Annotated in this window: 103 protein-coding genes and 2 tRNA genes (1 of these 105 running past the window's edge); 39 read left to right on the forward strand and 66 right to left on the reverse strand. The window is 49.1% G+C overall.

Translation table 11 applies throughout. The features are described from left to right. The 6 genes in view from lptD to A1OO_RS00970 are tightly spaced (at most 24 nt apart) and all read left to right on the forward strand, a layout consistent with a single transcriptional unit that may run on beyond the window. A protein-coding gene (gene lptD, locus A1OO_RS00945; protein WP_017005212.1) for an LPS assembly protein LptD crosses the window boundary here: on the forward strand, positions 1-1,768 show its 3' portion. It extends 584 nt beyond the left edge of the window; only the last 1,768 of its 2,352 coding nucleotides appear in the window; its start codon lies off the left edge, out of view; the stop codon is at positions 1,766-1,768. Between the two features lie 22 nt (positions 1,769-1,790). Continuing rightward, on the forward strand, positions 1,791-3,086 hold the full coding sequence (surA, locus tag A1OO_RS00950; protein WP_016959019.1) for a peptidylprolyl isomerase SurA: 1,296 nt from the start codon (positions 1,791-1,793) through the stop codon (positions 3,084-3,086). Then, a complete protein-coding gene (gene pdxA, locus A1OO_RS00955; protein ID WP_017005214.1) occupies positions 3,076-4,068 on the forward strand; it encodes a 4-hydroxythreonine-4-phosphate dehydrogenase PdxA in 993 nt (330 codons plus the stop codon). Before surA ends, pdxA begins: the two co-directional genes overlap by 11 nt. Then, a complete protein-coding gene (gene rsmA, locus A1OO_RS00960; protein ID WP_016959021.1) occupies positions 4,065-4,877 on the forward strand; it encodes a 16S rRNA (adenine(1518)-N(6)/adenine(1519)-N(6))-dimethyltransferase RsmA in 813 nt (270 codons plus the stop codon). Before pdxA ends, rsmA begins: the two co-directional genes overlap by 4 nt. A gap of 24 nt (positions 4,878-4,901) precedes the next feature. Next, a complete protein-coding gene (gene apaG / locus A1OO_RS00965; RefSeq protein WP_016959022.1) occupies positions 4,902-5,276 on the forward strand; it encodes a Co2+/Mg2+ efflux protein ApaG in 375 nt (124 codons plus the stop codon). Between the two features lie 15 nt (positions 5,277-5,291). Next, on the forward strand, positions 5,292-6,128 hold the full coding sequence (locus tag A1OO_RS00970; protein ID WP_017005216.1) for a symmetrical bis(5'-nucleosyl)-tetraphosphatase: 837 nt from the start codon (positions 5,292-5,294) through the stop codon (positions 6,126-6,128). Here A1OO_RS00970 and folA read toward each other — a convergent pair. The 6 genes from folA to rplU form a co-directional block, all read right to left on the reverse strand. After that, entirely contained in the window at positions 6,125-6,604 is a 480-nt protein-coding gene (gene folA, locus A1OO_RS00975) for a type 3 dihydrofolate reductase (protein ID WP_017005218.1), read from the reverse strand. The two genes, A1OO_RS00970 and folA, sit on opposite strands and share 4 nt — an antisense overlap. 36 nt (positions 6,605-6,640) lie before the next feature. Further along, positions 6,641-7,117: a threonine/serine exporter family protein gene (locus A1OO_RS00980; RefSeq protein WP_198928374.1), complete on the reverse strand. Its 477-nt coding sequence runs from the start codon at positions 7,115-7,117 to the stop codon at positions 6,641-6,643. Further along, on the reverse strand, positions 7,102-7,869 hold the full coding sequence (locus A1OO_RS00985) for a threonine/serine ThrE exporter family protein (protein WP_035008761.1): 768 nt from the start codon (positions 7,867-7,869) through the stop codon (positions 7,102-7,104). Before A1OO_RS00985 ends, A1OO_RS00980 begins: the two co-directional genes overlap by 16 nt. 137 nt (positions 7,870-8,006) lie before the next feature. Beyond that, positions 8,007-9,191, reverse strand: a complete 1,185-nt coding sequence (cgtA, locus tag A1OO_RS00990; protein ID WP_016959027.1) for an Obg family GTPase CgtA — start codon at positions 9,189-9,191, stop codon at positions 8,007-8,009. 383 nt (positions 9,192-9,574) lie between these two features. Continuing rightward, positions 9,575-9,832, reverse strand: coding sequence for a 50S ribosomal protein L27 (gene rpmA, locus A1OO_RS00995; protein ID WP_016959028.1), 258 nt, complete (start codon positions 9,830-9,832; stop codon positions 9,575-9,577). A 17-nt stretch (positions 9,833-9,849) separates the two neighbouring features. Beyond that, positions 9,850-10,161 carry a 50S ribosomal protein L21 gene (gene rplU, locus A1OO_RS01000; protein ID WP_016959029.1) on the reverse strand — a complete coding sequence of 104 codons (312 nt, stop codon included), beginning with the start codon at positions 10,159-10,161 and terminating at the stop codon, positions 9,850-9,852. 269 nt (positions 10,162-10,430) lie between these two features. Between rplU and ispB the strand changes: the two genes are divergently transcribed. Then, positions 10,431-11,402 carry an octaprenyl diphosphate synthase gene (ispB, locus tag A1OO_RS01005; protein ID WP_016959030.1) on the forward strand — a complete coding sequence of 324 codons (972 nt, stop codon included), beginning with the start codon at positions 10,431-10,433 and terminating at the stop codon, positions 11,400-11,402. Positions 11,403-11,487: 85 nt separating this feature from the next. Here ispB and mdh read toward each other — a convergent pair whose 3' ends face one another. Continuing rightward, a complete protein-coding gene (gene mdh, locus A1OO_RS01010; protein ID WP_016959031.1) occupies positions 11,488-12,423 on the reverse strand; it encodes a malate dehydrogenase in 936 nt (311 codons plus the stop codon). Positions 12,424-12,724: 301 nt separating this feature from the next. Here mdh and argR point away from each other — a divergent pair, with 301 nt between their 5' ends. The 3 genes from argR to A1OO_RS01025 all read left to right on the forward strand — a co-directional run bounded on the left by argR (position 12,725) and on the right by A1OO_RS01025 (position 16,660). Beyond that, the gene (gene argR / locus A1OO_RS01015) at positions 12,725-13,195 is read left to right on the forward strand and encodes a transcriptional regulator ArgR (protein WP_016959032.1); all 471 of its coding nucleotides are present in this window, start codon (positions 12,725-12,727) and stop codon (positions 13,193-13,195) included. Positions 13,196-13,591: 396 nt separating this feature from the next. Next, positions 13,592-16,165 (forward strand): TRAP transporter permease, encoded by a 2,574-nt coding sequence (locus A1OO_RS01020; RefSeq protein WP_016959033.1) that lies wholly within the window; start codon positions 13,592-13,594, stop codon positions 16,163-16,165. A gap of 57 nt (positions 16,166-16,222) precedes the next feature. Continuing rightward, on the forward strand, positions 16,223-16,660 hold the full coding sequence (locus A1OO_RS01025) for a universal stress protein (protein ID WP_016959034.1): 438 nt from the start codon (positions 16,223-16,225) through the stop codon (positions 16,658-16,660). Between the two features lie 100 nt (positions 16,661-16,760). On the opposite strand, the gene A1OO_RS01030 is transcribed toward A1OO_RS01025, so the two are convergent. Next, positions 16,761-17,396, reverse strand: coding sequence for a flavin prenyltransferase UbiX (locus tag A1OO_RS01030; RefSeq protein WP_017005222.1), 636 nt, complete (start codon positions 17,394-17,396; stop codon positions 16,761-16,763). Between the two features lie 98 nt (positions 17,397-17,494). After that, positions 17,495-18,853: a UDP-N-acetylmuramate:L-alanyl-gamma-D-glutamyl-meso-diaminopimelate ligase gene (gene mpl, locus A1OO_RS01035; protein ID WP_083248025.1), complete on the reverse strand. Its 1,359-nt coding sequence runs from the start codon at positions 18,851-18,853 to the stop codon at positions 17,495-17,497. Between the two features lie 305 nt (positions 18,854-19,158). On the opposite strand from mpl, the gene fbp reads away from it, so the two are divergent. After that, on the forward strand, positions 19,159-20,175 hold the full coding sequence (fbp, locus tag A1OO_RS01040; RefSeq protein ID WP_016959037.1) for a class 1 fructose-bisphosphatase: 1,017 nt from the start codon (positions 19,159-19,161) through the stop codon (positions 20,173-20,175). Between the two features lie 102 nt (positions 20,176-20,277). Here the strand turns inward: fbp and tamB are convergent, their stop codons facing one another. Both tamB and tamA read right to left on the reverse strand, forming a co-directional pair. After that, complete coding sequence (gene tamB, locus A1OO_RS01045) at positions 20,278-24,030, reverse strand: autotransporter assembly complex protein TamB (RefSeq protein ID WP_017005226.1); 3,753 nt, start codon at positions 24,028-24,030, stop codon at positions 20,278-20,280. Beyond that, positions 24,030-25,754, reverse strand: a complete 1,725-nt coding sequence (tamA, locus tag A1OO_RS01050) for an autotransporter assembly complex protein TamA (RefSeq protein WP_026024101.1) — start codon at positions 25,752-25,754, stop codon at positions 24,030-24,032. Before tamA ends, tamB begins: the two co-directional genes overlap by 1 nt. Before the next feature lie 149 nt (positions 25,755-25,903). Between tamA and msrA the strand changes: the two genes are divergently transcribed. Beyond that, the gene (msrA, locus tag A1OO_RS01055; RefSeq protein WP_016959040.1) at positions 25,904-26,545 is read left to right on the forward strand and encodes a peptide-methionine (S)-S-oxide reductase MsrA; all 642 of its coding nucleotides are present in this window, start codon (positions 25,904-25,906) and stop codon (positions 26,543-26,545) included. Positions 26,546-26,660: 115 nt separating this feature from the next. Here the strand turns inward: msrA and A1OO_RS01060 are convergent, their stop codons facing one another. After that, positions 26,661-26,870 (reverse strand): DUF1107 domain-containing protein, encoded by a 210-nt coding sequence (locus tag A1OO_RS01060; protein ID WP_016959041.1) that lies wholly within the window; start codon positions 26,868-26,870, stop codon positions 26,661-26,663. A gap of 394 nt (positions 26,871-27,264) precedes the next feature. Between A1OO_RS01060 and A1OO_RS01065 the strand changes: the two genes are divergently transcribed. After that, entirely contained in the window at positions 27,265-27,819 is a 555-nt protein-coding gene (locus A1OO_RS01065; RefSeq protein ID WP_016959042.1) for a YtfJ family protein, read from the forward strand. Positions 27,820-28,112: 293 nt separating this feature from the next. After that, on the forward strand, positions 28,113-29,030 hold the full coding sequence (locus A1OO_RS01070; RefSeq protein ID WP_017005230.1) for a TIGR03899 family protein: 918 nt from the start codon (positions 28,113-28,115) through the stop codon (positions 29,028-29,030). A 30-nt stretch (positions 29,031-29,060) separates the two neighbouring features. On the opposite strand, the gene cysC is transcribed toward A1OO_RS01070, so the two are convergent. Genes cysC through cysG form a run of 5 tightly spaced genes read right to left on the reverse strand, consistent with a single transcriptional unit; the run spans position 29,061 to position 35,221 of the window. Further along, positions 29,061-29,681 (reverse strand): adenylyl-sulfate kinase, encoded by a 621-nt coding sequence (gene cysC, locus A1OO_RS01075; protein ID WP_017005232.1) that lies wholly within the window; start codon positions 29,679-29,681, stop codon positions 29,061-29,063. A 17-nt stretch (positions 29,682-29,698) separates the two neighbouring features. Then, on the reverse strand, positions 29,699-31,426 hold the full coding sequence (locus tag A1OO_RS01080; protein ID WP_017005234.1) for an SLC13 family permease: 1,728 nt from the start codon (positions 31,424-31,426) through the stop codon (positions 29,699-29,701). A gap of 6 nt (positions 31,427-31,432) precedes the next feature. Next, positions 31,433-32,866: a sulfate adenylyltransferase subunit CysN gene (cysN, locus tag A1OO_RS01085; protein WP_017005236.1), complete on the reverse strand. Its 1,434-nt coding sequence runs from the start codon at positions 32,864-32,866 to the stop codon at positions 31,433-31,435. A 10-nt stretch (positions 32,867-32,876) separates the two neighbouring features. After that, positions 32,877-33,785, reverse strand: coding sequence for a sulfate adenylyltransferase subunit CysD (cysD, locus tag A1OO_RS01090; RefSeq protein ID WP_016959047.1), 909 nt, complete (start codon positions 33,783-33,785; stop codon positions 32,877-32,879). A gap of 14 nt (positions 33,786-33,799) precedes the next feature. Continuing rightward, positions 33,800-35,221: a siroheme synthase CysG gene (cysG, locus tag A1OO_RS01095; RefSeq protein ID WP_016959048.1), complete on the reverse strand. Its 1,422-nt coding sequence runs from the start codon at positions 35,219-35,221 to the stop codon at positions 33,800-33,802. A 289-nt stretch (positions 35,222-35,510) separates the two neighbouring features. Here cysG and cpdB point away from each other — a divergent pair, with 289 nt between their 5' ends. Together cpdB and A1OO_RS01105 are read left to right on the forward strand one after the other, a co-directional pair. Then, positions 35,511-37,469, forward strand: a complete 1,959-nt coding sequence (cpdB, locus tag A1OO_RS01100; protein ID WP_017005239.1) for a 2',3'-cyclic-nucleotide 2'-phosphodiesterase — start codon at positions 35,511-35,513, stop codon at positions 37,467-37,469. Between the two features lie 176 nt (positions 37,470-37,645). After that, on the forward strand, positions 37,646-38,110 hold the full coding sequence (locus A1OO_RS01105; protein WP_017005241.1) for a GNAT family N-acetyltransferase: 465 nt from the start codon (positions 37,646-37,648) through the stop codon (positions 38,108-38,110). A 68-nt stretch (positions 38,111-38,178) separates the two neighbouring features. On the opposite strand, the gene A1OO_RS01110 is transcribed toward A1OO_RS01105, so the two are convergent. Further along, positions 38,179-38,826, reverse strand: coding sequence for a LysM-like peptidoglycan-binding domain-containing protein (locus A1OO_RS01110; RefSeq protein WP_017005243.1), 648 nt, complete (start codon positions 38,824-38,826; stop codon positions 38,179-38,181). 327 nt (positions 38,827-39,153) lie between these two features. On the opposite strand from A1OO_RS01110, the gene A1OO_RS01115 reads away from it, so the two are divergent. Continuing rightward, complete coding sequence (locus A1OO_RS01115) at positions 39,154-39,774, forward strand: FKBP-type peptidyl-prolyl cis-trans isomerase (protein WP_016959052.1); 621 nt, start codon at positions 39,154-39,156, stop codon at positions 39,772-39,774. 122 nt (positions 39,775-39,896) lie between these two features. Here the strand turns inward: A1OO_RS01115 and A1OO_RS01120 are convergent, their stop codons facing one another. Further along, positions 39,897-40,844: a LysR family transcriptional regulator gene (locus tag A1OO_RS01120; RefSeq protein WP_016959053.1), complete on the reverse strand. Its 948-nt coding sequence runs from the start codon at positions 40,842-40,844 to the stop codon at positions 39,897-39,899. A 148-nt stretch (positions 40,845-40,992) separates the two neighbouring features. On the opposite strand from A1OO_RS01120, the gene A1OO_RS01125 reads away from it, so the two are divergent. The 8 genes from A1OO_RS01125 (at position 40,993) to A1OO_RS01160 (ending at position 48,137) form a co-directional block, all read left to right on the forward strand. Then, the gene (locus tag A1OO_RS01125) at positions 40,993-41,553 is read left to right on the forward strand and encodes a rhodanese-like domain-containing protein (RefSeq protein WP_017005245.1); all 561 of its coding nucleotides are present in this window, start codon (positions 40,993-40,995) and stop codon (positions 41,551-41,553) included. Further along, positions 41,550-42,467, forward strand: coding sequence for a quinoprotein relay system zinc metallohydrolase 2 (locus A1OO_RS01130; RefSeq protein ID WP_017005247.1), 918 nt, complete (start codon positions 41,550-41,552; stop codon positions 42,465-42,467). The genes A1OO_RS01125 and A1OO_RS01130 overlap by 4 nt, the downstream gene beginning before the upstream one ends. A 15-nt stretch (positions 42,468-42,482) precedes the next feature. Further along, positions 42,483-43,265 (forward strand): quinoprotein dehydrogenase-associated SoxYZ-like carrier, encoded by a 783-nt coding sequence (locus tag A1OO_RS01135; RefSeq protein WP_017005248.1) that lies wholly within the window; start codon positions 42,483-42,485, stop codon positions 43,263-43,265. A 540-nt stretch (positions 43,266-43,805) separates the two neighbouring features. Next, complete coding sequence (locus A1OO_RS01140) at positions 43,806-45,608, forward strand: methanol/ethanol family PQQ-dependent dehydrogenase (RefSeq protein ID WP_017005249.1); 1,803 nt, start codon at positions 43,806-43,808, stop codon at positions 45,606-45,608. A 118-nt stretch (positions 45,609-45,726) separates the two neighbouring features. Further along, positions 45,727-46,176 (forward strand): plastocyanin/azurin family copper-binding protein, encoded by a 450-nt coding sequence (locus A1OO_RS01145; protein ID WP_016959058.1) that lies wholly within the window; start codon positions 45,727-45,729, stop codon positions 46,174-46,176. Positions 46,177-46,212: 36 nt separating this feature from the next. Beyond that, positions 46,213-46,593 (forward strand): hypothetical protein, encoded by a 381-nt coding sequence (locus tag A1OO_RS01150; protein WP_016959059.1) that lies wholly within the window; start codon positions 46,213-46,215, stop codon positions 46,591-46,593. A gap of 9 nt (positions 46,594-46,602) precedes the next feature. Beyond that, entirely contained in the window at positions 46,603-47,481 is an 879-nt protein-coding gene (locus A1OO_RS01155; protein WP_017005250.1) for a quinoprotein dehydrogenase-associated putative ABC transporter substrate-binding protein, read from the forward strand. A gap of 2 nt (positions 47,482-47,483) precedes the next feature. Continuing rightward, positions 47,484-48,137, forward strand: coding sequence for a DUF2380 domain-containing protein (locus A1OO_RS01160; RefSeq protein ID WP_016959061.1), 654 nt, complete (start codon positions 47,484-47,486; stop codon positions 48,135-48,137). Between the two features lie 87 nt (positions 48,138-48,224). Here the strand turns inward: A1OO_RS01160 and A1OO_RS01165 are convergent, their stop codons facing one another. Then, positions 48,225-48,998 (reverse strand): hypothetical protein, encoded by a 774-nt coding sequence (locus A1OO_RS01165; protein WP_017005251.1) that lies wholly within the window; start codon positions 48,996-48,998, stop codon positions 48,225-48,227. A gap of 98 nt (positions 48,999-49,096) precedes the next feature. Then, positions 49,097-51,202 carry an alkyl/aryl-sulfatase gene (locus A1OO_RS01170; RefSeq protein ID WP_017005252.1) on the reverse strand — a complete coding sequence of 702 codons (2,106 nt, stop codon included), beginning with the start codon at positions 51,200-51,202 and terminating at the stop codon, positions 49,097-49,099. A gap of 132 nt (positions 51,203-51,334) precedes the next feature. On the opposite strand from A1OO_RS01170, the gene A1OO_RS01175 reads away from it, so the two are divergent. Both A1OO_RS01175 and A1OO_RS23515 read left to right on the forward strand, forming a co-directional pair. Next, complete coding sequence (locus A1OO_RS01175) at positions 51,335-52,231, forward strand: LysR family transcriptional regulator (protein ID WP_017005253.1); 897 nt, start codon at positions 51,335-51,337, stop codon at positions 52,229-52,231. An 88-nt stretch (positions 52,232-52,319) separates the two neighbouring features. Beyond that, positions 52,320-52,478, forward strand: a complete 159-nt coding sequence (locus A1OO_RS23515; protein WP_016959065.1) for a hypothetical protein — start codon at positions 52,320-52,322, stop codon at positions 52,476-52,478. 124 nt (positions 52,479-52,602) lie between these two features. Here the strand turns inward: A1OO_RS23515 and A1OO_RS01180 are convergent, their stop codons facing one another. The 6 genes from A1OO_RS01180 to nosP form a co-directional block, all read right to left on the reverse strand. Beyond that, complete coding sequence (locus tag A1OO_RS01180) at positions 52,603-53,364, reverse strand: phosphoadenylyl-sulfate reductase (protein WP_017005254.1); 762 nt, start codon at positions 53,362-53,364, stop codon at positions 52,603-52,605. Next, the gene (gene cysI / locus A1OO_RS01185; RefSeq protein WP_017005255.1) at positions 53,357-55,075 is read right to left on the reverse strand and encodes an assimilatory sulfite reductase (NADPH) hemoprotein subunit; all 1,719 of its coding nucleotides are present in this window, start codon (positions 55,073-55,075) and stop codon (positions 53,357-53,359) included. The genes A1OO_RS01180 and cysI overlap by 8 nt, the downstream gene beginning before the upstream one ends. Beyond that, a complete protein-coding gene (locus A1OO_RS01190; RefSeq protein WP_017005256.1) occupies positions 55,075-56,898 on the reverse strand; it encodes an assimilatory sulfite reductase (NADPH) flavoprotein subunit in 1,824 nt (607 codons plus the stop codon). Before A1OO_RS01190 ends, cysI begins: the two co-directional genes overlap by 1 nt. 250 nt (positions 56,899-57,148) lie before the next feature. Next, on the reverse strand, positions 57,149-57,379 hold the full coding sequence (locus tag A1OO_RS01195; protein ID WP_016959069.1) for a hypothetical protein: 231 nt from the start codon (positions 57,377-57,379) through the stop codon (positions 57,149-57,151). Between the two features lie 82 nt (positions 57,380-57,461). Beyond that, positions 57,462-60,101, reverse strand: a complete 2,640-nt coding sequence (locus tag A1OO_RS01200; protein WP_017005257.1) for a hybrid sensor histidine kinase/response regulator — start codon at positions 60,099-60,101, stop codon at positions 57,462-57,464. Between the two features lies 1 nt (position 60,102). Then, on the reverse strand, positions 60,103-61,320 hold the full coding sequence (gene nosP, locus A1OO_RS01205; protein WP_017005258.1) for a nitric oxide-sensing protein NosP: 1,218 nt from the start codon (positions 61,318-61,320) through the stop codon (positions 60,103-60,105). 371 nt (positions 61,321-61,691) lie between these two features. On the opposite strand from nosP, the gene A1OO_RS01210 reads away from it, so the two are divergent. Next, entirely contained in the window at positions 61,692-62,360 is a 669-nt protein-coding gene (locus A1OO_RS01210; RefSeq protein WP_016959072.1) for a response regulator, read from the forward strand. A 40-nt stretch (positions 62,361-62,400) separates the two neighbouring features. Here the strand turns inward: A1OO_RS01210 and A1OO_RS01215 are convergent, their stop codons facing one another. From A1OO_RS01215 to pedF, 11 genes are all read right to left on the reverse strand, one after another. Beyond that, positions 62,401-64,443: an insulinase family protein gene (locus tag A1OO_RS01215; RefSeq protein ID WP_017005259.1), complete on the reverse strand. Its 2,043-nt coding sequence runs from the start codon at positions 64,441-64,443 to the stop codon at positions 62,401-62,403. 21 nt (positions 64,444-64,464) lie between these two features. After that, positions 64,465-65,595 (reverse strand): pyrroloquinoline quinone biosynthesis protein PqqE, encoded by a 1,131-nt coding sequence (gene pqqE / locus A1OO_RS01220; protein ID WP_017005260.1) that lies wholly within the window; start codon positions 65,593-65,595, stop codon positions 64,465-64,467. After that, positions 65,567-65,833, reverse strand: coding sequence for a pyrroloquinoline quinone biosynthesis peptide chaperone PqqD (gene pqqD, locus A1OO_RS01225; protein ID WP_016959075.1), 267 nt, complete (start codon positions 65,831-65,833; stop codon positions 65,567-65,569). The genes pqqE and pqqD overlap by 29 nt, the downstream gene beginning before the upstream one ends. Before the next feature lie 38 nt (positions 65,834-65,871). Next, a complete protein-coding gene (gene pqqC / locus A1OO_RS01230; protein WP_017005261.1) occupies positions 65,872-66,648 on the reverse strand; it encodes a pyrroloquinoline-quinone synthase PqqC in 777 nt (258 codons plus the stop codon). Between the two features lie 52 nt (positions 66,649-66,700). After that, a complete protein-coding gene (gene pqqB / locus A1OO_RS01235) occupies positions 66,701-67,621 on the reverse strand; it encodes a pyrroloquinoline quinone biosynthesis protein PqqB (protein ID WP_017005262.1) in 921 nt (306 codons plus the stop codon). A 121-nt stretch (positions 67,622-67,742) separates the two neighbouring features. After that, positions 67,743-67,814 (reverse strand): pyrroloquinoline quinone precursor peptide PqqA, encoded by a 72-nt coding sequence (gene pqqA / locus A1OO_RS23940; protein WP_081796241.1) that lies wholly within the window; start codon positions 67,812-67,814, stop codon positions 67,743-67,745. Between the two features lie 170 nt (positions 67,815-67,984). Beyond that, positions 67,985-70,108: a NosR/NirI family protein gene (locus A1OO_RS01240; RefSeq protein ID WP_017005263.1), complete on the reverse strand. Its 2,124-nt coding sequence runs from the start codon at positions 70,106-70,108 to the stop codon at positions 67,985-67,987. A 101-nt stretch (positions 70,109-70,209) separates the two neighbouring features. Next, a complete protein-coding gene (gene exaC, locus A1OO_RS01245; protein ID WP_016959079.1) occupies positions 70,210-71,718 on the reverse strand; it encodes an acetaldehyde dehydrogenase ExaC in 1,509 nt (502 codons plus the stop codon). A gap of 396 nt (positions 71,719-72,114) precedes the next feature. After that, positions 72,115-73,881 (reverse strand): PQQ-dependent methanol/ethanol family dehydrogenase, encoded by a 1,767-nt coding sequence (locus tag A1OO_RS01250; RefSeq protein ID WP_016959080.1) that lies wholly within the window; start codon positions 73,879-73,881, stop codon positions 72,115-72,117. A gap of 126 nt (positions 73,882-74,007) precedes the next feature. Then, entirely contained in the window at positions 74,008-75,027 is a 1,020-nt protein-coding gene (locus A1OO_RS01255) for a substrate-binding periplasmic protein (RefSeq protein WP_026024103.1), read from the reverse strand. Positions 75,028-75,041: 14 nt separating this feature from the next. Then, entirely contained in the window at positions 75,042-75,494 is a 453-nt protein-coding gene (gene pedF / locus A1OO_RS01260) for a cytochrome c-550 PedF (RefSeq protein WP_017005265.1), read from the reverse strand. 248 nt (positions 75,495-75,742) lie between these two features. Here pedF and A1OO_RS01265 point away from each other — a divergent pair, with 248 nt between their 5' ends. The 4 genes from A1OO_RS01265 to A1OO_RS01280 are packed head-to-tail and all read left to right on the forward strand — an operon-like array spanning position 75,743 to position 79,423. Then, positions 75,743-76,912 (forward strand): ABC transporter substrate-binding protein, encoded by a 1,170-nt coding sequence (locus tag A1OO_RS01265; RefSeq protein WP_017005266.1) that lies wholly within the window; start codon positions 75,743-75,745, stop codon positions 76,910-76,912. Between the two features lie 12 nt (positions 76,913-76,924). Continuing rightward, positions 76,925-77,902 carry a YVTN family beta-propeller repeat protein gene (locus tag A1OO_RS01270; RefSeq protein ID WP_016959085.1) on the forward strand — a complete coding sequence of 326 codons (978 nt, stop codon included), beginning with the start codon at positions 76,925-76,927 and terminating at the stop codon, positions 77,900-77,902. A 7-nt stretch (positions 77,903-77,909) separates the two neighbouring features. Beyond that, the gene (locus A1OO_RS01275) at positions 77,910-78,638 is read left to right on the forward strand and encodes an ATP-binding cassette domain-containing protein (RefSeq protein WP_016959086.1); all 729 of its coding nucleotides are present in this window, start codon (positions 77,910-77,912) and stop codon (positions 78,636-78,638) included. Continuing rightward, positions 78,635-79,423: an ABC transporter permease gene (locus A1OO_RS01280; protein ID WP_017005267.1), complete on the forward strand. Its 789-nt coding sequence runs from the start codon at positions 78,635-78,637 to the stop codon at positions 79,421-79,423. Before A1OO_RS01275 ends, A1OO_RS01280 begins: the two co-directional genes overlap by 4 nt. Positions 79,424-79,559: 136 nt before the next feature. Here A1OO_RS01280 and A1OO_RS01285 read toward each other — a convergent pair whose 3' ends face one another. From A1OO_RS01285 to dusA, 3 genes are all read right to left on the reverse strand, one after another. Beyond that, positions 79,560-80,210, reverse strand: coding sequence for a TIGR04219 family outer membrane beta-barrel protein (locus tag A1OO_RS01285; protein WP_016959088.1), 651 nt, complete (start codon positions 80,208-80,210; stop codon positions 79,560-79,562). Positions 80,211-80,364: 154 nt separating this feature from the next. Next, positions 80,365-80,631, reverse strand: coding sequence for an envelope stress response protein PspG (gene pspG / locus A1OO_RS01290; protein WP_016959089.1), 267 nt, complete (start codon positions 80,629-80,631; stop codon positions 80,365-80,367). A 193-nt stretch (positions 80,632-80,824) separates the two neighbouring features. Beyond that, positions 80,825-81,865 carry a tRNA dihydrouridine(20/20a) synthase DusA gene (gene dusA, locus A1OO_RS01295; RefSeq protein WP_017005268.1) on the reverse strand — a complete coding sequence of 347 codons (1,041 nt, stop codon included), beginning with the start codon at positions 81,863-81,865 and terminating at the stop codon, positions 80,825-80,827. 292 nt (positions 81,866-82,157) lie between these two features. On the opposite strand from dusA, the gene zur reads away from it, so the two are divergent. Together zur and A1OO_RS01305 are read left to right on the forward strand one after the other, a co-directional pair. Then, positions 82,158-82,616, forward strand: a complete 459-nt coding sequence (zur, locus tag A1OO_RS01300; RefSeq protein WP_017005269.1) for a zinc uptake transcriptional repressor Zur — start codon at positions 82,158-82,160, stop codon at positions 82,614-82,616. A 17-nt stretch (positions 82,617-82,633) separates the two neighbouring features. After that, entirely contained in the window at positions 82,634-83,095 is a 462-nt protein-coding gene (locus A1OO_RS01305) for a chemotaxis protein CheX (protein WP_016959092.1), read from the forward strand. Positions 83,096-83,160: 65 nt separating this feature from the next. On the opposite strand, the gene pgi is transcribed toward A1OO_RS01305, so the two are convergent. Beyond that, positions 83,161-84,813 (reverse strand): glucose-6-phosphate isomerase, encoded by a 1,653-nt coding sequence (gene pgi, locus A1OO_RS01310; RefSeq protein WP_017005270.1) that lies wholly within the window; start codon positions 84,811-84,813, stop codon positions 83,161-83,163. Between the two features lie 307 nt (positions 84,814-85,120). Here pgi and A1OO_RS01315 point away from each other — a divergent pair, with 307 nt between their 5' ends. Both A1OO_RS01315 and A1OO_RS01320 read left to right on the forward strand, forming a co-directional pair. After that, positions 85,121-85,540 carry a secondary thiamine-phosphate synthase enzyme YjbQ gene (locus A1OO_RS01315; protein WP_016959094.1) on the forward strand — a complete coding sequence of 140 codons (420 nt, stop codon included), beginning with the start codon at positions 85,121-85,123 and terminating at the stop codon, positions 85,538-85,540. A gap of 344 nt (positions 85,541-85,884) precedes the next feature. Then, entirely contained in the window at positions 85,885-87,612 is a 1,728-nt protein-coding gene (locus tag A1OO_RS01320) for a hypothetical protein (RefSeq protein ID WP_016959095.1), read from the forward strand. A gap of 53 nt (positions 87,613-87,665) precedes the next feature. Here A1OO_RS01320 and A1OO_RS01325 read toward each other — a convergent pair whose 3' ends face one another. From A1OO_RS01325 to A1OO_RS01335, 3 genes are read right to left on the reverse strand one after another with little or no spacing between them, the layout of a single operon-like run. Continuing rightward, positions 87,666-88,937: a BamA/TamA family outer membrane protein gene (locus A1OO_RS01325; protein WP_017005271.1), complete on the reverse strand. Its 1,272-nt coding sequence runs from the start codon at positions 88,935-88,937 to the stop codon at positions 87,666-87,668. Positions 88,938-88,954: 17 nt separating this feature from the next. Beyond that, positions 88,955-90,031 (reverse strand): alanine racemase, encoded by a 1,077-nt coding sequence (gene alr / locus A1OO_RS01330; protein WP_017005272.1) that lies wholly within the window; start codon positions 90,029-90,031, stop codon positions 88,955-88,957. A gap of 12 nt (positions 90,032-90,043) precedes the next feature. After that, the gene (locus A1OO_RS01335; RefSeq protein WP_016959098.1) at positions 90,044-91,453 is read right to left on the reverse strand and encodes a replicative DNA helicase; all 1,410 of its coding nucleotides are present in this window, start codon (positions 91,451-91,453) and stop codon (positions 90,044-90,046) included. A gap of 165 nt (positions 91,454-91,618) precedes the next feature. Here A1OO_RS01335 and A1OO_RS01340 point away from each other — a divergent pair, with 165 nt between their 5' ends. Continuing rightward, a complete protein-coding gene (locus A1OO_RS01340) occupies positions 91,619-92,362 on the forward strand; it encodes a DUF481 domain-containing protein (protein ID WP_017005273.1) in 744 nt (247 codons plus the stop codon). 144 nt (positions 92,363-92,506) lie between these two features. Here A1OO_RS01340 and rplI read toward each other — a convergent pair whose 3' ends face one another. The 7 genes from rplI to nsrR form a co-directional block, all read right to left on the reverse strand. Next, on the reverse strand, positions 92,507-92,956 hold the full coding sequence (gene rplI / locus A1OO_RS01345; protein WP_016959100.1) for a 50S ribosomal protein L9: 450 nt from the start codon (positions 92,954-92,956) through the stop codon (positions 92,507-92,509). 33 nt (positions 92,957-92,989) lie between these two features. After that, positions 92,990-93,217 (reverse strand): 30S ribosomal protein S18, encoded by a 228-nt coding sequence (rpsR, locus tag A1OO_RS01350; RefSeq protein WP_002539422.1) that lies wholly within the window; start codon positions 93,215-93,217, stop codon positions 92,990-92,992. 16 nt (positions 93,218-93,233) lie between these two features. After that, entirely contained in the window at positions 93,234-93,536 is a 303-nt protein-coding gene (gene priB / locus A1OO_RS01355) for a primosomal replication protein N (RefSeq protein WP_016959101.1), read from the reverse strand. A 9-nt stretch (positions 93,537-93,545) separates the two neighbouring features. Then, positions 93,546-93,953 (reverse strand): 30S ribosomal protein S6, encoded by a 408-nt coding sequence (rpsF, locus tag A1OO_RS01360; RefSeq protein ID WP_016959102.1) that lies wholly within the window; start codon positions 93,951-93,953, stop codon positions 93,546-93,548. Positions 93,954-94,315: 362 nt separating this feature from the next. Then, entirely contained in the window at positions 94,316-95,053 is a 738-nt protein-coding gene (gene rlmB / locus A1OO_RS01365; protein WP_016959103.1) for a 23S rRNA (guanosine(2251)-2'-O)-methyltransferase RlmB, read from the reverse strand. Between the two features lie 3 nt (positions 95,054-95,056). Beyond that, positions 95,057-97,609, reverse strand: coding sequence for a ribonuclease R (gene rnr, locus A1OO_RS01370; protein WP_017005274.1), 2,553 nt, complete (start codon positions 97,607-97,609; stop codon positions 95,057-95,059). Between the two features lie 114 nt (positions 97,610-97,723). Next, on the reverse strand, positions 97,724-98,158 hold the full coding sequence (gene nsrR, locus A1OO_RS01375) for a nitric oxide-sensing transcriptional repressor NsrR (protein ID WP_016959105.1): 435 nt from the start codon (positions 98,156-98,158) through the stop codon (positions 97,724-97,726). A gap of 201 nt (positions 98,159-98,359) precedes the next feature. On the opposite strand from nsrR, the gene hmpA reads away from it, so the two are divergent. After that, positions 98,360-99,550, forward strand: coding sequence for an NO-inducible flavohemoprotein (gene hmpA, locus A1OO_RS01380; protein WP_017005275.1), 1,191 nt, complete (start codon positions 98,360-98,362; stop codon positions 99,548-99,550). A gap of 67 nt (positions 99,551-99,617) precedes the next feature. On the opposite strand, the gene motX is transcribed toward hmpA, so the two are convergent. The 12 genes from motX to A1OO_RS01440 all read right to left on the reverse strand — a co-directional run bounded on the left by motX (position 99,618) and on the right by A1OO_RS01440 (position 112,621). Beyond that, entirely contained in the window at positions 99,618-100,238 is a 621-nt protein-coding gene (motX, locus tag A1OO_RS01385) for a flagellar protein MotX (protein ID WP_017005276.1), read from the reverse strand. Between the two features lie 185 nt (positions 100,239-100,423). After that, complete coding sequence (locus A1OO_RS01390; protein ID WP_016959108.1) at positions 100,424-101,740, reverse strand: adenylosuccinate synthase; 1,317 nt, start codon at positions 101,738-101,740, stop codon at positions 100,424-100,426. Between the two features lie 122 nt (positions 101,741-101,862). After that, positions 101,863-102,057: a DUF2065 domain-containing protein gene (locus A1OO_RS01395; protein ID WP_016959109.1), complete on the reverse strand. Its 195-nt coding sequence runs from the start codon at positions 102,055-102,057 to the stop codon at positions 101,863-101,865. Positions 102,058-102,132: 75 nt separating this feature from the next. Further along, positions 102,133-103,020: a protease modulator HflC gene (gene hflC, locus A1OO_RS01400; RefSeq protein ID WP_016959110.1), complete on the reverse strand. Its 888-nt coding sequence runs from the start codon at positions 103,018-103,020 to the stop codon at positions 102,133-102,135. 2 nt (positions 103,021-103,022) lie between these two features. After that, entirely contained in the window at positions 103,023-104,183 is a 1,161-nt protein-coding gene (gene hflK, locus A1OO_RS01405; RefSeq protein ID WP_016959111.1) for an FtsH protease activity modulator HflK, read from the reverse strand. Positions 104,184-104,236: 53 nt separating this feature from the next. Further along, a complete protein-coding gene (gene hflX, locus A1OO_RS01410; protein WP_016959112.1) occupies positions 104,237-105,526 on the reverse strand; it encodes a ribosome rescue GTPase HflX in 1,290 nt (429 codons plus the stop codon). Between the two features lie 26 nt (positions 105,527-105,552). Continuing rightward, positions 105,553-105,825 carry an RNA chaperone Hfq gene (gene hfq / locus A1OO_RS01415; RefSeq protein WP_016959113.1) on the reverse strand — a complete coding sequence of 91 codons (273 nt, stop codon included), beginning with the start codon at positions 105,823-105,825 and terminating at the stop codon, positions 105,553-105,555. Between the two features lie 95 nt (positions 105,826-105,920). Then, on the reverse strand, positions 105,921-106,847 hold the full coding sequence (gene miaA / locus A1OO_RS01420; RefSeq protein ID WP_026024106.1) for a tRNA (adenosine(37)-N6)-dimethylallyltransferase MiaA: 927 nt from the start codon (positions 106,845-106,847) through the stop codon (positions 105,921-105,923). Further along, the gene (gene mutL, locus A1OO_RS01425; protein ID WP_016959115.1) at positions 106,840-108,885 is read right to left on the reverse strand and encodes a DNA mismatch repair endonuclease MutL; all 2,046 of its coding nucleotides are present in this window, start codon (positions 108,883-108,885) and stop codon (positions 106,840-106,842) included. Before mutL ends, miaA begins: the two co-directional genes overlap by 8 nt. Positions 108,886-108,887: 2 nt before the next feature. After that, positions 108,888-110,600, reverse strand: a complete 1,713-nt coding sequence (locus tag A1OO_RS01430) for an N-acetylmuramoyl-L-alanine amidase (RefSeq protein ID WP_017005277.1) — start codon at positions 110,598-110,600, stop codon at positions 108,888-108,890. 4 nt (positions 110,601-110,604) lie between these two features. Further along, positions 110,605-111,072, reverse strand: a complete 468-nt coding sequence (tsaE, locus tag A1OO_RS01435) for a tRNA (adenosine(37)-N6)-threonylcarbamoyltransferase complex ATPase subunit type 1 TsaE (RefSeq protein ID WP_035008755.1) — start codon at positions 111,070-111,072, stop codon at positions 110,605-110,607. A gap of 37 nt (positions 111,073-111,109) precedes the next feature. Next, on the reverse strand, positions 111,110-112,621 hold the full coding sequence (locus A1OO_RS01440; RefSeq protein ID WP_017005279.1) for a bifunctional ADP-dependent NAD(P)H-hydrate dehydratase/NAD(P)H-hydrate epimerase: 1,512 nt from the start codon (positions 112,619-112,621) through the stop codon (positions 111,110-111,112). A 50-nt stretch (positions 112,622-112,671) separates the two neighbouring features. On the opposite strand from A1OO_RS01440, the gene queG reads away from it, so the two are divergent. Beyond that, positions 112,672-113,799, forward strand: coding sequence for a tRNA epoxyqueuosine(34) reductase QueG (gene queG, locus A1OO_RS01445; protein WP_139124399.1), 1,128 nt, complete (start codon positions 112,672-112,674; stop codon positions 113,797-113,799). Between the two features lie 631 nt (positions 113,800-114,430). On the opposite strand, the gene A1OO_RS01450 is transcribed toward queG, so the two are convergent. Both A1OO_RS01450 and A1OO_RS01455 read right to left on the reverse strand, forming a co-directional pair. Then, positions 114,431-114,506: transfer RNA gene (locus A1OO_RS01450), tRNA-Gly, on the reverse strand. A 196-nt stretch (positions 114,507-114,702) separates the two neighbouring features. Further along, positions 114,703-114,778, reverse strand: a tRNA-Gly gene (locus A1OO_RS01455). Positions 114,779-114,930 lie beyond the last annotated feature (152 nt).

Below are 114,930 nucleotides of genomic sequence, written 5' to 3' on the forward strand. Positions count from 1 at the left end.
CGCAGATATTTTCGCGGACCTCTACCATGCCCGATTTGAAGTGCTCGATACGCCTATATTCTACCTTCCGTACCTTCGCGTCCCCGTTGAAGATGGCCGCCTGACGGGCTTTCTCTATCCGTCCGTGAGTTGGAATGACAATGACGGCTTTGAGCTGGAAACGCCATTTTATTGGAATATCCACCCTCAAGCTGACATGTTGATCACACCAAAATATATGTCCAACCGTGGTCTATTTATGACCATGGAGCCGCGTTACCTCACCGAGGCTGGCAGTGGCAGCATGGTGTTTGAATACATGGGGACCGATGAGCTTTACCCCGAGTATGACAAAAGTTGGGGGGCCAACTGGCGCCATTCTGGTATTCAAAATCACTGGAAATATGATATTGATTACAGCAAGGTCAGCGATATTGGCTATTTCGGGCGCCATACTGACTCACGTGTCGGTAGCCGTGAAGACAATACCTTGCTGCAAACGGGTGATGTGTCTTATCGCGATCTCAACTGGGACAGCACGCTCAGTGTACGTAGCTTCCAATCACTGAGTCCGAACACTTCAGTGTATAAATTGCTGCCGCAGTTGGCGATGAATTACTATCGCCCTGAACTCGCGTACGGAATGGATTTTTCACTGCCATCGCAGATCAGCAAGTTTGCTACCGATAACGACACAAAACCCGATGCACTGCGCGTTAACCTAGAACCCACCATCACTCTGCCTTACAACCTGCCATGGCTCAGCGCTTCGGCCGAAGGCAAGGTCTATTACACCTACTACGACCAGTCTAATGTCAAAGGCGTGACGGGCTACAACGGTGAAACATTGGAAGAAAGCGTCTCTCGCGTTGTTCCTATGGCAAAGCTGCATGCAACAATGACTTTAGAGCGTGATGGCTCATTCTGGGACAGTAATTACACCCAGACCTTAGAACCGCAAGTTCAGTACCTGTATATCAAAGACGTCGATCAAAGCGGTATATACAACCCAGTCAACTATGCTGGCGGTGGCTATGATACCGCCCGCCTACAAACCGACTACTACGGCTTATTCCGTGCTAACCAATTCAGCAGCGTCGATTACATTAACCCTGCGAACCAATTTACCCTTGGTGCAGCATCACGCTTTTTTGATGATGCCTACAAGGAACGTTTTAACATCGCATTTGGCCAAATTTACTATTTGGATCGCCAGCGAGATGAATCAGACACGCCAATCAACTACTCAGCATGGGCGGTTGAAAGTGAATTGAACCTGAGTGACAAACTGTTTGTGCGCGGTTCAGTGGAATATGACAGCAACTTGAGCAACCTGCAGTTTGGTAACGCCACACTGGAATACCGCGATGGTAGCTTCTTCGCACAAACCAGTTACCGTTATGTCTCAAAGGACTATATCTCCAGTACCATAGGTGCTGACAACCTAGATCGAATCACCGAAGATGGCATTTCTCAGTTAGGTTTGGTGACGGGCTTTCCCATCACCGACAACGTGAACTTCCAAGGACAGTATTTCCACGATCTAACCCAAGATTTAATGCTGGAAAACCAACTTAGCATCACCTACACCTCGGCTTGCTGGGTGATAGGATTGAACTACAACGAATACCTATTAGCCAGAAGCAACATCAATAACCCTGCAGTCTATGACAACAGTATTTCTTTGTCCTTCAGCTTATTGGGACTTGGCACTAACGCAGGCTTTGGCTACAGCACAGGCAGTGGCAACGCATTGGGATACCGCAGCCCATTTGGCCTGAAGAATTAATAGTGAGATTTTGGAACAGCTAATGAATAAATGGACGAAAGCTTTACTGGCCGCAACAATCTCAGCCAGTTCGTTGTCAGTCTCTGCCTCACCGGCAGAGCTAGATCGCGTGATCACTGTCGTGAATGAAGGCGTGATCTTATCAAGTGATATTGAGGCATTGAAGAAAACGGTAGCGCTTAACGCGAACGCAGAATCACTGCCACCCGCCGATATCTTAGAACGGCAGATCCTTGATCAACTGATCTTAGAAGAATTACAGCTTCAAGAAGCCAACCGCCTAGGTATCCGCATTGATGATACTCGCCTAGAGCAAGCTATCGACGCGATTGCGGACGAAAAGAAAACATCAGTGGCAAAGTTAAGAGAGTCTCTTAAACGCAGTGGCATTTCTTGGTCAGAGTATCGTGACCAAATCCGCCGTGAAATGACCATTAGCGAAGCGCGCAATGCGCAGGTTCGTCGTCGTATCAATATTTTGCCACAGGAAGTGGATTCACTTGCTTCACAACTTAATGCTAAAAATTTAGAAAAAGTCGAATATCGAATCAGCCATATTCAGCTGCGCTTAGACGAGGATGCTGAAAAAGCGGAGAGAGATGCCGTTGCGTCTAATGCTGAAGCACTGACAAAGCAACTGCAGCAAGGCAAAGACTTTGCCAGCTTAGCATTGGCCAATTCCAAAGGACCCAAAGCGCTAGATGGTGGGGATTGGGGCTGGTTACGCCTTGAAGAGATGCCAACGATTTTCGCTGACCAGATCGGCAACAATGGCAAGGGTTCCGTTCTTGGTCCTTTCCGCAGCGGCGTGGGATATCACATTCTGAAAATCACCGACGTGAAAGGGCTCGAATCTATCGCCGTCACGGAAGTGAAAGCACGACACATTCTGATCAAAACTTCGATCGTTCTTAGCGATGAAGGTGCACAGCGCCAACTGCAGCTGATGGTCAAGCAAATCGAGAATGGTGATAAAACCTTTGATGATTTAGCGAAACAATACAGCGCAGACCCTGGTTCAGCGGTAAAAGGTGGCGATCTCGGTTGGCAGACCACTGAAATTTACGTGCCTGAATTTAAAGATAAAGTTGATGCACTCACAAAAGGGGATATCAGCGAGCCGTTTAAAACTGTGCACGGCTGGCACATTGTTGAAGTCCTTGATCGTCGTCAGGCAGATCGTACCGACGCCGCCATGCAAAACCGTGCCTACCGTATGCTGATGAATCGTAAGTTCAACGAAGAAGCTCAGGCTTGGTTGCAAGAGCTTCGCGCGGGCGCTTACGTGGAACAAATTGGTGATGCGGATGAAAGCTAATCCTCAACGTATCGCTATCACACCGGGTGAACCTGCTGGCATTGGCCCAGACTTAGTGCTGTCGCTTGCGCATGACCATTGGGATCACCAACTGGTGATTTGTGGCAACAAAACCATGCTGGCAGAGCGCGCTAACGTACTTGGTATCGATGTGGAATTTGAAGACTACGATGCCTCTCAACCAGCGAAAGCGCACAAGCCTGGCGTGTTAGTGGTGTGTGACGAACCTCTTGATGCAGACGTCATTCCCGGTCAACTAAATGAAGCCAACGGCCGCTACGTACTCAATACGCTAACGCGCGCAGCCGAAGGTAATATGCAAGGCGAATTTGCCGCTGTCGTCACGGGACCCGTTCACAAAGGCGTGATCAATCGTTCTGGCGTGTCTTTTAGTGGCCACACTGAATATTTCCAACATCACGCCAATGTACCGCAAGTGGTCATGATGTTGGCGACTGAAGGGCTGCGCGTGGCACTGGTGACCACTCACATCCCTTTGGCCTATGTATCAAAAGCGATTACGGAAGAGCGTCTGTTTCAAGTCATTGACATTCTAAATGACGATCTCAAAACCAAGTTTGGTATTGCCGAGCCAAAGATTTACGTCTGTGGCCTCAATCCTCATGCAGGTGAAGACGGCTGCCTTGGCCGAGAAGAAATCGAAGTCATTGAGCCAGCGCTCGACAAATTGCGTGAACAAGGCATGAATCTGATTGGACCGTTACCCGCAGACACCCTCTTTCAAGACAAATACCTGAAAGACGCCGATGCCGTGCTAGCGATGTATCACGATCAGGGCTTGCCTGTGTTAAAATTCAAAGGATTTGGAAAGTCGGTCAACATCACCCTTGGCCTACCTTTCATCCGAACTTCTGTAGATCATGGTACCGCATTGGATTTAGCGGGTACCGGTACGGCGGATACTGGAAGCCTGCGGACAGCGCTCTCCCACGCCCTCGAATTAGTAGATAAGAAAGCATGAGCGATAAAGTCCACCTAGGCCACCGTGCCCGTAAGCGTTTTGGTCAAAACTTCTTGAACGACCCGTACATCATTGACGGCATTGTGTCTGCCATTAACCCATTACCAGGCGAAAACTTGGTTGAGATTGGTCCTGGCCTTGGCGCACTGACTGAGCCAGTTGCACGTGAAATCGACAAAATGAGCGTGGTTGAGCTTGACCGCGATCTGGCAGAGCGTCTTCGTAACCATCCTGAGTTGTCAAAAAAACTGACAATTTATCAAGGTGATGCGATGAAGTTCGATTTTGCAGCTTTGTCGTCTCCAGAAAATCCTCTAAGGATTTTCGGTAATTTGCCATACAACGTGTCTACCCCACTGATGTTCCACCTGTTTACCTTTACAGGCGCAGTGAAAGACATGCACTTTATGCTGCAAAAAGAAGTGGTTAACCGTTTAGCGGCTGGCCCAAACAGCAAAGCGTATGGCCGTTTGACCGTCATGGCACAATACTACTGTAAGGTTGTTCCTGTGCTAGAAGTGCCACCAACGGCCTTCACGCCTGCACCTAAAGTCGATTCAGCCGTTGTGCGCCTTATCCCGCACAAAGAATTACCGCACCCAGCGACCAGCTTGAAGTGGCTAGAGCGCGTGTGCCGAGAAGGTTTCAACCAACGTCGTAAGACCGTGCGTAACTGCTTTAAAGCGCTGGTTGAAGTGGAGACACTTGAGCTTCTTGGTATTAACCCTACGTGTCGTCCAGAGAGTTTAACATTGGGACAATTTGTCGCACTGGCGAACTGGCTGGATGCAAACCACCAACAGCAATAAAAATAACAAGGAAGCGCGACAGGGATGGTTAATCACAAATTTATGGTTCGGGTTGTCACTCACTTTGTTGAAGAGCAATCCGACCCAGATAACAAACGTTATGTGTTCTCTTACACCATCACCATTGAAAACAATGGTGATCACGACGCACAACTCCTTCGTAGAAAATGGTTAGTGACCGATGCGAATGGCAAAAAATTAGTGATTGAAGGTGATGGGGTTGTGGGTGAGCAACCGCTCATCGAAGCTGGCGAACAATACACCTACACCAGTGGCACCGTGATCGAAACACCCGTCGGGGCGATGCAAGGTTTTTACTCCATGGTCGATATGGATGACAAAGAGTTTGATATCGAAGTCATGCCATTTCGCCTCGCCTTACCCAATATCCTTCACTAGTTTTCGGGAGCTTTTGTGGCCACTTACCTTGTCGGCGACATTCAAGGTTGCTTTGACGATCTGAAAACACTGCTAGACACTGTCAGCTTCGATGAAAACCATGATCATCTGTATCTTGCAGGGGATCTGGTTGCACGGGGTCCTGATTCTCTGTCTGTACTGCGTTTTATAAAGTCTCTCGGTGCGCACGGGCACGCGGTATTGGGCAATCACGACCTTCATTTACTGGCGGTAGCGGAAGGGTTTAAAAAGCCCAAAGCCAAGGATAAAACCCAGGCAATCCTCTATGCTCCCGATCGTGCCGAACTCTTGTCTTGGCTTCGACAACAACCCCTGCTAATTCATTGTGATTCGAGCAATGACAATGCTCCTGGCTTTGTCATGACTCACGCCGGCATTCCTCCCGATTGGGATCTTGATAGCGCAAAGCGTCATGCCAATGCCGTAGAAAGCATCTTGCGAAGCGACCGCTATTCTTGGCTACTCGAAAACATGTATGCCAACGAACCCGCTAAGTGGTCAGAAAAATTAGAAGGGATCGAGCGTTTCTGTTACACCATCAATGCGTTGACTCGTATGCGTTTTTGCAAACCTGATGGCAGCTTAGATATGGCCTGCAAACTACCACCTGAGGAAGTGACCGATGGCCATTTAGTACCTTGGTTTGAGGTCAAAAAACGCCAGCCCATTGAAGAAACATTGGTTTTTGGTCACTGGGCGGCATTAGGTGGCGTCGTTAATCACCAATTAATGGGACTCGACACAGGTTGTGTTTGGGGAGGAGCATTGACCATGGTGCGTTGGGAAGATAGACAAATATTTAGCCTTCCTTGCCCTGTTCATGCCCATTAGCGATCGAGTACGACAAACTCCATGTTATAGCGGTTTTTGTCATCGGCCATATATGTCTCTGAATGATTGGTTTGCCAGCCATTTCCCCAATCAGGAAAACACGTATCACCGTCAATATCGGCATCAATAAAGGTCAAGTACAAGCGATCGGCGAGCGGTAAACATGCCGTATAAATAGCACCACCACCAATAATAACCGCCTCATCTACGCCATCTACCAGCGCAAACGCTTGGTCAATACTAGACACCGCTTCCACACCTTCTGCTGACCATGTGCTATTTCGGCTGATCACTATGTTGCGCCTTCCCGGCAAAGGGCGACCGATAGACTCATAGGTTTTTCGCCCCATAATCACGGGCTTCCCCAAGGTATTTCGCTTAAACCAGCCAAAATCCGCAGGGAGATGCCACGGCATCGTATTGTCCTTGCCTATCACCCTTCCTTTTGCCATGGCGGCAATCATACTGACTTTCATGCTGTATTGATCCTGTCTAATGAACGCAGCAACATGCTACACCACGGACTTACGACGGTAAAATAACAATCCTGGCATTGCCAATCCAATTGCCAGTGCTGCGATAATGAAAAGGGATTTAATCGCGTTGTTCATCATGGTTGCCCAAAGAGCTTCGCTATAACCTAAGCTGTTTATTTCCACCAAGGCAATCATCGCCTTAAACGCGAACACCCCCGGAACCATGGGAATAATTGCGGCTACCGTGAATACCTTAGGGTGCGCCAGTAAGCGCTGAGACCAATACACCCCAACCATACCAACCAAAGTGGCCGCTCCCAGCGTCGCCCATTCAATTGGCACGCCAAAGTGCATCAATAGAAAACGGCTTCCATGACCTAAAGCGCCACACATCGCGCAATACTTCAATGCCTTGACGGGCACATTGAACACCAATGCAAAACCAACGGCAGGGATAGCGGCAAACAACATGTCATGGAGTAGAGCCAGCAAGAGGTTCATAACCACCCCCATACGCCAGTCATATTCATCGCACCAACAATACCAAGGCTAGTGGCAAGTGTTAGCAAACTTGCAAATACCCAGCGTGCAATACCCATGTTGACGTAACCTTTGACCATGTCTGACACCGCATTGATAAGTGGAAATCCGGGTACCAGCATCAGCACAGAAGAAGCCATTGCAAGATAGGGCTGATTACCTATCTGCTGCATTGCACCTAGGCTGGAAATCAATGTCGTTACGAATGCGGTGATACCAAAATTAAGCAGAGGGTTGAACTGACGGTGCCCAATTTCCTGTCGAACCAGCATGCCAACAAAAGAGGCGAGAAAAGTGATGATAAACACCGCGATGTCCCCGCCGGAAAGACGACTAAAACTGGCACAGGAAAGCCCAACCATCACAGCAACTAACCAGCGGTTATAGCGCTCGGGAGACAGCCTTGCTAAGCGCTTATTCACACCATCTCTTTCGATCAGGCCTTTTTCTGCCATGATCAGAATTCGTTGGATCTCGGTAATTATCCGCATATTGATCCCACGATCCGGGCAACGCCTGGCCGTAGTGATGCAATGTTGATGGGTGATCGTCGTGATCACCATTGAACTCGCCGATAGCGATATTTCAACACTGTCCAGACCCAGCGCTTCGCCAAGTCGACAGCATATATCACTCACCAACTTACTTTCAGCACCATGCTGCAACAACATTTGTCCTGCGTGGCTCACTAACCGTGAAATCTCTCGCTGAACGGGTTCGCTCATTTCTGGCACGTCGTGCACCTTTATCACTCCCACTCTTCCTTGATAGGGCTAAGTTTGTACGCTAATTAAACATGTTTTACTTTGATTTGGATGAAAAAAAACCGCCTCTATAAGGCGGTTTTCTCTATGACCGATAATTATGGACGGTAAATGATTTCGACGTCGTAGTCGTCCTCGTTCCAGTCGTCCCAATCATCCTCATCATCATCGTCGTCATCCGCGCTTTCTTGCTGCTTCTTAAGCTGCTGCTCGTGGTAATCATCCCACTTGAATTCAACTTTACTTTCTTCTGCAACTTCCTGAGTCAACTCAGCAGGCAGAGTCTGGATGAATTCCATCAAATCAAACGTCAGTTGTTGAGTGTTGCCTTTATTTATCGCAGAAATCGCGTAATACGGTTCATCCCAACCAAGCGCTTCTAAAACGCGCTCAATCTGAGCTTCAGCTTCTTCTTCCGAGATCAGATCCATCTTATTGAAGACGATCCAACGCGGCTTATCCGCCAGCTTTTCGCTGTAGCGCTGAAGCTCTTCAATGATAGTAAAGGCGTTATCGACAGGATCCGAGCCATCAACAGGCATCAAATCAATCATGTGCAGTAGAACACGGCAACGCTCTAGGTGCTTCAAGAAGCGAATACCAAGACCCGCGCCTTCCGCAGCACCTTCGATCAAACCTGGGATATCGGCAACAACAAAGCTCTTATCCTGCGCGACACGCACAACACCAAGACTTGGAACCAAAGTAGTAAACGGGTAATCCGCCACTTTTGGTTTTGCTGCGGATACCGCACGAATAAAGGTCGATTTACCTGCGTTAGGCAAGCCAAGCATACCAACATCAGCCAGCAACAAGAGTTCTAGGCGTAGGTGACGTAATTCACCTTTAGTGCCCATACTCTTCTGGCGAGGTGCGCGGTTTACTGACGACTTGAATCGAGTATTACCCAATCCATGCCAGCCACCTTTCGCAACCATGATCTTCATTTCATGCTGGGTGAGATCGGCAATGATTTCGCCAGTATCTTCATCAACCGCACGTGTACCCACTGGTACTTTCAATATCAGATCATCACCGCGCTTGCCGGTACAGTTACCCGCACGACCATTTTCACCACGTAGCGCTGCATGGAAACGCTCAAAACGGAAATCGATCAACGTATTGAGGTTTTCATCGGCTAGCAGGTAAACATCGCCACCATCGCCACCGTCGCCGCCGTCAGGTCCACCACGAGGAACATATTTTTCACGACGGAAGCTAACGGTACCATTGCCGCCATCTCCCGCTTCAACGCGGATCACCGCTTCGTCTACAAATTTCATTTTTTTCTCCATACCCAGCACAACCTAAACAACGTTAGGTATTACGTGACTGCGGGTTAACATTGGCGATTTAGCAGCACCCTGATGGAGCACTTTGGGCTGATGATCATAATGATCTTAGGATCAAATGCCGCACTTCGTTTGATATCGTCATTCATTGTGTTCGAACAAACTTATTCGTAACACCTGTGACGTTTGCGTGACGAGAATCCCTACACTTCGACAGAGCGAAGTTCACGCAAATATATAGCTGCTTAGTCGCCTTTAAACGCTATATATCCAAGTCACGTCAAAGTGGCAATAGCGCCCTTCTTAAAAGTCACTTGGATATACAACAAAAAGCCCCGCCGTAAGGCAGGGCTTCAGAATAAGTTCGAGTGCTATTATTCAGCTTCGATACTAATGAACTTACGGTTCTTAGGACCTTTAACTTCGAACTTCACTTTGCCATCAGTCAAAGCGAATAGAGTGTGGTCTTTACCGCAACCTACATTAGTGCCAGCGTGGAATTTAGTACCACGTTGACGAACGATGATGTTACCTGCAAGAACAGATTGACCACCGAAGCGCTTAACACCTAGACGTTTGCTTTCTGAATCACGGCCGTTACGAGTAGAACCGCCTGCTTTTTTATGTGCCATTTTTCTCTTCTCCTAAATTAAGCGCTGATGCCAGTAATTTTGACTTCAGTGAACCACTGACGGTGGCCCATTTGCTTACGAGAATGCTTACGACGACGGAATTTAACGACTTTAACTTTGTCGCCACGACCGTGGGTAACTACTTCAGCAGTTACTTTGCCGCCAGCCAGGAACGGTGCACCAACAGTGACTTCTTCACCGTTAGCAACCAGCAGAACTGAATCAAACTCAACTGATGAGCCAGTTTCAATGTCTAGCTTTTCCAAGCGAATAGTTTGGCCTTCGCTTACACGGTGTTGTTTACCACCACTTTGGAAAACTGCGTACATGGGTTTCTCCGCATTTCCGCACAGCCTACTGCGTTTAAAAAGTATACAGTGAGGGGTGCGCATTTAATTCATCAATAGGGCGCGAATTCTACGGCAAGATTTGTCGACTGGCAAGAGGGCAATGAAAGAAAATTGGTGAAAACCTGTCCACTGTTGCTAACCCTTGTTTTTCTCACCAAAGACCCTGTGTAGAGGCTGAAAATTTAGTGTACTATCATCGAAAAAATGACAGTTTCAGACTGCATTCATCCCTTGGACCGGACGCATCAATGGACTTTAACACCATCCAAGCACTCATTGCCGATGACATGGCAAAAGTGGATAAAAAAATCCTTGCGCAACTTGATTCTGATGTCGCATTAATCAACCAACTGGGCTTTTACATTGTCAGTGGTGGTGGCAAACGTCTACGACCTATGCTGGCATTGCTCGCAGCCAAATCACTCAATTATCAAGGTGAAGGCCATGTGACGGCCGCGGCGTTTGTCGAGTTTATCCATACTGCAACCTTGCTCCATGATGATGTCGTGGACGAGTCCGATCTTCGTCGTGGTAAAGCGACCGCAAATGCCATGTTTGGCAATGCTGCCAGCGTGCTTGTTGGCGATTTTATATACACGCGCTCGTTTCAAATGATGACACAACTTCGATCCTTGAGGATCCTTGATGTCATGAGTGAGTCGACAAACGTCATCGCGGAAGGTGAAGTGCTGCAGTTAATGAACTGCAACGATCCCGACACGACCGAAGAAAGCTACATGCAGGTGATCTATTCGAAAACTGCACGTTTGTTTGAGGCCGCCACACAGATTGGTGCAATCCTTGCTGACGCGCCGCAAAACATCGAATCGGCCATGCAAGATTATGGTCGCTATCTAGGCACCGCATTCCAATTGATCGACGACGTGATGGATTACACCTCACAAGGCGACGAAATGGGTAAGAACACGGGCGATGATTTGGCGGAAGGTAAACCAACGCTGCCCCTACTTCATGCGATGGCTAATGGTAATGAACAGCAAGCTGCGATGATCCGCGAAGCCATTGAGCAAGGCAACGGCCTCGATAAGCTCGATGCTATCTTAGCTTGTATGGAGCAAGTCGGATCGTTGGAATACACCCGTCAACGCGCTGAGCAAGAAGCGGCAAAAGCCATCGATGCGCTTACCCCCTTGCCGGAGTCTGATTACAAAGAAGCATTAAAAGCGCTGGCACACATCGCTGTACGTCGTCGCACCTAACTTTATTGCACTCTCTCTGTTCTATCATCGATCAGACATAAAAAAAGCGGCTTGATAAGCCGCTTTTTTCGTTTCAGGCTTGTGATTACTTCACAAACTCTTCACCCAAGGTGATGTCTTTACGTAGCGTGTCTAGCATGCTGTCGAGTGCTTCTTGCTCAAATGCACTCAATGGGCCGTGATCCAGAATTTCTTCTACACCGTCTTTACCCAAACGAATAGGTTGTGCAAAAAAGCGTGCGTATTTACCATCACCTTCTACATATGCACACTCAACCACGTCTTTCTCGCCTTGCGCAGCACGAACCAGCGCAAGACCAAAGCGACATGCCGCTTGACCCATAGACAGTGTTGCAGAACCGCCACCCGCTTTCGCTTCGACCACTTCGGTGCCCGCGTTTTGGATACGTGGCGTCAATGCAGCCACTTCTTCTTCGGTAAACTCAACACCGTCTACTTGAGAAAGCAGCGGTAGAATCGTCACACCAGAGTGACCACCGATAACCGGTACACACACGTTGCTTGGATCTTTACCTTTCAGCTCCGCCACAAAGGTCTCTGAACGGATGATGTCCAGTGTCGTGATACCAAACAGACGCTTCTTATCGTAAACACCTTTGGCTTTCAGCACTTCTGCCGCAATAGCCACTGTGGTGTTCACCGGGTTAGTGATAATACCGATCAACGCTTTTGGGCAAACATCAGCAATTTTTTCACTGAGAGAACGAACGATGCCAGCATTCACGTTGAACAGATCAGAACGATCCATACCAGGCTTACGAGCAACACCCGCAGAGATCAACACCACATCTGCACCTTCAAGTGCAGGGGTTGGATCTTCGCCACAGTAGCCTTTGATCGTTACAGGTGTCGGGATGTGGCTAAGATCAACAGCAACACCAGGTGTTACAGGGGCAATGTCATACAATGCCAGATCTGAGCCCGCAGGCAGACGGTTTTTCAAAAGCAGGGCTAAAGCTTGACCAATGCCTCCAGCGGCGCCAATCACAGCAACTTTCATCTCGTTCTCCTTATTTACGATTATTTTTATATCAGACCTTTGGGATGTAGTTGTCTTTGAGGTTTACAAAATAGCCGACACCTACTCCCTTGTTTTAGACCTAATCGCATCATACGTGGCTTCAGTTAGTGTCGACAACCCTATCAAGGTAAGGATAAGCCGCGCTTCTCATTTTTCTTTTTAATGGTCTCTCCCGCTGTTGAAAGGTGATAGGTGCGTCACTTTACTGCGGATTTTATTGCCCGCGACTGAATCACTATGCAAAAATACGCCATCGTGACACGGGTAAGAAAGAAGAAATATGCGCAATTCAGATAAACAAGACCAGTTAGTGAAAGCCTTCAAAGCAATCCTGAAAGAAGAAAAATTCAGCTCTCAGGGTGAAATCGTTGATGCGCTTAAAGGGCAAGGCTACGAAAACATTAACCAATCAAAAGTTTCTCGTATGCTGACTAAGTTTGGCGCGGTGCGTACTCGCAACGCGAAAATGGAAATGGTGTATTGCCTGCCAGTAGAACTAGGTGTGCCAACCACTAGCAGCCCACTCAAAGAGTTGGTCATGGATATCGACTACAACGATGCATTGGTTGTGATTCACACGGGTCCTGGTGCTGCACAGCTTATCGCCCGTTTACTCGACTCGTTGGGTAAAGCAGAAGGCATTCTTGGCGTTGTCGCTGGTGATGACACCATCTTTATTACCCCAACTCGCGCAACCACGACTGAAGGCCTTTTTAACTCGGTATGCAGTTTGTTTGATTACAGTCGTTAATACGGTAAAAATATTAAATTAAGGCAGGATGTTTTTCTTAAGCGTCTGCCTATTTTCCTGCCCATATATTCACTAATCCTCGTCAAATAACCTCTCACTTTTAAGACTTTCGAGTTTTCTTTCACCCAAAGCCACACTTCGATGTGAAATATCATGACAAAATATTTCTCCGGTTTTAAATTCTCGATACAAGTTTGTTATCATCTACTGTTAGATATAGTGATTTCCACTTAGCAAACCGAGCCTTAACCACACTATGCGTTACAGCTGACATCATTGGATGAAAAAGAAATAGCCGTATTAAACGTGCTGAGGAGATAACCCGCTTCAATGCGGGTTATCCGCATCTGATGTCAGATGTTTTTACACTTTACTTGCCGAAAAAGGGACAATGGCATGACGAAGACGACCGAGACACCGCTTGATGCTCAAGACATTGTTGCGCAAGCGGACACCGGGGCCAGAGCTCCATTAGGAATACCGGGGCGAATTCTATGGTTCGTTCCACTGTGCTGGTCTCTATTCCAGCTTTGGTATGCTTCACCGCTTCCATTCATTTTTGGTGTGGGCCTAATCAACGACACGGAAGCGCGATCTATACATCTCGCTTTCGCCATCTTCTTGGCATTTACCGCATATCCTGCGTTTAAATCATCCCCTCGTGACCGTATCCCCGCTATTGATTGGGTCTTTGCTGCACTAGGGAGTTTTGCAGCAGGTTATTTATTCCTGTTCTATAACGAACTCGCTTCTCGATCCGGCGCCCCCACCCAAATGGACATCGTTGTGTCTGTGATGGGCATGGTGTTGTTGCTTGAAGCAACACGCCGCGCACTGGGTCCTCCGTTAATGGTCGTGGCAGGTTTTTTCTTGCTTTACACCTTTGCCGGCCCTCATATGCCAGATGTCATCGCCCACAAAGGCGCCAGCATCAACAAAGCCATGTCACATCTATGGCTGACCACTGAAGGCGTATTTGGTGTTGCCCTTGGGGTATCAACCTCGTTCGTATTCTTGTTCGTACTATTTGGTGCGTTATTAGATAGAGCAGGCGCAGGTGGCTACTTCATTAAAGTTGCATTCTCATTGCTCGGTCACATGCGTGGCGGCCCGGCAAAAGCCGCGGTTGTGGCATCAGGCCTGTCCGGTCTGGTATCGGGCTCTTCTATCGCGAACGTTGTTACCACGGGTACGTTTACTATTCCTCTGATGAAGCGTGTTGGCTTTTCCGGTGTCAAAGCCGGTGCTGTTGAAGTGGCGGCTTCAACCAATGGTCAGCTAACACCACCTATCATGGGTGCTGCAGCATTTCTCATGGTCGAATACGTCGGCATTTCCTATGTGGAAGTCATCAAAGCGGCCGTGTTACCCGCGCTGATTTCCTACATCGCGCTGATTTATATTGTCCACCTAGAAGCCTGTAAAGCGGGCATGGAAGGACTACCTCGCCGCCATAAACCGACGTTCCTTGAGAGCTTGTTCTCTTACATGACAGTGATTGTCGGCATGATTGTGCTAAGCCTTGCTGTCTATTACGGCATCGGTTGGACCAAAGAAGCCTTCGGCTCAGCGGCAACCGTGATAATCGGTATTGTTGTGATGGTCGCGTACGTAGCACTGGTTCGTTACTCATCGCGCTACAAATCAGACGCCGTTGAAGACCCTGCCGCGGCAGATTTATCAGAAGTACCAGACCCTGGTCCAACCGCACGTGCAGGCCTTTACTACCTACTGCCTATTTTTGTGCTGGTTTGGTGTTTAACGGTTGAACGTTTTTCACCAGGTTTGTCTGCATTCTGGGCCACAGTGTTCATGATGTTTATCGTTGTGACGCACCGTCCACTGCTCGCGTTTTTCAATAAAAAGAACCCAATGGACACAGAAACCAAAGCGGGTTTTATTGATCTGACGGAAGCGTTTGTAACAGGCGCGCGCAACATGATCGGTATTGGTGTTGCTACAGCTGCCGCGGGTATCGTGGTTGGCGTTGTGACGCTGACGGGTATCGGCCTAGTGATGACCGACTTTGTCGAATTTGTCTCTGGCGGCAATATCATACTCATGCTTCTGTTCACTGCTGTGATCAGCTTGCTGCTTGGTATGGGCTTGCCAACCACAGCGAACTACATCGTCGTATCGACGCTGATGGCACCGGTTATCGTTACCTTAGGCGCACAATCTGGCCTGATCATTCCATTAATTGCGGTTCACTTATTCGTGTTCTATTTCGGTATTCTTGCCGATGACACGCCACCAGTGGGCTTGGCTGCTTTTGCTGCTGCTGCGATTGCCAAATCCGACCCAATAAAAACCGGTATTCAGGGTTTTACCTACGATATTCGTACTGCTATTTTGCCGTTTATGTTTGTCTTCAACACCCAGTTGTTGTTGCTCGATATTGATGGTCCTGTGCACTTGATCCTAACCATTGTTTCAGCAACCGTCGCAATGCTCGTGTTTGCTGCTGCCACCCAAGGATGGTGGCTAACGCGTAATAAATGGTGGGAAACCATCTTAATGCTTCTCATCACATTTGCATTGTTCCGTCCCGGCTTTTTCTGGGATGAGGTATACGCACCAACGAATGACTTTGAAGGCTCTGCTATTATTGAAGTGGCTGAAAAACTGCCTGATGGTCAAACGCTTAACTTGCAAGTTCGTGGTGAAAATATCGATGGCGACATCATCACTAAGCACGTTCATCTGCCCATAGATACCGCGCAAGCCGAAGGTTTAGCTCGCGTCTTGTCGACAGGGTTGGAACTTCGTGATGAAGACGGCGCGAAATTTGTCGATATGATCCAATTCGGCAGCCCAGCAGAGAAAGCGGGCATCGACTTTGATTGGGAAATCGTTCAAGTCAGCACTCCGGCTGATCGACCAATGAAAGAGTGGGTATTCATTCCAACCTTCCTATTGTTGGGTGTACTGGCATGGAATCAGCGTCGTCGCATAAAGCTAGCGGCTTAATTTCGGCTGGGGCGATAGCGCCCCTTCTGATCACTAACGAATAAGAGAGTGTCACTCATGTATAAACACATTCTGGTCCCCGTTGATTTGAATGATGAGAGTTTTGCCGATAACGCCGTTGAACATGCTGTCTGGTTAGCCGCTCAAACTGGCGCGACCCTGCATCTTTTGACGGCACTACCAGGAATACACAATTCCATGGTGGCGTCTTATTTCCCAGAAGACGCAGCGCGTAAAATGAAACAAGATGTGAAACTGAACCTCAAAGCATTTGCAGAGCGTATGGTGCCTGATGGCGTGGCGTATGATATTTCCGTTGCCGAAGGAAAGCCTTACAAAGCGATCGTGAAAACAGCGGACGCTCTGAGCTGTGATTTGATTGTTATGCCAAGCCATAAGCGCTCAAAAGCCAACAAGCTATTGATCGGCTCAGTGGCATCAAAAGTGTTAGAACAATCGAAAGTTAACGTGCTGATTTTAAAGCCACAAGGCTGATAATCTTCAGACATAAAAAAGGGCGGTCATTGCGACCCGCCCTTTTTTCATTTCATCTCATCGTGTTATTGCAATGCCATCTTGCTTGAGCATCACCCTATCACTCGCTGCGGTGATCATACCCCCAACGAGGCACCAACACCTGCTCAATACCTAAATGATCAAGAATTCTCGCCACCATGAAATCCACCAAATCGTCGATAGATTGAGGCTGATGATAAAACCCTGGTGCAGCAGGCATGATGGTGACACCCATTTTGGAAAGCTTGAGCATATTTTCCAAATGAAGCGTTGAAAATGGCGTTTCACGAACCACCAGCAATAACTGCCCTCGCTCTTTCAACACCACATCTGCAGCTCGTTCAGCAAGGTTATCCGACATACCGTGAGCTATCGCCGCCAGCGATCCTGCCGAGCACGGACACACCACCATTTTCTTTGGCGCTGCAGAGCCTGACGCAACCGGAGAGAACCAGTCTTCTTTACCGCATACCACTAGCTTGTCTGTCGACACACTCAAGTGTTTAACGAGTGCTTCTTTAGCCGCCTCGGGACCTGAAGGTAACTTCAAACCATGTTCCGTCGCTAACACCACGCGAGCGGCCGATGACACCAGCAAAAACACCTCGTAATCTGCCGCTAACAAGCACTCTAACAAACGAAGGCCATAAGGAGCCCCTGACGCCCCACTCCACACTAGTGTAATGCGCTTGTCGCTCTCTGAAGCTTTAATCATGGTCTGACGCCTTAGTCATGGTTTCCCTTTGCATGCTTTGCTTATTTGCTTTGATTAGCCATTCATTCACGTTATTGCCTAACACCTGGCTGCGTAACTTAGCCACCCTGTGCCAATACCTGTTGCAGCTTATCGTGAATGCCGCCAAATCCGCCGTTACTCATCACCAGTATAACGTCTCCCGCTTGGGCTTCTTGTGCAATGCCTTCTACCAAAAGATCAATATCATCAAATGTCTGCGCCGGCGCTTTACATGCCTTGGCAATATCGTTGACTGACCATTTAATATGATCGGGTTGGAACAAGATGACGGCATCTGCGCTGTCTAAAGAAGGGGCAATCTCATCTTTATGTACGCCAAGCTTCATGGTGTTGGATCTCGGCTCAAGCACAGCAAGAATACGTTTTTCACCGACTTTCGCTCTCAGCCCTTCCAGCGTGGTCTTGATGGCTGTGGGATGGTGAGCAAAATCGTCATACACAGTAACACCTGCAAATTCTCCCTTGTGCTCAAGGCGACGCTTGGTGTTAATAAAGCTTCCCAGTGCTTCACACGCTAAATCAGGCGTGACACCAACGTGACGCGCCGCGGCAATCGTCATCAAAGCATTGTTGACGTTGTGGTCGCCAATCAAATCCCAGCGCACTGTGCCCACGCATTGGCCATCGAACCAGACATCAAATTCGCCACCATCGGCTTGTCTTTTTTCAGCGCGCCAGAGACCATCTTCACCTGCAAATTCCAGCTCGCTCCAACATCCCATGTCTAAGGTGTCTTTGACATTCAGATCTTCCGATGGCGCAATAATGCGTCCGATCCCCGGAACCGTGCGAACAAGATGATGGAATTGACGTTTTATCGCGGCCAGATCATCGAAGATGTCCGCATGATCGAACTCAAGATTATTAAGGATCAATGTACGAGGATGGTAGTGAACAAACTTGGAGCGCTTATCGAAAAAGGCACTGTCATATTCATCGGCTTCGACCACGAAAAACATGCTTTCGCCAAGACGCGCAGACACACCAAAGTTGCCCGGTACACCGCCAATCAAAAAGCCCGGCTGATAACCGCATGAATCCAACACCCACGCCAACATGCTCGCAGTCGTGGTTTTGCCATGGGTGCCTGCTACCGCCAGCACCCAGCGATCTTTAAGAAGAAAATCCAGCAACCATTGCGGGCCTGATGTGTAATTCAGGTTTTTGTTCAACACATATTCCACGCAAGGATTGCCACGACTCATAGCATTCCCTACCACCACCAGATCGGGAGCCGGATCCAGCTGAGAAGGATCGTAACCTTGGATGATCTCGATCCCTTGTGATTCAAGTAATGTGCTCATTGGCGGATACACGTTAGCATCACACCCCGTCACTTTATGACCCAACTGTCTTGCCAGAATGGCTGCGCCACCCATAAAAGTGCCGCAAATTCCCAAAATATGTATATGCATACGCTTCCGCCAGCCTAGTTACCCGTTCTGTATCGCAGGGCGATCACAGTTCCGGACACGTCCAAATTACTTCGGTACGAATAAAAAGTTCTACACTATAAACTTTGTAACAAGTTGATTTTTTGCCCAGTCATGGCATGACTACTTGCGCATTGTTGCGTACAGCCGAGATAGCGTGACTCGGTTTAGTATGGAATCAACGTGGAAAATAAGGCGCAGTTTTCGCCTAACACTTGTGGCGTGCACCTCTTTATTTTCAAGCATCTTACCCAAGAATTTAGTTACAGACATCAAAAGGATCTGAAATGTCCGATATGCGTACACTCGGCGAGTTCATCATTGAAAAGCAGCATGAGTACCCTCATGCCAGCGGTGAATTGAGCTCACTGCTATCTTCTATCCGACTCGCTGCAAAAATCGTCCACCGTGAAATCAACAAAGCTGGCTTGGTTGATATTACAGGGGCATTTGGTAGCGAAAATGTGCAAGGCGAACAACAACAAAAACTCGACGTCTATGCCAATGAGAAGTTTAAGTCAGCCATGGCGGCAAGGGATCAAGTGTGTGGCGTTGCCAGTGAAGAGGAAGATGACGCGGTCATTTTCGACAACGCGCAAGGACACAATGCAAAATACGTCATTTTGATGGATCCACTCGACGGTTCCTCCAACATTGACGTCAACGTCTCCGTCGGTACCATTTTCTCGATTTACCGTCGCGTCTCTCCCATTGGTAGCTCGGCGACCATGGAAGATTTCCTACAACCAGGGAATCAACAAGTGGCAGCTGGCTATATCATTTATGGCTCTTCCACCATGTTGGTGTACACCACAGGGAATGGCGTTCATGGCTTCACTTATGACCCATCGATCGGTGTGTTCTGCCTGTCGCATGAAAACATGCGAATTCCAGAGGAAGGAACGATTTATTCGATCAACGAAGGGAATTACATTAAATTCCCGCAAGGGGTGAAGAAGTACCTGAAATTCTGCCAAGAGAATGAACCCGAAGACAATCGTCCATATACCTCACGTTATATCGGCTCTTTAGTTTCAGATTTTCACCGTAACATGCTCAAAGGGGGTATCTACTTGTACCCGAGCACGGCAGCCTACCCAAGCGGCAAACTTCGCCTACTGTATGAGTGCAACCCAATGTCATTCATCATGGAACAGGCGGGCGGTAAAGCGTCTGACGGCGAAAAACGTATCCTTGATATTAAACCCACCGAGCTTCACCAGCGTGTGCCCTATTTTGTCGGTTCAACGCACATGGTAGATAAAGTGGAAGAGTTCTTGAGAGATAACCCTGATCTTGAATAAACGCACAACGTAAATGCGCAGAAGTATCAAGACAGAAAGAAGCCCGTAAATGCGGGCTTCTTTCTTCACGATATCGGCAATGTTATCAAGATAACCAGTGCGCTATTTAATACTGAATTGGTATAGCAAATCCACCGCGTTATCAGCACCGGATACCGCTTCAACATACAAATCTGACAACAGTCGATAGCGCACCGTAAACTCTGGCAGGCTGGTAAATATCCCCACACCGTATTTCACTTGAAGACCCGGAAGAATGTAGCCCGATACTTCGACTTTCTCGTCGTTACCACTGCCTGATGTATCTAGACTTAGATCCTGCACACCAAACGCCTCACCTAGTTTCCCGACCAATTTTCCGCTTTGCGAAAGGCCTAGCCCAATAAGCATTGATGTCATGGCATTGCCATCCGATTCGGCGTCTAGATTCTGCCCTCTTGTGAGGTAAGAAAGCGCGTTAGCTTGTGGCATGGCAGGTACCGAGAACACACTCACCTCAGGAGCATCGGCAGGGCCAGTTACGCGAATACCCGCTTCGACATTATCATCAATCGCATCAGGGTTACGGATCGCCTCAACTTGAAGATACGGTTGCTCTGGCGGCCCATTAAACAGAATCTGACCTTTTTGGATCAGCAAGTCCTGACCAAACGATCGATATGTCCCATCCTCTAAATTGATTTCTCCACTCACGCTTGGGCCTTTCTTATTACTGCTGACATCGAGTTTCCCAACCAAGTTTGTGACTAAACCAAAAGCCTCAAGTCGCACATCGTCACCGATATTCACACCGATTTTTGCATTGATTGATATTGGGGAGGATTCGTTCTCGCTTATAGGTTTAAGATCATCATTCAAAATGACCACATCACTGGATACCTGCACCGCAGAGGCGGGCAAGGATTCAACAACAATACGCCCCCAAGGCACGGAAACATTGCCGGTTACGTCTATTTGTTTAGGTGTTGCTTTCAAGGTCATGTCAGGGCTGACTTCAAGTGCCACAATCGGGGGAACAACCACTTTCAAACGCTGACCTTTGACGTTGAGAGTCGCCAGCCAAGCATTGAGATCACGCCAGTCCGCACTACCGGATAACACAAGATCGCCATCCGGCGTTTTGATGTCACCATTAATGTTGCCTTGGCGACCTGTCAGTGCAATTGTCACGTTACCCTGTCGCACTTCCACGGGTGCAGAAAGGCTTTGTAGCTTCAACCCTGTCAGCTTGATGCTGCCGTTCGCCGTTGGTGCATTGAGATCACCATTCATCACAACGTTGCCATTGAGCATGCCATCAAATTGCGTGTCTTCGCCAAACAACGGCGCGAGCAGATCAAGATTGATGGCGTTAATGTCGAAGGTGCTCTGCAATGTGCGCTTCTTATCAGATAAGTGGGTCATTAAGGCATTAAGCGAAATTGATCCGTTGTTGGCCACATCAATCAAGATATCGGCATTGAGCTTGTCATCTTTCAGCGTCGCGTTCACTGAACTCTTATTCCAACCCAAGGTAAATGGCTGATCGAGTTGCTCGACCAGTTGCCCTTTACCTAAAGTGACCGAGGCTTTCACTGTCGGCAGTGCGTCCGGTTTCCACGCCACATCGGCGTTGGCGTTAAGCGCCCCCGATAAGGTCGTCGTAACGGGCAAAAACGATTGAATAATATCGAGATTAAAGTCGACGATAGATACCTGCGCAGCGCCACTGTCAGAGACCGAAATTGGTTTATCCAAACAGATCCGGCTTTGACTTTGCGTCCAACAAAATGCGCCAACATCGACCTTGCCTGTTTTAAGTTCAAAGCCTAACGGCACCTCATTCGCGAGTTTCCATGGCCCTACTGGCGTAGTGAGCTTGGATTCATACAAGGTGCCTTTCCAGCCTTTTTCGCGATCCAAACTGCCACGTAGCGCCAGATCAGCACCCACTGGCTTGCCCTTCACGGACACTGTCAGGGTTTGATCTTTCTCATCGCCCGAGGCACGTAGCGATAGCTGAGACACATCCACGCCTTCGGCTTTCAACCCTGTGACATCAACAATCAAACCGCCGCCAACAATTGGGAGCGGAGTCACCGAGCCACGAACATTGACACTTTGCACCGTTACCAACTCTTCCCAGCGCAATGTCTTGGCATTTAGCGTCATCGACGCCGTTGGCTTTTTCAACGTACCCGACAGCGCCACATCGCCTTGAATACTGCCACCAGCTTGTGGCAAAGACGCCGACAACTTGGGTAAGTTCAGCTTCAAATTTAAATCTAAGGTGTTGTCTACACGTCCAGTGACAGCCACTTGGTTCGGCCCATGGCGCAGCGACAAACCTTGGGTTTCTAGCTTAATATCGCCTTTGCCTTTCACATCAGAGGCATTCACCTGCCCCACGATGGTCAAGGCTTGATCGCGAACAATACCTTGAATATCCAGCTCGGGAACATTGACTTTCCAACCACCTTGAGAGGTCAGTTCACCGTCATTTTTAAATTGTCCCGAGAGCTTACCTTCCGCCTCTGGCCACTGGAGACCAGGTTGAATGTCATTAAAATCGAGCGCCGTTTTCCATTTCACCTTGTCCGCCCAACCAACATTTGCCGTTCCTGCAATATCGCCGCCTAACGTCGCAAGCTTAAAATCACTTAAGGTGATTTCAGACAAATCGCCGCTCAGTTTGGTTGAAAGTGCCATATCAGGAATCACATCGCCTGAGGCGGATGTTTTCAATGTTGCGTTATAGCGCTTCAAACTACCGCGGGCATTGAGTGCCGTTGACGTCAGCCGATATTCTGCAGCCGTATCAATAGGCCATTGCAGATTCTTACTATTTAACAACAAATCAAACGGTATATTCGGATCAAGTACGTTCACCTTTCCGGAAAGATTCGCTCGTAAGGTGCCAGTTAAGCGCGCGCCTAACGCCAAAGCGCTGAGATCGCCCTTCGCATCTAAGCTCAGCGAATGTCCAGCCAATGGCGCCATGCGAATATTGGCATCGGCTTCTACGGTCAGCGGGTAATTGCCTTTCAAGGCAATATCGCCGTTGAGAGAAACTTTGCCTTGTTCAGCGTCCAGCACCACTTGCGACAGCGTAATATCATGTCCAGCGGCTCTTCCGACCAATAAAAACTGATTGATCACCTGTTTTTCTGGCAACAATAAGGTGGCATCTTTTAGCTCGAAACGTTCGATGACCACATTCAGCGGAAGCGAAACCTCGGGCAGCACAATAGCCTCTGCGGAATTGTTTTTATCACTGCTTCCTACCTTGCTCTTAGCATCATCCGCACGATCACCTTTCGCCTTACTATCACTGGTCGTTGCGAGCGACACATTGATCCCTTGCCACGTGGTCGGTTTTAACGTCAGCGTGTCACGTTGCATTTGCGCTGCCGCAGTGAAGCTGTCCCAATGCACTTTCGTACCGAGAATATCAAGGGATATGTCACTCAAAGACACGCCGCTTAAGAACACAGGAATAGGCGTCGAGATCCGAGATATAGGCGCGGAAGGCTCTTCTGGTGATGGTTCTGTTTCACCGACGGTAACCGTTAACCCGTCAGCCGTCAGCCTTTCGACACACAAAGCAGGTCCAGACAGGCATTTGCTTTCAATATCGAGCGACAGAGATTTCCCCGTCAACGAGAAGGCAGGGCTTTGGTAGGAAATACCACTTAGCGTAAAGCCGTTGAGCAGAGCGCCTTGGCTTTTCTCGATCGTCAGTTCAGGTACTGCTTCTTGAGCCCCCCACACTGCAATTCTTACCCCAGCAGGCGTCAGCAACAATGCCCCGACAACCAGCACAATGAGAACCAACAACAGAATGATGACAATGACAAAACGTTTCAGCCAGCGCATTACAATTCCGGTCCTAAACTAAAGTGGATCATAAAATTATCATCGGTATTTTCAAACCCGTGTGCGACATCCAAACTGATGGGACCGACGGGAGACTCCCAGCGTACACCGACACCAACCGACGTATTCCATTCCGGGGTGCCACTTGTCCACGCATCCCCTGCATCAGTAAACAACGCTGCCCACCAATTGCCTGTCACGCGATAATTGTATTCAAGCGATCCCGTCGCCAAATAGCTACCTCCCTCGAGTTTCCCATCGGAATCTTTCGGTGAAATCGACTCATAACTGTAACCGCGAATGCTGTTATCACCCCCCGCGAAAAAGCGCAATGACGGCGGCACACGTTCAAATTCATCGGTAAACACGCCGCCGCCGTTGGCGCGAAAAATGAATCGATTATTGTTGTTGAGGCTACGAATCCAGGTTGTTTGTCCAATCACGCGATAAAGATTAATGTCGGCGCCCCATATAGGGTCGGCCATTTCAAATGTGATCGACTGCTTGTCCCCCCAATAGGGCATAGCCCCACCACGACTGCGGACACGTAAGAAGTTAATACCGGGCAGTATGAGATTGGAGATATCTGAAACGCTGGCCTGGGTATAATCAGAGTACAACCAACGCAAATACAATGAGCGCTGCCAGCCCGTGTCGTATTTCCAGTGACGAGAGACAGAAGACGTCAGCTCTAAGCTTTTTGTGTCGTTGTTATCGATATTTTCGACACCAACCTGAACCTGATAATACTCGCGCTGCACATCTTCAAGGGGGATTTTGTAGGTCGACTCAAGGGTTTGCTTGGGTTTTGACACATAGAGATCGGTGTTCAAGCTATGCCCACGGCTGTTAAACCACGGCTTTTTCCAACCGATTTTCACGCGAGGCCCGACATCCGTCGAATAGCCAATACCCGTCTCAAACTGGTTTCGCGGCGCAGGTTCGAGGCTCACCGAAATCGGTACTCTGTCTTGACGCAAATCGTCTAGGCCAGCCTCGACCAATACAGACGAAAACCAACCTGTATTCGCCAACGCTTGATTAAAAGCACCGAGATCGCTAACGAGATAAGGCTGACCTTCTTTAAACGTCAGCATGCTACTTAAACGATCTTCATTAATTTGACTGTTGTGATAGTACACATTGCCGAAGTGGAAACGCATACCGCTGCTGAAATGAAGCCGTATAAATGCCTCATAAAGGCCTGGCGCCACTTCCAAGCGAGAAAGGGTATAATCTGCATCGAAGTAGCCGCGACGAATAGCGAGGCTTTGAATGGCCGATTTAAGCGAATCATATTTCCCCTGATCCAGGATGTCGCCTTTTTTCGGTGCCGTTTCCAATAGCTTAGTGAAAGCGTCATCTTTGGTGGCATCACCGTCGATCTGAATATCGACCTCTGAAATGAGGACCGGCTTACCCGGGTCTATGTTCAGTACGATCGTGGCATCCGTGTCTGACGTTTTGTCTTCAACCTTGAAACCAATGACTGGGGAGTAGTAACCCAATGCCTGAAGCGCCTTTTTGGTTTCATCTGCCACACGGGCTTGAAGGCGAAAATTCAGTCGTCGTTCACTTTCAGGGATGGCGTCAATATAAATACTGACATTGTCCTTGAGCGCATCATCTAAACCTTTGATGTCGAAATCCACGCTGGCAATGGCCATTTCTGGCACCAACACGAATCCACTCAGTACCCAAGGTATTAATCGTTTTCTTATCATCAACCGTACGTCTTTCTCTCACCCTGAGAGCCAATTTGATTCTTACTGAACAGTATGACCCTCCATATGATCAGATGTCTTGTTGCAAAAGTGCACCAAACCACGATAAATATGGAATCATAAAAATACAGACGACAAGGAGTCGCGGCATGCTTAACAATAAACAAACCACGGTCACTGCAGAACAAGCACTTCCTAACCGCTCCGCTGAAATTATTCCGGCTGACCCTCATGCCGTCAATGGCACGTCACTCAGCAAAAGCCCATCAGATGGTCATGCGCAGATTTTACTGGCAATGGGCTGCTTCTGGGGCGCTGAACGCCTGTTTTGGAAGCTAGATGGCGTAATTTCAACGTCCGTTGGCTACAGCGGCGGCTTTACAGTCAACCCAACTTATCAGGACGTGTGTACTGCACAAACGGGGCATACCGAAATAGTACAAGTCGTGTATGACCCAGATAACATTTCTCTGGCGGCTATTTTGACACACTTTTGGCAAAGTCATGATCCCACTCAAGGGATGCGTCAAGGAAATGATGTTGGAACGCAATATCGTTCAGCTATCTATTATTTTGACGACGAACAAAAAGAGGCGGCACTCAGCAGCAAAGAGGCTTATCAACAAGCACTGACAAGCGCAGGGAAATCATCTGATATCACGACAGAGATTGATGTTGCGGGGCCTTACTATTTCGCCGAAACATACCATCAGCAGTATCTGCATAAAAACCCGAATGGTTATTGCGGCATTGGTGGTACAGGCGTGTGCTTGCCCCCTTGGGAGCGATGAACGCGTTGATCTTTTTACGTTGCGAATAGGCTCAGATTCACCGCTAAAACGCAGAAACACAAACGCCCGTCATCGACGGGCGCTTTTCAATTTAGAGTAGCGAGAGAGCAGCGTGTTATGCAGCGGCAGCTGTCATTGCTCGGATCTCATTATTCACTTCAGTCATCACAGTCAGCGCGCGCTTATCTTTTTTCGTTGGGGGGAGCAATCTCCCGCCATCAAATTCAAATGCCCCAACGCCATCGATATAAAGCCTACCGCGAAAAAAACCCTTCACGTAGCGAGCAACCTGACGCGGACGGTACTGATTAAAAATACGAAACATTGATGAACTCCTTCCATGCCAATGTAAAAGACCTGTATCGCACACCATTAGTTTCACCAATGGCTGACATTTCTGCGATGCAATCTGAATGCCAAAAGTTCAGGGATTATCTCAATAACAACTTGGACATTAGATATGGGCGGGTTATCCCTATTTCCTGCCACACCGAGTAAGCGTAGCCAAAAATATCCAGATGGCAAAAATATGACACAATGATTCAAAAATGATTCAAATTAGTGCCAAGGATTTTTCTGATTTTGAGTGGTTGGATCTGTTATTGATACGGGCGGTTACCCTGTATCGGCTATAGTCAAATACCGAAACACCCTAAAGATGAAGGACTTCAGTGGTTGTTTCGTACTATCACACACTAATAAATGGGGACATCACCTCTATGCGTTGTATTAAAACACTAGCCTTAGCAACCGCTCTCATTTCAGGTTTCGCTTCGGCACACATCATTTCTAATGGCCAACCTGTACCCTCCGCCACTGTCGAAAAACATGGCGAACTCACGCTGAATGGCGACACGGTTGGTTATCAAACCTGGAACAGCACCGATCTCACTGGCAAGGTTCGCATTATTCAAGCTATCGCGGGACGCAGTAGCGCCAAAGAAATGAATGCACCTTTGGTAGAAGCGATCAAAGCGGCTGATTTTCCAAATGATCAATACCAAACCACCACCATTATCAATCAAGATGATGCTATTTGGGGCACGGGCGGTTTCGTTAAATCGTCCGCAGAAGACAGTAAGCAAGAGTTCAGTTGGTCATCCATTGTCTTGGACAAAAACGGCGCGGTCGCAAAGGCTTGGCACCTTAAAGATGAAAGCTCAGCCATCATGGTGATTGACCCACTAGGCGACGTTCGCTTTGTTAAAGAAGGCGCACTAAGTCACGCAGAAATCACGCAAGTCATTGATTTAGTCAATAAGCTAATGCAGTGATCTTGCTCACTGCTTGAACCAAAAAAACCCGCCAATGGCGGGGTTTTTTAATGTTTTCGATCAATTAGCCGATAAACTGAGACAGATATAGCAAGGTAGCAATGTAAAAAACGACAAGCAGGATATTCACAGAATTCACTTTGAACTTTTTCACTGCGATGACTCCTCCTTGTTTGTTCGGCATTTGATTAAATGTTAACAAATTTAATTTAATTTTAACATAGTTGATTAATTGCCGGTCTTGCTAAACCATTGCTAAAACATTCATTTATCGCATGCAGGCGGATGAAAATATGGCTGAACCAAAGAAAACAGTGGTGATTGAAGCCGTCATCGTCGATGACAGCAACAAGAAACACGCAGGCAGCACCCAGAGCGGCCAAGAGAATCACGTTAAGTCTAGTCAACAAAAGTTGTCTGCCATTGCAACGGCTCACCATATTGATGCAAAGCTGCACGACATTGAGCACGACAGCCTGACCACTCGCGCTGGATATCGACAATTACAAATAAAACAGCAGCAGCAAGCCAACCTTGAGCAGATCATTAAGATCACGCACGATCTGTGCCGAGATGAAACCTCTCGCTCTCCAGACCCCGATTGGCTGTATCGCTTTTTCGAAATGGCGAAAACCATTTACGGCGAAAGCATGCAGAATCTATGGGCACGAATTCTAAAACAAGAGATCCTCAAACCCGGCAGTACCTCTCTGAAAGCGCTGGCGTTATTAGAAACCATCACGCAGCGAGAGGCACAAGCATTGCAGCGAGCATGTTCCCTCGCCTGCACCTTTGGAAGCGACGGTTCAAACAAGCTGATCACGGGGTTTCGCCAACCAGAAAATGGTATGCGTCGGTATTTTAAACCGGACCTTGCGGAGAGATTGGCACTGGGAAGCTTCAAACTGCCCTTTACCGATTTGATGCTTTTGATGGATCTGGGACTCATTTTGAGAACCGAATTGGAATCAGGTCTGCTCGATCCCGCCTCTTCCCTTCCTCTGAGCGGACAAGGACAAACGTTTATGCTGACGCCACTTCGTAAAGGCGCGCGCATTTACTATTATCGTTTCAGCCCAACGGGCAATGAATTGGCAAAATTGGTAGGGCAAAAGTCGCACCCAGAGTATTTGGATGCGTTAATTGCACTTCTGTCGCGCGCGTTTTCTATCAACAGTGACGTGGGATCAACGGTCAACGAAAAAGCATAACTGCGCGACAAAAGCACTGAGCAAGTGTGATCAGGCGATCACACCTTGCTCTCGCAATACACTCAGGCACTGCGCAACAATCCCATCGATCGTGTGTTGATCGGTATGCAAATGAATTTCTGGCTGCTCTGGCGCTTCATAGGCTGAGCTAATACCGGTGAATGCTTTAATTTCCCCCGCTCGTGCTTTCTTATAAAGCCCTTTCGGATCGCGTGATTCACATACGTCGAGCGGCGTATCAACAAACACTTCTAAAAAATCGCCTTTTGGCAGCAGCTCTCGAACCAGCTCGCGCTCTTCACGAAACGGCGAAATAAACGCTGACAAAACGATAAGGCCAGCATCGGTCATCAGCTTTGCTACTTCACCAACACGGCGAATGTTTTCGCGACGATCATGATCCGAAAAGCCCAAATCACGGCAAAGCCCATGGCGCACGTTATCGCCATCAAGCAAATAGGTGTGATACCCCAATTGAGCAAGCTTGTTTTCCAGCGCACCTGCCACTGTTGATTTACCCGAACCTGACAGGCCAGTAAACCAAAGCAATGCCGGACGTTGCTTTTTCTGCTCGGCACGGAAATTCTTATCTATAGCATGGCTATGCCACACGACGTTTTCATCCGTATGCTTCGAGTCCAAAGCACTCATAACTCTATCCTTGTTAATTAAAATGGAAAAAACACCGGTATCAGTCCCAGCACCAATGCCGAATACACCAGCGACAACGGTAATCCGATGCGCAAGTAATCCGTCAACTGGTAGTTACCCACACTGTAGACCAGTAAATTGGTTTGGTAACCATAGGGCGAGATGAAGCTCGCACTCGCGCCGAACAAGACTGCCATAATAAATGGCATCGGATCTACTCCATATCCGAGAGCGAGGCTATATCCAATCGGAAATGCCAGTGCTGCGGCGGCATTGTTGGTCACTAATTCGGTCAATACCAAGGTAAGTAGGTAGGTTGCAATCAACGCCCCGTACACCCCCCAGCCATTAAACCAAAAGATAAAAAGCTCACCCATTTGCGCGGAGAGTCCTGAAGTGATCATCAATTGCGCCAAACTCAACGCACTGCCGACAATCACAACAATTTCGGCGGGGAAGCGGCGCTTCAATTCCACCAAATTAACCACTCCCGTCAGCAACAGAACGGTCAGGTACGCTGCTAATCCGTTAAGCAGCGGAATCCAATCCATCAATGCCGCGCCAATCACAGAAGCAAAACCAGCGAGTACCCACGCACTCATGGCCGAATCCAAACGTGCGCTTGAATCTAGCCCATTGACCAGCACAAACTCACGTTGCATTCGCTGCTGTGCCTTAGCAAAACCTTTGCCTGGCACAATGACCAAGGTGTCACCGGCCTGCAAAGCGATGTTACCTAAGCCACCTTCGAGCTTTTCATGCCCACGACGAATAGCGACCACTACCGCATCAAAATTTTCACGAAATTTAGCTTCTTTGAGTGATTTACCCAGAATTGACGCGCTATGGCTCACCACCAGTTCAAGTAAGTTCTGACCGTTAATATGATGCTGACCAAACAGCGCCAGACCTTCAATTTCTTGTAAGGTTGCTACGCTTTCCACATCCCCACAAAATTGTAATTTGTCACCTTCACGTAATTTAGTATCCGGGCAAACAGGTGCAATCAATTCACCATCCCGCACGATTTCTGCCAGAAACAATCGGCGTAATGCGCGTAAATCGTTTTCGACCACGGTTTTGCCAACAAGTGGTGAGCCTTTGGTGACAACGGCTTCTAATACATAAGGCAGATCATCGTCACTTTGATCGTCGTGATTTGGCAGCAGATAACAGAAAGGGATCAACACCAACAAGCCGCCAGCCAATACGGCTAGGCCTATCATTGATGGCGCGAAGAAACTCAGTGAAGGCAAGCCCGCGTTTTCGACGAAGCTGTTAATGATGAGGTTAGTCGAGGTGCCGATCAGCGTCAGCGTTCCCCCCAAGATCGCCGCATAAGAAAGCGGGATCAACAAACGCGATGGGGCATGACGACGGTTGCGTTTTACCGCACCGATCAAAGACACCACCACCGCAGTATTGTTAGTAAAGGAGCTAAGAATCGCGGTGGATAGTCCGAGCTTGGCCACCACGGTACCTAACCGACCCGTTGATAACTGACCACTGACCCAGCTCACCAATCGGGTTTTTTCTAACGCTGCAGACGCCAGAATCAACATCACAAGGGTTAGCAAGGAACTGTTGGTGAAGTTCCCTGCCAGCGCCTCGACAGAAATCAGTCCAGATTGAAACGCGATGAATGCCACCGCTGCAAACAAAATGGCCGGCTTGATCTTGGACAGTACCAAGCCTGCAACCACTGCCAGCAGCAGACCCATCACCAGAGACTGATCCCAGTTCATAATGGATTACCCAAGTAACTTACTGATGTCACGTGCATTCCAATGTGGGAAGTGCTTGCGAACCAGTGCGTTGAGTTCCACTTCAAACGCAGAAATATCTGTCGCTTGGGTTTGTGTTGTGGTGTCTTCCAGAAGCTCGCTGATCATCCCTGCACCAACCGTCACATTAGTCAGGCGGTCAATCACGATGAAGCCACCGGTATCAGCGCAGTCTTGATAAAGATCCAATGACACAGACTCGGTTAATTCCACTTCACACTCAGCAATGCCGTTCAATGGCAGGCTGTCTGCATCAAATGTATCGAGCGAGTTAATGTCAACTTGATGGCGAATTTTGCTCACAGCGCCAACCGTTTTTTTGCCAGCGACTTTGATATCGTATTGACGACCAATCTCTAGTGGAGATTCATCCATCCACACAATGCTTGCTGCCAGCTTGCTGGTCGCTTTGTGCTGCTCCGCGACAGGGACAATCAAATCACCGCGACTGCAATCAATCTCATCGGTCAGTGTCAACGTCACCGCTTGCCCAGCATGTGCAAACTCGAGATCACCATCAAACGTGACGATACGTTCAACCGTTGACGTTTTGCCTGATGGCAACACTTTCACTTCATCGCCCGGACGTACAGCACCGCTTGAAATGGTGCCAGAGAAACCACGGAAGTCGAGATTCGGACGGTTCACGTACTGAACAGGGAAGCGGAATGCACCCTTGTCTTTATCGCTGTTTACATCAACGGTTTCTAGCATCGTCAGCAGCGTTTCACCTTGATACCAAGGTGTATGCACACTGCGTTCAACCACGTTGTCGCCTTCCAGTGCCGATAGTGGTACCAGTTGGATATCAATCTGACGGTTCAACTTCTTGGCAAAATCCAGATACTGCGCTTTGATTTCTTCATAACGAGATTCTTCAAAGCCAACCAAGTCCATCTTGTTCACCGCAACCACAAAGTGGCGAATACCAAGCTGGCTTGCAATGAATGAATGACGACGCGTCTGATCCAATACGCCTTTACGCGCATCAATCAAGATCACGGCCACATCACACGTCGACGCGCCTGTCGCCATATTGCGGGTGTACTGCTCATGTCCTGGAGTATCAGCAATAATGAATTTACGTGGGCGCGTCGAAAAGTAACGATACGCAACGTCGATCGTGATCCCTTGCTCGCGCTCGGCTTGCAAACCATCAACCAATAGTGCCAAATCCGGCTTTTCACCCGTTGTACCGACCTTTTGGCTATCGGTGTGAATCGCGGCTAGCTGATCTTCATAAATCTGATGAGAGTCATGCAGTAAGCGACCGATGAGGGTGCTTTTACCATCATCCACAGAACCACAGGTCAGAAAACGCAGCATCGATTTATTCTGGTGCTGATCCAGATAGGCCTCGATACCTAACTCGGCCACTTGTTGTTCAATTAAGCTGTTCATGCTAAATCCCTTAGAAATATCCCTGACGTTTCTTCATTTCCATTGAACCAGATTGGTCATGGTCAATGGCGCGTCCTTGACGCTCACTCGATGTCGCCACCAGCATTTCTTCAATGATGCCTGTCAAAGTGTCTGCCGTTGATTCAACCGCACCCGTCAGTGGGTAACAACCGAGTGTTCTAAAACGTACACTCTTGTATTCCACTTTCTCGCCTTCACGCAATTCCATGCGATCGTCGTCAACCATGATCAGCATGCCGTCGCGGTCAACCACAGGGCGAATTTCTGACAGGTACAACGGCACAATATCGATGCCTTCGAGGTAGATGTATTGCCAGATATCCAGCTCAGTCCAGTTCGACAGCGGGAAAACACGGATGCTTTCGCCTTTGTTAACCTGACCGTTATAAGTGTGCCAAAGCTCAGGACGCTGATTTTTTGGATCCCAGCGGTGGTGTTTATCACGGAAGCTATAAACACGTTCCTTAGCGCGGCTTTTCTCTTCATCACGACGTGCGCCGCCAAATGCCGCATCAAAGCCATATTTGTCCAGCGCTTGCTTCAAGCCTTGCGTTTTCATGATGTCAGTGTGCTTAGAAGAGCCATGAACGAATGGGCTACAGCCCATTGCAATACCTTCTGGATTCTTGTGCACCAGCAGCTCAAAGCCATACTTTTCCGCCGCACTGTCACGAAATTCAATCATTTCTCTGAATTTCCAATCCGTGTCGACGTGAAGCAGTGGAAACGGGATCTTGCCCGGATAAAAAGCTTTACGTGCGAGGTGGAGCATGACGGAACTGTCTTTCCCGATGGAATACATCATCACGGGATTGTCGAATTCTGCCGCCACTTCACGAATGATATGGATACTTTCTGCCTCAAGTTGCTTGAGGTGGGTAAGGGTCTTGGCTTCCATTCTTTGATATTTCCTTAGCCTAAATTAACCACGGAAGGTGCGTGAATATCACCCTCTGTATTGAAGGATTGCTTTCCAAACCAGCTCAATTGATCGGCGAGTTGAACCACTTCACCGACCACGATAAGTGCAGGCGAGCCCACACCTTCAGCCAGTGACTCCAATTCGCTCAATGTGCCTTTGTAGATTTTCTGATTGATGCGGGTGCCATTTTCTATGATGGCTACCGGCGTTTGCGGGTCACGCCCATGCTGAATTAGCTGTTCTTGAATATGCGCGCTTTTCATCAGGCCCATATAAATGACCAAGGTTTGGCGACCACGAGCAAGCGTTGCCCAGCGGAAACTGTCATCTTCTTTTTTCAGATGACCCGTCACAAACATCGCGGTTTGCGCATGATCGCGATGCGTCAGCGGAATGCCGGCATACGCCGTTGCGCCTGCGGCAGCGGTAATTCCTGGCACGACCTGAAACGGCACGCCAGATTCTTGCAGTACTTGCAGCTCTTCACCGCCACGACCAAACATAAACGGGTCACCGCCTTTCAAACGCACCACACGTCGACCTTCTTGCGCATGCTTGACCAGCAAGGCATTGGTCTCTTCTTGTGACACGCTGTGATAAGAGGCGCGCTTGCCCACACAAATCAGCTCTGCATCGCGTCGGCACAGCTCCATGATTTCATCCGACACCAAGTAGTCATACAAAACCACATCCGCTTGCTGCATCAATTGCAGCGCGCGCAGGGTCAGCAAGCCTGGGTCGCCTGGGCCAGCACCAATCAATGACACTTCACCTTGCAGTGACACGCCCGTGGTGAGCTTTTCAAGTTCAGCTTTTGCGCCCTCTTCATCGCCCGCTGCAACCAGTGAACTAAAACGACCATCAAACGCCGTCTCCCAGAACTTTCTTCGTCCGTTCAGCGTGGTCACTTTTTTCTTCAAGGTGTCACGAAATTCGCCAGCCAGTTTAGCCATGCGACCAATGTGAGAAGGAATAAGGGTTTCGAGTTTCTCGCGCAGTAAACGCGCCAGCACAGGGGATTTACCGCCAGAGGAAATCGCAATCACAATCGGGCTGCGATCAACAATAGAGGGAACGATAAAGCTGCATTTTGGGGTGTCATCCACCACGTTTGCCAAAATATGGCGCGCATTGGCGGCTTGTGAAACCAGCTCATTCACGAGTGGGTTATCTGTCGCCGCGATAACCAGAACAACGGCTTTGAGATGCTGAGGTGTAAACGCTTCTTTGACCCACACCAATTCGCCACGCTCAGCCGCTTCAACAATCTCTGCGTCAGCATGTGGCGCAACAACAGTCACCGCAGCGCCTGCTTTCATCAGCATACGTGTTTTGCGCCAAGCCACTTCACCACCACCCACGACTAAACAAGGGCGGTTTTCAAGCTTCGCAAAAATCGGCAAATAATCCATAGTGTGAGTCCTTTCTATCTAATGACTGCCACTATAGAGAGTTGCTGATATTACTTGAAATTCTAAAATTTCATCTTTTATAACTTTTTGGTTATTTCATTTTTACATACATAGCCAAAACGTCATATCGAACCGCTCTCTCATCGCAGCACGACATCAGACTCCGCTTGCTATGCATCCCGTCACATTTATCGCGCTAAAGATCACACTACACAATGAAATGTAACCTTTTCATGACGCTAGTATGCAAAATACATCCACTTTTAGTCCTGAAGTTTCGGAGACATTTATGACACTCACAGCCCGACCTCTGTCCATCGCCGTCCTTACTGGCATGCTCGCCATGGCAAGCCCAGCAATGGCAGAAACCATCAAACTGCGCATCATAGAAACCACCGACATCCATACCAATGTGATGGATTACGACTATTACAAAGACAAACCCAGCGAAAAAATTGGCTTAGTACGCACCGCAACCTTAGTTAGAGCAGCGCAAGGTGAAGCGACCAACAGCGTGCTGGTTGATAACGGAGACCTTATTCAAGGCAGCCCAATGGGCGATTACATGGCGGCGAAAGGCCTGAAAGACGGCGATGTTCATCCTGTTTACAAAGCCATGAACCTGTTGGATTACGACGCAGGTAACTTAGGTAATCACGAATTTAACTATGGCCTCGATTTTCTTGCACGCAGCTTAGATGGCGCTGCGTTCCCTTATGTATCGGCGAATGTGTTTGATGCAAACACCGGCGAACCACTCATCGCACCTTACATCATTAAAGAACACACCATGACTGACACCGATGGAAAAACCCATCTGGTGAAGGTGGGTTATATCGGTTTTGTGCCGCCGCAAATCTTGGTGTGGGATAAGAAAAATCTCGAAGGCAAAGTGATTGCCAAAGACATCAAAGCCACCGCAGAAAAACTCGTACCTGAGATGAAAGCCAAAGGCGCAGACGTGATTGTCGCTATTCCGCACTCCGGCTTGTCGCAAGACGAATATAAAGCCATGGCGGAAAACTCGGTCTACTACCTCGCCGATGTTGAAGGTATCGATGCCATTGCCTTTGGTCACTCTCACGCCGTGTTCCCAGGCAAAGGCTTTGATAATATTCAAGGCGTCGATAACGAAAAAGGCACCATCAAAGGCGTTGCGGCAGTCATGCCCGGCCGCTGGGGTAGCCATGTCGGCATCATGGATCTGCAACTCGACAAGCAAGGTGATGATTGGGTCGTAACGCCTATTCAGAGCGAATCACGCCCGATCTTTGATGGTGAGTCTCTTGCCGATGCCGATCCAGCGATGCTTAAAGCGCTTGAGCATGATCATCATGCCACCCGTGAGTTTGTCAATCAGCCTATCGGTAAAGCCAATGACGTGATGTACAGCTTCCTGTCGCTGGTGCAAGACGACCCGACCGTGCAGATCGTTAATCTGGCGCAGAAAGATTACGTCGAGCGCTTCATTCAAGGGGATCCGGATCTGGATGGCATTCCCGTTTTATCTGCCGCCGCACCATTTAAAGCAGGTGGTCGTAAAAACGATCCGTCTAACTTCACCGAAGTGGAATCTGGCGAACTGACTTTCCGTAATGCTGCAGACCTTTACTTGTATCCAAACACCCTCGTCACCCTTAAGGTGACGGGCAATGAAGTGAAAGAATGGCTGGAATGCAGCGCGGGCCAATTCAAGCACATCGACCCGACTTCAAGCGCACAGCAATCACTGATTGATTGGGACGGCTTCCGCACCTACAACTTTGATGTCATCGACGGCGTAAATTACCAAATTGACGTGACTCAAGCGGCGCGGTATGACGGTGATTGCAACCTGATCAACCCAGGCTCACAGCGCATTCAGAACCTGACCTTTAACGGTAAACCGGTTGATATGGCGCAGCCATTTTTGATTGCGACCAACAACTACCGCGCGTACTTGGGCAAGTTCCCAGGCACAGGTAATGATTTCATTGCGTTTGCATCGCCCGATGAAAACCGCACCGTCGTTGCAAATTACATCAGCAGCGTCACCAAAGAGAAAGGCGAGGTGACACCAACGGCAGATAACAACTGGTCATTTGCCCCAATTGCCACCGACACCGACATCGATCTCAATGTGGTGTTTGAAACGTCACCCAGTGACAAAGCCGCTGAGTTCATTGGCGCGAAAGGCCAATATCCTATGGAAAAGATTGGCACTGATGATGTGGGCTTCGCGCAGTACCGTATTGATTTAAAGAAATAATTAACAGCCTGTTAACGGCATGTTTAATTATTGAAAAAGACCATCTTTGATACAAAAAAACCGCGGCCTTGGTCGCGGTTTTTTATTATCTTGGCGAGTAGAAATACGTTATCTGAACTACAAACAAATATATGCTCGAGAAAAACCAAGAATTTTATAACTATTAGGAACAACCCATGCAATGGATAACCTTGACCTTTGGTCAGTTGTCTACAAGGCAACTTTATGACCTGCTCCGCCTGCGCACCGACGTGTTCGTGGTTGAGCAAAACTGCCCTTACCCTGAACTGGATGGGCACGACCTTCATCCCGACACACGCCACGTGTTGGGCTATCGCGATGACAAGATGACGGCATACGCCCGTATTCTACCCGCTGGCCTCACTTACCCGGAGATCAGCATTGGTCGCGTGGTCACCGCCAATACGGAGCGCGGCAATGGCTGCGGCAATGCGTTAGTGCACTACGCGATTCTTGAAGCGCACAACACATGGCCTCAAGCACCGATCACCATCGGCGCGCAGTATCATCTGCGTGAGTTTTACCGTCGACATGGCTTTAAAGAGATCTCAGAGCAATACCTAGAAGATGGTATTCCACACATTGATATGCGAAAAGCAGACGCAAAAACGGCTGCATGATTCATGCAGCCGTCGCTAGGTAATGTCGAGTCAATCTTTGCTATTGGCGATGTTGTTCTAGCTTCTCGCTATTTGCGTCGCGCAAAGCTGCCATCTGACAACCTGAAAAAGATCACTGACTGATTACCAGCGCTCTCGATCTGGATAATATCCAGATCGCCCTGTGTATTGCGTTTAAAGCGCAATAGCTGACCTGGCTGAATGCGGCTTAGCGGTTTGTCCGCGCCTTCAATAGCCGAGATCGCATACAAATCTTTTAGCGGCACATTTTGCGTACGGAAGATATTCGACAGCGTATCACCACGGGCCACTTCATAGTTCACCCAATCCGTGTCGATGGTTTGCGGCGCGACCACGGGGGCAGACGTGCGATCAAAACCCGTATCTTCTGATGCTGAATCATTGGCAGATGCAGGATTGCTTTCTGATGCTTGGTTGGCATCAATGTTCAATGGCACAGCCACCCTTTGACCCTCTGTGGGCTCAATTAAAGGTGACGGTTCACTCGATGGCCACAACAGCAGTAACACCAAAAGCACCGCAAGCGCTGACACGCCGATACGATGTGGCTTTGGTAATGCTTGCCAATAAGGCATCACTCGGGCAATGGCGGGGGCCAGTAACCCTTTTAGTTTCTCTTGCGCTTGTTTCAACACCTCGCCCAGAGGCGGCGTGGCAGAAGCTTTTCCCTTCTCGCGCTTTCCTTTCAAGGTCATCACCTCTCCCAATTTCTTCATCGGGTCTCATCAAGTATGCAAAGAATACGGTAACGCATAGTAGACGCGTAATATCAGAAAAATGTCAGCGTCACCGCGTTGAATTCGCAGAATAAAGCTGAATTGACACAAACTCTTATGTTTGAACAAACACATCAGTTTGGCTGACAATCGTACTGTCCGGCATTTTTCGTCCAGATTCAAGTAACACGATTTGTCCCGAGCTACCTGCACCTGTTATCCTTTCCCACTTTAAACCTAAACGCGGTGAGGATGTAATATTTCGCCCGTGGTTTGGGTGTAAACCCACAAACAAAGAGAGACGACATGTCTGAAGTAAAACTAGAGACCGTAGAACAAAAAGCAAGCTATGGCATTGGCCTTCAAATGGGTCAGCAACTGGCTGGTAGCGGTCTAGAAGGTCTGAACGTTGACGCAATCGCAAAAGGTATCGCAACGGCACTAGCAGGCGACATGCCAGCAATCGAAGTTGACGAAATCAACAACGCACTGCGTGAGCTGCACACGAAAGCAGACGCAATCCGTCAAGAAGCAGCAAAAGCAGCAGCCGCTGACGGCGAAGCATTCCTTGCTGAAAATGCAAAGCGTGACGAAGTGACTGTGACTGATTCAGGTCTTCAGTTTGAAGTTCTGGTTGAAGGTAACGGCGAAATCCCTACCAGCGACAAGCAAGTACGTGTTCACTACCACGGTATGCTGACTGACGGCACTGTGTTTGACAGCTCTGTAGAGCGCGGTCAACCTGCTGAGTTCCCAGTCACTGGCGTAATCCAAGGTTGGGTTGAAGCACTGCAAATGATGCCTGTTGGCTCTAAGTGGAAACTGTCTATCCCACAAGATCTTGCTTACGGTGAGCGCGGCGCTGGCGCTGCTATCCCACCATTCGCAGCACTAGTATTCGAAGTAGAGCTGCTGGACATCCTGTAATTTCAGGGCTCCAGTCATGCAAAAGCCAGCGATTCTCTCGCTGGCTTTTTTGTTTCCGCTATGTCATTTGGTCATGTGATGATTAACACTAAATCCATGAACAACCTTCTCTCGTACGGAAACTAATTCGCCGCCTGTCGCTCATCATCATTATGATCATCTCCACTGTCATCGACCTCTTCATCAGCCCAAGGCAAATGTGTGGAAAAGTGATCAGACAAGAAATCCACAAACAAGCGTACTTTGGCTGACAGATTTCGATTGAACGGATACACCGCCCATACCGCCGAGTCTGGTGCCCGATATTCCACCAATATTTCCACCAACTCACCGGAACGAAGCTTCTGATTCACGTAATAGTCTGGTAATTGCGCCAACCCCAATCCGCGCAGGGTGGCATCTAACACCGCACTTCCACTGTTACCGTGCCAGCGCCCTTTGGGTTTGAATTGGATCATGACGCCATTGTCTTGAAACGCCCATGAATCAGCCAGCCCGACCAAGCAATTGTGCTGATGCAGTTCCTCAAGATCGTTCGGAATCCCAAACTCCTTGATATACGCAGGTGACGCACAGACATGCAGTTTACGTGGCGCGAGTTTCTTCGCCATCAAGGTGCTGTCTTTCAGATCACCGGTGCGTATCGCCAAATCGTACCCATCGTGCACCATATCGATCACGTCATTGGTGAAGTGAAACTCGACACTCAGCTTAGGGTAAACCTTGATAAAGTCATTGGTCAGAGGCGCGATATATTTCTCACCAAACACCGAAGGTGACGTGATTTTTAACGTGCCGACTGGCTCGGTTTGCATTTGCGTGACGAGCGCTTCCGCCTCACCGAATGCTTCGATAAGGTCATTACAATGCTCAAAATAGGTTTTGCCGACCTCGGTCAGCGTGATCTGTCTGGTTGTACGATAAAGCAATCGTGTACTCAACCGACTCTCTAACGCGTCAATACGTCGACTGACATGAGAGGTTGAAACACCTAACTTTCGTGCGGCGGCGGTAAAACTGCCACTGTTAACAACTTCAACAAATTCTTCAACACCACTCCAACGGTTCATCTTTGCTCCACTGAAAAGAAGTTTATTGATTGCTGCAACAATAAAACCCGCCCTTTGACGGTCTGATTGTTATCCTAATGTTACTCCATAATGGATAGCTCTCCGCCCATCTCCTACTAAGGTAGGAGAGTTATCGGAAGAAAGTAGTATGAACAGCCAGATCAAAGGAATGCAAAAGTGTGTTAAGTCTGCGATTTTGCTTTGTTTTTGCGCATTAAGTGTCAATGCAGAAACAAACAAGGTGCCAGTGTCAGAGCCAGATAACTATCGTACCGAGAATTATCGGGCATCGGTTCCATATTCGCTCATTGGCGCCACCGTGATTGAAACGCCCCAAGCGCTCAAACAATTTATGACCCTTCATGACCCCCTCTTGATTGACGTTTACCCTGCGCCAAACAAACCCGATAATTTGCTCAAAACCACCCTATGGATTGAACCAAGGCGAGAAACACTGCCCAATGCGCTTTGGCTTGCCAATGTGGGTCACGGCATCATGCCGGATTCGCTAATCAATCTGCTAAAGCAGAATCTGCCGAGTGACCAAGCTGTCGTGATATTTTGTGAGCCCAACTGCTGGCATTCTTGGAATGCAGCCAAGCGCGCCCTTGAATTAGGTGCGCAAGACGTAGTTTGGTATCGCGCAGGCGTGACGGGTTGGAAGGAGGCGGGGTTTACACTCGAAACACACACGCCGATCCGTCCATGAAAAGCCTCCAAACACGCCTACTGTTACCGAGCATCTGGCTATCCATTTTCATGGCCTTTTCACCACTGGCTCAGACTATCTCTCTACAAGAAGTCGCACCCGGCGTGTTTTACCATCAAGGGAAAATTGACGACCTATTCACCACAGATTCTGGCCCAGTCGCCAATATCACCGTCGTTGTGGGCGATGAATCGGTGGCCGTGATCGACACAGGAGGCAGTCGTCGTGCGGGCGAAGCTATCTACCAAGCCATTCGCGATATCACACCGCTGCCCATTCGTTACGTTATCAATACCCATGTCCATCCAGACCATAACTTCGGCAATCAGGCATTTGTCGCTGAGAAGCCAGAATTCATTGCTCATACGCGCTATCCGGGCGATTTTAGCGCCAAAACAGGGTATTACCTGCAACGCCTTACCTCGCCATGGTTTGAAGGAACGAAACCCATCGCCGCTACCCGTCTTATCGAATCGCAGGAGGAGATAGAATTAGGCAATCGCATATTAGTGCTCACGGCCCATGAACGTGCGCACACTCGCCATGATTTGAGCGTGTTTGACCCAGCCACAAGTACACTCATTGCAGGCGACCTGCTGTTTATCGACCACATCCCCACGTTAGATGGCAGCCTTACAGGTTGGCTCAATGTGATCGCCACCTTGGAGGCACTGCCGTATCAGCGAGTGATCCCCGGCCACGGGTCTATTCAAGTTGGCAAAAATGCGTTTGCAAAACAGACGCACTATCTCTTCTCGCTGGCACAAGAAGTTCGTGCCGCCATCAATCAACCTATTGATATCAACACTGCCAGCCTTACGGTGATGACATCGCATGCCAAGGATTGGAAACTGTTTGAACAGTTTCATTCACGCAATGTGATTCAGGCTTACAAAGAGCTGGAGTGGGAATGATGTGAGGAAATCGAAATGAAAAAGATCGCTCTATTGCTATCCGCCGTGCTGGCGCTTCTCCCCATACTTTCTTTCGCACAAAGTGAACAAGAAAGCATGAATTGGCCGCTGATCCGCGACAGCCTCTTTCCTGGTTCGCCAGAGATTATTGAAGATGATGTTGTCACACTAATCTCGCCAGTCCGTGCGCTCGATGCTGCGCTGGTGCCGCTAGAAATAAAAGTGAATGTGCGTCAGGACGACCCTAATCCCATAGAAACCATTCACCTTATTGTCGACAACAACCCCTCCCCCATTGTCGGCACCTTTGATATGAGCCCAAACAACGGTGTCGCCAATATCTCTACCCGTGTGCGCGTCAACGCTTACAGTCCAGTGCGAGTTATCGCAAAAACAGCGGATGGCAAACTGCACATGGCGAGTAACTTTGTCAAAGCTTCAGGTGGTTGTTCTGCCCCTGCGGGTGCCGATGATCTTCTGGCGCGCCAGAGAATGGGCAAAATGAAGCTCAAAGATCTTGGTAACACTGACACCCGCATGCTGCAATTGCTGATCAGTCATCCTAACTACAGTGGCCTGCAAATCGATCAGGTCACGCGCCATTGGATCCCATCTGATTATGTGAGTGATGTACAAATCACGCTTGAAGGTGAACCTGTGATGCAGTTTAACGGTGGGATCTCTATTAGTGAGAACCCTACCTTCACGTTTCATGTCGATGCAGAAAAACGCGGAAAGCTCAAAGCGAATGTGAAAGATTCAGCCGGACGAGAATTTTCCAGCGAATGGGACATTTGATCTTAATCCAAAAAATCCCAACAAAAAATAAGGTTATCCAGATGTCGTATCTTACTGAAAAGACAGTAATGACATCTGGCTCTTTCTGAGTTGATCTGAATAAATCCTTTCGTTAACACCGCCATCAATCACATTATTATCAATGCATTAAGGAACCAACTCCGCTTAATGCACATTGTTGCCTTGCAACAAAAGTGTTGTGCTCCTTTGCTCCTCACACAACCTCAAAAGCTGCCATAAACTCAATTCACCAACGTTTTGATGACGACACTTCGTTATCAATGGGCGGCAGCATTGTCGCATCATCCGATGTTGGAACGAATTGGCATTCGGGGTCAATGCTGAAACGCGAGACCGCATGTTGTAGATCGCCAACAAGCCACAAGCACAACCTTATGTTCTTTCATACGTTGAGTGCTGGCCAAAATAGCGTCCCTCACAACCCGCGGATTGCGCCCATCAAAAATTGAGACAATTAAGGCTGATGTGCCTTTGAGCACCAAACGCTCAATAGCACTCGCTGTCACGGAGGAAGTAAACATGATAGGTGTAAAAAGGTTGCGAAGCAGTTTGCTCGCAGTAGCAACTGTTTCCCTAACTCTGCTGTTTCCAGCAGCGTCTCAGGCAAACGACGAGCTATTAAAATTACAGCAAGATCCGGATCAGTGGGTGATGTGGGGCGGTAACTATTCCGGCAACCGCTATAGTCCGCTGGATCAGATCAACGCAAAGAATGCGAAAGATCTTCAGGTGGCATGGACATTTTCAACCGGCGTGTTGCGCGGGCATGAAGGTGGACCACTCGTATTGGGCGACACCATGTACATCCACACCCCTTTCCCCAATAAAGTGTTTGCCATTGATTTAAAAACGAAAGCCCTCATCTGGAGTTATGAACCTAAGCAAGACGCTTCCGTCATCGCGGTCATGTGCTGTGACACCGTCAACCGCGGTTTGGCATACGCCGACGGCAAGATCTTCCTGCAACAAGCCGATACCACATTGGTCGCACTCGATCAGAAAACCGGTGAAGTGATTTGGAAAATCGTCAATGGCGATCCTAAATCAGGCGGCACCAATACCAACGCGCCGCTCGTGGTGAAAGACAAAATCATCACAGGCATCAGTGGCGGTGAATTTGGCGTACGCGGTTACCTCACGGCTTACAACATCAAAGACGGCAGCCTTGCTTGGCGCGCATACAGCACAGGCCCTGACGAGGAAATGCTCGTCGATCCTGAAAAAACCACCGCCATGCTCAAACCCATAGGTAAAGATTCGAGCCTCGAGTCTTGGGAAGGGGATCAGTGGGAAATTGGTGGCGGTACCACGTGGGGTTGGTTCACTTACGATCCTGAGCTGAATCTTATCTACTACGGCACAGGTAACCCAAGTACATGGAACCCTTCACAGCGCCCAGGTGACAACAAATACTCCATGACCATCATGGCGCGTGATGCTGACACGGGCATGGCCAAATGGCTGTACCAAATGACGCCACACGATGAGTGGGATTATGACGGCGTCAACGAGATGATCCTTGTCGATAAGAAATTCAACGGCAAAGACAGAAAGCTGCTGGTGCATTTCGACCGTAACGGCTTTGGTTACACCCTTGACCGTATCACCGGTGAACTGCTAGTGGCAGAGAAATTTGATCCTGCGGTTAACTGGGCAACCCATGTCGATATGGAAACGGGCGTACCACAAGTTGTGGCGAAATACTCTACCAGCGAAGAAGATGTGGATACCAAGGGCATTTGCCCTGCCGCATTAGGCTCGAAAGACCAACAACCTGCATCGTACAGCCCGCGTACTGGTTTGTTCTATGTCCCTACCAACCATGTGTGCATGAACTACGAACCGTTTGAAGTCGCTTACACCGCAGGTCAACCCTACGTGGGCGCGACCCTTTCCATGTTCCCAGCACCAGGAAGCCATGGCGGCTTGGGCAACTTCATTGCCTGGGATGCGGAAAAAGGTGAAATCGTTTGGTCAATCCCAGAGCCGTTCTCCGTATGGAGTGGCGCACTGGCAACAGGCGGCGGCGTGGTATTTTACGGCACCCTTGAGGGCTACCTCAAAGCGGTGGACGAAAAAACAGGTGAGGAGCTTTATCGCTTTAAAACGCCATCCGGCATCATCGGTAACGTCAACACTTATGTCCATGACGGCAAGCAATACATCGCTATTCTGTCTGGCGTAGGTGGTTGGGCTGGTATCGGCATGGCCGCAGGTCTTGAAGGTGATACAGACGGTCTGGGTGCAGTAGGCGCCTACCGTAAACTGTCTGATTACACCCAATTGGGTGGTGTGCTGACGGTCTTCGCTTTACCTAACTAATCAAAACAATAACCAGGGGAGTTTAACTCCCCTTTTTTCTCAACATTGAATCAATGCAACCAATTGAATGAAGCAGTTGCCTTCTAAACTCAATGTTATTGCTGAGAAGGGAATTTATATGGCTAAACGTTTTTTGTGGTCAATTTGTTTGTTATTGGGCTTAACAAGCCAGGGATATGCAGAAGAATATGAAGTAAAGGCGGTTGGGGTGAAATTCGCGCCGATGGTCGTCGTTTTACAGCCAGGCGATAGAGTCTCATGGACCAATATGCCAGCACACCTGATTGAAACCATTGATGTGATGGTGCCAGAAGGCACAGAGAAAATACAAACTGAAATGGGAATGAACGTTAGCTTCGTGTTCGAAAACGAAGGCGTTTACGTTTACAAATGCACCCCACACTGGGGCGCTCGAATGGGCGGCGTTTTACTGGTCGGTAACCCGAGTGACATTGAAGGCATTATCGACGGCTACATGGCAGAAATAGAAAAAGATAAATCACTGCTGCCCGCCAAAGGGCTATTAAAGAAATTCAAGAAACAGATGCAACAGCAAGGTTTGTTATAACGCCAGATTCGCGGATAAATTGCAGGAGGCAACTTTATGATGAAAGCAGTTAAAACGGTAAGTTCACTCTTTGTCTTGGCATTGCTGGCTCTCTCCCAGCCAGCCAGTGCCAATGACTTCCCCACACTAGAAAGGGTGAAATTCGTCCAAGAGTGCATGGCACTCAAAGGCGGCCCTAGCTACGTCAACATGTACGGTTGCAGTTGCGTCATAGACAAGATTTCCGAACAACTCGCCTTCGATGATTATGTTCATGCTGATGCCTTCTTGCGCCTGCGCAACATGCGTGGCGAGCGCGGTGGCTATTTCCGTTCGTCCAAAGACAGCCGCACTGCCAGAGGTGAGCTTCTCGCGATTCGTGAAGAAGCCGATCAACAGTGCTTCTCGGCGCAGCAAATCACTCGTATCCAGCAGTAGGAGGCAAAGATGAAGTCATTTTGTTATCGCAGTATTGCCTTATTGTCCTTGTTATTCACCCTCACCTTGCAACCAACGGTCGCTGTGGAGAAATCCTTCCCTTCACCACTGCCAGACAAACTGAGAGTGTGCGCAGACCCTAACAACCTTCCTTATTCCAACAAGGATCAGCAAGGCTTTGAGAACAAAATCGCCGATCAGCTGGGTGAATATTTTGGGCTAGATGTTGAATATGTGTGGTTCCCCCAACGTATGGGATTTATCCGCAATACATTGAAAAATTGGTCAGACAATACAGGGCGCTTCGCCTGTGATCTTGTCATTGGTGTCCCCACTCAATTTGATATTGCTGCCACCACCAAACCCTATTACCGCTCATCTTATTCGATCATCTTCAAAAAAGACGGACCACTGGGTGCGGCGTTGACACAACAAGACGTTGCCACTGTGCCGGACAGCGTAAAACAGTCTCTAAATATCGCCGCATTCGCCCCCTCTCCCGCTGTGACTTGGCTGAGAGATAACGGCTTTAAAGACAACACATCATTTTTCCGCATCATGAATGGCGATGGCGAAGATTACCCAGGAAAAATGGTGAAGCGCGTTGCTGACGGTGAATTCGATATGTTGGTGATATGGGGGCCAATTGCAGGATACTTTGTAAAGTCTCACCCTGAACTTTCTGTGATATCCATGACATCAGAAGGCAGCAATGTGTTTGATTTCCCCATGTCGATGGGCGTCCGATATGGCGAGCGACCATGGAAAGAAACCGTAGAAATGGCCATGGATGCCAATGCACCGCAAATCGCCATGATCTTGCAAGACTATGGCATCCCCGTTGTGGAAGCGTCATCAAAACCCCGACCAGATGACGACGATGATTAATCATGCCCGCCAATAAATCGCAACGCGGCAGAGAAGCACCTTCTCGTTTACCTGCCGCGTCAGAACCTTCCACGCCGCCAGTCATTAAAAAGCGGGTTCGCAGCTTCCTCCCCTTCATCATCATGCTGTTCATTTCTTTGCTGCTGGCTTGGATACCTATCGCGTTTGCTTCCGTCGCTGTGCTGGATTTTGAACTCAACGATCTGACATTGGCAGAAAGCGACCGTGCAACGCAATACAGCGAAAATGCACCAAACGCCCCAGAAATTGCCCGTACCGCCACACTCGCACCTCTTCTGAGAGAAGCCCTAAATACGCAATACGATTTTACGATAACACCTGTACCTACTGCACTTTACGCCGAGGCCGATCAGGGCTTTGGTTATTTGTTCTCTCACCCCAGAGCGGTGACAGATCTGGGGAGGGCGTTAAACACTGACTGGGTGGTGGTGAGTCGCCTTCATAAGCCCAGCTTTTTGTTTGCCTATTTGATCACCCATGTTGTCCACGTGCCAGCAGGCAGGCAACTGCCTGAAATCATCGTGGAAATAAAAGGGCAGCAACAGACACTGAGCCAGCGAGGGGTGAATGCGTTAGCGAGGCAAATCAATGAGGCGATAAATACGGTTAAGCAACAACAGAAAGAGGAAAAGTAACGAGCATTGAAGGATGTACATCCTTGTATCCTAAGTGTCCATTCGCTTTAGTCTCTTGATGCGAGATCTAGAGACTGATCAGAATCCTCAAAATTGATGGTTAAATTCCAAACGCCATTCCACACTGCTACTTGTCCCTGCACTGTCAGAGTAATTGGCAAAAAGACGTACATTCTGACGCGGGTTTAGCTGATAACTGGCCGCTGCTTCATGGTGCCAACCATCCATCAAATCGGCCATGTAGTGGTTACTGTTCAAGGTGTTAATGTACATCGGGTTGTAGTTGAGCCAGATGTTTTCGTTAATCGAGTATTTGGCATATGTACCCACCACCATGTAGGTCGAAGGAATCGCATAACCCACGCTGCCAACAGGGTTTTCAGTGCCACGAATTTCCGCCGTGTCGGTCACGGTCAACCCCGCACCCGCGAGTGGATAAAGTTGCAAATCTCCCATTGCCGGTAAGGCTTGCATAAAGCTGTAAGACGCACTGCCAAGGTCACTTTCAAAGTCCCAATTCACATCAAGCTGAGAGCCGCGCCCGGTGGTGGTATCTAAACTGAAATGGCGATAGCGCAAGGCATCAAAGCTGTCGTTGCCATCCAAGTGCAGCAAATCCCCTGCAAACCCTTTTAGCTCTAGAATGTTCATCGCCATGGTGTCGGGATTGCCCGTGTCATAGGCCATGCCGAGTTTGAAATTTAACCCTTGGTCCGTGATGCCCACACCACCTTGGGTGTACACCGCCAACGGATCAGACATATCTTGCAGCGCGTCATCGCCCTCTAACGCCAACAAAGACGGGCTAGCCAACGACAAAGAAACCAGAACCAGAGTGCGAGAATAAGAAGAATTTTTCATAACGTTTCCCTAGAAAAAAGGGGCCAACGGAGCGCCCCTTTGTGTTACCAGTATTTAGTGTTACCACTCAAGGTGATTGCCTGTTTCAGCGCCCCAACTCAGTGGGTGTGAACATGATCTTCATGGGCTAGTGCTTCATCATCGTTGTCCAAGTCGTACAAGTGCGCATCAACCATTTGACCGTCAGCTGGACGTGGAACAATTTCAAATGCACTTTCAAATTCCACCGAAGCCTGTGCCAGTTTCTGCATTACACTGCTGTCGCCTTTGTAAATAACGCTTTGCTCTTTCAACAGGTCATTCAATGTTGTTTCACCCAACAAGATCTTGGTGACGTTCTTCTTGCTGATCACGATGCTTGCATCAGCGTGACGTACTGTGTCGACCAAGCCATTACTCAGGTTACCGTTCGACATTTCCACAAAGTGCACTTCGTTCAGATCCGGTACCACAACATTCATCGTGAATGGCGAGTGTTGAGCAATCGTCGAATCCACTTTCACCGCCAAGTAATCCAGCAAATTAGTGATACTCATTTCAGCCAGCACATCAGGAGACGCCGTTTTCGGGTTACCCGGCAGTGTGCCTACTCGTAGCTCTTGCGCCCCCGTCAGGTAGGTGTTTCGCCAACCCATGGTTTCGGATTGATAACCCAATTGCTCATAGGTATCAGCCAGCAGTTTTCGCGCTTCTTTGTTATTAGGTTCAGCGCGAACCACTTTGTCCATTGCGGTGGCAACAAAGCGATATTCACCCTCTTTGAAATCCGCATTGGCTTTCAACATCACCGCATCCGCACCCCCCATATATTCAAGGAACTTCTCAGCTTCCGCTTGTGTCGGCAACGGGTTCAAATTGGCAGGGTTCATGTCGAAATAACCCAAGTACATGTTGTATACCGCTTTGGCATTGTGGCTGTAAGAACCGTGATAGCCATTGGTGTGCCACGCTTGTTGAATCGACTCAGGAATCACATCAATCACTGCATCGCCAATGTCTTGAATCACCACGCCATCATTGGCGAGACGCAACGTTTGGTTGTGCACAAAGCCATAGTTATCACGCTGAAGCTTCATGAAATCCTGCACTTCATCGTTACCCCAGATTGGCGATGAGTGAGAACCGAACAACACGTCAATGTCTGCGCCCCATGCATTGATCATCTCATTGATGTCTTTCGACCATTTCAGTGCATCACGCACTTTCGCGCCGCGCAGGGTATAAACGTTGTGCATGCCGTGATACATCATCTCGCCTGTCCACAAAGCATTCATTGACGGAATAAAGGTCGCCATGCCTGATGGAGATTCCGTGCCTGCGGTGTCGATGAAAATCATTTCTAGGCCATCAACAGAGTAAGTTTCGAATTTTTCCTCACTGTTGAAGGTGTAATCCGGTGCGACATAGGTGATGTCGCCGCTGCCGTACTCGGGAGAGCTGGTCGACATCGCTTTGCCCAAACCTGCATCAACAATCCCATGCTCATGCGCCCCCAATGTTGCGCCATATTGGTATGCTGCACGACGGGACATCGCATTGCCCGCCAACACGTTTTCATCCACCACTTCTTTGGTGATGTTGTGTGAGCCGTAAACTTTTACATCTGGGAACATGTCCACGATGCCGCGCGCACCGCCGAAGTGGTCGGCATGAGAGTGCGAGTAAATCATCGCAACAATGGGTAAATCCCCACCTTCAGGCACATTTTCTAGGAAAAACTTGGTCGAGATTTCTGCCGCTTGTTTGGTAAGCAGCACATCGTAAGCAATCCAACCTGTGTTACCGCGAATGAAAGTGATGTTCGATAAATCTGTGCCACGCACTTGGTAGATGCCATCACGCACTTCATACAACCCTGCTGCCGTGTTGTTTACTTGCGCTTGGCGATACAGCGAAGGGTTAACGGAATCTGCTACTTCATCTTGGCTAATGAAGTCATAATTGTTGAGCATGATATTGGCTGAAGACTCATCCAGCGCGGCAATCAAGCCTTTTTGATTTCGTTCAAACGCATCGCGGTCGGCCCAATTTAATGTGTCTGACAAGGCACTGTTTACCGCAATCGTTTCTGTTGTGGCTGGCTTGCCATTGACCTCTAAATCGCCATGAACATGGTCATGATCGTGGTTCGACGCCATCACAGGGAACGCCAACAGTGTTGAGATAACGAATGCGCTGATTGGATGCTTTTTGAAATTGGCCATGATTGCCTCTCTTTTTGCTGAATAGGGTCTTTTGTTTCGATGAGGAAATAGTACCGAGTTGACACATCAGCATAAATAAAGATAACTTTATTAAAAACATAACCATTAGCTATGTATTGAGGCGTGACGTCTATGGATTCCAAGCTCGATCTGAACCTGCTTTCTGTGTTCTTAGATGTTTATAGGCTGCGTTCCATCACGCTGGCTGCGGATGCACTCAACATGACACAACCGGGTGTTAGTGGCGCATTAAAGCGGTTACAACAACAAATGGGAGTAGAGTTGTTTGTGCGGGAAGGACGCGGTATCAGCCCGACGTCGGCAGCGGTTCAACTGGCTAACGATATCTCACCGGCTTTTGAGCAAATGGCAAAAGCCATGGGCAACATCAACCAGTTCACGCCACAGCACCATCGCAAATTCAATGTGCTGGTCAATGAAGTCGTCCTGCAAATTCTTCAACCCTTGGTTGAGCGTTCCGATCTGCTAGGAAACTGCGCCATTCAGTTCAACCCTACTCCTAAAAATGAAGAAGACATGCTGGAGATGCTGAGTCTGCAAAAAGCCGATCTGGCCATTGATATCGGCAAAGTCGACGGCCAGTCATACGCCTCAGTGCCGCTATTTGAAGAGTCGATGAAACTGATTTGTGCCAAAACGCACCCAAGGGTTCAGAGCACCATCAGCAAAGCGCAGTACTATCAAGAAAAACACATCACCTTGCGCATTCGTCGATCTAACCTTTATGCAGCAGACTTCTTCACCACTGAAATATTGAAAGAACGTAAAATCAGCGCCGAGTGCGAGTCTGTTTTGTCCATGATGGCGTTGGTTAGCGACAGCGATTGTGTCGCCATGACCAGTGAGAAACTGTCCGGTAAGTATGCCGAGCGATTTGGGTTGCAGGTGTTATCGCCCCCGTTTGAGACACAAAAAGTGGTGCATCAAATCGTCTGGCACAAACGAAACCAGCACAGCCCAGCCAATCAATGGCTCAGAGAAACCCTGACTACGCTAATCAATGCCTGAGAGTGCGAACTGAAACGATTAAATGTGAAAAGTCGACCGTCAGTGACGCCCACGACACGACAATGAATACCAAACGGAGAAAGCTGCCATGAAGAAGATTCTGCTGCTTGTTATACCGCTCATCTTAAGCGCCTGCAGTGCTGATATTGGCCGTTCATGGGCGGAAAATGATTGCTCTAAAATTCGTAACAACGCCGACAGAGAGCAGTGCTACAAAGACGTCGATAGCACCTTTCGTGATTACTAGGCATGAGAGTTTGCTTTAGATTTTCAGCATAGATATTCGTATGGAAACAGGGCATAAAAAAAGTGACGCTATTAACGTCACTTTTTATTTCTCTACGCGTTTTTATGTGTAGAAGAATAAAGAGTTAAATCCCCTCGCCATCTCCACCAACATGATCTTCATGCAAACCACACTCTCGCTTCAAGCCAAAGAAACGCGTTTCTTCTTCTGTCATGCCTTCTTCAAGTTTACGCGTAGTGTGCACATCACCGACTGAGACATAGCCTTGATCCCACAATGGGTGATACGGCAAATTGTGCTCTTGCAGATAGTAATGCACGTCTTTGTTAGTCCAATCAATCACGGGCAAGAACTTGAACACGCCATTTTGAATACCAAGAATAGGCAAGGTTTGGCGCGAGCTTGATTGGTCACGGCGAAGACCCGAGAACCAAGTGCCCACGTTCAGTTCATCCAGCGCACGACGCATTGGCTCAACTTTGTTGATGCGGTTGTATTGTTGAATGCCGTCAACACCTTGCTCCCACAGCTTGCCATATTGCGCTTCTTGCCAAGCAGAGCTTTGCTCAGCGCGATAAACTCGCAAGTCCAATGACAACTGCTTGGTGAGATCATCAATAAATTGATACGTCTCTGCGAACAAGTAGCCTGTGTCCGTCAAGATCACGGGGGTATCCGGTTTTTCTTGGACCACCAAGTGCAGCATCACTGCCGCTTGAATGCCAAAGCTTGATGACAAAGCGAACTCGCCCTGCAGATTTTCCAACGCCCACTGAACCCGCTCCTGTGCTGACAGGGTTTCCAGTTCAGCGTTAATTGGCGCCAGTTCCAAGATTTGCTGAGCTTTGTTGCGGCTCAGCAAATCGGACAGTTGAAATTTAGGCATAGAAATCCCTCTTGGAGACAATCACTTCTGCAACCACGCCAACACGAATGACGAAATCACCGAAGCCTTCACCGTCGTTACGCTCTGTCGCCCAACGACCAACTAAAGTGTCGATCTCTTCGAGGATTTGCGCATCGGTGATGTTCTCTTTATACATTTTAGGCACACGGGTACCTTCACGGTTACCGCCTAAGTGCAGGTTATAACGGCCCGGCGCTTTACCGACCAACCCAATTTCAGCCAGCATGGCGCGGCCACAGCCGTTCGGACAACCCGTGACACGCAAGATGATATGCTCATCTTCCAAGTCGTGTTTTCCCAAAATGTCTTCAACGTCAGTGACGAACTGTGGCAAGAAACGCTCGGCTTCAGCCATCGCCAATGGACAAGTTGGGAACGCCACACACGCCATGGAGTTCTTGCGCTGCTCGCTCACACCATCGTCAATCAAACCGTATTCACGCGCAATCTTGTCGATCTTCGCTTTGTTCGCTTTCGACACGCCGGCAATGATCAAGTTCTGGTTGGCGGTCATGCGGAAATCACCTTTGTGGATCTTGGCAATTTCAGCAACGCCTGACTTCAGTGGCTTGCCTGGATAATCCAGTAAGCGACCGTTTTCGATGAACAGCGCTAAGTGGTGTTTACCGTCAATGCCTTCTGCCCAACCGATGCGATCGCCGCGGTCAGTGAATTCATACGGGCGAACCGCTTCAAATTGAATGCCTGCGCGTTTTTCCACTTCTGCTTTAAATACATCCGTACCGACGCGATCCAAGGTGTATTTGGTTTTCGCGTTCTTACGGTTTGAACGGTTACCCCAATCACGCTGCGTGGTGACCACGGCTGCTGCAACATCAAGGGTTTTGTCCAATGGCACAAAGCCAAAATCGTCAGCTTTACGCGGGTACGTTGCGTTATCGCCGTGGGTCATTGCCAGACCACCGCCAACCAATACATTGAAACCCACCAGCTTGCCGTTGTCAGCAATGGCCACGAAGTTAAGATCGTTCGCGTGCACATCCACGTCGTTTTGCGGCGGAATAACAACCGTGGTTTTAAATTTACGTGGCAGATAGTTAGAACCCAAAATCGGCTCTTCGTCTTGATGCCCTTCAACCTTTTCACCGTCTAACCAAATCTCCGCATACGCACGGGTTTTCGGCAGCAAGTGCTCACTGATTTTCTTCGCCCACTCATACGCTTCTTGGTGAAGCTCTGATTCTACTGGGTTGGTGGTACACAGCACGTTACGGTTCACATCACCCGCTGTTGCGATGGAATCAATACCAATTTTGTTCAGCGTTTGGTGCATCAACTTGATGTTCGGCTTTAGTACGCCATGGAACTGAAACGTCTGACGTGTGGTCAGGCGAATACTGCCGTACATAGTGTGTTCAGTCGCGAATTGATCAATCGCCAGCCACTGAGTTGGCGTGATGATGCCACCCGGCATACGGGCACGCAGCATGACATTTTGCAGCGGCTCAAGTTTTTGCTTTTGACGCTCCGCACGAATGTCGCGGTCATCTTGCTGATACATGCCATGGAAACGGATCAGCTGGAAGTTATCTGCTGTAAATCCACCCGTGACGCGATCACCCAAGTCTTTTTCAATCGTACCGCGCAGGAAGTTACTTTCTCTTTTCAGGCGCTCGTTATCAGCCAATGGGCCAAGTTCTTCACCCAATACAACTTGCTTGTCACTCATTAATACACATCCTTTTGATAGCGCTTCGCCTTACGCAGATCATTCAAATAACCTTCTGCGTCTTCTCGGCTCTTGCCGCCTTGCTGCTCGACAACGTTAATCAATGCTTCATGGACATCTTTCGCCATGTGGGTCGCGTCGCCACAGATATACAAGTAGGCACCGTCTTGTAGCCACTGCCAAACCGCTTCTGCTTGCTCAAGGATTTTATGCTGAACGTATTCTTTCTCGGCTTGATCTCGGCTAAAGGCGAGGTCAATTTTGGTCAATAAACCATCTTTGAGGAATTTCTGCCACTCTACTTGGTAAAGGAAATCTTGGGTGAAGGTACGATCACCAAAGAACAGCCAGTTTTTACCTTCTGCGCCACGCACATCTCGCTCTTGCATGAAGGCGCGGAAAGGTGCGATACCGGTACCCGGCCCCACCATGATCACAGGGGCGTTATCGTCAGCAGGTAACTTGAAGTTGTTGTTGTGTTCAATAAACACTTTCACGGACTCTGCATCTTCTGCACGCTGCGCCAAGAAACCTGATGCGCCGCCAATACGGGTATTGTCACCGTTTTGGAATTCCACCAAAGCCACCGTCAAATGCACTTCTTCACCCACGTCTTCTTGGCTTGAAGCAATAGAATACAAACGCGGGGTGAGTTTGCGAAGCAAGCCAGCCAGTTGCTCGGCAGACAGCTTGGTTTTTTTCTCACCCAGCACATCGACAACTTGAGTGTTGTTGGCGTATTGGCGAAGCTTGTCTTTGTCTTCCGCCAGTTTCTGAAGCTTTTTGCTACCAGACAGTTCTGCAAATGCCGCCACTTGTTGTGGGTTGGCTGCTGTAATTTCAAACTTGTCTGTCAGCGCTTTACGCAGCGACAAAGACTCGCCGCCTACTTCAACACTTTCATCGCCAGTCAGGCTGACTTTCGCCAAGATCTCGTCAACAAGTTCAGGGCTGTTGCTGTAATAAATACCCAGCGCGTCACCCGGCTGATACGTTAAGCCGGACTCGCCCAAATCAATCTCAATGTGGCGAACATCTTTGCCTGAATCACGGCCTGTAATTTTTTGGTTGGTGACCAATTCCGCCGCATACGGGTTTTGCTTATTGTACGCCGATGCTGCGCCGGCTGTGGTTGCAGCATGCAGTGGCACAACCACCTCATCAGCGCCACCACCAATCGTTTCTTTGACTTTACCCAGCACATCTGCACGCCAAGTATCGGCATCTGCGTCGTAGTCCACATCGCAATCAAGGCGAGGAATAATGGCTTTTGCGCCAAGCTTTGACAGGAATGCATCGAAATCTTTACCGGTTTGGCAGAAAAATTCGTAGCTTGAATCGCCTAAGCCCAACACTGCATATTGCAGGTTATCCAGCTTTGGTGCCTTCTTCGATTGAAGAAACTCATGCAGTGAAATCGCATTGTCAGGCGCCTCGCCTTCACCGTTCGTGGATGCGACGATGATCAGATGTGTTTCTTTGGCCAGATCACGGGGTTTGTAATCATCGGCTGAAAACAGTGCAACCTCGATACCATCAGCATGCGCACTCGCTTTCAATGCTTCAGCAACACCTTTCGCGTTACCGGTTTGCGATGCATAGATGATGGTGAGCTTGCCCGCAGGCTTCGCTGCTGTGGCAACCGCCTGCGCAAGGGGTTGAGGGTTGCTGCCTGCTGTTGCAGGCGTCTGGCTTAAGCCCCAAAAGTAGCCGCTGATCCAGGCCAGCTGTTGTGGCGATAATTCTGCCACGGTCTGCTGCAGTTGGCCGATCTGCTGATCGTTAAGCGGACTTGCCAGCGCAGAAAGTTCCTTGAGTAACATGTCACGACATTCCTTTATTATTTCGTGATCATAGAATATCCATTCGGCGTAATAACTAGAAAGAATAGAAATGCATGTTTTATAACCTTGGGTATTAGCCATGCCCGCGGTGGACAGCAGCACAAGGATGAGTGAAGAAGGGAATCAAGACGTTCTGATGCAAGAGTAGAAGCAGGATTAAAGGGGTTAGAAAGTCAGCGTCATGCAGCGCAGTGAACGCAACGCGATAAATTACCGAGAGAAAACGAGGTTACATGTCGACGATGCGCACTTGGTGAAAACCAATATCCAACGCATTTTCAGTGGCAAGATCGACGTCGCCGAAACACTGCTCTAAGCCATTGCCATCGGTGAGTGGCACAAGGCCGCCTCTGGCATGGCGAAACTCAACAATCCATCCATCGCTAGATAAAGAAGGTTCGACGACGGCTTCCACCAGCATCTGCTGGCTATAGAGGGAACGAAGTTCTGATTTTGTCATTGAGCCTTCCTGTTCACGTACCAAAACAGAGGAGAATACTCAAAAGCATAGTCGCCCCATCTTGGATGTGCCACAGGCCGTGCTATCGATTTCGAGACGATACAGACGCTGACTTCAACGGCAAACCGTCGCCATTATCACCGTTGAGCAGATGCACCATGGTCATTTTCAAGCGCATTGGTGAAATGGGCTTATGCAGCACCAAGTAGCCACAGTCGCGCGCGTGGTGCTGTAATTCTTCACTTCGATTGGCCGTCACAATGACGGTCGGCACGGGCTGCAGTCGTTGAGCATTGATCGATTTTGCCAATGCCAACCCTGTCAGCTGGTTATCAAGGTGATAATCGGCGATCAATAATTCCACAGGCGATTGCACCGTATCACAACTGATTTGCAGCGCTTGCAATGAACCTGCCGTCGTCACTTCACAGCCCCAGCGTTGCAATAACTCTTCCATCGCACTACAAATGTTTTGATCGTTATCGACCACCCACACTCGCGCCCCTTGCAGCGCCACAACGCCATCCGCCACCAAAGCTTCAATATTGCGCGGGCTTTGTGTTTCGGCTGCGCCATAGGGCACAAGAACAGAAAAGCGCGAGCCGACGCCGGGTATGGAATCCACCGTCACTGTGTGCCCCAGTACGCTGGAAATTTTATCCACGATGGCAAGGCCAAGTCCTAGTTGGGTATGAAGGTGATCATGATCAGACGTCAAGCGCTTAAACTCTTGAAATATTTCTTTTTTCTTATCTTCCGGTATACCTACACCCGTATCGAGCACTTCAATGCGTAGCCCATCGCGACAACGACGACTGCCCAATAGAATTTTACCCGACGAAGTATAACGAAGCGCATTGGTCATCAGATTGCGAAGAATACGGGCGAGCAATTGGGAATCAGAGTACACACAGGCAGAGCTTGGCACGTAACGCACCTCGACACGGCTACCTTCTGCAGCATGAGCAAAGTCATGGGCGATATTGTCCAGTAGATCGCTAACTGGGAATGACTGTTTATCTGCCCTGACCACGCCCGCATCAAGCTTGGAAATTTCCACCAATGTGGTGATCAATGATTCCACATCATCCAAAGAATGGGTCAGCGAGTTGACCAGCTTGCGTGCAGAGGGCGACATGCGATGACTGAGCAAAGAGCCAAGATACAATTGCGCCGCATTGAGTGGCTGCAGCAGATCATGGCTAATTGCGGCAAGGAATTTGGTTTTAGACAAGTTAGCGCGTTCTGCTTCTTTTTTGGTTTCCAACAAGCGCTCTTGAATCACCCGACGCTCTTCCACTTCACCCTGAAGCTGGGTGTTAAGTTGCTGCAACTGTGCGGTACGCTCTTGCACCCGTACTTCCAGCGTCTGGTACGCCAACTCTAACTGTTGCGCACTTTGTCGACGTTCCGTGATATCCCAATTGAGAACAAACAATCCGGTGATAGTGCCGTTCGATGACTGGTTCGGCACATAGCTTTTTACCACGTAGCGAGCCTCTCCACTGGCGTTGTATTCTTCAATTTCAAACACCACTGACTCGCCAGACAGTGCGCGATCAACATAGGGTTTCAGTGCGGCAAATTTGGATTGGCTGCGTGAAATGGAAATATGCTGCCCAAGCAATTCTCCGCTTGGGAAGCCATACCATTGGTCATAGGCGCGGTTTGTAAATTGATAGCGTAAATCGTCTCCAACATAGGCGATAAGCGCTGGCACATTATCGGTGATAAGTCTCAGCCATTGTTCGGTTTCACGAAGCTCTTTGGCATCAAGGTAGCGCTGCGTAATGTCGGTGTAGGTATTCACATAGCCATCATCTTCCATCGCATGACTGCGCACTTCAATCACGCGTCCGTCCGGCAAGGTTTGCACGCGTATTCCTTCGGGTGGGTGCATCCCTCCGCGTCCAATACGCCAAAGCGTCATTGGCGAAGCCGCCGTTAACGCCTCAATGTGCGCGCCGTTAAGTTGGGTTTGAGTAAACCCTGTCATGGCAAGAAAGCGTTGGTTAAAGACCTCGATACCACCTACCTTGCTCACCATCAGCACGCCTTGCGACAGGTTATCGACCATGTTTTGCAGCACGCGGCTTTTTTCCGCCATCGCGGCTTCAAAGCGGGCCGTTTCCGCCAACTTGAGTTGAGTAATATCGGAATACAACATCACCATGCCGCCATCACTGGTTTCGCGTTCTTTGATTTGTAACCAGCGATTGTCATGCAGTTTTATCGTATGCCCGTTATGATTTTCATCCACTTCGCGCACAATCAAACCGTGCTCTTCCGCCAGCTGACGAATTTTCTCTGGTGTCAATGCTGGGGTATTGAGTGAGATAGCGTTATCACGCCAGTAACGTTGGAAATGGCTGTTGGAATAGACAAGCTCGCGATTAGGATCATACAAGGCAAAACCATCAGAGATAGATTCTATGGCGTCGATAAAACGCTGATGCGCTTGCTCGGCTTGGGATTTAGCCTGCGATAATTGGCGATTTGCCGACTCAATCGATTGCAGCGCATGATTAAGCTCATCTGTTTTTTCACGAACCTGATCTGCCAACACAACAGAATGTTGAAACGCGCCCCAAGCATCTAGCTGCGCGCCACCTCCGCCCTGTTCAACGCGGCGAACCAACGCATCAATCATCTTCTTTTGACGTGCGTTTTCGGCTTTTAGAGCAGCCAGTTGTTGTTCCAATGTCTGTTGTTTGTCGCTCAATTTAGCCTACCTTTCGCTCTGCATTTTCCGTATAAGGTTCGCCTGATTTTGGCGGCTTCCCAATCATCACCCCTGTGAGCGTCTGGTTCATGTGGATACCATTGAGCTGCTCGCCATACGTGTTAAAACCAATGAGACGAAAACGGGCAAACATGGCTTTGGCTTTATCGCGCATCTGCGCCTGTTCGATCTCCAACCGCCGCAAGAAACAGTCACAACCTAAGGTCATTTCAAGCTCGCCAATGCGTGCTTCAATCGCGCTCAGTTTGGTTTGTGTATCGGCAAACAGATCGCCCGGTCGCATCGCAGTGACCACAATGCCGTCATCCACCGCACAATAGAAATCGAGGCTCAGATCTTCATTCACTTTCTGGATCGAGCGGACGTAATACTGATCGCCAATCAATACCGCTAGCGGGTGCAAGGCATAGATCTCAGGGCGCAGATCTTCCAGAGCGATCCCCACTTCCCTTGCGTATACCTCTGCAGCCGGTTCGGCATTAAATTCGTAAACGCGACGCGCTGTACAATCGGCTTCGGTTACCACCAGCTTACTGTCGAGGCTTTCAATATGGTGAGTGGTGAACACTTCAAAGGGGCAATGGGTGTTGAACATCACCACAATGGCAGATTCAGTATGAAACGCCCCTTCACTGTAAACATGAGTATTGGCAAGGTTGATGTCATCGCCTGCCGAGCCACCAAAATGCGGCAAACGACCCAGCGCGGTATCGAGCGTGACCAAAAAGCGCTCTTCGTTTGGCGAGAGGCCATCAATTAACGTCAGTACGAAAGTGTTACTGCTGATCGGCGCTTTTTGATCGTGCTGGCAAGCTTCAATGAGCGAGCTGACACAAAGCTGCGCCGCATGAAGATCAAACTCTTCTAACGGCACGCGCATCCCAGACACTTTAAAATCTCGGCGTGAAAAGCCCAGCGCACTGATACTGCTTTTGGCATACCCCGATTCGGTAATTTCCCCCGCCGACGTGCAACCCATCACCTCGCAATGCGAGAACGCATGGTTCATCTCTTTGCCCAGCGCCTCCAAATCGTAAGCCGAGGAGCAAAAGAACAGCACAAAGCCAATCTCTTCGTTATCAAGCTGAAGGGCGAGTTCATGCGCCGCCTTGGTCGCATCAAGCTGATAAGTCGCTGCACTGAATATTGCCTGTTTCTGCACTGACGATTGCTGCACTGATGGTTGAAGCGCTGCCATGTCGGCCTCCTAGTCGCGTTCAGAATTGAATCACGATCAAATTAGGTGTCTCGATACCCGAGTAACCTCGAGATACAAGGTATACATCACTTATTAGTTTACTCGTTGTATTGGTATTGAAACCTCATACTTACGAAGGATATTTACAATTTTGCAAACTGTGCGAGCCAAAAATTTCAAGAATGTGACAGGTCATGGGTCACAAATGGAATCAGGGTCTCTACACTAAAAGACAGGCGTATCGTTGCCTATGACGTGATGATGGCATCGCTTTTTTTTAACCTGCAGAATCTGGCGTTTTAAACTTGCAGATACACAGTTGTAAGCCCTATCGGGAAGATGGTGGTGCGACTACTTGAAGGGATTGTGTTATGTACAAATTTCTCGTTGCTGACGATCATCCTCTCTTTCGTGATGCGCTGATCTCGGTGATCCGCGGGCGCTATGAAGAGTGTGAGATCCTTCAGTCAGAAGATATCGAACGCACGCTGGTGCTGGCGGATGAGCATTCTGAGCTGGATCTTATCTTGCTTGATCTCAACATGCCTGGCATGGCCGGCCTTAAAGGTTTGCTCGAGCTTCGCAATCAACACCCCACCATCCCTATCGCGATTATTTCAGCGGAAACCAACAAACAAATCATCTTGCAGACCATTGCGTATGGTGCCGTAGGTTTCATCGCCAAAAGCGCTTCTCGCGAGAAAATGCGCGAGGCCTTTGAGCAAATACTTGATGGCCATGTGTATTTACCGGCTGACATCATTCGCGCAGAGAGCGATAAAGACGGCTCTCCGCGTCGTAAAGACGACCCGCAGTTTTCTCCTGAAATGCTCCACACCCTGACGCGCCGCCAATTGTTGGTATTAAAATCGATGGCACAAGGCTCCGCCAACAAGCAGATCGCTTACGAGCTGAGTATTTCCGAAACCACGGTTAAATCTCACGTGTCAGCGATCTTAAAGAAATTGGGCGTGCACAATCGAATCCAAGCGGTTGTTGGCGTCACCAATATCGACTTTGATCGCTACCTCAAACGGTGATCTATCGGCAAAGCGATCTGATCACCGGATCGAACCCGCTTCAATGCAACGTTGGGTGCTTTAACGCATAAAGCACTTTGGTTGCCAGTTGGGCGAGATTTGTTGGGGTCACCACAGAGAAATCCAGCGCGACGCTTCGCCCTACTGTGTTAAGCAAAGCACGATGAAATCGGGCATGAGATTTGTTGTAACGCGCCGATACCAGACCCAATCCACCGCGGCATGCTTGTTCAAAACCAATTTCACCTAAGGGTAAAGAAAGGGTTTCAAACGCATTTAGCAGCGCAATGAAACTGACACTCGGATCGCTATCGGCCACGGTATCAAAGGTCAATTCGAAGCTCATTAAATCCAGCGATACCGCAAAGCTGTAACAGCGCCCACCTAATCGACGCTTTTGCACCAATGAGGATGCCATTACCGCTTGCCCAAGCGCTGCCATGGCGCCTGCTTCGGTCGTATGAGGGAAAGACAACGTCACATGCATCGCCGTCTCGTCATCTCGGTGACTGGCCATGATAGCCCCTGTGCGAACCACAGGAACACTGCCCGCACAGCAAAACACAATGCCTTGCGGCGTGTGCTGCCACTCGCCATCGACGGCACTGATCTCATCTGCACTCAGTGTTTGATGCCAGAAATGGCGCAGTGCGACGACGTCTCTTTCAGGCAAATCCACGGTATAGCCCAGCACCAACGCATTGGCACAATGCCACTCCCTCATCGAGCCAAGCATGGGCTTACCTTTCATCCATGCCCATCTGAGCGTGCGCTGCTGACAAAGCAAAAGCCAGCGTTCCAAGCTGCTACGCGTTTCTGCATCACGCACATTGCTGCGACACAAAATCGCCATGCGAGTCAGCGGCGGGCAAGGAGAAAGCCATTCGCCATGACGATGCGGTGTATTCTCTTTCGGGTCTTGTTGCAGCAAAGAATCGCAGACGTCTGCTTGTAAACACGGTGGTGCAAATGGGGTTTCTGAAAATTCGTGATACAAACGCTGCAACCCATTCCCCCATCGATTCACCATGTTTCTGCCCTGTTGCAGCGTGAAACAACCGGTTTGCCACATCGCACGACGTGAAGAAAGACGAATGCAGCAATCATCAATATGACGTTCAAGGGCATGCTTGTCACATTGCGCCGACACGCGACATCGCAGCGCGGGCACAGGTTGAAAATCACTGGTCAACGGCAGCAGTTCCGCCCCTAAGGCTTTCAACTGTTTCTGGCTCTTAAGCGCATTCAGCGTCGGATATAGCGCCGCCGCCCAATGTGAAGAAAACGGCAAGGTTTCAATTCGATCGCCGTCTTTCTCAAGTGGAATGTCCGCGAATATATTCGGGATTTCCATTGATACTGGCAAAGGCTCTCCCACATTGTTAAGCGCTTTGGACATTTGCCGCCATAACGCCACCATCGGCCAAGAACCTGAGGTCAGTAGCAGCATGTTGTCAGGACGATAATAATGGCGGTGATAGCGACGAAGCATGCCGATATCTAATTTGGGAATCGTATCGGGCATCCCACCATACAGCGCCGCTCGCAGGTCACTATTCACCGCTTGCACCGTAGACGCTCGAAAGCTTTGATGACGCATGTATTCGCCAATTTCACGATACATCGCGCCGTCGTACCCACTGTCATGCTGACGAACGATTTCCTGATCAAAATCTTCTTGCGTCAGCTGCGGCGACAAAATGCTGTCCGCAAAAAAGCCTATGCCGCGCAGTACTGAATTCGGGTCATACCCTGACAGGTGAAAACGGGTGGTCTCTTTTTGGGTGCTGGCATTGAATTCGAGCAAAGCCAGCTCACTGCGAAGGGAAAGAAAGGTTTCGGGTTCGGGATAGCGCATGGAACCACGCAACACCATGTGTTCTAACGCATGGGTGATCCCACTGTCATCATTAACGGGCGTGGGGAGAACAATCGCCGCACTTAAGCGTGATTCTTCCGACGAGGCATGATGCCAGTGCAGCGCTCCACTCACATGGCGATAACCCACCCACCCTGTTTCCAATTGCTGCTCGTTGGGCGGCAACAATAGCCAATCCGGCGCGGCAGGATGTGATTTCGCCATAGACTTCCCTCATCAAGATGCTCAAGGTTTGACAGACAAAATCAGTTGGCTATTTTTAATGGTTCTCGCCAATGCTGTGCTGTGACAGCCTTGATTTGCCTTTGCCACCGCCTCTTCGATCACATGGTGATCGGGAGACTTGCTGCAAACTGGATCGGCTTTGGCAGGGTCCCCTGTCAGCAACATCGCCTGACATCGACAACCACCAAAATCCTTTTCCTTCTCATTACAGCTTCGGCAAGGTTCCTGCATCCAGTCAAATCCGCGGAAGTGATTAAAGCTTTCTGAGTCATGCCAAATGTGCGAAAGCGAGTGATCTTTCACGTTTGGATGAGGTAAATCGAGCATAGCCGCGCTGTGGCACGGCAGAGCCAAACCATCCGGGGCAATGTTCATGAATATGTTCCCCCAGCCACTCATACAAGGCTTGGGGCGGCTCTCGTGATAATCCGGCGTGACGAAAATAAACTTGGGTCCGACCCCTTGTTGCGTGTCACGCAGTGCGTTTACTTTGGCTTCAGCTTGTTCGATTTGAGTGCGTGAGGGCAGCAAGGCATCGCGATTGTGCAGCGCCCAGCCATAGTATTGGGAGGTCGCCAGTTCAACAAAATCTGCGTTGAGTTCAATCGCCAGCGCCATAATGGCTTCAATCGACTCGATATTTTGCCTTGTGATCACCACGTTCATCACCATTGGAAAGCCGTGCGCTTTCACAGAATTGAACATGGCTTTTTTGTGGGCGAAGGCATGACGCTTGCCCGCAATGGCATCGCTCAAATCGGGATCGGCAGATTGAAAGCTGATCTGAATATGATCCAACCCTGCGATCTTCAGCGCTTCAATGCGTTTTTCGTTGAGGCCAACGGCTGAAGTAATGAGGTTGGTGTAATAACCCAGTTGATGCGCGTGTGCGACCAGCAATTCCAAATCTTTACGCAGCAAAGGCTCGCCACCGGAGAACCCAAGTTGCACCGCCCCCAGCTCGCGCCCTTGATCTAAAACGCGATACCACTCTTCGGTGGAAAGCTCATCGGCTGCGTCACCAAGATTCAGCGGGTTAGAACAATACGCGCAGTGAAGCGGACAGCGATAGGTCAGCTCTGCCAGTAACCAAAGCGGCGGATTAACAGTTCTCGAGCCATTTTTTGTCACGGGCGACCTCCACAAACTCATTCACATCTTGCGCCAGATCCACACCGGGAAACTTTTCTTCCAACTGCGCAATCACCTCCAAGACAGATCGTGGCGAATCAAACTGCGTCAAAATTTCTGCGGCGCTTTCACTGAGCTTCACCATGCCTTCTGGAAACAGCAGCACATGGCAATCCTGTGCTTTTTCAAACTGCATACGAAACATGGCATTTCGCTGGTACTTCGGCTCATCACTCACACACTGTCACTCCTTGATGTTAGACCGCCTACGGCCGTTCATGATCGGTCAAGCGCATGATGCCAGACCGGCTTGTCAGTGATCCCCACATACGGCGGGCGTTCAAATTCATACGCCATGCTGATGGCATCGAGTAAAGACCACAGAATATCAAGCTTAAACTGGAGGATATTCAGCGCCTTGCCTTGCTGTTCTGCAGTTTGAAAATGATCAAGCGTGATCGACAATCCATGCGCCACATCGCGACGTGCCTGACTCAAGCGCTGACGAAAATAAGTCAGCCCCTCGGGATCAATCCACGCATAATGGGTAGGCCAAGAATCCAATCGTGATTGATGAATTTCCGGTGCAAACAATTCGGTTAACGACGAGCAGGCGGCTTCTTGCCATGTTGCTCGACGCGCAAAATTGACATAGGCATCCACGGCAAAACGTACACCCGGTAGCACCCATTTCTCATCAATCACATCTTGGCGATCCAAGCCCACGGCTTCCGCTAATCGAAGCCAGGCTTCAATGCCGCCCCATTTGCAATCAAGGCTCTGATGCCCATCATGATCGAGAATACGCTGTACCCATTCGCGTCGAATGTCAGGGTCACGGCAATTGGCCATAATGGCGGCATCTTTAATAGGTATGGAGGTTTGATAGTAAAAACGGTTCGCCACCCAAGCGCGAATTTGCGCTTTGGTGCAATTGCCGCTGTACATGGCTTTGTGAAAAGGATGATGAATATGGTAGTACTGCCCTTTACTGAGCAGTGCTTCCTTAAATGCTTCTCGGCTCATCGCTGTTGTCATGGCAGTGTTCGTCATCATCCCTCCTTGGGGTCGCATACTGCGTGGCGAATTTCTGGTGCTTTAACGCCTAAACGGTAATTTCCATGCCATCAAATGCGATGTCGACACCGGCATCCAACACCGCTTGATGCTCGCTAGAATCAGGGTCGAGAATAGGGTTAGTGTTGTTAATATGGATCAACACTTTGCGCGGCTTCTCGTATTCAGCAAGCAGCGCCAACATGCCGTTCTCACCGGACACAGATAAGTGTCCCATGTCGCTGCCAAGGGATTCCCCTAGCCCTTCACGGATCATTTCATCATCCGTCCACAAGGTGCCATCTATCATCACGCAATCGGCATCGGCTAGCGCTGAAAGCACAGCTGGATCATCTTTCACCCCTAACCCCGGCGCATAGAACAACGATTTCCCGCTGCGTGTATCGGTTATTTTTAGACCGATGTTGTCACCGGGACGCGGTCGATGACGAAAAGGAGAAAATGGCGGTGCATTCGACGTTAACGTGATCGGGGTAAAACGTAACGCAGGCACCGCCGGAATATGCCAGCCATCAGCAGATTGCGCATCGATCGTGTGGGTTCGATAACCGCCTTCCCAATGTTTCATCATCGACAAAATGGGATAGCTAGAGCTGAGTTCTTGTTCCACTTCCGGTGTGCAGTACAAATCGAGCGGTAAGCCTTCACGCAAGATGAGCAGCCCTGTGGTGTGATCAATTTGCGCATCCGTCACGATCACCGCGCGAATGGCTGACCCCCTTGAACCGTCGGCTTTGGCAAGCTGCGGCGTGGCATTAATTTGCTGGCGAATATCGGGCGATGTGTTAATCACTACCCAGTTTTCACCGTCATCACTGACAGCAATGGAAGATTGCGTGCGAGGCAAGGCGCGGCTGGTGCCGTTACGCACCGACTGACACATACGGCAATGACAATTCCATTGAGGAAAACCGCCTCCTGCGGCAGAACCCAGAACCACAATCTGCATCAACGCACTCCTTTGCTGTCTGTATTTTATTATCGGTATTTTTCAAACCGTCTTTTACGAACGTTTTTACGAACATAAAAAAAGGGATGCATCCCGAAGGCGGCATCCCATTTCGACTCTCTCAACGATTGCTGATATAGAGGGTGACTTCAAAGCCGAGTCGTAGTTCTGTGTAGCTAGGTTTTTTCCACATAGTGCTTACTCCTTGTACCAGATACTCAAGTGACAAAAATACTCGCCACCGTTTCTAGCCTAATAAGAAGTCCTAAAACTACCAATCCTACTTTGTGATGATTTCTCTCGTACGAGACACAATAGACTTTTGCCTAATCAGGGAAAGCCAATACTGACTCCCTCTCACCACTAATAAATATTTGGTGAAACAACCACTACCACGCTTTCATCTGATGACTGAGTCGCCCTTTTCGATTTTCGGTTCTTGCCGTATTTGTTTGCCACGCAGCGATTTTCATCACTGATGATCGCCACGCACTCTAAACACTGCACACACTCGTTGTAATCAATGCTTCCGTCGTTGTGGATGGCATTGATACCGCAACTTTTTTCACATAGACGACATGGGCTACCGCATTCGCTGCGACGATTCAGCCAACTGAAAAGCCGAAAACGTCCCAATACCGCCAACCCCGCTCCGAGTGGGCAAAGGTAGCGACAATAGGCTTTGTGAACACGCGCGCTGATCAGCAGCAGAGCCAAGGCATAAATCACGAAAGGCAGGCTGCGATCAAACACCAAGGTGACGGCCGTTTTGAACGGTTCGACCTCTGCCAGGGTTTCGGCCAGCGACAAACGGTTAAACGCCATGCCCACCAGCAACACTAAAACGAAGTATTTGAGATAAATCAGCCGCTGATGCCACGCATCTCTGATTTTCCACTGCCGAACACGATACTTTTCTGCCACTGCGGCGATAAGTTCCTGCATGGCACCAAACGGGCAAAGCCAACCGCAAAACAGCCCTCGCCCCCATAAAAACAGGCTGATGAACACATACGTCCACAGCACAAACAAAATAGGATCGAGTAAGAACACCCGAATATCAAAGCCATTCCAGAGTGATAACAACAAGGTGTAGATATTCACCACCGACAACTGCCCTTGGGCATAAAAGCCAATGAAGCCAATCACAAACACCAAAGAAGCCAGCCGCGCAGGCGTCAAATAACGATTGAACCGCACTAGCCGACGCTGAAACACAAACACGCCCGTGAGCAGCACCAAATACATCGCCATCACCGCGATCTCAGCTTGCCTGTCGATCCAAATTCGTTGCCAAAGCGGCAAGGGTTTTTCTGTTGGCGGCACTGCCACCAACAAGGTCGACGGCAATGCATATAGGCTTTCGACAAACACATGCTCAGATTCCAAATGGTTTTTCACCAGTTGCACTGTCATGCCGACCGACAGCGGCACGGCGGGATCAAACCCGCTCTGATCGGAGAACGTGAAGATATTGAGCCGCTCAAACGGCGCAAGTGGCAAAGCAAAGTCGGCGTGTTGGAGATGAAACAAATCCGCATCACGCAGCGCCAACGGGCTACCTTGCTGACGCAGTGAAAAGCGAGCGGGCGTGGTGCCGCGAACAAAATCGTCCGCCACAAAATGATAGCCTCCGCGTGATCCCACCAGCAACGCGATTTCACCGGGCGCGAGCGTGTTCATCACGCGCTGGTATTCCGTTTCACCGAGCAGGTTTTTTCCGACCATCGGCGGATTTAACACCGCCAACGTGAGATCGATAAACGACGTATTGTCGGGTTGATCCGAATCGCGCGCATCGGCAAGGCGCGAGGCATTGACCCCCAACGCGGCGGCAGCCTCTTCCTCGCTCAGTTGCCAGTGATAGAGGTAGTTGTCATCGTTCAATGCGCTGAGTGATTTGGGCGAAAAAGTGTCGGTATCCAATTTGGTTTGCACTGACGAACCAAAGCCTGTCAGCCGTGCCTGCGCCACTTTTCGCGCCGCCGAAATAATGGTGTCATGCACCACCATCACCGACACCGTCGCTTTGGTCACGCCATCAAAATAGACAATGTCATCACTGGCGATACGCTGTTGCGCGCTGCCGACTAACACTTGTTGTTTGAGTGATAAACCACCGTACTGATTGATAAAATCCACCAGCGGCTTTTCACCCAGACCGTGAAGAAAAATAGGCTCATGATGGCCGAGTAAGGCAATGCCGAGAATGTGCCCGTCGGTGTCGAGGCCAACACGCAGATTAATGCTGTCACCAGAAAAGCCGGGGAAATCGGTCAGATCATCCGTTTCAAACAAAAAACCAAGGGGCTGATCGAGTTGATAGATTTCAGTGACAGGTAACGTGTCACTGGACGCTTTCATCCGTGTGGCGCTAGGAAAGATTGCCTGTGCCTCCTCACTCACTTCCCGCCAAGATTCAGCAGAAACCAAGAAAGGCAGCAAGATTAAAAGCAGCCATAGAAACAGGGCACTACGCCATCGCATGACAAACCTGCTCATAAAAAAGCGGGGCATCATGCCCCGCAAAAGCTATTGTGTCAGGCAGCGCGGGGAGGTCGCAACTGCCTTCAACGAGCGGACAAGGATCAGAAGAAACCTAACGGATTGATGTCGTAGCTCACCAGCAAGTTTTTAGTTTGTTGATAATGGTTGAGCATCATTTTGTGGTTCTCGCGGCCAATACCTGACTTCTTGTAGCCGCCGAATGCGGCGTGTGCAGGATAGAGGTGGTAGCAGTTGGTCCACACACGCCCCGCTTGAATAGCACGGCCCATGCGATATGCGCGGTTAACATCACGCGTCCAAAGCCCTGCACCCAGACCGTATTCCGTGTCATTGGCGAGTGCTAGCGCTTCAGCTTCATCTTTGAAAGTAGTCACAGCGATCACCGGACCAAAGATCTCTTCTTGGAACACACGCATGGTGTTGTCGCCTTTGAAGATAGTCGGTTGCACATAGTAACCACCATTCAGATCAGTCGAATGACCGCCCATCAAGACTTCAGCACCTTCGGCACGGCCGATGTCCATGTAACCCATGATCTTTTCGAATTGCTCATTGGATGCCTGAGCACCCACTTGCGTTTCGGTGTCGAGCGGGTTGCCATGTTTAATCGCTTTAGTGCGTTCAATGACCTTGGCGATAAACGCGTCATAAATGCTTTCTTGAACCAGCACGCGAGATGGGCAAGTACACACTTCGCCTTGGTTAAAGAACGCCAGCACGCAGCCTTCAACGGCTTTGCTGATGAATTCATCTTCTTGCTGCATCACATCTTCAAAGAAGATATTCGGTGATTTCCCACCCAGCTCAACCGTTGAAGGGATCAGGTTGTCAGCCGCGCAGCGCAGCACGTGGTTACCAATGGCCGTCGAACCTGTGAACGCTATTTTCGCAATGCGCGTTGACGTTGCCAGAGCCTGACCGGCTTCTGGGCCCATGCCGTTAATCACGTTTAAAACGCCTGGTGGGATCAGATCGCCAATGATTTCCATCAACAACAAGATAGTGGTTGGCGTTTGCTCCGCGGGTTTAAGAACGATGCAGTTACCAGCAGCCAATGCTGGCGCCAGCTTCCATGCCGCCATTAATAGCGGGAAGTTCCATGGGATGATTTGCCCTACAACACCGAGAGGCTCATGAATGTGGTAGGCCACGGTATTGGCATCGATTTCAGCCGCAGACCCCTCTTGCGACCTAATCGCGCCGGCGAAGTAGCGGAAATGATCGACACAAAGCGGGAGGTCAGCGGCAAGGGTCTCACGAACAGCCTTGCCGTTTTCCCACGATTCCGCCACGGCCAAGTATTCGATGTTGGCTTCGATGCGATCGGCAATTTTGAGCAAGATGTTTGAACGCTCTGTGGCAGATGTAGCCCCCCAAGTCGCTTTGGCTTGGTGAGCGGCGTCGAGCGCCAGCTCAACGTCTTCTGCGGTTGAGCGAGGGATTTCAGCGATGGAATCACCTGTGCAAGGCGAGGTGTCGGTGAAATACTGCCCTTTGATTGGCGGAACCCAGTCACCGCCGATGTAGTTAGCATAACGCGCCTTAAAATTAACGACGGCTCCGTCGGTATTCGGTTTTGCGTAAATCATTGTCCACCCCTGTGTTTGGCGATTTTCCCTGTGTCGTCCCTAACATGTCTTAGTCAAACCAAATATCTATTTAAGGAGTTGGTCAATTCAGAACAGTGTCAGGCGTTATGATTAGAGTATGAAACTCTCACAGGATCTCTCCATCGCCCCATGGTCGGCAAAATCTCATACTTTGGAGGGAGATGAGACCGGGAGCGAGGGCTAGGCCACAGATTTACGCGCTTAACGATGAGTATTATTCGCTCCGCACACCTCTGTCTGTCCCGATTTCAATAACGGCAACACGTTGCATGACGAATACCTGTTATCACTGCGTTCATGGCGATCATCAGACAAGAGAATGCCGAGCATCCGCTCGGCATTGTGGTTTTCATCAAGTAAATTCAACGTGAAGGTTTAGCGCTTCGGCAGCTTAAAGGTCCACACCATGCCACCTTGGTTGAAGTCCTTCACGCGCTTGGCAACGTCGCCCCCCCAAAGTGGCACTGCACCGCCCCAGCCAGACAAGACCGAGATGTATTGCTCACCGTCCATGTCCCATGTCACCGGGCTACCCACGATGCCAGAGCCAGTATTGAACTTGTAAAGCAGCTCGCCCGTCTTGTCATCAAAAGCCATCAGGTAGCCTTCTGGGTTACCGGTGAATACCAGTCCACCCGCGGTCGTCAACACGCCACCCCACAAGGGCGCATAGTTTTTGTATTCCCAGACACGCTCACCGGTTTTCGGATCGTAAGCACGCAACACACCGATGTAATCTTCATTTAGCGCTTTAATGGTAAAACCCGCACCGAGGTAAGCGGCCCCTTTTTTGTAAGCAACCGGCTCATTCCAAATGTCCATTTGCCACTCATTAGCAGGCACGTAGAACAAACCCGTTTTCGCGCTATATGCCATCGGCATCCAGTTTTTACCGCCAAGGAAGGACGGCGCGGAAGTCACGGTGTTGCCCTGCTTGCCGTCTTTAATTTCGGTTGGATCGCCTGGGCGGTTCTCTGACACAAACATTGGACGACCTTTGTCATCCAAGCCTTTTGCCCAGCTGATTTTGTCCACAAACGGGAAACCACGAATGAATTCACCGTTGGTGCGATTCAACACATAAAAGAAACCGTTACGGTCAGCCGTGGCGGCAGCTTTCACTGGCTTGCCGTTTTCGGTGTAATCAAACGAAATCAGCTCGTTCACCCCATCAAAATCCCAGCCATCGTGCGGCGTGGTTTGAAAGTGCCAAACAATTTTGCCGTCATCGGGATCGATCGCGAGGCGAGAAGAGGAAAAGAGGTTATCGCCCGGACGCATGTGGGAGTTCCATGGCGCGGGGTTACCCGTACCAAAAAACAGTAAATCCGTGTCGGCATCATACGTGCCACCTAACCAAGGTGCAGCGCCGCCGCTTTTCCACAGATCCGCAGGCCAGGTTTGACCCGGCTTACCGCCAGAAATACCGTTCTCCATTTTCTTACCGTCTTTCCACACGTAACCCATGTGGCCTTCAACGGTCGGGCGCTCCCAAACCAGCGCTCCGGTTTTGGCGTCATACGCACGTACTTTGCCGACAACACCGAATTCACCACCGGAAACGCCGGTGATCACGTTACCTTTGACCACAATAGGGGCAGCTGTGATCGAATAGCCGTCTTGGTAGTTATCCACGGTTTTTTTCCAGCGCACTTTGCCCGTTTTGGCATCTAACGCTACTAGCTTGGCGTCCAAGGTGCCGAAAATCACCAAATCGTCATACAAGGCAACGCCACGGTTAATCACGTCACAACACGGCATGATGCCATCCGGTAATCGTGCATCGTATTGCCAAAGCTCATCACCCGTTTTCACGTCAATGGCGTAAACGCGTGAATAAGAGCCCGTCACATACATGACGCCGTCTTTGACCATCGGCTGGCTTTCTTGACCGCGCTGCTTTTCACCGCCCAGCGAAAATGCCCATACCGGACGAATTTCTTGCACGGTTTCACGGTTGATGGATTCAAGCGGGCTGTAACGCTGCCCTCGAAGCCCAAGACCATAAGTCACGATATCCTCGGTGGTTTCCTGATCGGCGAGGATGTCTTCGTCCGTGACACCCGCATAAACCGGCGCGGCGGTCAAAGCGAGTGATAGCGCAGCATAAATGCCGCAGCGTTTAAATGACGTTGCTGTCATGGGAGTACCTCATTGTTGGCTGACTGCTTGGGTAAGCACGTCATGTCGTGATTTCATGCTAGCGCCACCTCGCCCAATCCCGCCGCATAGCGGCCTTGATTTGACAGGGAAAGCAGGCGCTAAACGTTAAAGGGGCACAGGCAAATAGCGATTCGGCAGTTGATAGCTAACGCCATACTTTTCGCCCCAGCGTAAGAAGTCGCCGTTTTCGATGTGTGCGACCACAATGTCTTCCAGTGCATACGCCAACTGACGGTAGTTTGTGTGCACGGCGATACCGAGTTCCCACTCGGCACGGCCAAGTAAAGGGAATGCAAGCTCAGTGAGTTTCTGGGTGGGAGCTGCGTCTGGCGACGCGTTTTTCTTTGATGTGTCTGACAAGAATTCGTCGTTCCGTGATGTGTTTTTCACCTTGTTTGATGCGGGGTAAGAAGCTTGCTGATGAAGCCATTGGAGCTGTGAGCTCATCCCCATCACCATGGCGACATCGCCGCGTTTCAGCGCCGAAAAAGCCTCGGTTACCGAAGGGAAGGTACGGCTGTTATCGCGAAAACGCCCGCCGTATGCCGTGGTCAAATAAAACTGAGGCACGGTGTCGACTTCAACCCCAACAGGGTGATACATAAAACGTGCTGCGGTTTGCGGTGTATCGAGTTTGTCGCCGTCATATGCCAGCAACCAGCGCTCACTGTGGTAGGGCGCAAACATATGGACCAACTCATGAGCGGGCAAGCCGAGATCGTCGCGCTGCATGGCGAATGCTCTGTCGTAAGGCACTCGCAACATGACGTCAGCTTTCACACGCTGGCCATCGTCGCTGGACAGGTTCATCCCCTTCCAAAGGTAATTGCGCATGTCATCTTCAACGGTTTCATCAGGTGTCATCCAGTGAAGATTTAGCTCGACGCCTAGCCCTTTTGCCAACGCATTTGCCAGCTCAACATCCATTCCCGCAGGGTTGCCATTTTCGTCCATAAACGAATACGGTGGGAAGTTGCTATACACGGCAATGCCTATCACTCCTCGCGATTGAATATCGTCGTAAGACAGCGCATTTGAAGGCCCTACTTGCAGCATCCATGTCGCAAGCAGTATCGAGAAAATAGGGCAAAGCCTTGTTGAGATAAGCGGCAAAATTCGAGTCATCACTGCGCCTCCCGTTAACCGTTTTCCGGCGCCACGGATTCAAGCCAAGTACGAATTGCCCACAGCGCTTCTTGGTTGAGGTGCTCCGTCATCTTCGGCATGTACACCGCGCCATTACGCACCGCGCCGTTTTTCACGCGATAGATGTACCACTCATCCCCATCATAGTCGGGAGACAAGATGCGAAGATCCGGCGCAATACCGCCTGAAATGCCTTCAAGACCGTGGCAGCGTGCGCAGTTTTGGTTATACGCCGACGCGCCAATACGCTCGACTTCCACCCTGACATTGCCAGACAAATCGCGATAAGGGTTGGTGTCGGTCCAATCAGCCCCCAGCACCGGAATGGATGTGGTGTCGATAGATTGCGGGGTGACATTGCCATGAGCAAAAACAAGCTGTGAACTGAGTGTCGCGACAAGTGCGACAGCGGTGACTAAGCAGATATTGCGTTCAACCTTTTCCATGTTGCGCGAGCTCCTTTTTCAATCAATGCGGGGAACGTTTAAGCAGTACAGGGAGAAGTGTAGGAGCGTCAATGTATTGAGAACATGCTACAAAAGCGGGGTTATTCCTCATTCTTTGGGAGGATTTTTTTAAAACAGAGACCCGCTATTTGGCAAAAGCAGACCACACTGCATACAGTAAAGACGGAATTTCATACGGAGTGTTTTAACCAATGGATAGACTTGCTGTACTCGCCAACGGACGGATAATGACACTTTGCGTGCCCCTCTTTGCCGCGTTTTTTTCTTGTATGACACTTGCCAGCGTCAACATCGAAATAGGTCTTCTACGACAGCCCGTCGATACCTCCACCGCCGCGCCGATCTACCTTAGAGAACCAGAGAATAACGGCGAGGCAGGAGCCACCTTGTCGATTGATGATGCCAATGGTACCGGCAAATTTTTGGGTCAAAAATACAGCCTGCGCACCGAAACCAACGCAGATAGTGACCAGTTAAACGCCACCGCGAACCAGTGGTACCAAGACGGTGTGCGCTTTTTCCTGACCGACCTTGATACTCCTTCTCTTGTGACTTTGCGAAAGGCACTGCCGGACGATGCCGTGCTTCTCAACATCGGCAATCAAGACGATGCCTTGCGCACATCAACCTGCCTGCCGAACACCCTGCATACCGCCCTCAGTTACAGCATGCGCGCCGACGCCATTGCGCAATGGCTCAGAGTACGTCGACTCAATCGCGTGTTTTTGGTCTCTGGAATGTCGCCAGAAGACGACGCCTTTTTGGTGACGGTCAAACGCACACTGAATAAATTCAATCACAAGGTGGTCGCAGAGAAAGTATGGAATTTTGATACCGACCTTCGCCGCACCGCGTCGGCTGAATTGCCTTTATTTACCCAAGCGAGCGATTACGACGTGGTGTGGGCTGTCGACGAAAACAACGTGTTTGGTCAGCATTTGCCTTACAACACTTGGTTACCTCGCCCTGTGGTTGGCACACACGGACTACGCGCCGACGGTTGGCATTACGTGATTGAGCAATGGGGCGCGGTTCAGCTGCAAAATCGCTTCAATGATTTGTTCGCCCGCACCATGAGCGCTAAAGATTATGCCGCGTGGGTCGCTGTGCGTTCAGTTAACGAGGCTGTCACCGCCTCCAACACGGCTAACGTAGCGACCTTACTGCCCTTTATGTTGGGCGAGCGCTTTCAGCTTGCCGCTTACAAAGGTCGCAAGCTGACCTATCGCTCATGGAATGGGCAGCTTCGCCAAACCGTGCCACTGTTTGACGATCAGGCTCTGATTGCTTCCGCGCCATTTGACGGTTTTCTGCACCCTCGCAACGAATTGGATTCTTTGGGCATTGATCGCGCGCAAAGCCAATGCCGCTTATACCCTTCACCCGATAACGCATAAGGACGTCACGTTATGACTCTGACTCGAACTCTGCTTGCTATGACGCTTGCCACCATGCTCGCAGCTCCAGCCTTCGCCAAGGAATTTGCCTACGTCGCCAATGAGAAAGACGACACCCTGAGTGTGATTGATATGGACACGATGGAAGTGGTCAACACCATCGCCGTCGGCGATCGCCCTCGAGGCATCGAACTCAGCAAGGACGGCACGCAGCTTTACATCTGCGCCAGTGAATCTGACACCGTACAAGTGCTCGATCTAGCGACCAACACCTTAGTGGGCGAATTACCATCAGGGGAAGATCCTGAATTGTTCGCCCTTCATCCAGATGGCAAACGCCTTTACATCGCCAATGAAGACGATGCTTTGATGACAGTGGTGGATATTCCAAGCGCCAGCGTGATCGCGCAAGTGGAAGTGGGCGTGGAGCCGGAAGGTGTCGCGGTCAGCCCGGACGGAAACACGGCGATCATCACTTCTGAAACCTCCAACATGGTTCACTGGATTGACACCAAAACCAACGCCATGGTGCACAACACTTTGGTCGATGCGCGTCCACGCTATGCGGAATTCAGCCCAGACGGCAAACAGCTTTGGGTCAGTGCAGAAATCGGCGGCACGGTATCGGTTATCGATACAGCGAGCAAAGAGATCATTAAGAAAATCAACTTTGCGCCTAAAGGCGTGCACAAAGACAAAGTTCAGCCCGTGGGCGTGCGCCTGACCGCTGATGGAAAAACGGCGTTTGTCGCATTAGGTCCTGCAAACCACGTGGCGGTAGTCAATACTGATACGTTGGAAGTCGAAGACTACTTGTTGGTAGGTCGCCGCGTGTGGCAAATGGCGTTTAACGGTGCTCAGGACCGACTGCTTGCCACCAATGGCGTCAGTGGTGATGTGTCGATCATCGACGTGCCAAACCGCAAGGTATTAAAAACCGTCAAAGTCGGCCGCTACCCTTGGGGTGTTGCAGTCAAAGAGGCGAACTAACCCATTCATGATAGATGTTAGCGAACTCACTTACCGTTATGGCGCGCGCCTTGCGCTAGACGATCTCACCCTGTCGCTCGGACAGGGTTTGCATATGTTGCTCGGGCCAAATGGCGCGGGTAAAAGCACCCTATTCTCGCTGCTTACCCAGCTCGCACCCTGCCAACATGGCGAGATTAAGCTACTGAATGAAACGCCTAGCCGACGTACCATGGCCAAGCTTGGCGTGGTGTTTCAGCAAAGCACACTGGATATGGATTTAACCGTGGCGCAGAACCTCAGTTATTACGGGGCGCTGCATGGTTTCAGCCAATCACAAAGCATGAATAAAGCGGCTCCCTTGCTGGCGCACTTCTCGCTCACGGATCGGCTTCACGACAAAGTCCGTGCGTTAAACGGCGGGCATCGTCGGCGCACTGAATTAGTCCGCGCCTTAATGCACTCCCCTTCAGTATTGCTGCTGGATGAACCCACCAGCGGGCTTGATCCCAAAGCGCGTAGATCGTTATCGGATGCCGTGCGCGCCCTTTGCGAGCAGCAACCACTTTGTGTGCTGTGGGCAACCCATTTGATTGAAGAAGTGGATGACGATGACGATGTGCTGATCTTACATCGCGGCAAATTACAGGCACACAATAAAGCCAGCACCTTGCGCAGTCTGCATCAACACCCCACACTGGCAAAAGTGTTTGCCGCACTCACCACGGATGATGAAAACACGGAGGCCGCCCGATGACCTATTGGTACGCGTTTGTTGGGATTTGTTATCGAGAATGGCTGCGTTTTTTCTCTCAGCGGGCGCGTTTTGCCGCCAGCTTAGTGAGGCCGCTGCTGTGGCTTATTGTGTTTGCGGCAGGTTTTCGGGCAACGCTCGGCATCGCCATCATGGAGCCCTATTCCACTTACATCAATTACGAGGAATACATACTGCCGGGACTGTGCGCCATGATCTTGCTGTTCAACGGTATGCAAAGCTCACTGTCGATTGTGTATGACCGCGAAATGGGCAGCATCAAGGTGTTGCTGACCAGCCCCTTGCCTAGACCGTTCTTGTTACTTTCAAAACAGATTGCGAGCGCATTGGTCAGCGTTTTGCAGGTCGGCGTATTCTTGGTCATCGCAGCCCTTTATGACAGACCACTTGAGCCGATGGGTTATATTCTGGCGATCCCTGCGCTTTTTCTCACCGCCCTCATGCTCAGTGCGCTCGGGATTGTGATTGCCTCTCGCATCAAGCAATTGGAAAATTTTGCGGGGGTGATGAATTTTGTCATCTTCCCGATGTTTTTTCTCTCTTCCGCGCTCTACCCGCTTTGGAAGATGCAAGAAGCCAGCGTGTGGCTGTATGAGATTTGCCGCTTTAATCCCTTCACATTTGGCGTCGAACTGATCCGTTTTGCACTGTATGAACAATTAAATGTCACCGCCCTGCTGGTGGTTTTTGCCTGTACCTTGGTGTTTGTTATTCTTGCGGTTGCGGGCTTTCAGCCCACGCGAAATCAAGGAAAAGGCGGACGCTAGCTTCGTTTTTTTGCTTGTTTCAGTTAACCGCTTTTCAGTAACCTTTCGCTCCTGCAGCAACCCTTTCAGCCACAACAACAGGCATAAAAAAACCGCGCCGATGCGCGGTTTCGAAACTTGCATTGCTTGGAAGCAATTAGAAGTTCAGTTCAACGCCACCAAAGAAGCCGTCGTTCATGAACTTACCTGGGTTAGCGCCAAAGTAGTTGAAGTCGTAGTCTTGAACACGGTAACCCGCTTTAAAGTTCAGATCTGCCGCAACAAGACCCAGCGTGAACAATACGCCCGCTTCCGCATCAACCGTGCTGGTTTCATCGTAGCTACCAAAGCTGAAGGTACCGAACAGAGACACTGGCGTTGCTGGAATACCCAGACGCACATCACTGTAAACAGCGGGTTGCCACTCATCGAATTTATGAACGCCAAAGTTACCTTCAAATTTCTGTAGGTTCAGACCGATATCGAAAGAAATCAGGTCGTTGTCCAGAATTTCATAGTAAGCGATCAAATCGTACTGAGTAAAAGCAACACTCTGTGTGTTAGCGCCTTGAGAGCTCACATCGGTGTAACGAATTTTTGCGTTAGGTACCAATGGGATGAAGTGTTCAAATGCGACGTAGTAAGAGCCCTGTACGTTAGTATCATCAGCACGAACATCGTTGATTTTCGCATCGGCGTACCAAGCATCCACACCCGCTTTAGCGCCCAAAAGCACCGCTGATTGCGCAGGCAGAGAAACGGTTGCTGCTACGGCTAACGCAGCAAGAGAAAGGTTTAATTTTTTCATTGAAAGGACTCCGCCTTACATTTTGCAGTTTATGGTTTGCGAGGACTATAGCAAAACTGACACAAAAATTCCGCACAAACTGTCGGAATTTTATGCGGAATCATCAATATAAATCTGGACACCAAGAGCGACTATCCCTCTTGTCGTCGTACTTTTAGTAACGACGTGCTCGTTCGCGACGACGTGAACGCTTGTGGTAATAATCACGGGCATTTTTAGCGGTTTTATCACGTCCTTTTAGCAACCAAATAATCACCGCTATCACGATAATCCATGGCAACATTTTAAACACTAAGCCAATCATGCCCGCCAGTGCCATCACGACAAAGCCCACGACCATGGCTGCTATTACGCCAATAAAACTAATGCCAGTGGCTAACAATGCAATGGTGAACCCCACCAGAAATAGAAACTCAATCATCAGACTCTCCTCGAGTACACAGTGTCACTTCCAATTATCTTCTGGTATTGCACGAAGCAGGCCAACTTTACTAACTGTTTAAAATCATATAGATAATAAAAAAGCGTAAAGATTAACTCGCTACGCTTTCCTATTTATTGGTAAATCACACCAACTCTTGCGGTATTTTTAACCAATGCCTTGCTCGTTGAATTTAAACATTCAACTCCGCTGGGATTTTCGCCAATGCCGCTTCAAGCACTTCAATGCCAGAACCCGGCTTATGCGCATTTTCGCTGATATAACGACGCCATTGACGAGCGCCAGGCATGTTTTGGAATATACCCAGCATGTGGCGACTAATGTGATTCAGATGAGCGCCTTTGCTCAACTGCTCTTCAATGTAAGGGAACATGGCTTTCACTGCGTCACTTCGCTTGATGATCGGCGCATTGCTACCGAACAGGCGTTGATCGACTTCTGCCATCATGTAAGGGCTTTGGTAAGCCTCGCGGCCAATCATCACGCCGTCCATGAATTGCAAATGCTCTTCTGCTTCTTCGAGAGATTTGATACCGCCATTAATGGCCATCGTCAGATGCGGAAAGTCTTTCTTAAGCTGATAAACACGCGGGTAATCCAGCGGCGGGATTTCACGGTTTTCTTTCGGGCTTAAACCAGAAAGCCACGCCTTACGGGCATGAATCGTGAAGTTGTCACAGCCTGACTTTTCGTTAACAGTGCGCACGAAATCGACCAAAAATTCGTAGCTGTCTTGGTCATCAATACCGATACGAGTTTTCACCGTAACCGGAATATCCACCACGGCTTTCATGGCTGAAACACATTGCGCCACCAGCTCAGTTTCACCCATCAAACACGCACCGAAACGACCGTTTTGCACACGATCAGACGGGCAACCCACGTTCAAGTTAATTTCGTCATAGCCACGTTCAACCGCCAGCTTGGCACAGGTCGCGAGATCGACAGGGTTAGAACCGCCCAATTGCAAAGACACCGGGTGCTCTTCGTCATTAAACAGCAAAAAATCGCCTTTACCATGAATGATTGCCCCTGTGGTGATCATCTCGGTATACAGCAGCGCGTTCTTAGAAAGAATGCGGTGGAAGTAGCGACAATGGCGGTCTGTCCAATCCAGCATCGGAGCGACGGAGAAACGGGCTGACGGGTAAGACACACCCTCAGACGTAACGCCTGATTGTGGATTTTGGATGTCAGTAGCTTCATTCAGCATGGATAAACCTCATTGCACTCAGTCACGCAACAGTGCCGCCAATGCAGCACCTGATAAAAAGTGAGCGGATTCTACCTCAAAGTGTGAGCTGGACCAAATAGCTGGCGATCTGAATATGCGTAGTTGCCACCTTGAACCAGCAAAAAATGGCTGGCTGCATTCGTTCTCCCATCCCGTATCACCATACGTATAAGCTACAATGTCTCAAAGACGAACCGCGGTCACGGCCTTGAGAGTGCGTGTTTTTTTTGCTGTGATAGAATATCCATCTCAACCTGATTTTTGAGATCTTATGGCCAATCATTCACAACTCATCGCCCGAGCTCAGTCGTTGTGTGAACAACGGGGCGTGCGTATGACCACGCAACGGGAACGAGTGTATGACATCATTATTCAGAGCAAGCGCGCTATAACCGCGTATGACCTGCTTGATGTGTTAAGGGAAATTGAACCACAGGCCAAGCCACCCACTGTCTATAGAGCGCTCGATTTTTTGCTTTCTCAGGGGTTTGTGCACAAAGTTGAGTCAACTAACTGCTTTATTGCTTGCTGTCTGCCCGGTCATGAGCAACATTGCTCTCAACTGTTGATTTGCGATGCGTGTGGCACGGTAGAAGAGTGTCATGCGGATGCCTTGTCTAACGCCCTTCAAAAAAAGGCGAATCAGGTTGGTTTTGCAGTGAGTCATCACGTTGTTGAAACACATGGAATATGCCACGCATGCCAGCTGGCAACACATAAAATGCAGTAGGACGGTGAACAACTATTATGCGCGCTGAATTTGTAAACCCATTCTTGTCTTCATTGGTGAACGTGCTGACCACAATGGCGCAGCTAGAAATCACACCAAGGAAGCCGCAGCTTAAAAAATCAGAGATCGCAAAAGGTGATGTGTCTGGTTTGATCGGCATGGTTGGCGATCAGACTAAAGGATCGCTTTCTGTCACGTTTGAAGAAGAGCTCGCGCTGGAAATCATGAACCGCATGTTGGGTGAACGCCCAACGTCTATAGATGCCGATGTAACGGATATGGTCGGCGAAATCACCAATATGGTGACGGGCGGTGCGAAGCGCATTCTGGCTGAAAAAGGCTTCGATTTTGAAATGGCGACGCCAATTGTGGTATCCGGGAAAGATCATACCATCACCCACAAAAGCGATGGTCAGATTATTCTTATGCCGTTTGATTCTGAATTTGGTCGTGCATACATCGAGATCTGCTTCGATTAATCATGTATTCCAAATAAAAAACGCCGCAATTGCGGCGTTTTTTATTTTCTAGTCAAACAGTTTGCTTACACGCGCCACTGTTTAAACGTGTTAATCAAGCCATTGGTTGAACTGTCGTGGCTGGCCACGTTTTGCTGGTCTGCCAACTCTGGCAAGATTTGATTCGCCAGTTGTTTACCGAGTTCTACACCCCACTGATCGAAGCTGAAGATGTTCCAGATAACACCTTGTGCGAAGATCTTATGCTCATACATGGCAATCAACGCACCCAGTGTGCGAGGGGTAATTTGCTTAACCAGAATCGAGTTGGTTGGGCGGTTACCTTCAAACACTTTGAACGGTACAAGCTCAGCCACCTCTTCAGCTGACTTACCGGCAGCTAAAAACTCGGCTTCCACTTGCTGACGCGTTTTGCCAAACGCTAGCGCTTCCGTTTGTGCAAAGAAGTTTGCCATCAGTTTAGGATGATGGTCGCTCAACGGGTTGTGGCTAATCGCCGGGGCGATAAAATCACATGGAATGATTTTAGTGCCTTGGTGGATCAACTGATAAAACGCGTGTTGACCATTTGTACCTGGCTCACCCCAAATGATAGGGCCCGTTTGATAATCAACAGGAAGGCCACTGCGGTCGGTGTATTTGCCGTTAGATTCCATGTTGCCTTGCTGGAAGTAAGCGGCAAAACGGTGCAGGTATTGATCGTATGGCAGAATGGCTTCTGACTCTGCGCCGTAAAAATTGTTGTACCACACACCAATCAATGCCAGTAGCACCGGAAGGTTCTGCGACAACGGGGCTTGCTGGAAATGGTTATCCATGTCGTGCGCACCCGCCAACAACTCAATAAAGTTGTCATAGCCAACAGACAGACAAATCGACAGTCCGATCGCTGACCACAACGAGTAACGACCGCCAACCCAATCCCAGAACTCAAACATGTTGTCGGTGTCGATACCAAACTCAGCAACTGATTTTGCATTGGTAGACAGTGCGGCGAAATGCTTCGCAACGTGTGCTTGATCTTCCGCTGTTGCAAGGAACCAGTCTCGCGCTGACAGGGCGTTGGTCATGGTTTCTTGGGTGGTAAACGTTTTCGATGCGACCAAGAACAGCGTGGTTTCTGGATCAAGGTTTTTCAACGTTTCGGCAATGTGAGTACCATCTACGTTGGAAACAAAGTGCAGGTTCAGGCGCGTTTTGTATGATGCTAGTGCTTCACTGACCATGTATGGACCAAGATCAGAACCACCGATACCGATGTTCACGACGTCGGTAATTTCTTTGCCTGTGTAACCTTTCCACTCACCACTGATCAGACGCTCAGAGAAGGCTTTCATCTTCTCAAGCACAGCATTCACGTGTGGCATGACATCTTCGCCATCAACCATCACTGGTGTGTTGCTGCGGTTTCTCAGAGCTGTATGCAATACGGCGCGATCTTCCGTTTGGTTGATTTTATCGCCGCGGAACATGGCACTAATGGCATCTTTCAGCGCGGTTTCATCAGCCAGCGCGAACAATTTATCCAACGTCTGCTCACTGATCAGGTTTTTTGAATAATCGAGCAGAATATCGTTACCGAAACGCACGGAGAACTTATCAAAACGATGCGGATCGTTGGCAAAGAGCTTAGTGAGGGTCAAATCCTGCGCATCTTCAAAATGGGCGGTCAGCGCTTTCCACGCGGCCGTTTGCGTCGGATTAATGGACTTCAACATAGTTATTGTTCCTTATAGACAGAGTCGGTTCTGGTGGGCACTGTCATCCCACATTATTCTAGGCAGACCACACTTCGTCATGTCATCGCCAAAGTGGTGTAATGTTACGATCTACTTTGTACCCATGCTAGGTCATTACACAGTTTTACGCGGATATCTTTTTATTGCGATTCGTTGAACGATACCATGTTGACATGATTACATTGCAGCCGTTTTGCGTTAAGTCAGTGATTGATGTATCCCTAAAGAATGGTTCATTACCCGTGAAGGCCAACTTTACCTATTAATCTGAAGAAAGGTGTGTGAAATGTGGACTCAAAAAACAATTCATCTGAAAGCAAAGCATCGCGGGTTTCATTTAATTACTGATGAAATCGAACAACAAATTCCAGAATTACGCGATCTACGTGTTGGGCTAGTTCACCTGTTTATTCAACACACTTCTGCCAGTTTAACGCTCAACGAGAATGCTGATCCAACCGTGCGCAACGACATGGAAGCGCATTTCAACCACTTCGTTCCAGAGCGCGCATCTTACTATCAGCATACTTATGAAGGTGATGATGACATGCCTGCACACATCAAGAGTTCATTGTTAGGCTCAAGCGTGTCGATTCCCCTTTCAAATGGCCGAATGGCGCTGGGGACATGGCAGGGCATTTATCTGGGAGAACATCGAGACCACGGCGGTTCTCGACAAGTCGTGGTCACAATTCAAGGGGAGTAAGAATAGATGTGTATAACGAGATGCGATCTTCCTTTCCTGAAGTGACACACGGGTAAGCCATTCTTTACTCATGCTTTAAGTTGATCACTTACCATTAAATCATTATTTTCATATCATTCTTTTCCCACCATACTCTCGAAAAAGTCTTATGAAGACTTACCTAAAACCACCAAAAAACCACATGTCTCATTATTGAACCATTAATTGTTTACACAATTAAATAAACTTCATCCTTCGATAACGTGCCGCAAACGTAAGCGACATGAACAAAGCCCGCACACATGACCGGGTCAAACATGGATGATGGGTTAGCCCATTTATAACGGATTCTAGGTACATTAATAATGATAAAGACACTTCTTACTACTGCAATTCTTGCGGGGTCCCTCATCTCAGCTCAAGCCATGGCGAATTGTGCTGGCAACGTCTATTCAATGAATGCTGGACGCGGACATGTGGGGCTACTGCTTGACGTTCAAGAAGCAAAACAGATGTCGTCTCAGTATTTCTCCGATGCGGGCGACCGAGTGGAGTATCACTCCCGTGCGCTGTTCAGCACACCGAGCATGGCATATGACCAGATATCGGATCGTCTTTATTACGTCAGCACGCCACAGCCAACCTCATATCACGTTGAAGTACCAGCAACTGATGTCACGACTGAAGAACTCCAGAACCTAGATTTACACGCCAAAACCATTGACGCTTATCAACTGGCTTACATGGACCCAGCAACGGGCGAGCATGTCGCGGGTCCAACCGTGACAAAACAGATTCTGCGTATGGCTTTTGCCCCAAGTACTGGAGAATTGTTTGCTTCCGATTCGCAAACCATCTTTAAAGTAGATCCAACCACCGGTGACATCACCCACATTGCTAACTTCAGTAATGAATTAAAATTTGGCGGCTTTAGTAGTTGGGGGGATTTTGTCTTCCAAAATGGTGAGCTATTGTTCGTCACCAATGGTCGTACATATTCAATCAATACCGCCTCAGGCGCTCAGACGTTTAAAGCCTTCCACTTTATTGACTTCGTTGCTGCAGCAACGTTGGATCAAAATGGCCAAATGCTTGTTGCTGCCAAAAACCAGAACGTCTCGGGTAACGTGAACAGCAACCACCTGTACCGCATCAAACCATCTACAGGTGAGAGAAAGCTGGTTGGTTTGTTCCCCAACCGCATTAGCGCCATGGCGACGGTGACGTCTGAAGATCACACCTGTTATGAAAAAACAGAATTCGCGAGTGATTTAACCCCTGAAGTCACGGGTATCACATTAGCGTCAGAGTCAGTGAATGAAGGTTCAACGGCCTACTTCACCGTCAATTTTGACAAAGCCACTAACGATGCAAACACCACACTGCGCGCTGCACTTAAAGATGGCACTGCAAACTTGAACAGCGATTACGAAAATACCGTTGAACTGCTGTTCTCTGATAACTCAACGGGCTCTGCAACCATTTCATCGACGTTGACTGAAATCAGTTTGCCGCAAGGCGTAACGTCAGTGCGTATTGGCGTGCCAACGGTTAATGATGCTACGCACGAAAGCAATGAGAACTTCTCGTTGGATGCTTGGGTTTCCACCGACAAGAGCGATCTGACGTCAGCCAGTGTCACTGTCGTTGATAATGACCCGGCTGAAGTTGGCATTCGAGGGTGTAGCAATGGTGGCTGGACGTCAGCAACGAATTCACTGACTTGGTGTTCTGAGAATGACACAGTCACTTGGATTGGTGATTACCATAACTCGACGCACAGTTCGCGTTTTGAAGGAACCATTGATGGCTTGTCTATTGGTTCAGCGAGCACACTGAACTATAAAATTCTGTCCACACAAGATATCGGTGGCCTATCACGATTTACCGTGGAGATGGATTACGGTAACGGGTGGGTGACTGTAGGTAACTACCGTTCAAGGGTTTACTCACGTCCAACGACGGTTTCCTATACCTATGACTTTACTCCGGCATCAACACAGGCCAAGTACCGACTTACATGGAACATCACCTCTGATCGTCCAGATGGCGGTGACGATATTTCAATCGGTCTAGAAAACGTTACTTGGTAATAGAAACTGGACATATAAATAGCCAAAGCCATGCTTTGGCTATTTTTTTGCCTTTAAAACGGCTGGTTAATCATCACCCGAAACAGCCCTTCTTCGCTGCCCCACGCCATTTCTGAACGCACCACAATGCCTTCTACTTGAAAACGCATCGCAGCACCCGCACTCCATTTCATGTCGCGATGAAGCTCAGCGAGATCGTATTCATCAGCCACTCGCCCTGCTTCCGCAAACAGCACCCATTGCCACCAAGGCACGTCGTACCAATCAAACACAGGAACTTCATCTAACGGCTGCCATTCAGGGGTCACACGGTATTCAACGCTATAGCTAAGGGCTGAGCGACCTGCAAACCGACCGGTTTGAAAACTACGTAAGCGATATAAACCACCGAGCCTTGCGCTAGCAAATTCAGGTGGGCGATGGAATTCGGTCTGCCCATCAATCTCTGTCGAGCTGTTCCAACTAGGCGTATCGGAGGTATAGACGTTCAATGCCAACACTTGCTGTTTCGCCATGTCTTCCCAGTTGCCAAGGCTCCAATACCAACTTTGGCTTGCTGCCCACTTCCACCAACTGGCTCGGTTATCACTCCCCGGATCGGCCGTCACAATCAACTCACTCAGGCTCCCTTCAGTTGGGCTGTTGGTATTGTCACGGTTATCCCAGCGATAACGGGTTTCAAGTCCCCAAACTTCATCGGCATCTGAGAAATCACTCGGCGCGTCAACGCCCTCACCGGTTAAAGTCTGCGCTTGGTAAAACGGGCGAAACTCAATAGACGATACTCCGCTGTTCCACGGTGCATTGCCGTCAACAGCTCGCCTTGGTGACAACGCAGCACGAATTGGCTGCTGAACGCCCGCCCCCCAGGGCAAAATGTAGCGAAATGCAACATGGTGCTGCGCATCACGGCTGTCTGCGGTTAAACGGTCATCAAACGAAGAATTGTTGGATGCAGCTTCCCCAAGGAAATAGTCAAATTGTTTAAAATCACCTTCATAAAACTGGCCGCTAATGAGCCAACGACTGTCTGGCGAAAACGTATAGTTATTGGCTGCAATAAAGCCCATCCATGTACTTTTACTGGTACCTAGACCCGCCGCAAACAAGGATGCTTGCGGCTGACCCGCTTGCTTCCAAAGCCCTGCCATGCCCGCAGAAAATCCCATCGCTTCGGTGGAAAAAGCAAAGGGCACCATTTCAATATCTAACGGTTCTGACGCTAAAGCACTGTCGTGCTCAGACGCTTCTGAGGCAAAGGCACTCAGTGGTAAACATAAAAAAGCCGCAACCCAAGTTGCGGCTTTAGAAAAGGGTAATTTCAAGAGAACCTACAGTGTATTTATGTGTAAATAATATCAACGCGTGAGGTCAGGTTTGTCACCAGCTCATATCCAATGGTACCAACGTGATGAGCCACTTCTTCAACAGGCAGGCCTTCGCCCCATAAGATGACTTCATCGCCAACGCGATCGGTGGCATCGGGGCCCAGGTCAATCGTCAGCATGTCCATTGATACGCGACCAACGAGTGGTACGCGACGACCGTTAACCAACAAAGGTGTGCCATCAGGGGCAACGCGCGGATAACCGTCACCATATCCTATAGCAACAACACCTAGCTTGGTATCACGTGGGGTAACCCAGCGACCGCCATAACCGATTGCATCGCCTTTTTTAGCGCTACGCACGGCGATAAGGCTTGATGTCATGGTCATTGCTGGCTGTAAGCCAAAATCGGCGCCAGTGCGCTCTGACACGGGGGAAACTCCGTAAAGGCTTATCCCTGGGCGAACAAAGTCAAAATGGCTAGTTGGCCACATTAGGGTACCCGATGATGCCGCCAATGACTTGAACCCAGACTGACTGGCAGTCAAAGAGGTGAACACCTCAATTTGTTGCTGCGTAAGAGGATGCTCAGGCTCGTCAGCACGACCAAAGTGGCTGATAAAATGCAGCGGTTTGGCCACATTCGGACACGTATTCAAACGTTCGATAAAATCGCTGACATCATCAGGATGAACGCCCAGGCGATGCATACCGGTATCGATTTTCAGCCACACCGTGACCGGATGCGCTAAGGTCGCGTGTTCAAAAGCAAGTAACTGCTCTTCGCCGTGCACCACTGTTTGTAAGTTATGGGCGACAACAGCAGGTAAATCATCCGCAGAGTAGAAGCCTTCAAGCAGTAAAATAGGCTTAACCACGCCACCAGCACGAAGCTTCAATGCTTCATCTAAACGCGCAACACCAAAACCATCTGCCTGCGACGCCAGCGCGTTGGCGACAGGTAACAAGCCATGGCCGTAACCATTGGCTTTAATGGCTGCCCACGTACAACTGTTGGGCGCCATGGCACGTATAACATCAATGTTATGGGTAAGTGCTGCTGTTCGGATTATCGCGGTTGCCGCTTTCATTATGCCTCGCGGTTACTCTTCATCAAACGCAGGACCTGCGTAGTTATCAAAGCGAGAATATTGCCCTTGGAAGGTCAATCGAACAGAACCGATTGGGCCATTACGTTGTTTACCGAGAATGATTTCGGCAACACCTTTCAGTGGGCTTTCTGGGTTATAAACCTCATCACGATAGATGAACATAATAAGGTCAGCATCCTGCTCGATGGCGCCTGATTCACGCAAGTCGGAGTTAATAGGACGCTTGTCGGCACGTTGCTCCAACGAGCGGTTAAGCTGTGACAGGGCAACAACGGGCACGTTCAATTCTTTTGCCAACGCTTTTAACGAGCGGCTGATTTCAGAGATCTCCAGGGTACGGTTATCTTGCATACCTGGCACACGCATCAACTGAAGGTAATCGACCATGATCATCGATAGACCGCCGTGCTCACGCGCGACACGACGAGCACGTGAGCGCACATCCGTCGGCGTTAGGCCTGAACTGTCATCGATGTACATGTTTTTCTTCTGCATCAGGATCCCCATGGTGGAGGAAATCCTCGCCCAGTCTTCATCATCCAACTGTCCGGTACGGATTTTGGTCTGATCGACACGGGAAAGCGATGCAAGCATACGCATCATCAGCTGTTCGGCGGGCATCTCTAGAGAGAAAATCAGTACAGGCTTATCCTGATCCATCGCAGCGTTTTCACACAAGTTCATCGCAAAGGTGGTTTTACCCATCGACGGACGCGCTGCAACGATAATCAGATCAGAACCTTGGAGACCTGCAGTTTTCTTGTTGAGGTCAGAAAAACCGGTCGATACGCCTGTCACACCATCTTGCGGGCTCTTGAACAGAACCTCGATACGTTCGAGTGTTCTAGACAGCACACTGTCGATATTTTGCGGGCCTTCATTTGCTGAGGTACGATCTTCAGCAATCGCAAACACCTTGCTTTCTGCCATGTCGAGCAAATCAGCTGACGAACGACCTTCTGGCTCATAGCCGGCATCGGCAATTTCATTTGCCACGCTAATAAGGTTACGCACCATGGCGCGCTCACGTACGATGTCAGCATAAGCGACAATGTTTGCAGCACTCGGGGTGTTTTTCGCCAGCTCTGCAAGGTAAGCAAATCCACCCACATCTTCAAGCTGGTTGTGTTTTTCCAGATGCTCAGAAAGTGTGATGAGGTCAAGCGGCTGCCCTGCATCCAGCAATTGCTTGGTGCCATCAAAAATCAGGCGATGAGGACGGCTGTAAAAATCAGAGGCAACCACTTTTTCTGCCACGCCGTCCCAACGCTCGTTATCGAGCATCAAGCCACCGATCACAGACTGCTCCGCTTCCAACGAATGCGGTGGCATTTTCAGGGCGTCTACCTGATAGTCTCTGGGTTTCTTTGAATTAAATTGCTTGCTGCGTTGCTCTGCCATATCACTTAGTACCTTGTCATTACGCTGGTCATTATATCCGAATCCCTTTCCGACGCACGACCAAGTGCAAAGACAAATTATTTTGCTGTCTATTTAACGTCTTGCTGACGCAATGAAGGGATATTCATATAAAATACCATCCCAAGTTTTGTAATGGTAACCCATATGGCGTCAGCGCTGTTGAAACCGTCTCTGTTTTGTTTGGTTGCATTGCCTCTATGCGCAGAAGCAAGTATCCCCGAACGCTGGCAATCAGAGGTTGAGTTAGGTTTTCAGTCTCTTTCTGGCAACTCAGACTCCATGACGCTTAACAGCCGCTTGGGTGTGAGTTTCACTGATGGTCCTTATCGACATATGTCGGAAGCTAAATTCTTGCTGGTTGAAAAAGACGGCGAAGAAGACAAACATAAAAGTGAATTTGAAAGCCAAGCCAACTACAAATTTGACCCCAAACGCTACGTGCTGGGCAACGTCAGTTTCATTGACGATAAATACGGCCCGTATTATCAAGATTTGACGCTCGCAACAGGTATGGGTTATCAGGCCATTTGGCGGGAAGACCTATCTTTATTGCTCGAAATTGGCCCCGGCTACCGCTATCAAAGCCCGAACCTTGATGAGATTGATGATGATGACCTCGTCATGCCCTATGACGTGCAAGAATTTATTGTCAGGGGACAGGCAGAGCTTACGTGGCAATTGAATGAAACAGCGCTGTTTGAAGGGCGGATCACCGCTATCGCAGGTCCAAGCAACTCGAGTATAGAAGCTCGCGCATCCCTCTCTACCAGCCTAATAGACGATTTAGCCGTTAAGATATCGACGACGCAAAAATATATCGACCGTGTACCACCTGGGCTAAAGAATCGCGATTCAATTTTTACAGTGAATATGGTTTATCGGTTTTAGGCACTGGAGACACGAATAACTGAAACGGTGCCTTCATCGCTTTGCTCTTACTCAACACTTGTATCTTTTCTTTCTTGTTACTTATCTTCAGGCACAAAAAAACCGGCCAATGGCCGGTTTTTTCAAAGCTACTTGTTTCTGATATTACTCAGCAACAACTGTAACTTTAACAGTAGCGAATACTTCTGAGTGCAGTTGCATGCTCACTTCATATTCACCAGTGTTACGTAGCGCACCTTCTGGCAGGCGAACTTCGCTCTTCGTTACAGCAACACCAGCTGCAGAAACTGCATCTGCGATGTCACGAGTACCGATAGAACCGAATAGTTTACCTTCGTCACCAGACTTAGATGCGATAACAACCGCTTCTAGTGCTTCAACTTGTTCAGCACGTGCTTGCGCAGCAGCTAGAACTTCAGCAACTTTTGCTTCCAAATCTGCACGACGAGCTTCGAAATGCTCAACGTTAGATTTAGTTGCCATTACTGCCTTTCCTTTAGGGATAAGGAAGTTGCGAGCGTAACCAGACTTAACTGTTACCTGATCACCTAGGCCACCCAGGTTAGCGATTTTATCAAGCAGAATAACTTGCATTATCTATTCCTCTATTAACTTGGACAGTGCCGATTACTGATGTTTGTCAGTGTACGGCAGCAGAGCCAGGTAACGTGAACGCTTGATAGCGCGTGCCAGCTGACGCTGGTACTTAGCACGGGTACCAGTGATACGGCTAGGTACAATTTTACCAGCTTCGGTGATGTAGTTTTTCAGAGTCGCTACGTCTTTGTAATCGATCTCTTGTACGCCTTCTGCAGTAAAACGGCAGAATTTACGACGACGGAAGAAACGTGCCATGGGCTAATCTCCTGATCTAAATGTCTATAATGTCATCGGCATGTAACACTAATTTACCCGCGCCATTACGGCTGGTCTGGTAAGCGAGAAACCCACTCACCTTAATGTTACTGCCTAAAGCTAAGTGCTGTGTTTTGCTTTGAGACCCTTGCCCGCTTATTACTACCGGTAACCGGCAGTAAACTTGCCTTGGCAACGCAGCTTCCTGTTGTTCCGAACGATGCTCAAGCACAAAGTGACAATGAGGTATTCCGGCAGGACTCTGCTTTCGAATTGGGCCATTGGTGATAACACCAGAAAGCACCATTCGATTGGTCATCAATTCAAATTACTCAGCTGCTGCTTCGCCTTCAGCTGGTGCAAAATCTGCACGTTCGCCACGATCTTCACGATCGTCACGACGAGGCGCGCGCTCTTCTTTAGCCTTCATCATTACAGATGGCTCAGTGATAGCGCCTTTGGTACGCATGACCATGTTACGGATCACAGCGTCGTTGAAGCGGAACGCAGTTTCCAGCTCATCAACAACAGCTTGGTCAGCTTCAACGTTCATAAGAACGTAGTGAGCTTTGTGCAGTTTGTTGATTGGGTAAGCCAGTTGACGACGACCCCAGTCTTCTAGACGGTGGATCTGACCACCTGACTCTTTGATAGAACCAGTGTAACGCTCGATCATGCCAGCAACTTGCTCGCTTTGATCAGGGTGCACCATGAATACGATTTCGTAATGACGCATAGGTTGCTCCTTACGGATTATTCAGCTTCCAGTGTTGGCCCAGTCGTCCAAAGGAAGCAAGGAACGAAAGTAAAAGACCGGGAATTTGGAGGCAGAATAGTATAGAGAATCGGCAAATGAAGCAAGGGAAATATGTTGGCGCACGCACAGTGCGGTTGGTAATAAATGGGTGCAGTTGGCAATAAAGATGTACACCGCGTGTTCTGGCGTAGGGGGAAACCATGAGGCATAAAAAAGGGTGAAGTTATCACTTCACCCTTTTCTGTTATTGCTTGTGTTATTGCTACGTTACCATCACCAAAGCTGCGTGCGTTAAGCGCGTAGAAGCCAAGCCCATAGGCTAAGCTTCTTCTGCTATCGTGTTAACCGCGACGCTGGCGCACGGCTTCAAACAGGCAAATACCGGTCGCAACCGAGACGTTCAGGCTTGATACACTGCCGCCCATCGGGATGCTGATCAACTCATCGCAGGTTTCACGCGTTAGACGACGCATGCCATCACCTTCTGCGCCCATGACGATCGCCAATGGACCAGTCATTTTGCTTTGATAGATATCATGCGTGGCTTCGCCCGCCGTCCCTACAAACCAAACGCCTTTTTCTTGCAACGCACGCATCGTGCGCGCCAAGTTGGTGACACGAACCAATGGCACAACTTCCGCTGCGCCAACGGCCACTTTACGTGCAATAGCACTTAGCGGCGCTGAACGGTCTTTCGGTACAATAATCGCACACGCACCCGCTGCATCTGCATTACGCAGACATGCACCCAAGTTATGTGGGTCAGTCACGCCGTCCAACACTAACAGCAATGGGTTCTCTTTACCGTCGAGAATAAGATCGAGATCGTTCTCGTTGTACTGACGCCCTTGCTTAACACGAGCAATCAACCCCTGATGCGACGCGCCGTCAGCTTTGTCATCCAGCGCCTTACGTCCCATTTCCTGTGTAGTAATGCCAAGCTCAGCCAGTTCCTTCAGCACGGGCAGTAAACGATCGTCTTCACGACCTTTTAGAACATAAACTTCGATAAAGCGTGCTGGGTCGGATGCCAACACGGCTTTGACGGCATGAATGCCATAAATCATTTCATTGCTCATGGGTTACTTCTTTTGATTGCCTGCTTTTTCGGGTTTGCTTCGTTGCGCTTTTTTCTTGCGCACCTTCTGAGTCTTGCTCTTTTTCTTCGCTGGAGTGCCGTCAGTCGTTTTACCTGCGGAAGGCTCCTTGCTTGCAGCGGATCCTTTGCGACGAGGCTTTCCTTTTCTCTTTCCTTTCCCTTCAGACGCTTTGTCGTCGCCTGCAGCCTTAGGAATAGAGCCACGTTTTAGTTGCTGGCGGACAGAGCTACGCTCTTTGCTTTCTTCCGGGTTTTTCCCTGATTCAGCACTGCCTTTCTTGGCTTTGTCTCGCGATGTTTTACCTGCGCCACGCGGTTTGCGTGTCACGCCATCCAGTCCAAAGTCGATCATTCTTTCGTCAAGGTTAACGGATAATACTTTGACCGTCACTTGATCGCCGAGTTGGAATACGCGGCCTGAACTTTCACCCACCAGCTTTTGATGGACCATGTCATAGTTGTAGTAATCATTATCAAGGTTTGAGATATGCACCAAACCATCGATATGCAGTTCGTTCAGACGCACGAAGAAACCAAAACCGGTGACATTTGCCACTGTGCCTTGCATCACTTCGCCCACATGGTCTTGCATGTATTCGCATTTCAGCCAATCAGACACATCTCGGGTTGCATCATCAGCACGGCGCTCTGTCATCGAGCACTGCTCACCCATGCTGTCCATTTCATCCACAGAGTAGTGATAGCCACCGGTTGGCGTCCAGCGATCGTGCTCATTCCCTTCTTGCTTCGCAATGAGGTATTTGATCGCTCGGTGCAACAGCAAATCTGGATAACGACGAATTGGCGATGTGAAGTGCGCATACTGCTTAAGTGCCAAACCGAAGTGGCCAGCATTATCCGCCTGATACACAGCTTGCTTCATCGAACGCAGTAACATGGTCTGGATAAGCTCTTTATCCGGACGACTGCTAATGATGTGCGCCAATTGGGCGTAATCGGTCGGCGACGGTTCAAGGCCTCCTTCCAGCGACAAGCCCATCTCTCTCAGGAAGTCTTTAAAGCCTGTCAGGCGCTCTTCTGCCGGCGCTTCATGCACGCGATACAGCGCAGGCTCTTTGTGCTTCTCAACAAACCGTGCTGAGGCGATGTTAGCCAAGATCATGCACTCTTCAATGATCTTGTGCGCGTCATTACGCTCTACCGGTACGATGCGCTCAATTTTACGCATCGCATTGAAAATAAATTTAGTTTCAATCGTTTCAAACTCAATCGCGCCACGCTGTTCACGCGCACCTTTCAACACTTTGTACATGTTGTTGAGTTCTTCAAGGTGAGGCACCAGCTTAGTGTATCGCTCGCGCAGCTCTTCATCACCATCCAGCATCTGCGCCACTTTGGTGTAAGTCAGGCGAGCGTGGGAATTCATCACCGCTTCATAGTGTTTGAAGCCGGACAATTTGCCCGTTTCAGAGATGGTCATCTCACACACCATGCACAAGCGATCGACTTGTGGGTTGAGCGAGCAAAGACCATTCGACAACACTTCCGGCAGCATTGGGATCACTTGCGATGGGAAATACACCGAGTTGCCGCGCTTAATTGCTTCTTTGTCGAGCGCTGAATCTGAGCGCACATAGTAACTGACATCGGCAATGGCAACCCAAAGACGCCAGCCACCGGAGCGTTTTTTCTCACAGTAAACCGCATCATCGAAGTCTCGTGCATCTTCGCCATCAATGGTAACAAGCGGTAAGTCACGAAGGTCGACACGGCCTTTTTTGGCCTCTTCCGGCACGACTTCCGTGAAATCTTTTACTTGTTTCTCGACGTCTTGCGGCCATTCATTCGGAATGTCGTGAGTACGCAGGGCAATTTCTATTTCCATGCCCGGCGCCATATTTTCACCAAGGACTTCGACAATGCGACCCATGGCGTTTTGTTGACGAGTGGCACGTTGGAATATATCCACCACAACAACGTTACCCATGCGAGCGCCTTTGCGATCTTCTTTAGGGATAATGATGTCTTGGCTTAAGCGTGAGTCATCAGGCACAACGAACGCATTGCCATCTTCCAAGAAGAAACGACCGACAATTTGTCCCTTTCTTTCCTCAAGTACACGTACAACGCGTGCTTCTTTGCGGCCACGTTTGTCTGTGCCCGCCGGTTGCACAAGAATGAAATCACCGTGCATGACGCTTTTCATTTGATGATGCGGTAATAGCCAATCATCACGATTGCCTTTGCCTTCAGGGCGCAGGAAACCAAAGCCATCGCGATGGCCTATTACGGTGCCTTTCACTAAATCGAGTCGCTCTGGCAGCGCGTAGCACTGACGGCGGGTAAAAATCAGCTGACCATCACGCTCCATGGCGCGAAGGCGGCGGCGAAGGCCTTCATATTCTTCTTCACTTTTCAGGCCCAGCACTTCAAACAGCTGATCTCTATTGACGGGTGTGGTGAAACCTTTGATGACTTCAAGCAGGTGTTCGCGGCTTGGTACTGGGTTATCGTAGTTTTTTGCTTCACGACCCAAAAAAGGATCGTTGCTGTGTAGGTGTTTGTCCTGAGACATATAGGATTCCCGTTAGCGACACTTGTCTTCAAGTATATCGCTTAAAATAAAAGAAAATGGGTAGCCCGGCTGGATTGCCAGAAAAATCTGACAGATCGTCTCAAATACTGTTTTTTATGCCGGACGAACTGGGATAAGGAGGCGGTGAAGGTCGTCGTTGCCTGACACCATGTCATGAAGTGTGTGTTTGTCCATTTCGGCAAGAAAAGCGTCTAACGCATTCGCGATGGCACTTTTCAGGCGACAGGCAGGGGTAATATGGCAATTATCTGTGCCACAGTTGACAACTTGCAATGGCTCTAAGGCTCTGATCACATCGCCGACTACAATAGACGTTGCAGGCTTACCAAGTCGGATCCCACCGTTCTTTCCGCGCACGGCTTCCACATAGCCAACCTGACTCATACGGTGGATTATCTTCACCATATGATGACGGGACACCCCATACTTCTCAGTGACCACGGTAATGCTGGTCAGCTCTCCAGGAGGCAGCATAGCCAGATACATTAGCGCCCTGAGGCCATAATCTGTAAAACTGGTTAATTGCACGTTTTCAAATCTCCTTGCGCGCATTGTACATCGAACTGATTCAAAAGGCGCGCGTGTGCTCAGTTTCTTTTATCGCCACTCTTCGCTTCAATCTCTTGCTCTAAGTCGGTCACACTTTTTTGTTGATCTAAACATATATTTCAGATACAACTTTAAACATGCATTTCAAATGACACTTTAAAATACAGATAAGGGTATATCATGCTCAGCACCAAAACTATTGAGATTGTAAAGTCGACCGCTCCTTTGCTTGCCGAAACCGGACCAAAACTCACGGCTCATTTCTATGACCGTATGTTTGCTCGCCACCCCGAGCTCAACGATATTTTCAACATGAGCAACCAATTTTCAGGTGCGCAACGTGAGGCACTGTTCAATGCCGTACACGGTTATGCTGCCAATATTGATAACTTGCCAGCACTGCTGCCTGTGATTGAGAAAATCGCGCAAAAACATGTAAGTTTTAATATCACCCCTGAAATGTATGCAATTGTGGGTGAAAACCTACTGGCAACCATTGACGAGCTTTACTCGCCAGGTCAAGAAGTACTAGATGCATGGGCTGAGGCTTACGGCGTACTGGCGCATGTATTCGTGACACGCGAAGAAGAAATCTATCAGCAAAGTGAAACCTCGCAAGGCGGTTGGCGCGGTACTCGCCCATTCGCACTTGTAAGCAAAACACCAGAAAGTGAGGTGATCACCAGTTTTGTGTTTGCTCCGCAAGACGGGCTACCTGTCGCTCATTACACCCCAGGTCAATACATTGGTATTTACCTCACACCGGAACAATTTGCGAACCGCGAAATCCGTCAGTACAGCTTGTCTTGTGCGCCAAACGGCAAACAGTATCGCATCTCGGTCAAACGTGAAGCGCAAGGAACCGTTTCAAACTATCTGCACGATCACCTTAATATTGGCGATGTGGTTGACCTCGCGCCGCCAAGCGGCGACTTTTTCTTCCAATCTGACATCACAACGCCTGTTGCACTGATCTCTGGCGGTGTTGGCCTAACACCTATGTTGGCAATGCTAGAAAGCTTGAGCGGTCAACACAATGCCGATATCCAATGGTTGCATGCCGCCGAGCATGGAGAGCAACATGCCTTTGGTCAGCACATCGATAACCTGGTTGAGCAACATGGTAATGCACAGCGCAACGTCTGGTATCGCGAACCAAAAGACAGCGATCAACGCGGTCAGCATTATGATCATAAAGGCATGATGGATATTAGCAAGGTGTCAGCGCTTACCGAAGACAGCCTGCGTCACTTTTACTTATGTGGACCGGTCGGTTTTATGCAGTCAATCGCCAAGCAGTTAACGGACTCAGGTATCACCAAAGATCGTATTTTTTACGAATGCTTTGGCCCACACAAAGTCCTCGACTAACTTCATTCATGACAAAATACAACGCCCTGCAATAGCAGGGCGTTTTTGAATTCATAGCAAGTTAAGATCACCAATAGGTATCTCGTCGTTTCGCTCTCGCTATCACGTTACGTGGCATTTTGTTTTCCAACGCCTGTCGAAGCATCGCGACTTTTTGATGCGTCGATTGATCGGCAGTGATGGTGTGATAAAGCCAACGATAAGCATCTTCATAATCCAGTGGGCTGCCGTAATCAGCCACCAGCAATTCTGCCAATTGAAGCCTTGCTCGCATATTGCCCAAAGACGCCGCTTCACGAAGATAAGGAATCGCACGCTCTTTGTCTTGTTGCACCAAAGTGCCTAAAGAGTAATATCGCCCCAGTTGTTCCAACGCTGCTGGTAGGCCTTGTTGCGCGGCCAACTGCATGTAGTAAACACCTTGCTCGACATCACGATCGACACACACTCCCCACGCTAACATGTCACCGTAAAGGAATTGATAAGAGGGTAATTCAACACGAATAGCACGCGCTTCAATATCTTGCAGAAGCTGGCATTCGTCTTCTTTGACTTTCTTAAGATGGCTGTTGCTTTCAAACAGACGGATCAACTGCGTTTCATCATATACAGGCAATGCAGGGCCAAGTTCTGCTTTTGCAGCTGAACTAGCCAACATGATTGATATAAATAAGATGCGCAGTTTCATGCATACCCACTTTAACGATGATTGTTAAGAGACTGTGTGTCTTGCATAACTTGTATCGGCAACACCTTGCCTAACTTTACCCTTTTTACGGCGAAATTTTTCCGCACTGGAATATGAACAGTATAGAGTCGTTTGAGCAAAAAAAAACCAGCCACGAAGGCTGGTTTTTTTCAATCTAGAACCGATTAAGACGAGAAAGGCTGAACCTTAATGATCGTCTCGTTGCGGTCTGGGCCAGTTGAGATGATATCAATTGGCACACCAGTCAGCTCTTCGATACGTGCAATGTAATCGAGCGCTGCTTGTGGCAGTTCGTCGATAGATTTCGCACCGAAGGTCTTTTCGCTCCAACCAGGAACGGTTTCATAGATTGGCGTAATATTTTCATACGCATCAGCAGCCATTGGCGATACTTCAAGAACCGTTCCGTCTGGCAGTTGGTAACCCGTACAGATTTTGATTTCTTCCAAGCCGTCCATCACGTCCATCTTGGTCAAGCAAAAGCCTGAGATAGAGTTGATTTGAACTGCGCGGCGCATTGCCACTGCATCAAACCAACCAGTACGGCGTAGGCGACCAGTTGTCGCGCCAAACTCGTGACCAACTGTACCCAGGTGCTTACCGATTGGATCTTGTTTTTCTAGGCCATCGTAAAGCTCAGTCGGGAAAGGACCTGAACCAACACGGGTGCAGTATGCTTTCGCGATACCTAGGATATAACCTAGGTGACGTGGACCAAAACCAGAACCTGCAGCAACACCACCAGCGGTTGTGTTAGAAGAGGTTACATATGGGTAAGTACCGTGGTCGATATCCAGAAGTGTGCCTTGTGCACCTTCGAACATGATCTTGTCGCCACGCTTACGCGCATCGTCAAGTTCTTGAGTCACATCGATAACCATGCTGGTTAGTACGTCAGCTTGTTCCAAAATCTTCGCAAGCGTTTCTTCGTAGCTAACAGGCTCAACTTTGTAGAAGTGCTCCAACTGGAAGTTATGGTACGCCATCACTTCCTTAAGCTTCTCGGCAAACGCTTCTTTGTCGAACAAATCGCCAACACGCAGACCGCGACGAGCAACTTTGTCTTCGTAAGCAGGACCAATACCACGACCAGTAGTACCGATAGCTTTCTTACCACGAGCAGCTTCACGAGCAACGTCGAGTGCAATGTGATAAGGAAGAATTAGCGGACAAGCTTCTGACAGGAACAGACGTTCACGAACTGGAAAACCGCGCTCTTCGAGGCCGCCCATTTCTTTCATCAATGCGTCAGGAGACAGAACAACACCGTTACCGATGATGCACTTAACGTTGTTACGAAGAATGCCAGAAGGAATCAAATGCAGAACGGTTTTTTCACCGTCGATAACGAGAGTGTGACCCGCATTGTGACCGCCTTGGTAGCGCACCACGTAATTTGCGTCTTCAGTTAAAAGATCGACGATCTTACCCTTACCTTCGTCACCCCATTGAGTGCCGAGAACGACTACGTTATTACTCATCTTTTCCAGTCAGTTGCTGATTAAAACGGGATTCTAGCACCTTCATTTAAACGTTGCAGTCATTTTTTAACCGTCGTCCCGAACATGTTAATCAGGCTGTCACAGTTTTTTGCTCTGTTCATTTACTTGGACGGCCACATCATATATGCGATGACAATACCTGCTACAACCAAGCATCCGCCTATGCGACGAAGCGTTGTATCCTGTAGTTGACTCATTTCCTTGACCATATTTCGCCATTTGTTCGGAACAAGCATGGGGCCTAAACCTTCAACAACCAGTACCAGGCCTATCGCTAATAACAACTCTTTTCCCATAAAACACCTCAAATTAGGGGCAAAAAAAAGACAAGGCGCGATGCCTTGTCTTTCATTTTTACGATTAACGCCACACTATTTCAGGTTAACGTTTGGCTCTTTCATGTACTGGAAGAACTCGCTGCTTGGGTCAACCACTAGGATGTCACCCTTATTGCTAAAGCTCTTCTCGTAAGCTTGCAGAGAACGTATGAAGTTGTAGAACTCAGGTTCTTTATTAAAAGTACCTGCGTAGATATTCGCAACTTCTGCGTCTGCTTCACCACGTGTTACACGGGCCGTTTTTTCTGCTTCAGCAAGAATGGTTGCCACTTCAAGTTCAGATTGAGCACGGATGACTTCCGCTTTCTCACGACCTTGTGAACGGTGGCGACGCGCTACCGTTTCACGCTCTGCACGCATACGCGCGTAGATAGATTCACTGATCTTGTCTGGCAGGTTGATTTTCTTGATACGAAGGTCAATCACTTCAATGCCAATATCATTGGCACTTTGTTGCACTTCGTCCAGAACATCCGCCATGACTTGCTCACGCTTCTCAGAGACGATTTCTTTAATGGTCTTCGAACCAATTTCAGCTCGTAGGCCATCAGACACTTTACGTTGCAACAACGCTTCAGCAGTCAAACGGTTACCACCACCTGTTGACAGGTAATATTGACCGAAATCTTGAATACGCCATTTAACGTAGGAGTCGATGATCACATCTTTTTTCTCAGATGTAACGAAGCGGTCAGATTGATCGTCCATGGTTTGAATACGTGCATCAAGGATCTGAACGCTATCAAACACTGGCACTTTGAACTGCAAACCTGGTCCGTAGATTTTCGCCTGATCGTCTTCCGCTTTCAGAATTCGACCAAAACGAAGCACAATTCCACGCTCGCCTTCATCAACCACAAACACTGACATCAAACCAACAACGATCGAAACAATAATCAGAGGGATTAATAACTTACGCATAATTAGTATCTCCCCTGACGCGTTGTCGTTGGACTAGAACTTGGGCTAGGCACTCCAGACGGGCCTGACGCTTCCAATTCAATACCGTATTCAATCGCATTGGTATCAGAATTGGTACGAGGTTGAGGCGCTTGATTCATCAACTTATCCAAAGGCAGATACAGCAAGTTACCACCGCCCGCTTGTGAGTCAATCAGTACCTTGCTGGTGTTGCCATAGACTTGCTCCATGGTTTCCAGATAGAGACGATTACGCGTCACTTCAGGTGCAGCCTGATATTCAGGAAGCAGCTTTTCAAACTGCGCCACGTCACCTTCAGCTTCATTGACGGTTTTCTCACGATAACCCAACGCTTCCTTCTTCAGACGCTCAGCTCGACCCGTTGCCTTAGGCAAAATGTCGTTACTGTAAGCTTCTGCTTCTTTGATGTAGCGTTCTTCATCTTCTCGCGCTTTGATTGCATCATCGAATGCATCCTGAACTTGTTCCGGAGCTCGCGCGCCTTGTAAGTTCACATCAACAACCAAGATACCCATATCGTAACGGTCGATAATACGATTGATTTCCGTCTGAGTTTTTGTACGGATCTCTTGACGACCTGTAGTCAGGATATCATCCATCACCGCATCACCAATGACCGCACGCAGCGCTGAGTCAGTTGCCTGACGTAGACTGTCATCCGCATTAGTTACCGAGTACAGATACTTTTCTGGATCTGCAATGCGATACTGAACGTCCATATCAACGCTCACAACGTTTTCATCTTTGGTCAGCATTTCGCCTGAACTACGCAAAGAACGAATCGCTTGGACATTGACGGTTGTGACTTCATCAATGAAATTTGGTTTCCAGTTCAGACCAGGCTGAACAATGCGGTTGTACTCACCGAAGCGCAATACAACACCACGCTCAGCTTCACCGATAGTGTAAAAGCCTGTCGCGCCCCAAATAACCACACCCACAACGGCAACTACGCCCAAACCAGCAGCACTGCTGCCAAAAGATGGTCCTTTACCTTTACCGCCACCAAACAAACCACTCAGTTTGCGGCTAATTTTACCAAACACCTCATCGAGGTCCGGCGGTCCTTGGTCACGACCTCCGCGATTACCCCACGGATCTTTGTCCTGACCGCCATTATTTCCTGGCTCATTCCACGCCATTAGAGCACTCCATCAATATGATATGACGATAGTTTTTATACTGTAACAGTCTGTTAGTTGACGATAAAGTCGCCTAACTCGCTGCCTTCCCGTTTTCTTAACCTTAGCCAATCGGCTTGAGGTAAGCGCACATCGATCAGCAAATGTCCGTCCTGATCGTATTCTTCTTGCAAAATACAACGCAACCGACAGAATTTACTGTGCATTCTGCCAATGGCCGAAGGTGGAATACGTAAGCGATAGCTTACCATAGTCCCCGCCAGCCTTTCGGTCAGTGCCTCAAAAAGAAGATCTATACCCCGATCTGCAAGCGCTGATACCCAAACAATTCTTGGGACGCCTTCATCATCACGTTCGATACGCGGCAATGCATCTTCCATATTATCGATCTTGTTCATCACCAACAGAGTTGGTACTTCGTGTGCATCAATCTCTTCAAGAACCACATTAACTGCGTCAATGTTCTCCCGGAAACGATCATCACTAGCATCGATGACATGGAGCAATAGCGTCGCTTCTTGCGTCTCTTTGAGCGTAGCTTTAAATGCCGCAACGAGATCATGGGGCAAATGTCGAATAAATCCAACGGTATCTGCCAAAATAACGTCGCCAACATCTTCCACTTCGATCTTACGCAATGTCGGGTCAAGCGTTGCAAACAGCTGATCAGCTGCATAAACACCGGCATCCGTAATGCGATTGAACAAAGTAGATTTGCCTGCATTGGTGTATCCCACCAGCGAGACAGTCGGCACTTCAGCGCGATTTCTTGCGCGTCGCCCCTGCTCTCGTTGTTTGGCGACTTTATCAAGTCTACGCAAAATCGCCTTGACGCGATCACGTAACAAACGACGGTCAGTCTCTAGCTGAGTTTCACCCGGGCCACGCAAGCCTATACCGCCTTTTTGACGTTCTAAGTGCGTCCAGCCTCGAATAAGTCGAGTCGATAGATGACGAAGTTGCGCCAGTTCTACCTGCAACTTACCTTCGTGAGTGCGGGCTCGCTGAGCAAAAATGTCCAAGATTAGGCCGGTGCGATCAAGCACACGACATTGAATTAACCGCTCGAGATTTCGCTCCTGCGCAGGTGATAGCGCATGGTTGAAAATGACGATTTCTGCCCCGGTCATCCGGACGGCATCTGCGATTTCGAGGGCTTTACCTTCACCAACGAAGTATTTGGAATGCGGGGATTGTCGGCTGCCTGTAATCGTTTGCAACCGCGTAACCCCCGCTGACGATACCAGCAATTCGAGTTCGCTGAGATCTTCCCATTCGCCTTGTTGGGTGAAGTTGATATGAACTAAAACAGCCTGTTCACCGGCTTCGTAACGGTCAAACAAGCGATCAACTCCTTACCAAAGGATTGTTACTCCTCAGTCTTATCTTGCTGACGCTCGCCTGCTGGGCGGTCAGTAGGATTGTTATGATGATGATTCACTGGGCGAGCAGGGACCACGGTAGAAATCGCATGCTTGTACACCATTTGGTTGACGGTATTTTTCAGCAGGATCACGAACTGGTCAAAAGATTCAATCTGGCCTTGTAGCTTGATACCGTTTACCAAATAGATAGAAACAGGTACACGTTCACGGCGCAGTGCATTGAGAAACGGGTCTTGTAGAGATTGCCCCTTAGCCATTTTTAATTTTCCTTATTGGTTTGTAGTTGTATTAGCAACAAAAAGATCAACAACGCCGCTTACAACAATCCAAGTATACCCTGCTCAAACTGCGATCAGGTTAAACACTTTGTGACTGTTTGTAACGATAACGGCACGTCGTCGCTATCAAGCCATGTCAAATTGTCCCAGCTACGAAGCCAGGTAATTTGACGCTTGGCTAACTGACGGGTGGCACACACACCACGATAGACTGCATCATCAATAGAGCAGCTACCCGCCAAATAATCCCACATCTGTCGGTAACCCACGCACCGGATCGAAGGCATATCTGAATTCAAATCGCCGCGATCGTAAAGCGTACGAACCTCCTCCTCGAAGCCAGCTTCCATCATCTTTTGGAAACGTAACTCAATTCGGCGATGTAGCTCCCCCCTTTCCTTAGGGGCTATTGCAAATTGGTGAACCTCATATGGCAATGGTTCACCTTTGGTTTCGGTCAACTCAGTCAGAGTTTTACCCGAAATACGAAAAACTTCCAGCGCTCTCGACAGTCGCTGAGGATCATTCGGATGAATCCTCGCTCCTGCGACAGGATCGATACTGCACAACTCGTCATGCAGTGACTGCCAACCTCGCATCTGCGCTTCCTGCTCAATAGTAGCTCGGATCGCCTGATCCGCAGGAGGCAAAGGTGACAAACCTTCCAATAATGCTTTGAAGTAAAGCATCGTACCACCAACTAAAAGCGGAATTCTCCCTTTTGCGACAATGTCCGCCATTTCTCGCAGCGCATCGGCGCGAAAATCAGCCGCGGAATATGCCTCAGAAGGATCGAGAATATCGATCAATCGATGCGGCGCTAATGCCAATTCATGCGCATTAGGTTTAGCGGTGCCAATATTCATATCACGATAGATCAATGCGCTATCGACACTGATGATATCGACGGGGAACTGTTGTCTTAGCGCGATAGCCAGATCGGTTTTACCCGATGCGGTCGGCCCCATTAAGAAAATTGCCTTAGGCAAAGCGTTAGTCATGTTTGAATGCTTCTATTGCCGTTGCCACATCGACCGGACGCAGTAACGTTGAAAAATGCGCTGCTAGCTGATCCTGCCAACAGTGTTCTAACTCAGTGATCAGTGTAATGGCTTGCGACAGGCCGTAGTCGTCTGTTTTTTGCGTCGCTTGTACTGCCAACCAATCCATCAGTTGTTCCTCAGAAAGCACATCTTGCTCCCCTTTCTGCGCTAAAACATCCAAAAGTGCAGGAACAAAGTGCTGCAAATTGTGTTTGCGCAGCGGCTGACACACCGCCATCACCATAATTTGCGAAGACGATTTCTTTCGGATAACAATACCAAACTGCTGAAGCAGTGCATCATATTGTGCTAATAATTTGATTTCTTGCGCTGACGCTGGCAAAGCCTGCGGGATCAATAGAGGTTGGGCTTTTAACCCTTCCGAAGAGGCAAAGCGCATCTGACCAAGTATCGAAAGATACGCTGCCGCATCTAAATCCAATAGTGCGAAACCATCTATGCGCTGCAACAGCAAATATTTTGATGAGACAATCGCCAGTGCTTTGCCCAATCCTTTATCAACATGGCCGACTGAAATCGGCGTTTTTGAAAATGCTTTGGGAGGCTCAGCGACTTCATGTTGAGTAGGAACAACAGGGGTTGTCATTAGCGCCTTATAAGCGCGTTGCTCACTGTACGATGGCGCTGCTTCACCAAACCGCGCTTTGGTTTCACCGCGATGAGTATTGGTTTTGCTCGTTGTATCAGACTGTGCTCGCCACTCTGTCCCTTCGGACTGTCCCGGATATCTCGAATCCACATTGGCTTCGGCTTTTGAGTAGGCACTTGAGTCAGACGAAGGAGACGTACCTTCAACTGAACGAGAAGATGCGAAGCCTCGCGGTTCGGCTGTCGACGAAATTGTCTTCGTCGGCATTGAGATTGAAGAGGTAGACGCCGAACGATGTGCTGGCGAATCAAGCTGAGTACTGTCAGTTGCCGTTTCATATTCACCCGCTTCTGGGTGTGAATATTGAGCGTCATGCGCCTGCTCTGCTGCCACTTGCATCAATGCATCAGCAACAGCCTGATAGATAAAATCATGCACCAATCTCGCTTGATGAAAACGCACTTCATGCTTGGCTGGATGGACATTCACATCCACTTGATGAGGGTCAATATCGATATAAAGCACATATGCGGCGAATTGATCAGAGCGCAGTGACGCCTCATAGCCTTGTCGAATAGCATGATTAATGAGTTTGTCTTTCATCATGCGCTGATTAACAAAACAATGCTGAATATCGTTTTGGGCGCGCGCACCTTGTGGTGTGCATATCCAGCCACGAAGGGTTAATCCTTGATGCTCAAGGCTCACCTCGACGGCCGTTTTAACAAACTGACTGCCACACGCGGCAGCAAGTCGACGTTCGCGCTGCGCATCATTAGTGGCGGCACGATATTGACGCACCATCGTCCCGTTGTGACGCAATGTAATGGCCACATCAAAACGGCTTAACGCAATACGTTTAAGCAATTCATCAATGTGGCTAAATTCAGTTTTATCCGTGCGCAGAAACTTACGACGTGCGGGTGTATTAAAGAATAAATCCACCACTTCCACGGTTGTCCCTACAGGATGAGCAGCAGGTTTAACCTGAACCGCCATATCTCGCCCTTCTGCATAGGCAGACCACGCTTCTGTTTGTTGCTGCGTGCGAGAAGTCAGTGTCAGACGGGAAACAGAACTAATACTGGCGAGCGCTTCACCACGAAAACCAAGGCTAATGATGGCTTCAAGATCGTCAAGGCAGGTGATTTTTGAGGTTGCGTGACGACTAAGCGCTAACTCCAACTCATCTTTGTTAATACCCGAGCCGTTATCACGAATACGAATGAGTTTGCTGCCGCCTTTTTCGATATCAACATCGATACGTGTCGCACCCGCATCAATGCTATTTTCGACAAGCTCTTTAACCACAGAAGCTGGCCGTTCAACGACTTCGCCTGCTGCAATCTGGTTCGCCAGACGAGCAGGTAATATCTGAATCGTCATGCTTAGCTCCCGGGAATAATCAAGGTTTGACCGACCGCCAACTCGTCTGAGCGTAGCTTATTGACGTTACGGATACTGTCGACCGTCACGCCATAGTTACTGGCGATTTTACCCAGATACTCCCCGCGTTTCACTTTGTGCTGTTTGTTCTTCGGTTTAATACCGACCACTTTTAACTTCTGGCCCACAGCCAACTCATCAGAACGCAGCTTGTTCGCACTACGTATACTGGCGACCGTCACGCCGTATTTCGACGCAATTTTGCCAAGGTATTCACCGCGGCCAACAATATGGAGTTTGGTGACCGTTTTACCCGATGAGGTTTTGGCTCCGCGTTGAGGTGCTGTAGGCTTAGATGACGTCGACGCTAACGTACCTAAGTTTACGTTAGGCACACTCAACACTTGCCCCACTCTCAACGAGTTAGACTTGAGGCCATTTGCGGCCTTAATTGCAGACACTGTACTGCCGTATTTCTTAGCAATAACGGATAGAGACTGACCGGGTGTCACTTTGTGCTTCACGCCGTTTTTACGAGCAGCCATTAAGGTGCCATCTGGCGGAAAGTCTTCAAAATAGGTCAATACCCCTTTGAATACCGCGTTGGCAATTTTTTGCTGATGACCAGAACTCAGCAGAAGCCTTTCTTCTTTCGGGTTAGTAATAAAACCCGCTTCGACCAACAAGGATGGAATGTCGGGAGATTTCAGTACTGCAAGACTGGCATGTTCAGGGCTGGATTTATGCAGCTTTGTCACTTTCCCCATTTCCTTCAATATGCGAATCGCGACGTCATACCCTTCTTTTTGCGAGTTACTAAATTGCAGGTCGAGCACCGCACGACTGAGATATTCGTCTTCGTTGTCATCAAGTAATGCGCCACCGCCAAGCAAGTTAGATTGCTCTTCATGCTTTTCTATCCAACGACCAATTTCATTGTTTGCGCGACTACGCGACAACACCCAGACGGATGCACCGCTAGGTTGAGGCTTGTGAAAACCATCCGCATGAATAGAAACGAGAAGATGCGCACCATGTTTACGGGCAATTTCAGAGCGCTTGTTCAGATCAACAAAGTAATCACCATTTCGCGTCAGTACGGCTTTTAATCCTGGCGTCGCATTTATCTTTTGAGCAACGCGGCGTGCAATGGAGAGAGTGACGTGTTTTTCGTATTTACGCTTTGGCCCCACGGCGCCAGGGTCATTACCACCATGGCCGGGATCAATCGCAATAATGATGTCATCCGTCCCAAACGGCAAGGCGGCTTGAGCTTCTGAAGGTTTCGGTTTTTTCGCCGGCGTCACAGCAATAACTTTTGCACTGTGTGGTAGATCAATAACCAAACGGTGGCCGTATTCACCACCAGGTGCAAGCGCGAATATCCGAGGAGTACTTTTGTTTTTCAGCTCAAAAACAAGGCGATAACCCCCTTTTTTAGCCGGATTGCTTTTACGGATTTTGGTTAAGATTTTACTGTCGCTGATGGTTTTCGGCAATGTCATGCCCAGCGATGTATCTTTGATATCCACCACCAGACGATCAGGCTTAGTTAGCGTAAAAAACGAATAGGCGGGTTCACTCGCCATATCCATCACAACTCGGGTTTCATCAGGTGCTGGCCAAATACGCACATTTTCGAGTGAATTCGCCCATGCTGAGGTCATCAACCCCAGCCAACCTATGATCCCTGCTAACACGCCAAGCCAACGCATAAATCTATTTCCACTCCAACGTATCAATCAGAGCTTCACCGACATCGGTATTGGCTTTCACCTGTACCGTTCGCTGCTCACCGTTATATTTCAGTGTGATATCGAGATCAGGTTCTGGCAATAAACCTTCACCTTTTTCCGGCCACTCCACCAAACAAAGCGCGTCAGGCGTGAAGTAATCACGTATCCCCATAAATTCAAGTTCTTCAGGATCGGCCAAACGGTAGAGGTCGAAATGGTAAACCTGCCAAGAGGCAAGCTGGTAGGGTTCGACGAGTGTATAAGTTGGACTCTTTACGTTACCTGCATGGCCAAGAGATTGAATAAAGCCGCGCGAAAACGTCGTTTTCCCCGCACCTAAATCTCCATGTAGATAAATCGTAGTTTGCTGTGAACACGCTGCTGCGAGTGCCGCACCAAACGCCACTGTTGCCTGCTCATCGGCAAGCTCAGTATTGATCATTATTGTCATGTTTCTCACTGCTTTATTGTTTAACGGTCAATCGCCGTCAAATCTGCATTTGTTCTATGTTATTTCCTAGCAAAGGTAGCAAGTCGCTGGCCAATAGACCACGCGATCCATGCTGCGCTGCGATATCTGCAGCATAACTGTGCAGAAACGCGCCAAACCTTGCTGCATCTTCAAGAGATTGAGATTGCGCCAAACAAGACGCTATCACGCCCGTTAACACATCCCCCATTCCACCTGATGCCATGCCGGGGTTTCCTGCATGGATGACAAAGGAGTGAACGCCATCATAAACGATTGTGCCTGCACCTTTAAGCACCACCACGCCACCGTAGCGATTATGTATTTCTTTGACGGCAGAAAACCGATCCCGTTCAATTTCTTCAACACTGAGATTCAATAATGTTGCGGCTTCTCCCGGATGAGGAGTGAGTATCCAATTATTTTGCTGGTTTTGGCGTTGATTTCGACAAGGATCCCTCGAAAGCAATGTTAAACCATCAGCATCGATCACCATCGGCTTACAACTCTCAAGCGCCGCATCAAACACTCGCTTTGACCAAGCAGATTGACCCAGCCCTGGGCCAAGTGCAATCACATCAGCCCAAGTGAGTATTTCGTTCAGTGCTTTACTGCCTCGCTTTTCTTCCCATTGCCGAGTCATTAACTCAGGTTGGCGAGCCAATATCGCGGTCACATTCGTTTCATGGGTTAACAATGCCACCAGTCCCGCCCCCGTTCGCAATGCAGCCTGACCACACAAAATAATCGCGCCACCTGTCCCTTTTTCACCGCCGATACAAAGAAGGCGCCCGAAATGACCTTTGTGGGCACTTTGGCAGCGAGTGGGTTCCAATTGCCGCGCTTGCTCTGAACAGAGCAGTGTAACTGAAGAGGGGATATGCGCTTCAAACGCTTGACCTATATCCAGACCATCAAAAATTAACTCGCCGCAATGATCCACCGCTTTTCCAGTAAAAAGCCCCTGCTTCAATGCGACAAACGTCACCGTGATGTCGGCGCTCACCGCACCGCTAAGCACACCGCCCGTATCAGCATGCAATCCGCTCGGGATATCAACAGCAAGGACAGGCGACGACGAGGCATTAATCGACGCAATAGCATCACGATAGCACCCCGACACATCCCGTGATAAACCGGTACCAAGCAGCGCATCAATAATCAGATCACGGGGTTCATCGGGCAAATCCCCCGTTAAGATCGTCCCACCTTGTTTTACGAAGGCTTGCTGCGCTAACAAGGCATCGCCTGTGATCTTAAGAGGGTCGCAGGCAGACCAAAGGGTCACATTTAAACCCGCTTCAAGCGCTAATCGCCCTACCACATAGCCATCGCCACCATTATTACCACTGCCACAACAAATCAGGATCTTATCCGCTTCAGGCCAACGCTGACAAAGTACGTTAAACACGGCGAATCCCGCATGCGTCATTAAATCGTACATTTTCACACCAAGATCCGATGCGATCTTGCGTTCTCCGTCTCTAACCTGATCCGATCGATACAGGGAGTGTGGTAAACTTGCCGTCATCTTCAGCTATCCATCCTGATCTTATGTCTGACTCTCGATCTCTATCGTCGATCAATTTTAACCAACTTGCTGAAAATATCAGGCAATGGGGGCGTGAACTAGGTTTTCAGCATATTGGTATTACCGATATTGATCTCCGTCAGCATGAAGCCCAACTTCAACGATGGCTTGACGCTGGTTATCATGGCGAAATGGATTGGATGGCGCGCCACGGCATGATGCGTGCCCGCCCACAAGAGTTGGTTGAAGGGACTATTCGCGTCATCAGCGCGCGTATGGACTATCTGCCACCCAATGCGGGGTTTGCCAAAACGCTCGACGACCCTTCGCTTGCCTACATTAGCCGCTACGCGCTTGGCCGTGATTACCACAAGCTGATCAGAAACCGACTGAAAAAATTAGGCGATCGCATCTCACAAGAAGTCGGACCGTTTGGCTACCGCCCATTTGTTGATTCCGCCCCTGTGCTGGAGCGCCCTCTGGCGGAAAAGGCAGGACTTGGCTGGACTGGCAAACACTCGCTCTTACTCAGTAAAGAGGCCGGTTCATGGTTCTTCCTCGGCGAGCTATTAGTAGATTTGCCGCTTCCTGTGGACGCGCCGCAAGATAACCTCTGTGGGAAATGCGTTGCCTGCATGACCTCATGCCCAACCAATGCCATCGTTGATAATACCGTGGTAGATGCGCGACGCTGTATTTCTTATCTCACTATAGAGCTTGATGGCCCTATTCCTGAGGAGTTTCGCGTTGCTATGGGTAACCGAATTTATGGCTGTGACGACTGCCAGTTAGTCTGCCCTTATAATCGTGAGGCTGAACTCACACAAGAAGCGGACTTCCACGGTCGACCAAGTTTGGTTCAACAATCATTAAAAACGCTTTTCAGTTGGGATGAATATACATTTTTAAAAGAAACTGAAGGCTCTGCAATTCGCCGTATAGGCCACGAAAAATGGCGCAGGAACCTGTCAGTTGCGATGGGGAACGCACCTTACGACCCAGAAATTATTGAGCTTTTACAAGCAGCTAAAAGTTTCTCTGCTATGCTTGATGAGCATCTCGATTGGGCTATCGCTCAGCAAGTCGAGCGCAAAAAGGAAGCAGCGATTAGTGTACAGCCCGCTTCAACTAAACGGCTAGTCCGAATAGTCCAAAAAGGTTTGCCTAGAGACGCATAAATCATGCAAATCTTGACGAATTTACCAGTTTTCAATCGATAAAAGTTCAAAAATAAGACACAGATTCACTTCTGCTGCGCAATGTGGAAAACATTTTCAGTACGCCATAAATCAGTGCATATCAATAAAGTTAAACACAATCTGTGAATAATCTCGGCGTGATGTCACGTAAGGTGACAAGGTTGGGGATAAACGCTTGAAAAGTTATTTCTCGAAAAACACTAACCCAATAAAAACATACAGTTATACAAAAGCTCATGCACAAGCATGAGTTATCCACTGATCATCTTCCGAGCAGGTAACTCTGCGAAAGGTCACACCTTCAAATATTCATCAACGGCTTTACCCACAACTTGGTCGCTGTGGATAACTCTGTGAGAAACATATAAATGCGAACAACTATGCCTCAGTGGCATAGTAGGAATTACTTTAGTATTCAGATTTTAGCTGGGCTAGACCTTGCCCTGAGATAATGCTTCACAGCATTAAAGACAACGACTCGCTGTACCCTACATATAACTGGTACATATTCCGCGAAGTGTTGATGCTTACAGACGATTTACTGTAAGAAATTGAAACGAAACACAAGGCTTCTTGTATCTCGTGCCTCTGAAGTATCAGAAGCCTAAATTGGAGCGACACACGAGGCTCGAACTCGTGACCTCAACCTTGGCAAGGTTGCGCTCTACCAGCTGAGCTAGTGTCGCATTAAAGAGCGTCCGAATGACTTCGGCAATTTTTGAAGCGATTGCAAGGTAACTTGCGTTTCGCACTTCCGACATATCGAAAGGTATCAATTTGGAGCGACACACGAGGCTCCCGATCTTCAAGGCTTAGGCGTGACCTCAACCTTGGCAAGGTTTCTTGCGTGTTGCGCTTCCGACGTATCGAAAGGTATCAATTTGGAGCGACACACGAGGCTCGAACTCGTGACCTCAACCTTGGCAAGGTTGCGCTCTACCAGCTGAGCTAGTGTCGCAAGGATCATCTGACGATCATCACATGATCTTTAAATCTTATTGTTCCCGCAAACTTTGTTCGGTGTGCTTTCGCTATACCGTATGTTTGCTCTCTCACTAAGAGAGATTGGAGCGACACACGAGGCTCGAACTCGTGACCTCAACCTTGGCA

The sequence above is a fragment of the Enterovibrio norvegicus FF-33 genome, from assembly GCF_000286835.2.
Lineage (GTDB): Bacteria > Pseudomonadota > Gammaproteobacteria > Enterobacterales > Vibrionaceae > Enterovibrio > Enterovibrio norvegicus_A.

Bases quoted from the DNA above. Each gene is read 5' to 3' on its own strand.
- surA (WP_016959019.1), top strand. From the start codon at position 1,791: ATGAATAAATGGACGAAAGCTTTACTGGCCGCAACAATCTCAGCCAGT.
- pdxA (WP_017005214.1), top strand. From the start codon at position 3,076: ATGAAAGCTAATCCTCAACGTATCGCTATCACACCGGGTGAACCTGCT.
- rsmA (WP_016959021.1), top strand. From the start codon at position 4,065: ATGAGCGATAAAGTCCACCTAGGCCACCGTGCCCGTAAGCGTTTTGGT.
- apaG (WP_016959022.1), top strand. From the start codon at position 4,902: ATGGTTAATCACAAATTTATGGTTCGGGTTGTCACTCACTTTGTTGAA.
- folA (WP_017005218.1), bottom strand. From the start codon at position 6,604: ATGAAAGTCAGTATGATTGCCGCCATGGCAAAAGGAAGGGTGATAGGC.
- A1OO_RS00980 (WP_198928374.1), bottom strand. From the start codon at position 7,117: ATGGGGGTGGTTATGAACCTCTTGCTGGCTCTACTCCATGACATGTTG.
- A1OO_RS00985 (WP_035008761.1), bottom strand. From the start codon at position 7,869: ATGAGCGAACCCGTTCAGCGAGAGATTTCACGGTTAGTGAGCCACGCA.
- cgtA (WP_016959027.1), bottom strand. From the start codon at position 9,191: ATGAAATTTGTAGACGAAGCGGTGATCCGCGTTGAAGCGGGAGATGGC.
- rpmA (WP_016959028.1), bottom strand. From the start codon at position 9,832: ATGGCACATAAAAAAGCAGGCGGTTCTACTCGTAACGGCCGTGATTCA.
- rplU (WP_016959029.1), bottom strand. From the start codon at position 10,161: ATGTACGCAGTTTTCCAAAGTGGTGGTAAACAACACCGTGTAAGCGAA.
- ispB (WP_016959030.1), top strand. From the start codon at position 10,431: ATGGACTTTAACACCATCCAAGCACTCATTGCCGATGACATGGCAAAA.
- mdh (WP_016959031.1), bottom strand. From the start codon at position 12,423: ATGAAAGTTGCTGTGATTGGCGCCGCTGGAGGCATTGGTCAAGCTTTA.
- argR (WP_016959032.1), top strand. From the start codon at position 12,725: ATGCGCAATTCAGATAAACAAGACCAGTTAGTGAAAGCCTTCAAAGCA.
- A1OO_RS01020 (WP_016959033.1), top strand. From the start codon at position 13,592: ATGACGAAGACGACCGAGACACCGCTTGATGCTCAAGACATTGTTGCG.
- A1OO_RS01025 (WP_016959034.1), top strand. From the start codon at position 16,223: ATGTATAAACACATTCTGGTCCCCGTTGATTTGAATGATGAGAGTTTT.
- A1OO_RS01030 (WP_017005222.1), bottom strand. From the start codon at position 17,396: ATGATTAAAGCTTCAGAGAGCGACAAGCGCATTACACTAGTGTGGAGT.
- mpl (WP_083248025.1), bottom strand. From the start codon at position 18,853: ATGCATATACATATTTTGGGAATTTGCGGCACTTTTATGGGTGGCGCA.
- fbp (WP_016959037.1), top strand. From the start codon at position 19,159: ATGTCCGATATGCGTACACTCGGCGAGTTCATCATTGAAAAGCAGCAT.
- tamB (WP_017005226.1), bottom strand. From the start codon at position 24,030: ATGCGCTGGCTGAAACGTTTTGTCATTGTCATCATTCTGTTGTTGGTT.
- tamA (WP_026024101.1), bottom strand. From the start codon at position 25,754: ATGATAAGAAAACGATTAATACCTTGGGTACTGAGTGGATTCGTGTTG.
- msrA (WP_016959040.1), top strand. From the start codon at position 25,904: ATGCTTAACAATAAACAAACCACGGTCACTGCAGAACAAGCACTTCCT.
- A1OO_RS01060 (WP_016959041.1), bottom strand. From the start codon at position 26,870: ATGTTTCGTATTTTTAATCAGTACCGTCCGCGTCAGGTTGCTCGCTAC.
- A1OO_RS01065 (WP_016959042.1), top strand. From the start codon at position 27,265: ATGCGTTGTATTAAAACACTAGCCTTAGCAACCGCTCTCATTTCAGGT.
- A1OO_RS01070 (WP_017005230.1), top strand. From the start codon at position 28,113: ATGGCTGAACCAAAGAAAACAGTGGTGATTGAAGCCGTCATCGTCGAT.
- cysC (WP_017005232.1), bottom strand. From the start codon at position 29,681: ATGAGTGCTTTGGACTCGAAGCATACGGATGAAAACGTCGTGTGGCAT.
- A1OO_RS01080 (WP_017005234.1), bottom strand. From the start codon at position 31,426: ATGAACTGGGATCAGTCTCTGGTGATGGGTCTGCTGCTGGCAGTGGTT.
- cysN (WP_017005236.1), bottom strand. From the start codon at position 32,866: ATGAACAGCTTAATTGAACAACAAGTGGCCGAGTTAGGTATCGAGGCC.
- cysD (WP_016959047.1), bottom strand. From the start codon at position 33,785: ATGGAAGCCAAGACCCTTACCCACCTCAAGCAACTTGAGGCAGAAAGT.
- cysG (WP_016959048.1), bottom strand. From the start codon at position 35,221: ATGGATTATTTGCCGATTTTTGCGAAGCTTGAAAACCGCCCTTGTTTA.
- cpdB (WP_017005239.1), top strand. From the start codon at position 35,511: ATGACACTCACAGCCCGACCTCTGTCCATCGCCGTCCTTACTGGCATG.
- A1OO_RS01105 (WP_017005241.1), top strand. From the start codon at position 37,646: ATGCAATGGATAACCTTGACCTTTGGTCAGTTGTCTACAAGGCAACTT.
- A1OO_RS01110 (WP_017005243.1), bottom strand. From the start codon at position 38,826: ATGACCTTGAAAGGAAAGCGCGAGAAGGGAAAAGCTTCTGCCACGCCG.
- A1OO_RS01115 (WP_016959052.1), top strand. From the start codon at position 39,154: ATGTCTGAAGTAAAACTAGAGACCGTAGAACAAAAAGCAAGCTATGGC.
- A1OO_RS01120 (WP_016959053.1), bottom strand. From the start codon at position 40,844: ATGAACCGTTGGAGTGGTGTTGAAGAATTTGTTGAAGTTGTTAACAGT.
- A1OO_RS01125 (WP_017005245.1), top strand. From the start codon at position 40,993: ATGAACAGCCAGATCAAAGGAATGCAAAAGTGTGTTAAGTCTGCGATT.
- A1OO_RS01130 (WP_017005247.1), top strand. From the start codon at position 41,550: ATGAAAAGCCTCCAAACACGCCTACTGTTACCGAGCATCTGGCTATCC.
- A1OO_RS01135 (WP_017005248.1), top strand. From the start codon at position 42,483: ATGAAAAAGATCGCTCTATTGCTATCCGCCGTGCTGGCGCTTCTCCCC.
- A1OO_RS01140 (WP_017005249.1), top strand. From the start codon at position 43,806: ATGATAGGTGTAAAAAGGTTGCGAAGCAGTTTGCTCGCAGTAGCAACT.
- A1OO_RS01145 (WP_016959058.1), top strand. From the start codon at position 45,727: ATGGCTAAACGTTTTTTGTGGTCAATTTGTTTGTTATTGGGCTTAACA.
- A1OO_RS01150 (WP_016959059.1), top strand. From the start codon at position 46,213: ATGATGAAAGCAGTTAAAACGGTAAGTTCACTCTTTGTCTTGGCATTG.
- A1OO_RS01155 (WP_017005250.1), top strand. From the start codon at position 46,603: ATGAAGTCATTTTGTTATCGCAGTATTGCCTTATTGTCCTTGTTATTC.
- A1OO_RS01160 (WP_016959061.1), top strand. From the start codon at position 47,484: ATGCCCGCCAATAAATCGCAACGCGGCAGAGAAGCACCTTCTCGTTTA.
- A1OO_RS01165 (WP_017005251.1), bottom strand. From the start codon at position 48,998: ATGAAAAATTCTTCTTATTCTCGCACTCTGGTTCTGGTTTCTTTGTCG.
- A1OO_RS01170 (WP_017005252.1), bottom strand. From the start codon at position 51,202: ATGGCCAATTTCAAAAAGCATCCAATCAGCGCATTCGTTATCTCAACA.
- A1OO_RS01175 (WP_017005253.1), top strand. From the start codon at position 51,335: ATGGATTCCAAGCTCGATCTGAACCTGCTTTCTGTGTTCTTAGATGTT.
- A1OO_RS23515 (WP_016959065.1), top strand. From the start codon at position 52,320: ATGAAGAAGATTCTGCTGCTTGTTATACCGCTCATCTTAAGCGCCTGC.
- A1OO_RS01180 (WP_017005254.1), bottom strand. From the start codon at position 53,364: ATGCCTAAATTTCAACTGTCCGATTTGCTGAGCCGCAACAAAGCTCAG.
- cysI (WP_017005255.1), bottom strand. From the start codon at position 55,075: ATGAGTGACAAGCAAGTTGTATTGGGTGAAGAACTTGGCCCATTGGCT.
- A1OO_RS01190 (WP_017005256.1), bottom strand. From the start codon at position 56,898: ATGTTACTCAAGGAACTTTCTGCGCTGGCAAGTCCGCTTAACGATCAG.
- A1OO_RS01195 (WP_016959069.1), bottom strand. From the start codon at position 57,379: ATGACAAAATCAGAACTTCGTTCCCTCTATAGCCAGCAGATGCTGGTG.
- nosP (WP_017005258.1), bottom strand. From the start codon at position 61,320: ATGGCAGCGCTTCAACCATCAGTGCAGCAATCGTCAGTGCAGAAACAG.
- A1OO_RS01210 (WP_016959072.1), top strand. From the start codon at position 61,692: ATGTACAAATTTCTCGTTGCTGACGATCATCCTCTCTTTCGTGATGCG.
- A1OO_RS01215 (WP_017005259.1), bottom strand. From the start codon at position 64,443: ATGGCGAAATCACATCCTGCCGCGCCGGATTGGCTATTGTTGCCGCCC.
- pqqC (WP_017005261.1), bottom strand. From the start codon at position 66,648: ATGACGAACACTGCCATGACAACAGCGATGAGCCGAGAAGCATTTAAG.
- pqqB (WP_017005262.1), bottom strand. From the start codon at position 67,621: ATGCAGATTGTGGTTCTGGGTTCTGCCGCAGGAGGCGGTTTTCCTCAA.
- A1OO_RS01240 (WP_017005263.1), bottom strand. From the start codon at position 70,108: ATGCGATGGCGTAGTGCCCTGTTTCTATGGCTGCTTTTAATCTTGCTG.
- exaC (WP_016959079.1), bottom strand. From the start codon at position 71,718: ATGATTTACGCAAAACCGAATACCGACGGAGCCGTCGTTAATTTTAAG.
- A1OO_RS01250 (WP_016959080.1), bottom strand. From the start codon at position 73,881: ATGACAGCAACGTCATTTAAACGCTGCGGCATTTATGCTGCGCTATCA.
- A1OO_RS01255 (WP_026024103.1), bottom strand. From the start codon at position 75,027: ATGACTCGAATTTTGCCGCTTATCTCAACAAGGCTTTGCCCTATTTTC.
- pedF (WP_017005265.1), bottom strand. From the start codon at position 75,494: ATGGAAAAGGTTGAACGCAATATCTGCTTAGTCACCGCTGTCGCACTT.
- A1OO_RS01265 (WP_017005266.1), top strand. From the start codon at position 75,743: ATGACACTTTGCGTGCCCCTCTTTGCCGCGTTTTTTTCTTGTATGACA.
- A1OO_RS01270 (WP_016959085.1), top strand. From the start codon at position 76,925: ATGACTCTGACTCGAACTCTGCTTGCTATGACGCTTGCCACCATGCTC.
- A1OO_RS01275 (WP_016959086.1), top strand. From the start codon at position 77,910: ATGATAGATGTTAGCGAACTCACTTACCGTTATGGCGCGCGCCTTGCG.
- A1OO_RS01280 (WP_017005267.1), top strand. From the start codon at position 78,635: ATGACCTATTGGTACGCGTTTGTTGGGATTTGTTATCGAGAATGGCTG.
- A1OO_RS01285 (WP_016959088.1), bottom strand. From the start codon at position 80,210: ATGAAAAAATTAAACCTTTCTCTTGCTGCGTTAGCCGTAGCAGCAACC.
- pspG (WP_016959089.1), bottom strand. From the start codon at position 80,631: ATGATTGAGTTTCTATTTCTGGTGGGGTTCACCATTGCATTGTTAGCC.
- dusA (WP_017005268.1), bottom strand. From the start codon at position 81,865: ATGCTGAATGAAGCTACTGACATCCAAAATCCACAATCAGGCGTTACG.
- zur (WP_017005269.1), top strand. From the start codon at position 82,158: ATGGCCAATCATTCACAACTCATCGCCCGAGCTCAGTCGTTGTGTGAA.
- A1OO_RS01305 (WP_016959092.1), top strand. From the start codon at position 82,634: ATGCGCGCTGAATTTGTAAACCCATTCTTGTCTTCATTGGTGAACGTG.
- pgi (WP_017005270.1), bottom strand. From the start codon at position 84,813: ATGTTGAAGTCCATTAATCCGACGCAAACGGCCGCGTGGAAAGCGCTG.
- A1OO_RS01315 (WP_016959094.1), top strand. From the start codon at position 85,121: ATGTGGACTCAAAAAACAATTCATCTGAAAGCAAAGCATCGCGGGTTT.
- A1OO_RS01320 (WP_016959095.1), top strand. From the start codon at position 85,885: ATGATAAAGACACTTCTTACTACTGCAATTCTTGCGGGGTCCCTCATC.
- alr (WP_017005272.1), bottom strand. From the start codon at position 90,031: ATGAAAGCGGCAACCGCGATAATCCGAACAGCAGCACTTACCCATAAC.
- A1OO_RS01335 (WP_016959098.1), bottom strand. From the start codon at position 91,453: ATGGCAGAGCAACGCAGCAAGCAATTTAATTCAAAGAAACCCAGAGAC.
- A1OO_RS01340 (WP_017005273.1), top strand. From the start codon at position 91,619: ATGGCGTCAGCGCTGTTGAAACCGTCTCTGTTTTGTTTGGTTGCATTG.
- rplI (WP_016959100.1), bottom strand. From the start codon at position 92,956: ATGCAAGTTATTCTGCTTGATAAAATCGCTAACCTGGGTGGCCTAGGT.
- rpsR (WP_002539422.1), bottom strand. From the start codon at position 93,217: ATGGCACGTTTCTTCCGTCGTCGTAAATTCTGCCGTTTTACTGCAGAA.
- priB (WP_016959101.1), bottom strand. From the start codon at position 93,536: ATGACCAATCGAATGGTGCTTTCTGGTGTTATCACCAATGGCCCAATT.
- rpsF (WP_016959102.1), bottom strand. From the start codon at position 93,953: ATGCGTCATTACGAAATCGTATTCATGGTGCACCCTGATCAAAGCGAG.
- rlmB (WP_016959103.1), bottom strand. From the start codon at position 95,053: ATGAGCAATGAAATGATTTATGGCATTCATGCCGTCAAAGCCGTGTTG.
- rnr (WP_017005274.1), bottom strand. From the start codon at position 97,609: ATGTCTCAGGACAAACACCTACACAGCAACGATCCTTTTTTGGGTCGT.
- hmpA (WP_017005275.1), top strand. From the start codon at position 98,360: ATGCTCAGCACCAAAACTATTGAGATTGTAAAGTCGACCGCTCCTTTG.
- motX (WP_017005276.1), bottom strand. From the start codon at position 100,238: ATGAAACTGCGCATCTTATTTATATCAATCATGTTGGCTAGTTCAGCT.
- A1OO_RS01390 (WP_016959108.1), bottom strand. From the start codon at position 101,740: ATGAGTAATAACGTAGTCGTTCTCGGCACTCAATGGGGTGACGAAGGT.
- A1OO_RS01395 (WP_016959109.1), bottom strand. From the start codon at position 102,057: ATGGGAAAAGAGTTGTTATTAGCGATAGGCCTGGTACTGGTTGTTGAA.
- hflC (WP_016959110.1), bottom strand. From the start codon at position 103,020: ATGCGTAAGTTATTAATCCCTCTGATTATTGTTTCGATCGTTGTTGGT.
- hflK (WP_016959111.1), bottom strand. From the start codon at position 104,183: ATGGCGTGGAATGAGCCAGGAAATAATGGCGGTCAGGACAAAGATCCG.
- hfq (WP_016959113.1), bottom strand. From the start codon at position 105,825: ATGGCTAAGGGGCAATCTCTACAAGACCCGTTTCTCAATGCACTGCGC.
- miaA (WP_026024106.1), bottom strand. From the start codon at position 106,847: ATGACTAACGCTTTGCCTAAGGCAATTTTCTTAATGGGGCCGACCGCA.
- mutL (WP_016959115.1), bottom strand. From the start codon at position 108,885: ATGACGATTCAGATATTACCTGCTCGTCTGGCGAACCAGATTGCAGCA.
- A1OO_RS01430 (WP_017005277.1), bottom strand. From the start codon at position 110,600: ATGCGTTGGCTTGGCGTGTTAGCAGGGATCATAGGTTGGCTGGGGTTG.
- tsaE (WP_035008755.1), bottom strand. From the start codon at position 111,072: ATGACAATAATGATCAATACTGAGCTTGCCGATGAGCAGGCAACAGTG.
- A1OO_RS01440 (WP_017005279.1), bottom strand. From the start codon at position 112,621: ATGACGGCAAGTTTACCACACTCCCTGTATCGATCGGATCAGGTTAGA.